The organism is Agrobacterium sp. ES01, from assembly GCF_050320885.1.
In the GTDB taxonomy this organism is placed as follows: Bacteria; Pseudomonadota; Alphaproteobacteria; order Rhizobiales; family Rhizobiaceae; genus Allorhizobium.
Genome location: NZ_JBNQTH010000009.1, coordinates 1 through 113,711, shown reverse-complemented (window position 1 = coordinate 113,711; position 113,711 = coordinate 1). Strand labels below are relative to the sequence as shown.

At 57.8% G+C, this 113,711-nt stretch carries 104 protein-coding genes and 1 pseudogene (1 of these 105 running past the window's edge); 59 read left to right on the top strand and 46 right to left on the bottom strand.

What is annotated here, in order from left to right:
- The 4 genes in view from ACQQ2Q_RS20255 to ACQQ2Q_RS20240 are tightly spaced (at most 27 nt apart) and all read left to right on the top strand, a layout consistent with a single transcriptional unit that may run on beyond the window.
- A protein-coding gene (locus ACQQ2Q_RS20255; protein WP_428188945.1) for a sarcosine oxidase subunit beta family protein crosses the window boundary here: on the top strand, window positions 1-354 show its 3' portion. 900 nt of this gene lie to the left of the window's left edge; 354 of the gene's 1,254 nt are visible here — the last part of the coding sequence; the start codon falls outside the window, past its left edge; its stop codon occupies window positions 352-354.
- A 27-nt stretch (window positions 355-381) separates the two neighbouring features.
- Window positions 382-663, top strand: coding sequence for a sarcosine oxidase subunit delta (locus ACQQ2Q_RS20250; RefSeq protein ID WP_428188944.1), 282 nt, complete (start codon window positions 382-384; stop codon window positions 661-663).
- Window positions 660-3,617 carry a sarcosine oxidase subunit alpha family protein gene (locus ACQQ2Q_RS20245; protein WP_428188943.1) on the top strand — a complete coding sequence of 986 codons (2,958 nt, stop codon included), beginning with the start codon at window positions 660-662 and terminating at the stop codon, window positions 3,615-3,617. Before ACQQ2Q_RS20250 ends, ACQQ2Q_RS20245 begins: the two co-directional genes overlap by 4 nt.
- Before the next feature lie 12 nt (window positions 3,618-3,629).
- Window positions 3,630-4,175 (top strand): sarcosine oxidase subunit gamma, encoded by a 546-nt coding sequence (locus ACQQ2Q_RS20240; RefSeq protein ID WP_428188942.1) that lies wholly within the window; start codon window positions 3,630-3,632, stop codon window positions 4,173-4,175.
- A gap of 36 nt (window positions 4,176-4,211) precedes the next feature.
- Here the strand turns inward: ACQQ2Q_RS20240 and ACQQ2Q_RS20235 are convergent, their stop codons facing one another.
- Window positions 4,212-5,426: a multidrug effflux MFS transporter gene (locus ACQQ2Q_RS20235; protein ID WP_428188941.1), complete on the bottom strand. Its 1,215-nt coding sequence runs from the start codon at window positions 5,424-5,426 to the stop codon at window positions 4,212-4,214.
- A gap of 133 nt (window positions 5,427-5,559) precedes the next feature.
- Between ACQQ2Q_RS20235 and ACQQ2Q_RS20230 the strand changes: the two genes are divergently transcribed.
- Entirely contained in the window at window positions 5,560-6,213 is a 654-nt protein-coding gene (locus ACQQ2Q_RS20230; protein WP_428188940.1) for a TetR/AcrR family transcriptional regulator, read from the top strand.
- A 53-nt stretch (window positions 6,214-6,266) separates the two neighbouring features.
- Here the strand turns inward: ACQQ2Q_RS20230 and greA are convergent, their stop codons facing one another.
- Window positions 6,267-6,749, bottom strand: a complete 483-nt coding sequence (greA, locus tag ACQQ2Q_RS20225; protein WP_428189004.1) for a transcription elongation factor GreA — start codon at window positions 6,747-6,749, stop codon at window positions 6,267-6,269.
- Window positions 6,750-7,249: 500 nt separating this feature from the next.
- Between greA and ACQQ2Q_RS20220 the strand changes: the two genes are divergently transcribed.
- The gene (locus tag ACQQ2Q_RS20220; RefSeq protein ID WP_428188939.1) at window positions 7,250-8,464 is read left to right on the top strand and encodes a cytochrome P450; all 1,215 of its coding nucleotides are present in this window, start codon (window positions 7,250-7,252) and stop codon (window positions 8,462-8,464) included.
- Window positions 8,465-8,893: 429 nt separating this feature from the next.
- Here the strand turns inward: ACQQ2Q_RS20220 and ACQQ2Q_RS20215 are convergent, their stop codons facing one another.
- Window positions 8,894-9,565, bottom strand: coding sequence for a transglycosylase domain-containing protein (locus tag ACQQ2Q_RS20215; protein WP_428188938.1), 672 nt, complete (start codon window positions 9,563-9,565; stop codon window positions 8,894-8,896).
- A 200-nt stretch (window positions 9,566-9,765) separates the two neighbouring features.
- Here ACQQ2Q_RS20215 and ACQQ2Q_RS20210 point away from each other — a divergent pair.
- A pseudogene (locus ACQQ2Q_RS20210) lies at window positions 9,766-10,044 on the top strand (GNAT family N-acetyltransferase); the annotation flags it as partial.
- Between the two features lie 60 nt (window positions 10,045-10,104).
- Here ACQQ2Q_RS20210 and ACQQ2Q_RS20205 read toward each other — a convergent pair.
- Window positions 10,105-11,286 (bottom strand): serine hydrolase domain-containing protein, encoded by a 1,182-nt coding sequence (locus ACQQ2Q_RS20205; protein ID WP_428188937.1) that lies wholly within the window; start codon window positions 11,284-11,286, stop codon window positions 10,105-10,107.
- Between the two features lie 45 nt (window positions 11,287-11,331).
- Here ACQQ2Q_RS20205 and ACQQ2Q_RS20200 point away from each other — a divergent pair, with 45 nt between their 5' ends.
- The 9 genes from ACQQ2Q_RS20200 (at window position 11,332) to ACQQ2Q_RS20160 (ending at window position 22,572) form a co-directional block, all read left to right on the top strand.
- Window positions 11,332-11,988 carry a TetR/AcrR family transcriptional regulator gene (locus tag ACQQ2Q_RS20200; protein ID WP_428188936.1) on the top strand — a complete coding sequence of 219 codons (657 nt, stop codon included), beginning with the start codon at window positions 11,332-11,334 and terminating at the stop codon, window positions 11,986-11,988.
- A gap of 423 nt (window positions 11,989-12,411) precedes the next feature.
- The gene (locus ACQQ2Q_RS20195) at window positions 12,412-14,838 is read left to right on the top strand and encodes a GcvT family protein (protein WP_428188935.1); all 2,427 of its coding nucleotides are present in this window, start codon (window positions 12,412-12,414) and stop codon (window positions 14,836-14,838) included.
- Window positions 14,839-15,238: 400 nt separating this feature from the next.
- The gene (locus ACQQ2Q_RS20190; RefSeq protein ID WP_428188934.1) at window positions 15,239-16,141 is read left to right on the top strand and encodes a branched-chain amino acid ABC transporter permease; all 903 of its coding nucleotides are present in this window, start codon (window positions 15,239-15,241) and stop codon (window positions 16,139-16,141) included.
- Between the two features lie 4 nt (window positions 16,142-16,145).
- Window positions 16,146-17,537 (top strand): high-affinity branched-chain amino acid ABC transporter permease LivM, encoded by a 1,392-nt coding sequence (livM, locus tag ACQQ2Q_RS20185; RefSeq protein ID WP_428188933.1) that lies wholly within the window; start codon window positions 16,146-16,148, stop codon window positions 17,535-17,537.
- A 20-nt stretch (window positions 17,538-17,557) separates the two neighbouring features.
- Entirely contained in the window at window positions 17,558-18,400 is an 843-nt protein-coding gene (locus ACQQ2Q_RS20180; RefSeq protein WP_428188932.1) for an ABC transporter ATP-binding protein, read from the top strand.
- Window positions 18,400-19,128, top strand: a complete 729-nt coding sequence (locus ACQQ2Q_RS20175) for an ABC transporter ATP-binding protein (RefSeq protein ID WP_428188931.1) — start codon at window positions 18,400-18,402, stop codon at window positions 19,126-19,128. The genes ACQQ2Q_RS20180 and ACQQ2Q_RS20175 overlap by 1 nt, the downstream gene beginning before the upstream one ends.
- A gap of 21 nt (window positions 19,129-19,149) precedes the next feature.
- Complete coding sequence (locus tag ACQQ2Q_RS20170) at window positions 19,150-19,503, top strand: DUF6867 family protein (protein WP_428188930.1); 354 nt, start codon at window positions 19,150-19,152, stop codon at window positions 19,501-19,503.
- A 131-nt stretch (window positions 19,504-19,634) separates the two neighbouring features.
- Window positions 19,635-20,750, top strand: coding sequence for a branched-chain amino acid ABC transporter substrate-binding protein (locus ACQQ2Q_RS20165; protein ID WP_428188929.1), 1,116 nt, complete (start codon window positions 19,635-19,637; stop codon window positions 20,748-20,750).
- A 172-nt stretch (window positions 20,751-20,922) separates the two neighbouring features.
- Window positions 20,923-22,572 (top strand): acyl-CoA synthetase, encoded by a 1,650-nt coding sequence (locus tag ACQQ2Q_RS20160; protein WP_428188928.1) that lies wholly within the window; start codon window positions 20,923-20,925, stop codon window positions 22,570-22,572.
- Window positions 22,573-22,721: 149 nt separating this feature from the next.
- On the opposite strand, the gene ACQQ2Q_RS20155 is transcribed toward ACQQ2Q_RS20160, so the two are convergent.
- The 5 genes from ACQQ2Q_RS20155 to ACQQ2Q_RS20135 form a co-directional block, all read right to left on the bottom strand.
- A complete protein-coding gene (locus ACQQ2Q_RS20155) occupies window positions 22,722-23,645 on the bottom strand; it encodes a response regulator (protein ID WP_428188927.1) in 924 nt (307 codons plus the stop codon).
- Window positions 23,646-23,649: 4 nt separating this feature from the next.
- Window positions 23,650-27,021 (bottom strand): hybrid sensor histidine kinase/response regulator, encoded by a 3,372-nt coding sequence (locus ACQQ2Q_RS20150; RefSeq protein ID WP_428188926.1) that lies wholly within the window; start codon window positions 27,019-27,021, stop codon window positions 23,650-23,652.
- Between the two features lie 704 nt (window positions 27,022-27,725).
- Window positions 27,726-28,631, bottom strand: coding sequence for a S1C family serine protease (locus ACQQ2Q_RS20145; protein ID WP_428188925.1), 906 nt, complete (start codon window positions 28,629-28,631; stop codon window positions 27,726-27,728).
- Between the two features lie 135 nt (window positions 28,632-28,766).
- Window positions 28,767-31,325, bottom strand: coding sequence for an HWE histidine kinase domain-containing protein (locus ACQQ2Q_RS20140; protein ID WP_428188924.1), 2,559 nt, complete (start codon window positions 31,323-31,325; stop codon window positions 28,767-28,769).
- Window positions 31,326-31,877, bottom strand: a complete 552-nt coding sequence (locus tag ACQQ2Q_RS20135) for a biliverdin-producing heme oxygenase (RefSeq protein ID WP_428188923.1) — start codon at window positions 31,875-31,877, stop codon at window positions 31,326-31,328.
- A gap of 233 nt (window positions 31,878-32,110) precedes the next feature.
- On the opposite strand from ACQQ2Q_RS20135, the gene urtA reads away from it, so the two are divergent.
- The 17 genes from urtA (at window position 32,111) to ureG (ending at window position 47,277) form a co-directional block, all read left to right on the top strand.
- Complete coding sequence (urtA, locus tag ACQQ2Q_RS20130; protein WP_428188922.1) at window positions 32,111-33,400, top strand: urea ABC transporter substrate-binding protein; 1,290 nt, start codon at window positions 32,111-32,113, stop codon at window positions 33,398-33,400.
- A 165-nt stretch (window positions 33,401-33,565) separates the two neighbouring features.
- Window positions 33,566-35,170 (top strand): urea ABC transporter permease subunit UrtB, encoded by a 1,605-nt coding sequence (gene urtB, locus ACQQ2Q_RS20125; protein WP_428188921.1) that lies wholly within the window; start codon window positions 33,566-33,568, stop codon window positions 35,168-35,170.
- Entirely contained in the window at window positions 35,167-36,330 is a 1,164-nt protein-coding gene (gene urtC / locus ACQQ2Q_RS20120; protein WP_428188920.1) for an urea ABC transporter permease subunit UrtC, read from the top strand. Before urtB ends, urtC begins: the two co-directional genes overlap by 4 nt.
- A gap of 4 nt (window positions 36,331-36,334) precedes the next feature.
- Window positions 36,335-37,099, top strand: coding sequence for an urea ABC transporter ATP-binding protein UrtD (gene urtD, locus ACQQ2Q_RS20115; RefSeq protein WP_428188919.1), 765 nt, complete (start codon window positions 36,335-36,337; stop codon window positions 37,097-37,099).
- A gap of 98 nt (window positions 37,100-37,197) precedes the next feature.
- Window positions 37,198-37,893, top strand: a complete 696-nt coding sequence (urtE, locus tag ACQQ2Q_RS20110; protein ID WP_428188918.1) for an urea ABC transporter ATP-binding subunit UrtE — start codon at window positions 37,198-37,200, stop codon at window positions 37,891-37,893.
- Between the two features lie 96 nt (window positions 37,894-37,989).
- Complete coding sequence (locus ACQQ2Q_RS20105; RefSeq protein WP_428188917.1) at window positions 37,990-39,039, top strand: alpha/beta hydrolase family esterase; 1,050 nt, start codon at window positions 37,990-37,992, stop codon at window positions 39,037-39,039.
- Between the two features lie 32 nt (window positions 39,040-39,071).
- Entirely contained in the window at window positions 39,072-39,893 is an 822-nt protein-coding gene (locus tag ACQQ2Q_RS20100; protein ID WP_428188916.1) for an urease accessory protein UreD, read from the top strand.
- A gap of 30 nt (window positions 39,894-39,923) precedes the next feature.
- Window positions 39,924-40,226 (top strand): urease subunit gamma, encoded by a 303-nt coding sequence (locus ACQQ2Q_RS20095; protein ID WP_428188915.1) that lies wholly within the window; start codon window positions 39,924-39,926, stop codon window positions 40,224-40,226.
- A 19-nt stretch (window positions 40,227-40,245) separates the two neighbouring features.
- A complete protein-coding gene (locus tag ACQQ2Q_RS20090) occupies window positions 40,246-40,551 on the top strand; it encodes an urease subunit beta (protein WP_428188914.1) in 306 nt (101 codons plus the stop codon).
- Window positions 40,552-40,578: 27 nt separating this feature from the next.
- Entirely contained in the window at window positions 40,579-40,995 is a 417-nt protein-coding gene (locus ACQQ2Q_RS20085; RefSeq protein ID WP_428188913.1) for a lysozyme inhibitor LprI family protein, read from the top strand.
- Between the two features lie 123 nt (window positions 40,996-41,118).
- Window positions 41,119-42,828, top strand: a complete 1,710-nt coding sequence (ureC, locus tag ACQQ2Q_RS20080; protein WP_428188912.1) for an urease subunit alpha — start codon at window positions 41,119-41,121, stop codon at window positions 42,826-42,828.
- 10 nt (window positions 42,829-42,838) lie between these two features.
- Window positions 42,839-43,294: an N-acetyltransferase family protein gene (locus tag ACQQ2Q_RS20075; protein WP_428188911.1), complete on the top strand. Its 456-nt coding sequence runs from the start codon at window positions 42,839-42,841 to the stop codon at window positions 43,292-43,294.
- 254 nt (window positions 43,295-43,548) lie between these two features.
- Window positions 43,549-44,085, top strand: a complete 537-nt coding sequence (locus ACQQ2Q_RS20070; protein WP_428189003.1) for a peroxiredoxin — start codon at window positions 43,549-43,551, stop codon at window positions 44,083-44,085.
- 413 nt (window positions 44,086-44,498) lie between these two features.
- A complete protein-coding gene (locus ACQQ2Q_RS20065; protein ID WP_428188910.1) occupies window positions 44,499-45,353 on the top strand; it encodes a GGDEF domain-containing protein in 855 nt (284 codons plus the stop codon).
- 128 nt (window positions 45,354-45,481) lie between these two features.
- Window positions 45,482-45,952, top strand: a complete 471-nt coding sequence (gene ureE, locus ACQQ2Q_RS20060; RefSeq protein ID WP_428188909.1) for an urease accessory protein UreE — start codon at window positions 45,482-45,484, stop codon at window positions 45,950-45,952.
- Window positions 45,953-45,958: 6 nt separating this feature from the next.
- The gene (locus tag ACQQ2Q_RS20055; protein ID WP_428188908.1) at window positions 45,959-46,630 is read left to right on the top strand and encodes an urease accessory protein UreF; all 672 of its coding nucleotides are present in this window, start codon (window positions 45,959-45,961) and stop codon (window positions 46,628-46,630) included.
- A 35-nt stretch (window positions 46,631-46,665) separates the two neighbouring features.
- Window positions 46,666-47,277, top strand: a complete 612-nt coding sequence (gene ureG, locus ACQQ2Q_RS20050) for an urease accessory protein UreG (protein ID WP_428188907.1) — start codon at window positions 46,666-46,668, stop codon at window positions 47,275-47,277.
- An 18-nt stretch (window positions 47,278-47,295) separates the two neighbouring features.
- On the opposite strand, the gene ACQQ2Q_RS20045 is transcribed toward ureG, so the two are convergent.
- The 10 genes from ACQQ2Q_RS20045 to ACQQ2Q_RS20000 all read right to left on the bottom strand — a co-directional run bounded on the left by ACQQ2Q_RS20045 (window position 47,296) and on the right by ACQQ2Q_RS20000 (window position 59,013).
- A complete protein-coding gene (locus tag ACQQ2Q_RS20045) occupies window positions 47,296-47,979 on the bottom strand; it encodes a Crp/Fnr family transcriptional regulator (RefSeq protein WP_428188906.1) in 684 nt (227 codons plus the stop codon).
- Window positions 47,980-48,386: 407 nt separating this feature from the next.
- On the bottom strand, window positions 48,387-49,043 hold the full coding sequence (locus ACQQ2Q_RS20040; RefSeq protein ID WP_428188905.1) for an outer membrane protein: 657 nt from the start codon (window positions 49,041-49,043) through the stop codon (window positions 48,387-48,389).
- A gap of 316 nt (window positions 49,044-49,359) precedes the next feature.
- Window positions 49,360-52,674 (bottom strand): efflux RND transporter permease subunit, encoded by a 3,315-nt coding sequence (locus tag ACQQ2Q_RS20035; protein WP_428188904.1) that lies wholly within the window; start codon window positions 52,672-52,674, stop codon window positions 49,360-49,362.
- A 15-nt stretch (window positions 52,675-52,689) separates the two neighbouring features.
- A complete protein-coding gene (locus tag ACQQ2Q_RS20030) occupies window positions 52,690-53,877 on the bottom strand; it encodes an efflux RND transporter periplasmic adaptor subunit (protein ID WP_428188903.1) in 1,188 nt (395 codons plus the stop codon).
- Between the two features lie 373 nt (window positions 53,878-54,250).
- A complete protein-coding gene (locus ACQQ2Q_RS20025; protein ID WP_428188902.1) occupies window positions 54,251-55,222 on the bottom strand; it encodes an ABC transporter substrate-binding protein in 972 nt (323 codons plus the stop codon).
- 64 nt (window positions 55,223-55,286) lie between these two features.
- The gene (locus ACQQ2Q_RS20020) at window positions 55,287-56,411 is read right to left on the bottom strand and encodes an ABC transporter permease (protein WP_428189002.1); all 1,125 of its coding nucleotides are present in this window, start codon (window positions 56,409-56,411) and stop codon (window positions 55,287-55,289) included.
- Window positions 56,411-57,289: an ABC transporter permease gene (locus tag ACQQ2Q_RS20015; protein WP_428188901.1), complete on the bottom strand. Its 879-nt coding sequence runs from the start codon at window positions 57,287-57,289 to the stop codon at window positions 56,411-56,413. The genes ACQQ2Q_RS20020 and ACQQ2Q_RS20015 overlap by 1 nt, the downstream gene beginning before the upstream one ends.
- Window positions 57,286-57,627, bottom strand: a complete 342-nt coding sequence (locus ACQQ2Q_RS20010; RefSeq protein WP_428188900.1) for a hypothetical protein — start codon at window positions 57,625-57,627, stop codon at window positions 57,286-57,288. Before ACQQ2Q_RS20010 ends, ACQQ2Q_RS20015 begins: the two co-directional genes overlap by 4 nt.
- Window positions 57,624-58,007, bottom strand: a complete 384-nt coding sequence (locus tag ACQQ2Q_RS20005) for an endonuclease domain-containing protein (protein WP_428188899.1) — start codon at window positions 58,005-58,007, stop codon at window positions 57,624-57,626. Before ACQQ2Q_RS20005 ends, ACQQ2Q_RS20010 begins: the two co-directional genes overlap by 4 nt.
- 214 nt (window positions 58,008-58,221) lie before the next feature.
- Window positions 58,222-59,013, bottom strand: a complete 792-nt coding sequence (locus tag ACQQ2Q_RS20000; RefSeq protein ID WP_428188898.1) for an ABC transporter ATP-binding protein — start codon at window positions 59,011-59,013, stop codon at window positions 58,222-58,224.
- Window positions 59,014-59,137: 124 nt separating this feature from the next.
- On the opposite strand from ACQQ2Q_RS20000, the gene ACQQ2Q_RS19995 reads away from it, so the two are divergent.
- Window positions 59,138-59,551 carry a cupin domain-containing protein gene (locus ACQQ2Q_RS19995; protein ID WP_428188897.1) on the top strand — a complete coding sequence of 138 codons (414 nt, stop codon included), beginning with the start codon at window positions 59,138-59,140 and terminating at the stop codon, window positions 59,549-59,551.
- Window positions 59,552-59,553: 2 nt separating this feature from the next.
- Here ACQQ2Q_RS19995 and ACQQ2Q_RS19990 read toward each other — a convergent pair whose 3' ends face one another.
- The 5 genes from ACQQ2Q_RS19990 to ACQQ2Q_RS19970 all read right to left on the bottom strand — a co-directional run bounded on the left by ACQQ2Q_RS19990 (window position 59,554) and on the right by ACQQ2Q_RS19970 (window position 63,788).
- Complete coding sequence (locus ACQQ2Q_RS19990) at window positions 59,554-59,934, bottom strand: hypothetical protein (RefSeq protein ID WP_428188896.1); 381 nt, start codon at window positions 59,932-59,934, stop codon at window positions 59,554-59,556.
- 10 nt (window positions 59,935-59,944) lie between these two features.
- Window positions 59,945-61,402: a dihydropyrimidinase gene (hydA, locus tag ACQQ2Q_RS19985; RefSeq protein WP_428188895.1), complete on the bottom strand. Its 1,458-nt coding sequence runs from the start codon at window positions 61,400-61,402 to the stop codon at window positions 59,945-59,947.
- Window positions 61,403-61,438: 36 nt separating this feature from the next.
- Window positions 61,439-62,197 (bottom strand): class II aldolase/adducin family protein, encoded by a 759-nt coding sequence (locus ACQQ2Q_RS19980; protein ID WP_428188894.1) that lies wholly within the window; start codon window positions 62,195-62,197, stop codon window positions 61,439-61,441.
- 102 nt (window positions 62,198-62,299) lie between these two features.
- Window positions 62,300-62,494, bottom strand: coding sequence for a hypothetical protein (locus ACQQ2Q_RS19975; protein ID WP_428188893.1), 195 nt, complete (start codon window positions 62,492-62,494; stop codon window positions 62,300-62,302).
- Window positions 62,495-62,534: 40 nt separating this feature from the next.
- Complete coding sequence (locus ACQQ2Q_RS19970) at window positions 62,535-63,788, bottom strand: Zn-dependent hydrolase (RefSeq protein ID WP_428189001.1); 1,254 nt, start codon at window positions 63,786-63,788, stop codon at window positions 62,535-62,537.
- Between the two features lie 298 nt (window positions 63,789-64,086).
- On the opposite strand from ACQQ2Q_RS19970, the gene ACQQ2Q_RS19965 reads away from it, so the two are divergent.
- On the top strand, window positions 64,087-64,755 hold the full coding sequence (locus ACQQ2Q_RS19965; protein ID WP_428188892.1) for a TetR family transcriptional regulator C-terminal domain-containing protein: 669 nt from the start codon (window positions 64,087-64,089) through the stop codon (window positions 64,753-64,755).
- On the opposite strand, the gene ACQQ2Q_RS19960 is transcribed toward ACQQ2Q_RS19965, so the two are convergent.
- From ACQQ2Q_RS19960 to ACQQ2Q_RS19945, 4 genes are all read right to left on the bottom strand, one after another.
- Complete coding sequence (locus ACQQ2Q_RS19960) at window positions 64,741-65,676, bottom strand: DMT family transporter (RefSeq protein ID WP_428188891.1); 936 nt, start codon at window positions 65,674-65,676, stop codon at window positions 64,741-64,743. The two genes, ACQQ2Q_RS19965 and ACQQ2Q_RS19960, sit on opposite strands and share 15 nt — an antisense overlap.
- Before the next feature lie 135 nt (window positions 65,677-65,811).
- Window positions 65,812-68,505, bottom strand: a complete 2,694-nt coding sequence (locus tag ACQQ2Q_RS19955; RefSeq protein WP_428188890.1) for a bifunctional diguanylate cyclase/phosphodiesterase — start codon at window positions 68,503-68,505, stop codon at window positions 65,812-65,814.
- A gap of 244 nt (window positions 68,506-68,749) precedes the next feature.
- Complete coding sequence (preA, locus tag ACQQ2Q_RS19950) at window positions 68,750-70,063, bottom strand: NAD-dependent dihydropyrimidine dehydrogenase subunit PreA (protein ID WP_428188889.1); 1,314 nt, start codon at window positions 70,061-70,063, stop codon at window positions 68,750-68,752.
- Between the two features lie 23 nt (window positions 70,064-70,086).
- The gene (locus ACQQ2Q_RS19945) at window positions 70,087-71,451 is read right to left on the bottom strand and encodes an NAD(P)-dependent oxidoreductase (RefSeq protein WP_428188888.1); all 1,365 of its coding nucleotides are present in this window, start codon (window positions 71,449-71,451) and stop codon (window positions 70,087-70,089) included.
- Window positions 71,452-71,717: 266 nt separating this feature from the next.
- Between ACQQ2Q_RS19945 and ACQQ2Q_RS19940 the strand changes: the two genes are divergently transcribed.
- Window positions 71,718-72,152 carry a hypothetical protein gene (locus ACQQ2Q_RS19940; protein WP_428188887.1) on the top strand — a complete coding sequence of 145 codons (435 nt, stop codon included), beginning with the start codon at window positions 71,718-71,720 and terminating at the stop codon, window positions 72,150-72,152.
- Window positions 72,153-72,337: 185 nt separating this feature from the next.
- A complete protein-coding gene (locus ACQQ2Q_RS19935) occupies window positions 72,338-72,715 on the top strand; it encodes a FliM/FliN family flagellar motor switch protein (protein ID WP_428188886.1) in 378 nt (125 codons plus the stop codon).
- 9 nt (window positions 72,716-72,724) lie between these two features.
- On the opposite strand, the gene ACQQ2Q_RS19930 is transcribed toward ACQQ2Q_RS19935, so the two are convergent.
- Window positions 72,725-73,618 (bottom strand): helix-turn-helix domain-containing protein, encoded by an 894-nt coding sequence (locus ACQQ2Q_RS19930; RefSeq protein WP_428188885.1) that lies wholly within the window; start codon window positions 73,616-73,618, stop codon window positions 72,725-72,727.
- A 102-nt stretch (window positions 73,619-73,720) separates the two neighbouring features.
- On the opposite strand from ACQQ2Q_RS19930, the gene pobA reads away from it, so the two are divergent.
- The 4 genes from pobA to ACQQ2Q_RS19910 all read left to right on the top strand — a co-directional run bounded on the left by pobA (window position 73,721) and on the right by ACQQ2Q_RS19910 (window position 76,202).
- Window positions 73,721-74,890 carry a 4-hydroxybenzoate 3-monooxygenase gene (pobA, locus tag ACQQ2Q_RS19925; protein WP_428188884.1) on the top strand — a complete coding sequence of 390 codons (1,170 nt, stop codon included), beginning with the start codon at window positions 73,721-73,723 and terminating at the stop codon, window positions 74,888-74,890.
- Between the two features lie 206 nt (window positions 74,891-75,096).
- Window positions 75,097-75,492, top strand: coding sequence for a DUF2325 domain-containing protein (locus ACQQ2Q_RS19920; protein ID WP_428188883.1), 396 nt, complete (start codon window positions 75,097-75,099; stop codon window positions 75,490-75,492).
- Window positions 75,492-75,749 (top strand): hypothetical protein, encoded by a 258-nt coding sequence (locus ACQQ2Q_RS19915; RefSeq protein WP_428188882.1) that lies wholly within the window; start codon window positions 75,492-75,494, stop codon window positions 75,747-75,749. Before ACQQ2Q_RS19920 ends, ACQQ2Q_RS19915 begins: the two co-directional genes overlap by 1 nt.
- Before the next feature lie 51 nt (window positions 75,750-75,800).
- A complete protein-coding gene (locus tag ACQQ2Q_RS19910) occupies window positions 75,801-76,202 on the top strand; it encodes a glyoxalase (RefSeq protein WP_428188881.1) in 402 nt (133 codons plus the stop codon).
- Here ACQQ2Q_RS19910 and ACQQ2Q_RS19905 read toward each other — a convergent pair.
- The 11 genes from ACQQ2Q_RS19905 to ACQQ2Q_RS19855 all read right to left on the bottom strand — a co-directional run bounded on the left by ACQQ2Q_RS19905 (window position 76,188) and on the right by ACQQ2Q_RS19855 (window position 87,602).
- Window positions 76,188-76,556 carry a DUF423 domain-containing protein gene (locus ACQQ2Q_RS19905; RefSeq protein WP_428188880.1) on the bottom strand — a complete coding sequence of 123 codons (369 nt, stop codon included), beginning with the start codon at window positions 76,554-76,556 and terminating at the stop codon, window positions 76,188-76,190. The two genes, ACQQ2Q_RS19910 and ACQQ2Q_RS19905, sit on opposite strands and share 15 nt — an antisense overlap.
- Before the next feature lie 5 nt (window positions 76,557-76,561).
- Window positions 76,562-76,963 (bottom strand): group II truncated hemoglobin, encoded by a 402-nt coding sequence (locus tag ACQQ2Q_RS19900; protein WP_428188879.1) that lies wholly within the window; start codon window positions 76,961-76,963, stop codon window positions 76,562-76,564.
- Between the two features lie 116 nt (window positions 76,964-77,079).
- Window positions 77,080-78,198, bottom strand: a complete 1,119-nt coding sequence (locus ACQQ2Q_RS19895) for a P1 family peptidase (RefSeq protein ID WP_428188878.1) — start codon at window positions 78,196-78,198, stop codon at window positions 77,080-77,082.
- Window positions 78,199-78,327: 129 nt separating this feature from the next.
- Window positions 78,328-79,347 carry a sulfate/molybdate ABC transporter ATP-binding protein gene (locus ACQQ2Q_RS19890; RefSeq protein WP_428188877.1) on the bottom strand — a complete coding sequence of 340 codons (1,020 nt, stop codon included), beginning with the start codon at window positions 79,345-79,347 and terminating at the stop codon, window positions 78,328-78,330.
- A complete protein-coding gene (gene cysW, locus ACQQ2Q_RS19885; RefSeq protein ID WP_428188876.1) occupies window positions 79,344-80,234 on the bottom strand; it encodes a sulfate ABC transporter permease subunit CysW in 891 nt (296 codons plus the stop codon). Before cysW ends, ACQQ2Q_RS19890 begins: the two co-directional genes overlap by 4 nt.
- Window positions 80,235-80,238: 4 nt before the next feature.
- On the bottom strand, window positions 80,239-81,060 hold the full coding sequence (cysT, locus tag ACQQ2Q_RS19880) for a sulfate ABC transporter permease subunit CysT (protein WP_428188875.1): 822 nt from the start codon (window positions 81,058-81,060) through the stop codon (window positions 80,239-80,241).
- Between the two features lie 95 nt (window positions 81,061-81,155).
- A complete protein-coding gene (gene cysP, locus ACQQ2Q_RS19875) occupies window positions 81,156-82,142 on the bottom strand; it encodes a thiosulfate ABC transporter substrate-binding protein CysP (RefSeq protein ID WP_428188874.1) in 987 nt (328 codons plus the stop codon).
- A gap of 182 nt (window positions 82,143-82,324) precedes the next feature.
- Window positions 82,325-83,128 carry a PP2C family protein-serine/threonine phosphatase gene (locus tag ACQQ2Q_RS19870; protein ID WP_428188873.1) on the bottom strand — a complete coding sequence of 268 codons (804 nt, stop codon included), beginning with the start codon at window positions 83,126-83,128 and terminating at the stop codon, window positions 82,325-82,327.
- Complete coding sequence (locus ACQQ2Q_RS19865; RefSeq protein ID WP_428188872.1) at window positions 83,128-83,673, bottom strand: FHA domain-containing protein; 546 nt, start codon at window positions 83,671-83,673, stop codon at window positions 83,128-83,130. Before ACQQ2Q_RS19865 ends, ACQQ2Q_RS19870 begins: the two co-directional genes overlap by 1 nt.
- A gap of 45 nt (window positions 83,674-83,718) precedes the next feature.
- Window positions 83,719-85,299 (bottom strand): FHA domain-containing protein, encoded by a 1,581-nt coding sequence (locus ACQQ2Q_RS19860; RefSeq protein ID WP_428188871.1) that lies wholly within the window; start codon window positions 85,297-85,299, stop codon window positions 83,719-83,721.
- Complete coding sequence (locus ACQQ2Q_RS19855) at window positions 85,296-87,602, bottom strand: serine/threonine protein kinase (protein ID WP_428188870.1); 2,307 nt, start codon at window positions 87,600-87,602, stop codon at window positions 85,296-85,298. Before ACQQ2Q_RS19855 ends, ACQQ2Q_RS19860 begins: the two co-directional genes overlap by 4 nt.
- Before the next feature lie 290 nt (window positions 87,603-87,892).
- Here ACQQ2Q_RS19855 and ACQQ2Q_RS19850 point away from each other — a divergent pair, with 290 nt between their 5' ends.
- From ACQQ2Q_RS19850 to ACQQ2Q_RS19820, 7 genes are all read left to right on the top strand, one after another.
- A complete protein-coding gene (locus ACQQ2Q_RS19850) occupies window positions 87,893-89,473 on the top strand; it encodes an FHA domain-containing protein (RefSeq protein ID WP_428188869.1) in 1,581 nt (526 codons plus the stop codon).
- A 32-nt stretch (window positions 89,474-89,505) separates the two neighbouring features.
- Window positions 89,506-91,080 (top strand): peptidoglycan-binding domain-containing protein, encoded by a 1,575-nt coding sequence (locus ACQQ2Q_RS19845; protein ID WP_428188868.1) that lies wholly within the window; start codon window positions 89,506-89,508, stop codon window positions 91,078-91,080.
- Between the two features lie 52 nt (window positions 91,081-91,132).
- Entirely contained in the window at window positions 91,133-91,819 is a 687-nt protein-coding gene (locus tag ACQQ2Q_RS19840) for a hypothetical protein (protein WP_428188867.1), read from the top strand.
- Complete coding sequence (locus tag ACQQ2Q_RS19835) at window positions 91,816-92,637, top strand: FHA domain-containing protein (protein ID WP_428188866.1); 822 nt, start codon at window positions 91,816-91,818, stop codon at window positions 92,635-92,637. The genes ACQQ2Q_RS19840 and ACQQ2Q_RS19835 overlap by 4 nt, the downstream gene beginning before the upstream one ends.
- A 270-nt stretch (window positions 92,638-92,907) precedes the next feature.
- Entirely contained in the window at window positions 92,908-93,705 is a 798-nt protein-coding gene (locus ACQQ2Q_RS19830; RefSeq protein ID WP_428188865.1) for an inositol monophosphatase family protein, read from the top strand.
- 179 nt (window positions 93,706-93,884) lie between these two features.
- A complete protein-coding gene (locus ACQQ2Q_RS19825) occupies window positions 93,885-95,525 on the top strand; it encodes a radical SAM protein (protein ID WP_428188864.1) in 1,641 nt (546 codons plus the stop codon).
- Window positions 95,526-95,704: 179 nt separating this feature from the next.
- Complete coding sequence (locus ACQQ2Q_RS19820) at window positions 95,705-96,259, top strand: RNase H family protein (RefSeq protein ID WP_428188863.1); 555 nt, start codon at window positions 95,705-95,707, stop codon at window positions 96,257-96,259.
- An 801-nt stretch (window positions 96,260-97,060) separates the two neighbouring features.
- Here ACQQ2Q_RS19820 and ACQQ2Q_RS19815 read toward each other — a convergent pair.
- Complete coding sequence (locus ACQQ2Q_RS19815; protein ID WP_428188862.1) at window positions 97,061-97,828, bottom strand: autoinducer binding domain-containing protein; 768 nt, start codon at window positions 97,826-97,828, stop codon at window positions 97,061-97,063.
- A gap of 220 nt (window positions 97,829-98,048) precedes the next feature.
- Between ACQQ2Q_RS19815 and ACQQ2Q_RS19810 the strand changes: the two genes are divergently transcribed.
- The 4 genes from ACQQ2Q_RS19810 (at window position 98,049) to ACQQ2Q_RS19795 (ending at window position 99,979) form a co-directional block, all read left to right on the top strand.
- Entirely contained in the window at window positions 98,049-98,522 is a 474-nt protein-coding gene (locus ACQQ2Q_RS19810) for a hypothetical protein (RefSeq protein WP_428188861.1), read from the top strand.
- A gap of 100 nt (window positions 98,523-98,622) precedes the next feature.
- Window positions 98,623-98,907, top strand: coding sequence for a hypothetical protein (locus ACQQ2Q_RS19805; RefSeq protein ID WP_428188860.1), 285 nt, complete (start codon window positions 98,623-98,625; stop codon window positions 98,905-98,907).
- Between the two features lie 92 nt (window positions 98,908-98,999).
- The gene (locus ACQQ2Q_RS19800; protein WP_428188859.1) at window positions 99,000-99,380 is read left to right on the top strand and encodes a hypothetical protein; all 381 of its coding nucleotides are present in this window, start codon (window positions 99,000-99,002) and stop codon (window positions 99,378-99,380) included.
- A 137-nt stretch (window positions 99,381-99,517) separates the two neighbouring features.
- A complete protein-coding gene (locus tag ACQQ2Q_RS19795) occupies window positions 99,518-99,979 on the top strand; it encodes a hypothetical protein (RefSeq protein ID WP_428188858.1) in 462 nt (153 codons plus the stop codon).
- 209 nt (window positions 99,980-100,188) lie between these two features.
- Here the strand turns inward: ACQQ2Q_RS19795 and ACQQ2Q_RS19790 are convergent, their stop codons facing one another.
- A complete protein-coding gene (locus ACQQ2Q_RS19790) occupies window positions 100,189-101,199 on the bottom strand; it encodes a DAPG hydrolase family protein (RefSeq protein WP_428188857.1) in 1,011 nt (336 codons plus the stop codon).
- Between the two features lie 92 nt (window positions 101,200-101,291).
- Between ACQQ2Q_RS19790 and ACQQ2Q_RS19785 the strand changes: the two genes are divergently transcribed.
- The 3 genes from ACQQ2Q_RS19785 (at window position 101,292) to ACQQ2Q_RS19775 (ending at window position 104,102) form a co-directional block, all read left to right on the top strand.
- Window positions 101,292-102,215 carry a LysR family transcriptional regulator gene (locus tag ACQQ2Q_RS19785; RefSeq protein ID WP_428188856.1) on the top strand — a complete coding sequence of 308 codons (924 nt, stop codon included), beginning with the start codon at window positions 101,292-101,294 and terminating at the stop codon, window positions 102,213-102,215.
- Window positions 102,216-102,387: 172 nt separating this feature from the next.
- Window positions 102,388-102,792: a hypothetical protein gene (locus ACQQ2Q_RS19780; RefSeq protein ID WP_428188855.1), complete on the top strand. Its 405-nt coding sequence runs from the start codon at window positions 102,388-102,390 to the stop codon at window positions 102,790-102,792.
- A complete protein-coding gene (locus ACQQ2Q_RS19775; RefSeq protein WP_428188854.1) occupies window positions 102,789-104,102 on the top strand; it encodes a relaxase/mobilization nuclease domain-containing protein in 1,314 nt (437 codons plus the stop codon). The genes ACQQ2Q_RS19780 and ACQQ2Q_RS19775 overlap by 4 nt, the downstream gene beginning before the upstream one ends.
- 25 nt (window positions 104,103-104,127) lie before the next feature.
- Here the strand turns inward: ACQQ2Q_RS19775 and ACQQ2Q_RS19770 are convergent, their stop codons facing one another.
- On the bottom strand, window positions 104,128-104,457 hold the full coding sequence (locus tag ACQQ2Q_RS19770; RefSeq protein WP_428188853.1) for a hypothetical protein: 330 nt from the start codon (window positions 104,455-104,457) through the stop codon (window positions 104,128-104,130).
- A 760-nt stretch (window positions 104,458-105,217) separates the two neighbouring features.
- Entirely contained in the window at window positions 105,218-105,844 is a 627-nt protein-coding gene (locus tag ACQQ2Q_RS19765; protein WP_428188852.1) for a recombinase family protein, read from the bottom strand.
- Between the two features lie 156 nt (window positions 105,845-106,000).
- Here ACQQ2Q_RS19765 and ACQQ2Q_RS19760 point away from each other — a divergent pair, with 156 nt between their 5' ends.
- Window positions 106,001-106,342: a hypothetical protein gene (locus ACQQ2Q_RS19760; protein WP_428188851.1), complete on the top strand. Its 342-nt coding sequence runs from the start codon at window positions 106,001-106,003 to the stop codon at window positions 106,340-106,342.
- Window positions 106,343-106,351: 9 nt separating this feature from the next.
- On the opposite strand, the gene ACQQ2Q_RS19755 is transcribed toward ACQQ2Q_RS19760, so the two are convergent.
- On the bottom strand, window positions 106,352-107,113 hold the full coding sequence (locus ACQQ2Q_RS19755; RefSeq protein WP_428188850.1) for a hypothetical protein: 762 nt from the start codon (window positions 107,111-107,113) through the stop codon (window positions 106,352-106,354).
- A 226-nt stretch (window positions 107,114-107,339) separates the two neighbouring features.
- On the opposite strand from ACQQ2Q_RS19755, the gene ACQQ2Q_RS19750 reads away from it, so the two are divergent.
- Window positions 107,340-108,572 carry a Fic family protein gene (locus tag ACQQ2Q_RS19750; RefSeq protein ID WP_428188849.1) on the top strand — a complete coding sequence of 411 codons (1,233 nt, stop codon included), beginning with the start codon at window positions 107,340-107,342 and terminating at the stop codon, window positions 108,570-108,572.
- Between the two features lie 75 nt (window positions 108,573-108,647).
- Here ACQQ2Q_RS19750 and ACQQ2Q_RS19745 read toward each other — a convergent pair whose 3' ends face one another.
- Window positions 108,648-109,319 carry an antirestriction protein ArdA gene (locus ACQQ2Q_RS19745; RefSeq protein WP_428188848.1) on the bottom strand — a complete coding sequence of 224 codons (672 nt, stop codon included), beginning with the start codon at window positions 109,317-109,319 and terminating at the stop codon, window positions 108,648-108,650.
- A 312-nt stretch (window positions 109,320-109,631) separates the two neighbouring features.
- Between ACQQ2Q_RS19745 and ACQQ2Q_RS19740 the strand changes: the two genes are divergently transcribed.
- Both ACQQ2Q_RS19740 and ACQQ2Q_RS19735 read left to right on the top strand, forming a co-directional pair.
- Window positions 109,632-109,814: a hypothetical protein gene (locus ACQQ2Q_RS19740; RefSeq protein ID WP_428188847.1), complete on the top strand. Its 183-nt coding sequence runs from the start codon at window positions 109,632-109,634 to the stop codon at window positions 109,812-109,814.
- Between the two features lie 187 nt (window positions 109,815-110,001).
- Window positions 110,002-113,502: a DEAD/DEAH box helicase gene (locus ACQQ2Q_RS19735; protein WP_428188846.1), complete on the top strand. Its 3,501-nt coding sequence runs from the start codon at window positions 110,002-110,004 to the stop codon at window positions 113,500-113,502.
- The last annotated feature ends 209 nt before the right edge of the window (window positions 113,503-113,711 follow it).

Below are 113,711 nucleotides of genomic sequence, written 5' to 3'. Positions count from 1 at the left end.
TCGTCCTATGCCCAGCGTGGCAATCTGGAGACGGTGGAACACACGATCGAGGAAGGTGTCGCCATGATCCCCGGCCTGTCACGGCTTCGGGTGCTACGTGCCTGGGGCGGTGTCATGGACATGTCGATGGACGGATCGCCGATCATCGACAAGACGTCGATCGACAATCTCTACCTGAATTGCGGCTGGTGCTATGGGGGCTTCAAGGCAACGCCTGCATCCGGCTTCTGCTTTGCCCATCTGATCGCCAAGGAGGAAACGCATCAGGTGGCGCGCTTCTTGCGGCTCGATCGTTTCCGTCGCGGGTTCCAGATCGACGAGACCGGCCACGGTCCACAGCCGAACCTTCATTAAGCTCCTGTTTGCATTGAGACATAATTCATGGCCAGCCTGATCCATTGTCCCCATTGCGGGGTCCGTCCCAAGGAAGAATTCTCCATTCGCGGCGATGCCACGCCGCTGCGTCCCGATGCGTCTGCCAGCGACGATGCCTGGTATGAATATGTGTTTGTGCGCGATAATCCCAAGGGGCGTGTTGTGGAACACTGGCACCATACCGGCGGCTGCCGACGCTGGCTGGTGGTCGAGCGCGACAATGCCGCAAGCCATGAGGTCTATGCCGTCAGCGATGCTGCCAAGCTTGCCAGGGAGGCTGGACGATGAGCGCTTCCCGTCTGTCGTCCGGTGGCATTGTTAATCGTGGGCGCACCTTCACCTTCACCTTTGACGGCAAGGAAATGCGTGGCTTCGAGGGCGACACGCTGGCCTCGGCTCTGCTCGCCAACGACCAGATGCTGGTGGGGCGTTCCTTCAAATATCATCGCCCGCGCGGCATTGTAACCGCCGGTTCCGCAGAGCCCAATGCCCTGGTTGGTATCGGCACCGGTGCCCGCAGCGAGCCCAATACGCGGGCAACCGTTGCCGAGCTTTATCACGGCATGACGGCGGTCAGCCAGAACCGCTGGCCTTCGCTCAAATATGATGTCGGTTCCGTCAATCAGCTTTTGTCGCCCTTTCTGTCGGCCGGTTTTTACTACAAGACCTTCATGTGGCCTGCGGCGTTCTGGGAAAAGGTCTATGAACCGCTGATCCGCAAGGCGGCCGGTCTCGGCCGGGCCGTCATGGAGGCCGATCCGGATCGCTACGAGAAAGCCTGGGCCCATTGCGACCTGCTGGTGATCGGCGCCGGGCCGACCGGACTGATGGCAGCCCTTTGCGCGGCGCGGGCCGGGTTGCGGGTCATTCTGGCGGATGAAGGTTTTCGCCTCGGTGGATCGCTTCTGTCGGAGAAGATTTCCATCGACGGCATTGCCGCCGCCGCGTTTGCCGAGCGCACGGTGGAGGAGTTGAAGAGCTTCGACAATGTGACGCTGATGCCGCGCAGCACGGTCTTCGGCTGGTATGACGACAATGTCTTCGGCGCGCTTGAAAAAGTGCAAAAACACGTGGCCCAGCCATCGCCCGATCTGCCGGTGGAGCGGCTGTGGCGCATTGTTGCCAAGCGCGCCATCATGGCGACGGGCGCTGAAGAACGTCCGCTGGTGTTCGGTGGCAATGACAGGCCGGGCGTGATGATGGCCAGTGCCGGGCGCAGCTATCTCAACCGCTACGGGGTGAGTGTCGGCGAAAAGGTTGCGGTCTTTACCAATGGCGGTGCGGGTTATAGGGCAGCGGCGGATCTGACGGATGCCGGTGTCGAGGTTGCAGCCCTGATCGACAGTCGACCCGGTGCTGCCAATACCGCGCCTTCCGCTGTGCGGGTGATTTCCGGTGCGGGGGTGACCTCCACCAAGGGACGTCAGCGGTTGTCGGGGATTCTGGTTGAACGCTCCGGCTATGAGGAGGCAATCGACTGCGACGCGCTTTTGATGTCTGGCGGGTTCAGCCCGGTGGTGCATCTGGCCTGCCAGCGCGGGGCAAAGCCAAAATGGTCGGACGCGCATCAGGCGTTCATGGCGCCGGATGTCGGACAGCAATTTGTGGCCGCCGGATCGGCTGCCGGGCTTTCATCCATCGCTGCCTGCCTGAAGGATGGGGCGGAGAAAGCCCATCTGGCGGTCGAGGCCATGGGCCGGATCACCGGCATGGTCGAAATTCCGGATGTCGAGGGCGACTATGACGCCGATTTTGCCCCGCTCTGGTATGTGCAGGGCTCCAGGGGCAAGGCCTTTGTGGACTTCCAGAACGATGTCTCGGTCAGGGATCTGGCGCTTGCCCAGCGCGAGGCCTTCGGTCATGTGGAGCACACCAAGCGCTACACCACGGCCGGCATGGCGACCGATCAGGGAAAACTTGGCAATATCAACATGGCCGGCATCATGGCCGGCATGCGCGGGGTTTCACCCGCCGAGATCGGCACGACCACCTTCCGCCCCTTTTACACACCTGTCTCCTTCGGTGCGCTGACGGGCACCAGCCGGGGCGAGCATTCAAGGCCGGTCAGGCAATCGCCGCTGCATGGCTGGGCGAAGAAAAACGGCGCCGTGTTCGTTGAAGCCGGGCTCTGGTATCGATCCTCTTATTTTCCAAGGGACGGCGAGAGCGGCTGGCGCGAAACGGTGGACCGCGAGGTCAAATGCGTGCGTGCCCATGCCGGGCTTTGCGATGTTTCGACGCTCGGCAAGATCGAAGTGTTTGGCCCGGACGCCGCCGAATTCCTCAACCGGGTCTATTCCAACGGGTTCCTCAAGCTTCCGGTCGGCAAGGCGCGTTACGGGCTGATGCTGAGGGAAGACGGGATTGTGATGGACGACGGCACCGCCAGCCGTTTTGCCGAGGATCATTTCTTCATCACCACCACTACGGCTGCTGCCGGCGAGGTGATGACCCATCTGGAATTTGCAGCGCAGGCGCTTTTCCCGGATCTGGATGTGCGCATGGTGTCTGCCTCCGACCAATGGGCGCAGATGTCGCTGGTTGGGCCGAAAGCGCGGGTGATCCTTGACCGGATCGTTGAAGACGATGTGTCCAACGACGCGGTACCGTTTCTGGCGGCGCAAGAGGTAACCCTGAAGGGAGGGCTTTCCGCACGTCTCTACCGTATCTCCTTTTCCGGCGAGCTGGCCTATGAACTGGGCGTTCCGGCCGGTTACGGCGAGGCGGTCGCCGATGCGATCATGGCCGCCGGCAAGGAGCACGGCATCTGCGCTTACGGTGTGGAGGCGCTCAATGTCATGCGCATCGAGAAGGGGTTTGTGACCCATGCCGAAATCGACGGACGTACCACGCCGGACGATCTGGGGCTTGGCGCCATGTTTGCCGGTCAGAAACCGGATTTCATCGGCAAACGCCTCTCCAGCCGCTTCGGACTGACTGCCGCCGACCGGGCGCAGCTTGTGGGCCTGAAACCGGTCGAGCACGATCAGCACTTCAAGGCCGGCGCGCATATTCTCAAAGAGGGGGCAAAGCCCTCCATGACAAGTGATCAGGGCTGGGTGTCATCCGTCTGCTTTTCGCCCATGCTCGGCCACACGATCGGCCTTGGCTTCCTGAAATCCGGGCGTGAGCGCATGGGCGAAAAAGTCGTGGTCTGGGACGGTTTGCGCGGGTCGGAGGTGCTGGCGGAAGTCTGCTCGCCGGTCTTTATCGACCCCGACAACAAGAAGCTGAAGGTGTAAGGAGTGCTGCCCATGTCATTTTCTCACGCCCACGCGCTGGACGACTATATCGCCGGATTTGCCGGCACGCCCAATCCGCATCATCTGGCGATCCTGAAGCGGCCGCTGGTGTTTTCCGTACTGGCGCATGCCGGTCACGAGAGCTCGGTGGAGGAGGCGCTGGCCGAAATCGCCGAGGTATCGGTGCGCTTTTGCGGTCCCGGCGAATGGCTGCTGGTGTCGGAATCGATTGCGCCCGAAACCCTGATCCGCGACCTGGCATTGCTGTCGGGCCAACTGTCCTTTGTCGACCAGAGCGAGGGCCGTGTGGTGATGCGGCTTTCAGGCCCGCGGGTGCGCAATGTTCTGGCGAAATGTGCGGGTTTGGATCTTCATCCGGACCAGTTCGACCTTGGCGGCTCTGCCAATACACTGTGCTGTCACACGCCGGCCAATCTGGCGCGCACCGGCGTCGATGAATTCGAGATTACCGTCATGCGCTCCTATGCCGGCTATGTGTTCGACGAAATCGTGGAAATGGGCCGGGAATTTGCCATGACGGCCGGCTTTGCGGGCTAGGGCGGACATCCTTGCCTGGATTGCCCGCCCTTGTCATTACGACTGGGTAGCAGCGCTTGCTTCCTGATCGCCGAAGGCGAGATGGGCGACCAGTGTTGCGCCGATGGCGCTGATGGCGATGATCATCAGCATGGGCAGTGCGGTGCCGTCTTCCATGAGGCCGATGCCGAGGCTCGACAGGGCACCTGCGCCAAAGCCAAGCGCGCCGGAGAGGGCGGCTGCCGTGCCGGCGATGTGGCCCTGGCTTTCCATGGCAAGGACATTGCAGGAGGGCATCATGCCACCGACACCGATCACGGCGATAAACAGCAGGATGCAGACGGAATAGACCGTGCCGATATGCAGCAGTTCCATGCCGACCAGCAGGACGGCGGCGCCTGCAAAGATCAGCGAGGACATTCTCACGACATTCTTGAGCCCGATCTTCTCGCCGAAACGGGTGGAGACCTGGGTACCTATGCCGATGCCCAGAGCGTTGAGCGCGAAAATGACCGAGAAGGTGATGGGGCTCAGACCGTAGACATTGATGAGCACGAAGGACGAGCCGGCGATATAGGCAAAAAAGCCCCCTTGTGCAAAGGCCAGCGCGCCGGCATAGGGAATGAAGCTTCGGGTGAAGAGAAGCTTTGCATACCAGTGGATGGCCCTGGAGGGCTGGCTGGTGGCGCGTAGCGCCGGCATGCGTGTTTCAGGCAGCAGAACGACGACCAGCGTTGCCACGACAAGGCACAGCAGTCCCATGACCATGAAGATCACGCGCCAGGTGGAAAATGTCAGCAGCATGCTGCCGGCCAGCGGGGCGATCACCGGAGCAAGGCCGAGGACCAGGATAACCAGCGACATCAACCTGGCCGCCTTTATGCCGCTGAAGAGGTCGCGGATGGTGGCGGTGGCGATGACCATGCCGATGGAGCCGCCACAGCCCTGGAGGAAGCGGAAGGCGAGCATCTGATTGGGGGTGACCGACAGCACGCAGCCTATGGTGCCGGCCAGAAAGACGGCAAGGGCAAAGAAGATGACCGGCTTGCGACCGAGCGCGTCGGAGGCGGGACCATAAAACAGCTGGCCGATGGTGAAACCGCAGAAATAGGTCATCATGGTCATCTGGATCGTGGCGGCAGAGGTCGCCAGATCGTCGGCCATCTGCGGCATGGCCGATACATGCATGTCGGTGGAGAAGGGGCCGAGCGCGCAGAGCGAGCCAAGCGCGATGGCAATAGGCAGGGTTTTCGGAGGACTGGTCTGTTCCACGGTTCTGCTCCTTCAGAGACGGCTTGCAACGATAACAAGGAAACGATATCGTTTCTTTATTGCATTAGGAAACGCATTCGTTTCGATTTGTCAATGGACTTGTCGACAACGCGGTTAAGAAGGAATGACTGGGATGGACGGCAGTACGGTTACGGCGGGGCGCCCTCCAAGCCTGTCGGAGGAGGCGCGCAAGACCGCGATCCTCAATGCGGCGGAGCGCGTTTTCGATAGCATGGGCTATGGCGATGCGACCATGGAAGAGATCGCCCGGGCCGCCGGCATGGCGAAGAAATCGGTCTACAAACATTTTCCCGACAAGGGTGCGTTGTTTGGCGCACTGGTCGACAGCCATGATCTCCTGCCCATCGATGAGGTGGTGATGTCGATAGGGGATGCAACGCCGGTGCAACGTCTTCGCCGCATGCTCGAGGAACTCGGTGCCTTCATCCTGTCGCCACGGCAGGTGGCGCTGACCCGCCTTGTGATATCGGAGGCCACCAAGACGCCAGAGCTTTCCGAGCGTTTCTACAGCGAATGCGTGGACAAGACCCAGATCTATGTTGCCACTGAACTGCAGCGGGGACTGTTGACCGGAGCCGATCACCAGCCCGCCATCGATCCCGATCTTCTGGCCGATATGTTTCTTGGCCTCATCCTTGGAAGTCTGCATCTGAAGGCATTGATGCTGAACCAGAATATCGACACCATGCGCGACGAGCTGGAGCGACGGGTGGAGATGGCAAGCATGGTGATGATCGGGCTTTTCGGTGCCGGCGTCTCAGACTGAGGGCGCGGGTTCGAGTGCGGCAGTCGCGCGGATCGCGGCTGGCCGTGGCGTTTCTATGTGATCTTCTGGATTTCCAGTTCCTCATTGCCCAGCATCGCCAGATCGCCGAGTGCCTTGCCGAGCAGGACCCGGGCGAGGGGAGAGACCCAGGAGACGGTGCCGGATTTCGGATCGGCCTCGTCCTCGCCGACAATGCGGAACGTCTGCACGCGTCCATCCTCGCGCTCGAAGCGCACGGTGGAGCCAAAGGCGACGATATCGTTGCTTGCCGGCGCCGGCTGCAGATCGGCGGTGCGGATGCGCTCCACCAGATAGCGGATATCGCGGGCCGGACCTGCCGTCTGGCGACGCTTGTCGTTGACATCCTCGATCAGATTGCCCGCAGCATAGGCCTCGCGCGCCACCGCCAGTTCCGCCTCCAGCGCCTTCAACCCGCTCTCCGTCACCAGATTGGGCTGCGCGGAAATCACCCGCTCGGGGAGAATGGTTTCCGATGCGGTCTCTGAGGATTCTTCCTTGGTGAAGGCGACGGACAATGCGGGTGCTCCCGTAACTGAGATTGCAGATCTGGTGAGAATGTAGGCGCAAACGGCCCGATCGAAAAGGGGCGCGGTCAGCCAGTCGACCGGCGGCATCTTCATGGAATTCAACGCGCCATGGCTCTTGCGCGTTGCGCGGTCGGTCGCAGTTGCGCATCTCAATGCACGTCGACCGAGAAAAGTACCACGCTCGCTACAACGATTGGCAAATATCGAGCGCTCCTGCGCCGCAGCAGTATCCATGGGACACGGTCGGCCTGATGCAAGAGGCGTGATCAACCATAGGCTCTGCTGCGTGCCGACATTCTAAGACAATGCATTCGGTCTGTCATGCCCGACACAGCGCCTCATTCGGCCTTGTCGCCAGGTTGGCGAGAGACATCGAGACCGTTTTGCGGGGCCGAGCGTGCTTGCAAGGCGAACCGGAATTTCGCGGCGCTGCAACGCGCAGAGAACCGCCATTCATTTCTGATCCTGACACAGGAAGGACGCACACCATGAACCAGATTTCGCCCATCGCCGCAGAGGCGCCCCTGATCGACCCGCATTGGCTGCTCGAGGACCCGCATGCAAGGTTTGCGGAACTGCGCGAGAAACATCCGGTCATCAAGATCAACGATCGCTGCTACTATGTTCTTCGTGCCGAAGATGTGATGCCGCTGTTGAAAGATGACGGCACCGTGCAGGTCGAGGGCCGCGACTACGTTGCGCATCACCAGGTGCCCGAGGGAGCGATGGCCCGCTTCCTGCGCGATGTCCTCCTGTTTGCCAACGGTCAGGACCATCGGACAAAGCGCGGCCCCTTTGCGCGCACGTTTTCCCACCAGGCCATTCGTGCCTCGCGCGATGGCATCGAGGCTGTGGCGCGCAATATCGTTGCCAACCTGCCGCAGGGCGAGAGCTTCGACTTTGTCGAGCATATGGCAGGCCGCGTGCCCTCGGAGATGATCGCCTCGATCATCGGCCTGCCGATCTCGGAGGCTTCCTATTTTGCCCCGCGCATCTACGATATGGCCAAGGCGGTCGCACCGATCTATCCGATCGACAATCATGCCCGGATCGAGACGGCGGCCGGTGAGGTCTTCACCTATGTGAAGGAGCACATGTTGGCGCGGATGACGGCACCGAACGACGATCTCCTGTCGAAACTGGTCGCCGATTGGGTGCACAACCAGGAGATGGAATTCGACTGTCTGGTGAATCAGGTGCTGGCCATGATGCTCGGCGGTAGCGACACCACCCGTGCCGCCTTTGCCATGACGGTCTCGCTGCTGCGCCAGCGCCCGCAAGACTGGGCGGCGCTTCATGCAGATCCATCGCTCGTGCCCGAGGCGATTTCCGAAAGCATGCGGTTCGAACCCTCGGTCTCCAATGTGCCACGCTTCACCGTGAGCGAGATGCAGATTGGCGGAACGCGGGTGCCGGCCGGCGTTCTGCTGCAGCTGAGCACCATGTCCGCCATGCGCGATCCCAAGCTTTATTCCGAGCCCGATGTGTTCAACATGCGCCGGACCGATCATCCTCGCCTGCATCTCGTTTTCGGTCACGGGGCGCATCGCTGCATCGGCGAGATGCTGGCGCGCCTCGAAATGGAGGAAAGCCTGAAGGCCCTTCTCGCGGCTGCCCCCGATATCGAGATCGAAACGGCACCGCGTATGCTGGGCTTTGGCGGCATCCGCCAGATCACGCCGATGATTGTGCGGATACCGTAGAGAACCGGGGCAGGCAGAACGACCGCCCGAGCGTCTTGCCGTCCTCGGCTCGGGTGGCCGGGATGAAAGGGCTCTCTACACCGCCTTCGATGCATGATCGGTCGCAAGAGGAAGAGGATGCCAAATCGGCCGCTGTGGCAGGGCGTCCTGCGATGGGGTCTCCGTGGTTTCTTCCTTGGTGCAGGCGGTGGACAGTTGGGCGCTCGGGGATGGTTGAGGGGGAGTTGTAGCCGCAGGACGCAATGATGGGGCGGCGGAAAGTGCGATACGCTCTCATGTCGGTCAACCTGCTCGACGCGCGCGTCATCTCCGGCAGCTGACAACGGCTATAGCTTGCCGGCGGCGATATTTTTGCTTTGTGGCCGGAAGGGGAGATGGGGCTATTCGCCATGTCTCAAGCTCCTAACAGCTGCTGCAATGCTATTCTGGTTAGCGATCTGAATGCTTCCGGCAGCCCTCAAGCCATACATCGCTCCATCCTTCAGGCACACATGATCCTGCCACAAGACGTTCAATTCGAGCGACACGCCCATCGAGTTCAGCGTCGCTTTCTCCAAGCTTATAGGATCCCGGTGCGATAAGTACGGCTACCATTCGAATGAATTCTGCGTTGCTCAGCTCGGCGGGCGGCCGCCCATAAATCGCGGAACTTGCGTTGTAAAAGCCTCTCATCCATCCGTCCGGGCCTTTCCCCATCTCCAATGTGTCGAGCCACAAGGCAAGGATTTGCTCTTTGGAAAGCCGGCTTTCCAGCCCCATCGCGTAGCCGGTTTGGCGGATCTTGCCGATTCCCGGATGGAATTCCTTGAACGCGAGGCGCTTGGAAGCCGACTGCGTAATTGTTGTCAGTCCCGCTCCTGGGGTTGAAAAATCGACGCCGGGATGACTGGTGAAGCTTGGGTCTTGCACCTTCAGCAAGATCGCCAGATGCGCCGCACCAAGGGAGTCTCCTCCATGTCCCTGAGCTATCAAATCGTCTGCGCGCTGACTTAGTTGCGGAGCATCGGACAGAGCGTCCCAATATCCTTTTGCACCGTATAGAAAAGCTGACACGACCAGCAGGCCCAAAAAAAGGCCTCCGAACTTGAAAATGCGTCTCATGCGAAATCTCTTTCGAAATCAACCGGGCAGGATAATAGAGTTAACTGACACTCAATTGTCGCGACATTCAGGCATTTCGCGGATATTTCGCCTACGGCCAATGACGGTAAAGGGTCGACATTCGTCCGCCGCTTCGCGCCCATTGCGGACATTCCACCCCCTTTGATAAGGGTGAGACGTTTTTGCTGATGGAGCCTAGCATGATGGTCACAATATCGATCGAGAGCCCGCGTCAAGCTGGCGTGATCAGGCTTTTGCAGGCGTCCGATGCCTATGCGGCCTCATTGTATCCCGCAGTTAGCAACCATGCGCTCGACCTCGCAACCTTAGAAAAACCAAATGTTACGTTTTTCGTTGCGAGAAGACGCGAACAGATCGTTGGTTGCTGCGCCCTAGTGGATTCCGGCGACATGACGGGAGAGATCAAGCGCATGTTCGTCGATCCGAGTGCACGCGGCTTTAAAATCAGTAAGCAAATTTAGGATTTCTGCGATAGTGCGTTCGTCGGCGACACTGCACGCCTACGAAGAAAGGAGATGCTATCCGTCATAAATAGCGTTTCTGATGTCCATTGGAAACACGCCCGACATGCCTTCGAACGCAGTATTGGTCATCGCAACGACTGTAAGTTTTTGTGTGGGATCAACGAACCAGCTATGGCCATAGGCGCCTCCCCACTGGATCGTCCCCGTGGACTGCGGCGACTGAGCGAGCTCGGGGTCATTGAGAACCGCCCAGCCAAAACCGAAACCCCAACCTGGTCCGTGCGTTTGCGTGTGTACACCCACCTGATCCTTGAACATCTCGGCGACGGTCTGCGATGACAAAATAGAGCCGCCACCCGTTCGGATGGTTTCGAGAAAGCGCAGCACATCGCCGGCCGTGCCGATCATGCCTGCGCCACCCGATGGGTAGGAGGCAGGGTTCAGCGCACGGCTCGGTGCGAAGCGGGCGGCATTCTGCCAGATGGGCAAAGCAATGCCATCTGTCATGCGCACGGGCGTCGGTGTCCCGTCCGCATAAGGTGTTACCAACCGACTCGGATCGGTCACCACGAAGCTCATGCTCTCCAGACCCAGCGGGTTGAGTACTTCCGCCTTAACCGTCTCCGGAAGAGACTTTCCTGTTATCTCAGCAATAACCGCGCCAAGAACATCGAGGCCTAGAGAATAACGCCAGCCTTTGCCCGGAGGGAAGACGAGCGGCGCTTTCACGAGTCGGTCCAGGTTTTCCTTAAGACTGAGGCCGGGCTGATCGAGTCCATCAGAAACATCAAACTGATCATAGGGACCGCCGGCAGGCTCGACAAAGCGATAGCTCAGCCCCGAAGTATGCGTGAGGAGCTGGCGAACCGTGATGACCGGCTCACTCCCATCCTCAAGCCCTGGTCGGAAATCAGGCAACCACCGTGTGACTGGATCATCAAGAGAAATCTGACCGCGTTCGACAAGCCGCATCAATGTCGCCGAGACAATCGGCTTGGTGATTGATGCCAACCGGAACACGGCATCTTCCCTCATCGGGGTTTCAGATTCTCGATCTGCCAGTCCTGCAGCGCGGCGGTAAATCAACCTGCCATCTTGGATCGTCAAAACCACAGTGCCGACGATTCTTTGATTAGCAATTGCTCGGTCTATCACCACATCGATGCGCTCTTTGAGGCGAGCATCCTGCGCCGAAACGGCTGCATTCGTCTGAGTGTCAAAAATATTGCTTTCCATGAAATGGCACCTATATTCGGAGCGATCCCTCCGTAATAGCGGAGCATGCGTTCAATTTCAAGAGTGATCGTTGTGATAAATAAATCCACGAGCATCCCACGCCCTAGAGGCCGCCCACGGGCTTTCGATCGTGCCGAAGCACTCGAACACGCGGGCCTGACGTTTTGGAGGCTTGGTTATGAAGGCGCATCTATCGCCGATCTGACCAAGGCCATGGGAATAACGCCGCAGAGCCTTTACTCCGCTTTTTCCAGCAAGGCAGATCTCTACAGAGAAGCTCTCGATTGGTATCAGTCGCGGATCGGCGCTTTTGCAATCGCCGCGCTCGAAGAGCCTGAGGTAACCACCGCTATCGAACGTTTGTTGATGGAGGCAGCTGTTGAATTTTCGAACCCAGACCGCCCACATGGTTGCATGATCTCAACGGCAGTGCTCAACTGCGCCGAAGAAAATCAAACTGTTGCGGCGATGGTGGCAGGCGAACGTAAGACGACGCTCGACGCGCTGCAGAACCGTATCGCGCGCGGCATTGCGGAGGGGCAGTTACCGTCCAACACCGACCCCCAAGCCTTGGCGCGTTTTGTGGGAGCAATCATTCAGGGCATGTCGGTTCAGGCAAAAGACGGCGCTTCGGCAGCCGAATTGAAAGCTATCGCTTCAATCACTCTTTCAAAGGTTCACGGGTTAGCCACCGCGTCTTAGCCGTCACCTTCCGACCGTCTGCCGCGAAACTCTTAATTAAAGTGACACTTGTTTTCCTGACTTTTGCGACGTCGCAGAATGGGGAGTTTTGCGGCAGCAGGCCAAGCCGCGATGTCTCCTATCGGCGCCAAGGCGACATGACACGGCCATCGTTGGATGACCGCATTTCGAATGCGCCGGGGGATCGCTGCTCTGACCCAGGTGAAGGCATAATGCCGTCCGTCTGCTTGCTCTCCCGAATGACCGCATCGGGTCGAACCCGCATCTGCCGCGTCCGTCCGGGCATGGCCACCACCCCACGCCGCGCTCAGAACACTGCCCATCTCGCATACGACATAAATCGTCGCTCCGCAGTCTTCACGGCTTCATGCTGCCGCTCTAGCCTGCAGGCAATTCCAGCCTAAGCTCAGGGGAGCGTTATCCATGAAAAATCATGCGCGGGTCGTCGTTATCGGTGGGGGTGTTGTCGGGTGTTCGGTGCTCTATCACCTGACCAAATTCGGCTGGACCGATGTGGTGCTTCTGGAGCGTTCGGAGTTGACGTCCGGGTCTACCTGGCATGCAGCCGGGGGCATGCATACGATCAATGGCGATCCCAATGTGGCCAAGCTGCAGAAATATACGGTCGAGCTCTACAAGGAAATCGAGGCGTATTCGGGCCAGGATATCGGTTTGCACATGACATCCGGGCTGATGCTGGCGGCAACGCCGGAGCGGTTCGACTGGTTCAAGTCGCTGCTCGCCAAGGGAAAATATGCCGGCGGTGAGGCGCGGATCGTGACGCCGGAAGAGGCGCATGAGATGATGCCGCTTCTCGACCCCAAGCAATTCGTCGGCGCGGTGTTCGACCCGCATGAAGGCCATCTCGACCCCTATGGCACGACGCACGCCTATGCCAAATCGGCCAAGAAGAACGGGGCGGAAATCTATCTGCATACCAAGGTGGAAGAGCTGTCGCAGCTTCCCGACGGCACCTGGCGGGTGATTACCGACAAGGGCGAGATCATGGCCGAGCATGTGGTCAATGCCGCAGGGCTCTGGGCGCGTGAGGTGGGCCGCATGGTGGGGCTGGAACTGCCGGTCCTGGCCATGGAACATATGTATCTTCTGACCGAGGACATGCCAGAAGTCATTGAATATAATGAAAAGTCCGGACGCGAGCTGATGCATTGCGTCGATTTCGACGGCGAGATCTATATCCGCCAGGAGCGCAACGGCATGTTGATGGGCACCTATGAAAAGGATTGCCGCCCGTGGTCACCGATCGAGACGCCCTGGGATTTCGGCCATGAGCTTCTGGCCGAGGATCTGGAGCGCATCACGTCCGAACTGGAAGTCGGCTTTCGTCATTTCCCGGCCTTCAACAATGCCGGCATCCGCCGCATCATCAACGGGCCCTTCACCTTCTCGCCCGATGGCAATCCGCTGGTGGGGCCTGTGCGCGGCATGACCAATTACTGGTCGGCCTGCGCGGTCATGGCCGGCTTCAGCCAAGGCGGCGGCGTGGGCCTGGCTCTGGCGCAATGGATCATCGAGGGCGATCCGGGCTTTGACGTGTTTGCCATGGATGTGTGCCGCTATGGCGATTACGCGACGCTTGGTTATACCAATGCCAAGGTGCGCGAGAATTATTCACGCCGTTTCTCGATCCGCTATCCGAACGAGGAACTGCCGGCCGGACGTCCGCTGTTGACCACGCCGATCTACGACAAGCTCAAGGCCGCCGGTGGCGTGTTCGGCGCTTACTACGGGCTCGAAACGCCGCTGTGGTTTGCGCCGGACGGGGTCGAGGACAAGTTCTCTTGGCGTCGGTCCAGCGATTTCGACACGGTCGGCGAAGAGGTCAAGGCGGTGCGTGCCAGCGTCGGGCTGATGGAGACCTCGGGCTTTGCCAAATACACGATCTCCGGCGAGAGCGCCCGCGACTGGCTGGACATGATGCTGGCCTGCCGCATGCCGGAAACGGGGCATATGGTGCTGGCACCGATGCTCAACGATGCCGGCAAGCTGATCGGCGATTTCACGCTGGCCAATCTGGATGGCGAGGAGTTCCTGCTGATCGGATCCGGCCTTGCGGAAGACTATCACATGCGCTGGTTCGAAGAGCATCTGCCCGATGACGGCTCGGTCGAGATCAATGCGCTCAATCTGGGTCTTCTGGGACTGGCCATTGCCGGACCGAAATCCCGCGAGGTGCTGGCAAAGCTTACTCATCTCGACGTCTCGGACGAGGCCCTGCCGTTCATGGGCATTCGCGAAATGGATCTCGGCATGTCGCCCGCCGTGGTCGGTCGCGTCTCCTATACCGGCGATCTGGGCTATGAAATCTGGATGCGGCCCGAATATCAACGCAATCTGTTCGATGCGATCATGGAAGCGGGCAAGGAGTTCGATATTCGCCTGTTTGGCCTGCGTGCCCTCAATTCGCTGCGGCTTGAAAAAGGATTCGGCAGCTGGTCACGCGAATATCGACCGCTCTACGGCCCGGTGGAAGCCGGCCTTGGGCGATTCGTGGCCTATAAAAAGGACATGGATTTCATCGGTCGCAAGGGTGCGATCGAGGAAAAGCTCGCAGGCGGTGCCCTGCGGCTGCGCACCTTCGTGGTCGATGCTCGCGATGCCGATGTGATCGGCGACGAGCCGATCTCGTTCAAGGGCGAGGTGCGTGGCTGGGTGACATCCGGTGGCTATGCCCATGCCAGCGGAAAATCGGTGGCGATCGGCTATGTCCCCAAGGATATTGCCGGTGAGGTCGATGGCTGGGAAATCGAGCTTCTGGGCGAGATGCTGCCGGCCACACTACAGGCTCAACCGTTATTTGACGCCAATGGATCGCGCATGCGCTCCTAGTCGTTCTGTCCTGGCGGATGAGGACCATCCGTCAGGACATATTGTCTCTGCATATCAATGGCTTGAGACGGTTTCGGCGAATCTGGCGACCATGTCCGCCGCGAGATTCCCATATATATTTAGGGGGTTATTCAACTATAAAACGTTGTGTGCTTATTATTCTATGCACGCGACATTTTCACGTTTCTGCTTAATCCGGACGATTTACTGCTTAATTTTTTGTCCTTTTCCCCAGAAAAAGGTTAGAATCTAGGCAATTGGTATTAAAATGCACGTTGCCTAGCTTTTAGGCTTCACATTTTCACCTAAAGCGCTATGGAATCTCCTTCAGGTTGATGGCCCGAAAGGGCAAACGAACAAGAGACGCTGCGGTTCAACGACGGCGTCCAGGGGATTGTGAATGGAGTATTTCGTTCAGCAGCTCATCAATGGGCTGACGCTTGGCTCCATCTATGGCTTGATCGCGATCGGCTATACGATGGTCTATGGCATTATCGGCATGATCAACTTCGCCCATGGCGATATTTTCATGCTTGGCGGCTTTGCCGCTCTCATCGTCTTTCTCATCGTCACATCGTTTTTCGCCGGCATTCCGGTGGCGCTTCTCATCCTCGTCATGATGGTGGTGGCGATGTTGACGACGGCGCTTTGGAACTGGGCCATCGAGCGGGTGGCCTACCGGCCGCTGCGCGGTTCGTTCCGCCTTGCGCCGCTGATCACCGCGATCGGCATGTCGATCGTGCTGTCGAATTTCATTCAGGTCACGCAGGGTCCGCGCAACAAGCCGATCCCGCCGATGGTGAGCGAAGTCTATCACTTCGGTGCCATCACGATCTCGCTCAAGCAGCTGATCATTGTGGTCGTCACCGCCGTTCTGCTGACCGTGTTCTGGTACATCGTCAACAAGACGCCATTGGGTCGTGCGCAGCGCGCGACCGAGCAGGATCGCAAGATGGCGGCGCTGCTGGGCGTGGATGTCGACCGTACCATCTCCATTACCTTCGTCATGGGTGCTGCATTGGCTGCGGTCGCCGGCACCATGTACATGATGTATTACGGTGTTGCCTCGTTCACCGACGGCTTCATTCCGGGGGTCAAGGCCTTCACCGCTGCCGTTCTGGGCGGCATCGGCTCGCTGCCGGGCGCTGTGCTGGGGGGCTTGCTGATCGGTCTGATCGAATCGCTGTGGTCGGCCTATTTCACGATCGCCTACAAGGACGTTGCCACTTTCGGTCTTCTCGCCTTCGTGCTGATCTTCAAACCGACCGGCATTCTTGGCCGTCCCGAAGTGGAAAAGGTCTAAGACCATGGCAGTCAATCCGGAAAACGTAGAAACCAGGCCCAGCGGCTCTGTCGCACGGGGCCTGAAGGAAGGCTTGATTGCAGGTGCAGTCGCACTTGGCATGTTCATTCTCTTCGTCGGCATCAAGACCGATCAGGACATCAACAATGCTCTGGTCTGGTATCCGCGTTGGGGACTTCTGGCGATCTTCGTGGCCGTGGCCGCGATCGGTCGCTTCGCCGTCGTCGCCTATTTCCAGCCGTGGCGGGCCGATCGGGCCAGCCGCAAGGCAAAGCTGCCGGTGCGCGAGATCGAGGCCGAGCCGTCCTTCTTTCACAAGCACTTCCTGAAGCTGGTGACAGCCTTCCTGCTGATCTATCCGTTCCTGGCGGTGACGCTGGCAGGTACGCAAGGATCGCTCAAATATGTCGACAATTTCGGCATCCAGATCCTGATCTATGTCATGCTCGCCTGGGGGCTCAACATCGTCGTCGGTCTGGCCGGCCTGCTGGACCTTGGTTATGTGGCCTTTTACGCAGTCGGTGCCTATTCCTATGCGCTGCTGTCGCAACATTTCGGCCTGTCCTTCTGGGTTCTCCTGCCGCTTTCCGGCGTTCTTGCCGCCTTCTGGGGCATCATTCTGGGCTTCCCGGTTCTGAGGCTCAGAGGTGACTATCTGGCCATCGTGACGCTGGCCTTCGGGGAAATCATCCGTCTGGTGCTGATCAACTGGTCGGATGTCACGATGGGGACCTTCGGCGTGTCCGGCATTCCCAAGGCTACGCTGTTTGGCCTGGAGTTCACGGCTTCAAAGGACGGCTTTGCCAAGACTTTCGGTCTGCCGATGTCGTCAGCCTATTACAAGATTTTCCTGTTTTATGTGATCCTGGCACTCTGCGCAGTGACGGCCTATGTCACGATCCGGCTGCGGCGCATGCCGATCGGTCGCGCCTGGGAAGCCTTGCGCGAAGACGAGATTGCATGCCGTTCGCTCGGCATCAATACCGTCACCACCAAGCTCACGGCCTTTGCCATCGGTGCCATGTTCGGTGGCTTTGCCGGCTCGTTCTTTGCGGCGCGCCAGGGCTTCGTCTCTCCGGAAAGCTTCGTCTTCCTCGAATCGGCGGTCATCCTTGCAATCGTGGTTCTGGGCGGCATGGGCTCGCTCACGGGGATTGCCATTGCCGCCATCGTGATGGTGGGCGGTACCGAACTTCTGCGTGAAATGGAGTTCCTGAAACATATCTTCGGGCCGGACTTTACGCCTGAACTCTACCGTATGCTCATCTTCGGTCTGGCCATGGTCGTGGTCATGGTGTTCAAGCCGCGCGGCTTCGTCGGCTCACGGCAGCCGACAGCCTTCCTCAAGGAGCGTAAGGCCGTATCCGGCAGCTTCACCAAGGAAGGTCACGGCTGATGGTATCCGGGGATAAGGCAATGACTGATACAATTCTCAAGGTAGAGCATCTGTCGATGAGGTTCGGCGGTCTGATGGCCATCGACGACCTGTCGTTCGATGTCAAACGCGGCGAAATCACCGCATTGATCGGCCCCAACGGCGCCGGCAAGACCACGGTGTTCAACTGCATCACCGGTTTTTACCAGCCCACCATGGGCATGATCATGATGAACCAGAAGGGCGGTCGCCAGCATATGCTGGAACGCCTGCCCGATTTCGAGATCACCAAGAAAGCCAAGGTGGCGCGTACCTTCCAGAACATCCGGCTGTTTTCGGGTCTCACCGTTCTGGAAAACCTTCTGGTGGCGCAGCACAACAAGCTGATGAAGGCGTCCGGCTATACGGTTCTCGGCCTTCTCGGCTTGCCGACCTACAAGAAGGCGGCCGCGAAAGCGATTGAACAGGCATCGTTCTGGCTGGAAAAGGCCGAACTGACGGATCGTGCCGACGATCCGGCCGGGGATCTTCCCTACGGTGCTCAACGCCGTCTGGAGATTGCGCGTGCCATGTGCACGGGGCCAGAGCTTTTATGCCTGGACGAACCCGCAGCCGGTCTCAACCCGCGCGAATCTGCAGCGCTCAATACGCTGCTTCGAAGCATTCGGGAGGAGACAGGTACGTCGATCCTTTTGATCGAGCATGACATGTCGGTGGTGATGGAAATTTCCGACCATGTCGTGGTGCTCGAATATGGACAGAAGATTTCCGATGGAACGCCCTCCCATGTGCAGAACGATCCGAAAGTGATCGCGGCCTATCTGGGCGTCGAGGATGACGAAGTTGAAGAAATTGAAGAACAACTCGACGAAGGGACGGTATAATGACCGGTGAACCCCTTCTCAAAGTTCAGGGCGTCGAAACCTTTTATGGCAATATCCAGGCTCTCTCAGGAGTGGATGTCGAGGTTCACAAGGGCGAAATCGTCAGTCTGATCGGTGCCAATGGCGCTGGCAAATCGACGCTGATGATGACCATTTGCGGATCTCCGCAGGCGCGCAAGGGATCCGTCATCTTCGACGGGACCGACATCACCAAGATGCCGACGCATCTGATTGCACGCCGCCGGATTGCACAGTCGCCTGAGGGGCGCCGCATTTTTCCGCGCATGACGGTTTACGAAAACCTGCAAATGGGTGCCGGTCTCGACAACCTCAAATATTTCGATGAGGATCTGGCCAAGATCTACGAGCTGTTTCCGCGGCTCAAGGAACGTCAAAGCCAGCGCGGCGGTACGCTGTCGGGTGGTGAACAGCAGATGCTGTCGATCGGCCGTGCGCTGATGGCCCGGCCGAAACTGCTCCTGCTCGATGAGCCTTCGCTCGGTCTCGCCCCCCTGATCATCAAGGGGATCTTCGAGGCGATCAAGAAGCTGAACAAGGAAGAGGGGCTGACTGTCTTCCTCGTCGAGCAGAACGCATTTGCAGCGCTCAAGCTTTCTGACAGAGCCTATGTCATGGTCAACGGCAAGGTGACCCTGAGCGGTTCCGGCAAGGAGCTTCTGGCCGATCCGCAGGTCCGTGCGGCCTATCTTGAAGGCGGACGCCACTAGGGCGGTCAGGGGAGATTTGACATGCAGGGATTGTTTTTTGAAACTGATACAGGCGTCCGTTACATCCTAAGAGGTCTGGTCGTCTTGATCGGCTTCTGGACGGCGTGGCGCACGGGCAGGGCTGTGGCCGATGGCTGGCAGGGGTTCGGCACGGTCTTCGTCTACACGCTGTTGCTTGCCTGGGTAATGCAGTTTTTGCACTATGCGCTGTTTGAGGGTCCGTTCCTCAGCCTGTTTTATTATGTCTTCGATTTCGTGCTGCTTCTGGCGTTCTCAACCATGAGCTTCCGCCTTCGGCGCACGACGCAGATGGTTGAAAATTACTATTGGCTCCATGAGCGGACATCTCCGTTCTCATGGAAAGACAAGCATTGACAGGCCGCCAATACTGGCATCAGATTTCAGCTGGCCTTCAATAAAGAGAACCGAATTCCGGCGCAGTGGGAGTGGGTGCTGCGAAGGGTCATGGAAACCTAACCCGCTATATAAAAACTGGGAGTTACAATATGAAAAAATCGCTTCTTTCGGCAGTTGCGCTGACCGCTATGGTCGCATTCAGCGGCAATGCCTGGGCTGATATTCTCGTCGGCGTCGCCGGCCCGCTTACCGGTCCAAACGCTGCCTTCGGTGCACAGCTGCAAAAGGGTGCCGAGCAGGCAGCTGCAGATATCAATGCTGCTGGCGGCATCAACGGCGAGATGATCAAGGTCGTTCTCGGCGATGACGTGTCCGACCCCAAGCAGGGTATCTCCGTTGCCAACAAGTTCGTGTCTGACGGCGTCAAGTTCGTTGTCGGTCACTTCAACTCTGGCGTTTCGATCCCGGCTTCGGATGTTTACGCCGAAAACGGTATCCTGCAGATCACGCCTGCTTCGACCAACCCGCAGTTCACCGAACGGGGCCTTTGGAACACATTCCGTACCTGCGGCCGTGATGACCAGCAGGGCGCAGTTGCCGGCGGTTACATCGCTGAAAACTTCAAGGACGGCAAGGTAGCGGTCGTTCACGACAAGACACCTTACGGCCAGGGTCTTGCTGACGAAACCAAGAAGGCCATGAATGCCGCCGGCGTGACGGAAGTCATGTATGAAGGCATCACTCCTGGCGACAAGGACTATTCGGCTCTGATCGCCAAGATGAAGGAAGCAGGCGTCAACGTCGTCTACTTCGGCGGTCTGCACACCGAGTTCGGTCTGATCGAGCGTCAGGCTGCTGACCAGGGCCTGAAGGCAACCTTCATGTCGGGCGACGGTATCGTTTCCAACGAACTGGCTTCGATCGCTGGCGATGCCGTCAACGGCACGCTGATGACCTTTGCTCCGGATCCACGCAAGAACGCTGCCGCTCAGGACGTCGTGAAGAAGTTCCGTGACGCTGGTTTCGAACCTGAAGCCTACACGCTCTACTCCTATGCCGCTCTTCAGGTTATCGCTGAAGGCGCAAAGGCAGCCGGTTCTACCGATCCGGAAGCCGTGGCCGAGTCCATCAAGTCGGCTGGTCCGTTCTCGACCGTTATCGGCGATCTCGGCTTTGACGAAAAGGGCGACATCACACGTCCTGACTATGTCATGTACGAGTGGAAGAAGGGCGACGACGGCAACTATTCCTACTTCGAAATGTAATCTGCTTCGGCCCTTCGGGTGCCGATTGGATGTTCAGGAAGGTCCGGCCGCAAGGTCGGGCCTTTTCTGTTTCCACCGGATGGTCATACATCCAGTGTTGGACCAATTTCCACTATGGCTTGTCGCTGGCTTGGACTAAGACTCCTTATCGAGGAGTATCAGGGAGGCAGATATGACCGTCGACGCAAAGGCTGCGGCTCGCGAGGGGATTTACGATCGCGACCTGGAGAAGACACAAGCCAACTTTTCGCAGATGACACCGCTCAGCTTTCTCGAGCGGAGCGCGCAGGTTTATCCGGGCAAGACAGCGGTGGTCTATGGCAAGATCAAGCGCAACTGGTTGCAGACCTATGACCGCGTTCGAAGGCTCGCAAGCGGGCTTTGCGCCCGTGGCATTGGCAAGGGCGATACGGTTTCCATCATCGCGGCGAATATCCCGGAAATGTTTGAGGCGCATTTCGGTGTGCCCATGACCGGTGCTGTGCTGAACGCCATCAACACACGGCTGGATGCGGAGACAATCGGCTTCATTCTCAATCACGCCGAGACGAAACTGCTGATTGTCGATCCGGAATTCGTCGATGTGGCGGAGCGTGCCGTTCAAATCTCCGGACGCCAGATCGAGATCGTCGACATTGTCGATCCGACGATCCCTGACGCCAGGACGCTGGGCACAAAGTCATATGACACGCTTCTCTCCGAGGGGCGGCTCGATCATGCGTGGGAACGTCCGGCGGACGAATGGGATGCGATCAGCCTCAACTATACTTCAGGCACGACCGGCGATCCCAAGGGCGTCGTCTACCACCATCGCGGCGCCTATCTGAATGCGGTGGGCAACATCCTCACCTGGGGCATGGGCAACCACCCGGTCTATCTGTGGACGCTGCCGATGTTTCATTGCAATGGCTGGTGCTTTCCCTGGACACTGGCCGCTGTCGCCGGAACATCTGTCTGCATGCGCGGTGTGCATGTGGAACGGATCTACGATCTCATCAAATCCGAGAAGGTAACCCATTTCTGCGGAGCCCCCGTCGTGCTCAACATGCTGGCTCATGCGCCGGATGATTTGAAAGAGGGTATCGATCATCGGGTCAATGTGATGACGGCGGGGGCTGCACCGCCTGCTGCCGTGATCGAGGCGATGGAGGGGATGGGCTTCGAGATTACCCATACCTACGGTCTCACCGAGACCTATGGTCCGGCCGTGGTGTGCGCCTGGCACGACGAATGGGATAGCCGGGAGATTTCCGAAAAGGCCCGGCTAAAGGCGCGCCAGGGCGTGCGTTACTCGGTGCTGGACGGATTGATGGTAGGCGATCCCGATACCATGGAACCCGTGCCGCACGATGGCGAGACGATGGGCGAGATCTTCTTTCGCGGCAATAACGTGATGCGCGGATATCTGAAGAACCCGAATTCCACGGCCAAGGCCTTCGATGGTGGCTGGTTTCATTCGGGCGATCTGGCCGTATGCCATGCCGATGGTTACATCGAGATCAAGGATCGCTCCAAGGACATCATCATTTCCGGCGGCGAAAACATTTCCTCCATCGAGGTCGAGGGCGTGCTCTATCGCCACCCGGCGGTGATGGAAGCGGCTATCGTTGCAAGGCCGGATGAGAAATGGGGAGAAACCCCTTGTGCCTTTATCTGCCTCAAGCCCGGCGGGACGGCATCCGAAAAGGATCTCATCGATTTTTGTCGCGCCAACATGGCCCACTACAAGGCACCCAAGACCGTTGTCTTTGGCCCCTTGCCGAAGACTTCGACCGGAAAGATCCAGAAATTCGTGCTGCGGGAGAAGGCGAGGGCGCTTTGAGCGGGCTGACGCATCGCCCTTCCCACCGGACTTCGGGCGCGCTTGATCCGTCTCATGGAGGCGGTGTGTCACCGTCCATCTCAACGCTTCGTCGTTATGCAGAGGCAACAGGGGCAAAGCTCGAGATCGATCTGGTCTCGTGACGATCTTCAGATCTCGTGCAATGCATTGGCGGCCTTCACGGCCGCCGATGCCCGGTTTTCAACGCCCAGTTTGACGTAGATCTGCTCCAGATGCTTGTTCACCGTGCGCGCGGACAAGCCCAGGATATCGCCGATATCGCGGTTGGACTTCCCCCTGGCGATCCACAGGAGCACTTCGGATTCACGCGCTGTCAGGCCAAAGGTCTGGCGAAGCTGCTCGTCTTCGGCACGGCCGCCGGCAGCCGTCAGGCGGAAGAGATATTCGTCGGCTCCGATGGCCCCCAGAAAGGCGATCTGCAGAGCGGCCTCGCCATCGTGATCGAAGGAAAACGCCACATCTCTGGAGAAGCCGGGTGTGTCGCGTTTCTTCAACCAGTCGGCGATCGTGCGTGCGACGCTGTCCAGCCCATCGTCGCTTCCAGTCGCTGCGTTGACGAGACGTGTCGCCTGTGGCGTCGACCAGTGTATCGCCCCCCTGCCGGTGACGGCCAGAAGATGGCGTCCGGCCGCATCGAGTGCAACCCGTGCGCTCTGGGCCGAGCGGGCATTGGACAGATGAACCCGGATACGGGCGCGCAGCTCGTCGATATTGATGGGTTTGGAGAGATAGTCCACACCACCGGATTCCAGCGCATGGACCACATGCTCGGTCTCCGTGAGGCCCGTCATGAAGATCACCGGGACCTGCACCACTGCCGGATTGGCTTTCAGTTTCCGGCAGGTCTCGAAGCCATCCATCTGCGGCATCACCGCATCGAGCAGGATGAGATCCGGGCTGATCTTTTCGACGATGGACAAGGCCGCCTGACCGGATGTCGCGATGAGCACGGAGAAGCCGGAGGCTTCCAGCGCTTCGGTCAAGAAGCCAAGCGCGTCCGGGCTGTCATCGACCAGCAGAATGATGTCGCGCGGTTTTGCTGCCTCAGCCACGGGTCTAAGCGTCCTCCTCGGAGAATGATTTCAGAAAGGCCGAATATCCGGCCATATCGAAGGCCTGAACAAAGGTCCCCGCAGCCTTGGTAAATGGCAGGTTCTGCTCCTGTTTGGCAAGGTCGGCGAGTTTCAATTCGATGCCGCGCACATAGCCGATTTCGCCGAGGCGCATCAGATCCTCGACGTGGGAGCGGCCCGGGCTTTCAATCGGCTTGTCTTCACCTTTTGCCACCACTTGCTGTTCATCGGCGTATGCCCAGTCGAGCCCCATATGCAAAGCCAGCTTGTCACGCAGACGGCCCATATTGATGGGTTTGGCAATGGCATCGTTATGGCCGTCGGTTCCGGGGGAGGCGGAGCCATCGCCGATATTGGCCGACAGCATGATAATCGGCGCCGTCTGGCCGGCGTCGCGCAGCTTTTCCACCAGTTGCCAACCGTTCATGGAAGGCATTTGAATGTCGACGAGGAAGAGATCGGGCTTGGCGCCCTCGATCAATGTCAGGCAGTCCGGTCCGGAATTGGCGGTGAGCACGATGAAATCGAGCGGGACCAGCATTTTATGCATCATCTCGCGATGATCCTCATTGTCATCGACGACGACAATGGTGCGGCGCGGACCCGAATAGCCGGTGATCTTGCGTTCCGGGGCAGGGGCGGTGCTGGGGCGATCTATGGCAGACAGCATCAGTCTTACCTTGAAGGTCGTGCCCTTGTCGCGCTCGCTGGTGACGGCGATTTCTCCACCCAGCGTATTGGTCAAGAGCCGGGTGATCGTGAGGCCAAGGCCAAGGCCCGGCATGGGACGAATATTATCGGCCTCGCCACGCTGGAAAGGCTCGAAAATGCGCGCCAGATCGCGCTCGGTGATACCCCGTCCGCTGTCGGCTATGGTGAAGGTCGCGACCTGGCTGCGATAGGCGACGGTAAACCTGACTGCGCCTTCGTCGGTGAACTTGATGGCATTGGACAGGAGATTGACGAGGATCTGGCGCAGGCGTTTCTCGTCGGTTCTCACATATTGCGGCAGGTTGGGCGGGCGCTCGTGGACGAAGGCAAAGCCCTTGGCCTGGGCCTGAGGCGCAAACATATCGGCGATCTGGTCGAGGAATTCCGGCAGGTTCAATTCGTTGGAATAGACCTGCAGGCGACCGGCCTCGATCTTGGAGATGTCGAGAAGGCCGTCGATCAGACCCGACAGGTGATCGGCGGAGCGGCGAATAACCTTGATGGCGGATTGCCTTGGCGCGGGAATGGTCTCGTCATGTTCCAGAAGCTGCGCATAGCCCAGAACGGCATTGAGCGGCGTTCTCAGCTCATGGGACAGGCCGACGACATAGCGGCTCTTGGCGCGGTTGGCCGCTTCTGCACTTTCCTTGGCTGCCTGAAGGGCCGCATCCGTTTTCCGGTGGGCGGCGATTTCCTTCAACAGCAGGGTGTTCTGGCGCGAGGATTCCTCTTCGGCCACCATGCGGCTGTCATGGGCCAGAACGTAGAACCAGCTGGCAACGCCGGTGACGACGGCAAAGACGAAGAAGACGATCAGCACAGTGCGATCCACCACGTCGGCCGTTTGCGGGGTGCCGGCGCCCACCTGATGCGCGATCAAAGCCAGAATGCCACCGATGATCGATATGGCAATCACGGCAATCATGACATAGCGGCCAAGTCGCGTGGACAGGCGCTCGACGATCGTATTGGAGAGGAATGTGCGTGCGACGGTGCCGATCTGCGCATTCAGCTTTGCGTGCGGCTTGCACATATCGTGGCAGCGGCTGTCGAGCGAGCAGCACAGCGAGCAGATCGGTGCTGCATAGGCGGGACACCAGGCCATGTCCTCCGGCTCGAAAGGGTGCTCGCAGATGGAGCAGGTGATGGAACTCTCGGTCTTCCAGCCCTGACGTGCCTTGCGGGCCAGATAATATTTGCCGTCGGTCGCCCAGGCGATCAGCGGCGAAATGAGGAAGGCAATCAGGGTCACATAGGTGGACAAGGATGCAAGCAGCGCGCCGAACAGGCCGAAATGGGCGGCAAGGGCGATGGCCGCCGACAGAACCATCGTGCCGCAACCGACAGGGTTGATATCGTAGAGGTGGGCGCGCTTGAATTCGATACCGGGCGGGGCAAGCCCCAGCGGTTTGTTGATGCAAAGATCGGCGGAAATGGTCGACAGCCAGGCCATGGCAATGATGGAGAAAATGCCGAGTGTTTCTTCCAGCAGCCGGTAGATGCCAAGCTCCATCAGCAAAAGTGCGATCAGGACGTTGAAAACAAGCCAGACCACACGGCCGGGATGGCTGTGGGTGAGGCGCGAGAAGAAATTCGACCAGGCGAGCGAGCCGGCATAGGCGTTCATCACGTTGATCTTGAGCTGCGAAACGACGACGAAGGCGACCATCAGCAGCATGGCTGCCGCTTCATTGGGGATCATGTAGCCGAAGGCCGCGAGATACATGTGGGCCGGGTCGGCAGCATCGCGAACGGGCATGCCAAGTTCAAGCGTCAGGACGGCAAGGAAGGACCCCGCCAGCAGTTTGGGCACACCGACCACGACCCAGCCCGAACCCGCCAGAAACACCGCAATGCGGTGATGGATCTTGCGCAAACCTTCCGGCGGCAGAAAGCGGAGAAAGTCGACCTGTTCGCCGATTTGCGGCATCAAGGCCAGAATGACAGCGGAGGCAGCGCCGAATTCGAACAGGTCGAACGGTGCGGCGTTGCCCGGCATGGCATCGGAATGATGAATGCCGGCAAAGGCACGCCAGACGTCGAATTTTTCCCAGTCGGCAAAGGCAATGAAGGCGAAAGGGAGGATATTGAGGATGATCCAGAAGGGCTGGGTGATCAGCTGGAATTTCGAGATCAGCCGGACGCCATAGGTCACCAGCGGGATCACCACGATGGCCGAGATGATGTAGCCGATCCAGGGTGGAATGCCAAAGGCCAGATCCAGCGCGCCGGTCATGATCGATGCCTCGATCGCAAACAGCATGAAGGTGAAACTTGCATAGATGAGCGAGGTGACCGTCGAGCCGATATAGCCAAAGCCGGCACCGCGGGTCAGGAGGTCGATGTCGACACCGTGGCGGATGGCATAGCGGCTGATCGGAATGCCGACGATCAGCATCAGGACCGCTGCTGCCAGAATGGCAAAGAAAGCGTTCGTGGTGCCGTAGGAGAGGGTGATCGTGCCGCCGATGGCCTCCAGCGCCAGAAAGGAAATGGCACCGATGGCCGTTTGCGAGATGCGGGAAGAGGAGAACTGACGCGCACTCTTTGCCGTAAAGCGCAGCGCATAGTCTTCCAGCGTCTGGTTGGCCACCCAGCGGTTATAATCGCGGCGGACGGGAATGATGCGTTGGCGTGCGGCCATGCCTAAATACTAGCGCTCCGGGCAAGCTGAATACAGTTTAGGCATTTTCACGGGAATGGGACGAATTGCAAGCTGTTGTATCGGTGAAGGTTGTGCTGCGCTTATTCGACAATTTACGCCATGTACAAAGAACCGGAGTGAGATCATGGCTGATGTATCGAGAATGCCTGCGACCACTGCCGAGAAGGTGATTGGCATCACCAGTCATGGGCGCGTGATCGGCGGCTATTTGTCTGCCGGTGAACTTGAACATTAAAAGTCGTTGAAGCACCGGAAGCGAGAAGTCCTTGTTCTCCGGGATCTGTATGATGACACCGTCGCCGATCTTGAAAACGCTGAATATGGCGTCACGCCTCAGTGACGTTGCCCAGTCCCGCACCAGGTCGTGACGGTACCTGTCGCACACGCATTGCCTCAGACGGACGAGATCGACACTTCGCTTGAGATGCCACGATCCGTGGCGATGGCAGTGGGATCGGACCGAGAGAGGCATGGGATGCGCTTTTCCCAGCCACACCGCTACATCTGGCCCGTCTACGATTTGCAGCCTCGACCTGATGATCCAAGCCGTGTGGATGACGGCTATATTCCACAGCACTTCTCTCAGCCGATCAGACAGGCGATATTGGCGGACAACAAAAAAGGAAGCTTTCGTTCACATCGCGAGAGGAGTGAAAGCGCGCATCGATCCCTGAGACGCCTGCTTACTGGATCTGGGGCTTCTTCAGAAAGCTGCCTCGATCGGCCGATTTGACACGCAACCAGGTATCTCGGCCGTCGCGGATGATGCGCATGGGGATTTCCACGCCGGCCTGACCGCTATCCCAGACCTTGCGGTAGAGATCTGCCAGGCCTTCCACTTCCACATCCCTGATCTCCGAGATGATGTCGCCTTGCTGCAGGCCTGCAACCTCTGCCGGACTGCCTTTCGATACGTTCATGACGATCACGCGGCCGTTGTTCTCGGCAGAATAGGCACCAAGCCAAGGACGCGGCGGGCGGTCGACCTGACCCAGCGCCATCAGATCTTCCAGAATGGGCTTGAGCAGGTTGATCGGCACAGCCATATTGATATCGGAGACGGAACTGCCTTGGCTCATCTGCAGTCTGAGAGAGCCTATGCCGATCAGGCGGCCATCTTCGTCCACCAATGCTGCGCCACCCCAGGAGGGATGTGCCGGCGAGATGAAGATGGCTTCGTCGAGAAGATATTCCCAATAACCGGCAAATTCCTGCTTGGCGACAATACCGGCAGGCACGGTCTGGCCCATGCCGTCGGACAGAAAGACCCTGTCGCCAACATCGATCAGATCGGAATCGCCCAGTTCCAGCGGTGGAGCGCCGAGGTCGCCCAGTGCCTGGACGAGGCCAAAGCCGCTTTGCTGGTCATAGGCAACCACATGGGCCGGCACGATATGACCGTCATCACGCGTCAACCAGATGTCATCTGCCTCGGTCACCAGATAGCCGATGGTCAGAACAAGTCCATTTTCCCGGATGACCACGCCGCTTCCCTCGCGCCTGATGCCGAGCGTGTCGGCGGTGAAGGCGTCTTCGGGAATGTTTGCGTGGACGGCCACAACGGACCGCAGGATGTCGGTAATATTCATGCTCCCATCCTGATTGGTTTAAAACGGGCCATACTGGTTTGCCGACGATGACAAACCTTGCTGTTGTAAAGGTATGGCGTTTCAGAGGGAGTGCAACCCTGATGGGTGTGCTTTTTTACCGTCGGGCAGAAGGCTTTACGTCGATTCTGCACTCTCACCCGAGGTCGCCAGGCGTTCGGTCAGGGCCTTCTGGAGCTGGCTGGCGTCATAGGGTTTGCGCACGACAGGCACCGACAGAAGCTCGGGCGGCAGGGCCGTGCGATCATCATATCCGGTTGCAAAGATGAACGGAATACCACGCCTCGTCAGCTCTTCTGCGACGGGGACGGATGTTCCAGCACCGAGATTGATATCGAGAAGTGCGACATCCGGAGAAAACGTCTTCAAGGTATCGAGAGCCATGCGGCTGGAATTGGCGGTCATGACTTCACCGACGCCCATTCCCTCCAGCATGAACTCAACATCCATGGCGATAAGAACCTGATCTTCGACCAACAGGACTGACATTTCATTGATACCTTTCAAATTGGACTGACCATCCGGCACTGTCTCGCGCACTTCCCGATGGCCCGTTTTTTCCAATATGGTCAAAAACTTTGCCGGAATTTTGATCTGCGCCGACAAGCCTTCCTTATCGAAGCTCACGGTGCTTTCGCCGCCAAGGTCGAATGGGATACTGCGTTCAATCAGCGCGGTCCCAAATCCACGTTTGCTTTGGCCAGTAACGGGGGGGCCGCCCGTCTCGTTCCAAAAAATTTCGAGATCGCCGTCCGACAGCAGGTTCCACTCGACCTTGAGGGAGCCTTTCGGCCGGGACAGCGAACCGTATTTGGCGGCATTCGTGCACAATTCGTGGAACACCAGGGCCGCAACGGCATAGGCGCGTCCATCGAGCTGGACCTTGGGGCCATTGAACGTGATGGCTGAAGCTGTGCTGAACGGTGACAGTTCGGCTTCCAACAGCCCCTGAATATCGCCGCCGCCGCTACCGCGAATAACCTGGTCGTGGGCGTGAGAAAGCGCCTGGATGCGGCCCTTGAGGGTCGCCACATAATCTGCCAGCGAGGTCGCGTCGCGCGCGGGTGTCGCGATCAGAGACTTGATGACGGCCAGGATATTCTTGACCCGGTGATTGAGTTCTTCATTGAGCAGTCGCTGGCGCAGTTCCGCCTTGTGGCGTTCTTCCTGCATCAGCTGATTGTGGCGCAAAACGACCTCGACCGTGGCCGACTGAATGGCAGCGGCGATCTCATGCTCCGCCTCGGTCCAGGTCTCCGACATCCGGTCGACTGTTTCCTTCCAGATGGAAAAGCTCTTGCGCGGCGTCAATCGGTCGCCCAAGGGGCCGGCTTCATAAAGCTTGTCCGGGTTTCCGGCCCAGTTCAAAGTCTCCAGCCGTTCCTTGCGGAAGAACATCAGGCAATCGCCAGAGACCTTTGACAGGGGGATGAACAGGACGCCCGAGACATCCTTGTAGTAGGGTTCGGCGGCCTCATAGATCGCAGACAGGCTACTGGTGGACCAGATGCGGTTCTCACCTTCTGTATTGGCATAGGTTGCCAGATTCTCGATTGCACTTTCCGGCGGGCTGATTCCGAGAGAGCGATATTCGGTATCGAGGTAGAGGCCGATGCCGTCGCAGGCGATCATCTCGCGGAAATCCGGCAGCGCCCGCTCCATCACTTCGGAGACGTCCAGCTCCTCGGTCGCGCTGGTCAAAAACCGGTCGAGCGACTTTCGAGCTTCGGTGACCACGTCGAGTTTGCTTTGCTGAAGAAGGCCGATCAGATGCATGGAAAAGAACTCGCCGAACATTTCGGCGGCGACGCGTTGGGGCAGGGTCAGTATTTTCGGGGAATAATGATGGCAGGCAATCAGTCCCCATAACTCGCCATCGACCACAATCGAGACCGACATCGATGCGGCAACGCCCATATTGCGCAGATATTCCAGATGGATCGGAGAGACGCTGCGCAAATGTGCGTGCGACAGATCCAGTGGTTCGCCGTCTTCATTCAACACAGGGTGGATGACTGAGCGATCGCCGCGGGCGTCCGAAATGATGCGGATCGGGTTGTTGATATAAAGCTGGCGTGCCTGCTGAGGAATGTCACTTGCCGGGAAATACTGGCCGAGAAAGCTTTCAAGGTCGGGACGCTTGGCTTCGCTTTCCACCTTGCCGGCACCGTCCTGCTCGAAACGATAGAGCATGACGCGGTCGTAACCCAGAACCGCCTTCAGCAGATTGGTGGTCATGCGCAGCAGTTTCTGCGTGTCGGTTGTCGTACGAATACGGCCGATCAACTCACGGGTCAGCTGTAAAGGTTGCAGTTCAAGATCGGCTTCCTCGAATTCGATGATGGCATGGCCGGCAAAACGGTGGGCGGCGATGTCGACCACCTTGCCGTTTTCCAGTCGCATGCGCGGCAAAAGTGCCGGCCGGGAGGCCTGTGGAGCTGCCGCCAGTGCATTGCGGATGTCATGGGTGGCGTTGCTGCCGATCAGTTCGCCAAGCTTGTCGCCTATGCCGAGCGACGGAATGCCCAGCATTTCGGCACAGTTTTCGGAATATCTGAGAACATTTCCGGCCTGGATATCGCAAGCGATCAGGCATCCATGAGGCTGAATACTGCCCGGGATATGGATGGGTTCTCTATCACAATTTGTGAGATTTACGGGGTCGGATGAGCGCATTCAGATCTTCTCAAAAACATCGATGGCAACGGTGAATGTTTGCAACGCAGACACAATGATGGCCTGGTCGTCCAGATCTTCAGCGCTCTCCAATAACGCAAGGAACGCTTTCCAGTTCCCACCGCTGGCCGATTGTTTTGCAAGGTGTTCGGCACCGTTGGTTTCGTCAATACCGATCGCGGCCGCTTGTTTGATCAATAGGCGAGATCCAAGGGTGGAGCCTTCCAGCACATAGAGCGTGCCGAACATTTTTTCCGGCGTAGACAGGTCAATGTCGGACATTTCCTGTGCATGCGCGACCTGATCGTTCGTCACTACCATCATATCGCGCTGAAGGGAGGAGGCGATGTAACACGGTGTGAATCCTGAAAGCTGGGAAGGATAGGAGGCATCAGCGAGCTTTCGCTCCAAAGGCCCCCTGAAGCGCATCATGCCGCGAAGATATCGCTGATAGCTTCCAAGGTCAGAAATGGATCCGACACGTCTGTCCAGCTCTTCATGGAGCGTCGACGTTCCTGACCGCAGCAGCCACCGGCGTTCTGAAGAGGGCATAGGGAAGGTGTTTTCCTGTCATTTCTGAAACCGCGCCTCTATGTGGCGCTTTTGGTGTCCACGTCAACTGGGGATGGTAAAGAATTAGATTGTTCTGAATGACGCGTCTTTGCCCCACCACCTACGTCAATTGACGTATACGATTTTGCACTGCAGCGTCGGATAGTCCCCTCCAGCAACTGTTAATGACTTTTAACCAAAAAGTTGCGTTACAAAGAGAGGGGTTCACGACAATGAAACTCAAGACACATTTGATGGGCGCGCTTGCAGGCGCGATGCTATCCACCACTGCCTTTACCGGCGCGCTTGCTCAGGAAGACACGATCAAGATCGGCGTTCTTCACTCGCTGTCGGGCACTATGGCAATCTCCGAGACGACGCTCAAGGACGCCATGTTGATGATGGTGGAGGAGCAGAACAAGAAGGGTGGCGTGCTCGGCAAGAAGCTTGAAGCCGTCGTCGTCGATCCGGCCTCCGACTGGCCGCTGTTTGCCGAAAAGGCTCGCCAGCTGATCAGCCAGGACAAGGTTGCTGCCGTCTTCGGTTGCTGGACCTCGTCTTCGCGCAAGTCGGTCCTTCCAGTCTTTGAAGAGCTGAACTCGATCCTGTTCTATCCTGTTCAGTACGAGGGTGAAGAATCCTCGCGCAATATCTTCTACACAGGTGCTGCGCCAAACCAGCAGGCCATCCCGGCCGTCGACTATCTCGCCGATGCCGAAGGCGTCGAGCGCTGGGTTCTGGCGGGTACCGACTATGTCTATCCGCAGACCACCAACAAGATCCTCAAAGCCTACCTGATGTCCAAGGGCGTGGCTGAAGACGATATCATGATCAACTACACACCATTCGGTCACTCCGACTGGCAGACGATCGTCTCGGATATCAAGAAGTTCGGCTCCGCCGGCAAGAAGACGGCCGTGGTCTCCACCATCAATGGTGACGCCAATGTGCCATTCTACAAGGAACTCGCCAACCAGGGCGTCAAGGCCGAGGACATTCCGGTTGTCGCCTTCTCCGTGGGCGAAGAAGAGCTTGCCGGTCTCGATACCGCTCCACTGGTCGGCCACCTCGCGGCCTGGAACTATTTCCAGTCGGTCGATGCTGACGTCAATGCCGAGTTCATCGATAGCTGGCATGCGTTCATCAAGGACGACAAGCGTGTGACCAACGATCCGATGGAAGCTGCCTATATCGGCTTCAACGCATGGGTAAAGGCTGTTGAAGCGGCCGGTACCACCGACACAGATCCGGTTCTGGATGCCATTATCGGTGTCTCCGTTCCAAACCTGTCTGGCGGCTATTCGACCGTCATGCCGAACCACCACATCACCAAGCCTGTTCTGATCGGTGAAATCCAGTCCGACGGCCAGTTCGAAATCGTTCAGCAGACACCATCGGTTGTCGGCGACGAATGGTCCGACTACCTGCCGGACTCCAAGGATCTGATCTCCGATTGGCGCAAGCCCATGGAATGCGGCAACTTCAACGTTGCCACAGGCAAGTGCGGCGGCAAGGGCAGCTAGGCCCATCGACCTCCAAGCTTCGGCTTAGCCCTTTTTGCGCAACTCTCTCCCCGCAAGCGGGGGGAGAGGACGAGTCTGACACAGCGTTGCCGAACTCCCTGTCTTGCCTTGCGCAAAGACAATTGGCCTTGGAGCCAGGGGCGGGGCGACAAGGGACCCGTAGTGATGACCCGACTTCTCGCTATATTCATTTTCATCGTTTCGATTGCAACGCAGGCCTTCGCCCAGAGCGCCGACCCCAAGGCGCTGTTCGACAGCCTTGCCGGGGCCAAATTCGGACAGGCCGAAGAGATCATCGGACAGATCGGTGCCACCGGCGACAGCCGCGTTGTGCCAGCCCTTGAAGCCTTTGCCGAAGGCGATCTCTATTTCCGCAAAATGGACAAGGCGGTGTTTGTCGCCAAGCCTGCCGGCAAGCAACTCATGCTGGTCGATCCCGTGTCCGGCGAAGAGGTGGAGGCGGTGGCCAAAGGCGCTGTCTCCAAGATCCGCGTCAACAATCCGCTGCGGCGTGCCATTCGCACCGCCATTGGCGGCTTGACGCTGATGAGCCCGGATCGCAATACGCGCCTTCAGGCTGCCAGTTCCATTCTCAATGCGCCGAGCGAGGAAAGTCTCGATCTGGTCGAGGCAGCCCTTGCCAAGGAAACAGACGCCGAGGTCAAGTCGCGCATGGAAGAAGCGCGCGCGGTGTCGCTTCTGTCGTCGGAGCGACCGATTGAACAGAAGCGCGAAGCGATCGAGACGCTCAAAGTGCGCGGTGACCGCGACGCCATTTCCGTGCTTCGCTCGGTTTCCTCGACGGTCGATGACAGTCTGAAAGCAGATCTGGATTCCGCCATTGCGGCCATCGAGAGCAATCTGGCGCTTTGGGATCTGGGCCAGAATGTCTGGTACGGGGTGTCGCTTGGGTCGGTATTGCTTCTGGCGGCCATCGGCCTTGCCATCACATTCGGGGTGATGGGCATCATCAACATGGCCCATGGCGAAATGGTCATGCTGGGGGCCTATTCGACCTTTGTGGTGCAGGATGTCATTCGCACCAACGCGCCTTACCTGTTCGACTGGTCGCTGGTGATTGCGCTGCCGGTCGCGTTTGCGGTGACCGGCGTGATCGGTTTTGCCATCGAGCGCAGCGTGATCCGTTTTCTTTATGGCCGTCCCCTGGAAACGCTGCTTGCTACCTGGGGTATCTCGCTGATCCTGCAGCAGTCGGTGCGCTCGATCTTCGGGCCGACGAATCAGGAAGTGGGCAATCCGTCCTGGATGTCCGGCTCTTTCCCGCTGGGGGGGCTGACCATCACCTGGAACCGCATGTGGATCGTGATCTTTTCGCTGACAATCTTCTTTGCGCTGCTGGCGTTGATGAAACGTTCCTCCTACGGGCTGTCGATGCGGGCGGTGACGCAAAACCGGCGCATGGCATCCTCCATGGGGATCCGCACGCCCTGGGTCGATGCGCTGACCTTCGCTCTTGGCTCAGGTATTGCCGGGATCGCCGGTGTGGCCCTCAGCCAGATCGACAATGTGTCGCCCAATCTCGGCCAGAGCTACATCATCGACAGTTTCATGGTCGTGGTGTTCGGCGGGGTTGGAAATCTCTGGGGAACTCTGGTCGGCGCCCTGTCGCTCGGTGTGCTCAACAAGTTCCTCGAACCTTCGGTTGGTGCCGTGCTGGGCAAGATCCTGGTGCTGGTTCTGATCATTCTCTTCATCCAGAAGCGCCCGCGCGGTCTCTTCGCACTCAAGGGAAGGGCAGTGGAAGCATGATTACCGGTTTCATCCTTCGCGCTTTCGACGGCAAGATCATCATTGCGGCTGCCATTCTTCTGGCGGTGGCCGCGCTGGTGCCGGCGCTCAACATGCTGACCACGCCGGGCAGCTTCTTTCATATCCCCACCTATGCCGTCTCGCTGATGGGCAAATATCTCTGCTACGCGCTGTTGGCGCTGGCACTCGATCTGGTCTGGGGCTTTTGTGGCATCCTGTCACTTGGCCACGGCGCCTTCTTTGCGCTCGGTGGCTATGCCATGGGCATGTATCTGATGCGTCAGATCGGCACCCGCGGCGTTTATGGAAACCCGCTCCTGCCCGACTTCATGGTGTTCCTGAACTGGAAGGAATTGCCCTGGTTCTGGTCCGGGTTCGACATGTTCTGGTTTGCGATGATCATGGTGCTTGTGGTGCCGGGCCTGCTTGCCTTCATCTTTGGCTGGTTCGCCTTCCGCTCTCGCGTCAATGGCGTCTATCTGTCGATCATCACCCAGGCGATGACCTACGCGCTGATGCTGGCCTTCTTCCGTAACGACATGGGCTTTGGCGGCAATAACGGGCTGACCGACTTCAAGGACATCCTCGGCTTTTCCGTACAGTCGGACGGAATGCGCTCGATCCTGTTTGCGATGTCGGCGATCATGCTGACGCTTTGCCTGATCATTGCCTCGGCCATTACCCGCTCCAAGTTCGGCAAGGTGCTGGTGGGCGTGCGCGACGCGGAAAGCCGGGTGCGGTTCCTGGGCTTCAGGGTGGAGAATATCAAGCTCTTCACCTTCGTGGTCTCGGCCATGATGGCCGGCATTGCCGGTGCGTTGTTCGTGCCGCAGGTCGGCATCATCAATCCGGGCGAATTTGCGCCTGCCAACTCCATCGAAGTGGTGGTGTGGACGGCTGTTGGCGGTCGCGGCACGCTGATCGGTCCGATCATCGGTGCTGTGCTGGTCAATGGTGGCAAGAGCTTCTTTACCGGAGCCTTTCCCGAGATCTGGCTGTTTGCGCTGGGTGGCTTGTTCATCGCCACAACGCTGCTCTTGCCCAAGGGCATTGTCGGTACGGTCCAGCATGGCTGGAATGCGCGCAAGGCCATGAAGGCTGCAGCGGAAGCGGAAAAGGGACGGGATCGCGAATCCCAGGTTCCACAGGCAGCGGAGTGAGCCCATGAACGCGGTACTCGACAAGAGCAAGAAGAAGAGCCTTCTCTATCTCGATGGCGTGTCCGTCTCGTTTGACGGGTTCAAGGCGCTGAATTCCCTGTCCTTCGTGGTCGAGCCGGGCGAACTGAGGGCCATCATCGGCCCCAATGGCGCGGGCAAGACGACCATGATGGACATCATTACCGGCAAGACCAGACCCGATAGCGGGACTGTCATGTTCGAGGACCATGTGGATCTGACCAAGAAGGATGAGGCCGATATTGCCCAGCTGGGCATCGGTCGCAAATTCCAGAAGCCGACCGTCTTCGAAAGCCACACGGTGTGGGACAATCTCGAACTGGCGCTCAACCGCAAGAGAGGGGTGTTTTCCACGCTGTTTTATCAGCTGAGCGGCGAGGACAAGGATCGCATCGACGAGATCCTGGAGACAATCCGGTTGACGGGACGTCGCGACGAACTGGCCGCCAATCTCAGCCACGGACAGAAGCAGTGGCTGGAAATCGGCATGCTGCTGGCGCAGGAGCCCAAGCTGTTGCTGGTCGATGAACCGGTTGCCGGCATGACGGATGCAGAGACGGCGGAAACTGCCATTTTGCTGCGTCAGATCGCCAAGACGCGCTCGGTTGTCGTGGTCGAGCACGACATGGGCTTCATCCGCGACCTTGGTGTGAAGGTCACGTGTCTTGCCGAGGGATCGGTGCTGGCAGAAGGATCGATCGACTTCGTCTCGAACGATCAGAAAGTCATTGAAAACTACCTGGGGCGGTAGGGGGCGAGGGGGAGGACTTGCGCTGTATGGCGTGCTCCTCCCCCTCCAGTTCCGCGACGGGAGGTCCTCTCCCACCACTGGATTTTACGGAGGTCACCATGCTGACTGTCGACAACATCAACCTCCATTACGGGGCCGCGCAGGCGCTCAGAGGCGTCAGCGTTTCGGCCCCCATGGGCAAGATCACCTGCGTTCTCGGGCGAAACGGTGTGGGGAAATCCTCGCTTTTGAGAGCGGTGACCGGCCAGCATCCGGTGTCGGGGGGAACGATTTCCTTCAATGGCACGACGCTCAACGGCATGGCGCCGTTCAACCGGGCCAAACAGGGACTGGGTTATGTGCCGCAGGGACGTGAGATCTTTCCGCTGTTGACGGTGAAGGAAAATCTGGAGACCGGCTATGCGCCGCTTTCCCGCAAGGACCGCACCATTCCGGCCGACATCTTCAGTCTGTTTCCTGTGCTGCAAACCATGCTCTCGCGCCGGGGCGGCGATCTGTCCGGCGGTCAGCAGCAGCAACTCGCCATCGGCCGGGCTATGGTGACGCGACCGCAGATCCTCGTTCTGGACGAGCCGACCGAGGGCATTCAGCCATCGATCATCAAGGATATCGGACGGGCGATCCGCTACCTGCGCGATTCCACCGGGATGGCTATCCTTCTGGTCGAGCAATATCTGGATTTCTGCCGCGAGCTTGCCGATCATGTCTACATCATGGATCGCGGCGAGATTGTGCATGAGGGGCCGGCTGACACTTTGGACACACAGGAGGCGCGTCGTCATCTGACGGTCTGAAAATGCAAGGCAGACTTGACGAATTGTTAAGGATATCCGCTTGATGCTGTGGGCTGACGTGATATTGAACGCGCATCTACAAACAGAGGTGTATCCATGACAACCAGCGCGGTTTCCAACCGCTGGCAGGCAGGGATTCTTGTCTTGCTTGCAGCCATTTTCCTGACGATCGTCAATTCTGCAGCCCATGCGCTTGAATGCGGTCCGGGCTTTGGACCCGGACGCCACAAGGTGACGATCCAGTCCGACGGCGTTGACCGTTCAGCGGTATTTTTCGTGCCGTCCAGCTATAGTGGGACACGCAAACTGCCTCTGGTGTTCGACTTCCACGGGTCCAACAGCAATCCGGTCGCGCAGCTCAGCCGCAGCCATTGGGATCAGGTGGCAGAGCGCGAAGGCTTTCTGGTGATGGCGCTTCAGGGCAGTCTGAAGGGGTCCATCCAGGGCGGGCATGCGTGGAATGTTCCAGGTGTTGTGCCGGTGGCAGGCGTGAGTGCCGATAACGGGCTCGATGAATCGGCCTTTATTCGCGATGCCATCCGCTATGCCGAGGATAACGCCTGTGTCGACCAGAAGCGTATCTATGCCACCGGTTATTCGGGTGGCGGTCGCATGCTGTCGCAATTCATCTGCAACGGGAATGATGCATTTGCCGCAGCCGGTTTCATGATGGGGCTTCGTGCCGGATATCCCGAGCAGGAAGAAGGCGGCGGCTGGCGTCCGCGTCCGGATACCTGCAATCCAGCCAAGCCCGTTTCGATCATCGCCTTTTCGGGGCTGAAAGATAACGTCAATCCATTTGCCGGCGGGGGAAAGCCCTATTGGCAGTATGGTGGCGAAGTGGCCGTCGGGCGCTGGGCTGCGCTTAACGGCTGCGACATGAAGCCGATGAACCATGAAGGCGAGAAGGCCAGTGTTTCGATGTATGGCGGATGCCGGGACGGCGCGACGGTCATGTCCTTCGTCATCCCCGATGCCGGCCATGCCTGGCTGAAAAAACGTGTGCCCTTTCAGCTTGCATCTTCTGCGGACGACCGACTTGAAGAGGTTGATGCGACTGCGGGAATATGGGAGTTTTTCAAGAATTCGGGTGGCGGCCTGCTTGCAGGTGAGCCCAACAAAAGCGGTGCGCCCAGCCGCCAATAAACTAGCCCGCAAAAGTCGGGCGGACAGGGGATATGTTGCAGTCAACCGCTCGACTGAACCATCAGCGCGCCCGCGGTCGTGGGCGCGTGGTTGCCAAGGCGCTCGACGGGCGCAGCCGTCTGGCGGAGCTCTTTCAGGAGGGCGCCGCCAAGATCAGGCTGCCTCAGACTTTCTCCGATGAAATGGAAGCGGTGATCATCAATACCGCTGGTGGTCTTACCGGCGGCGACCGGATGGACTGGTCGATCAGCGCCGGTGCAGGCACCTTCATCACAGCCACCACCCAGGCCTGCGAAAAGATCTACAAGGCGCAGGAGGGTACCGCCGAGATTACCACGGCGATCGAGGCCGGAGCGGGCGCACGGGTGCACTGGCTGCCGCAAGAATCCATTCTCTTCGACAATGCGTCGCTGACGCGCCGGCTGGATGTCGATCTGGCCGAAGATGCCGAACTGATTGCGGTCGAGGCCGTGCTGCTCGGACGCAAGGCCATGGGCGAGACGATGCAGCACGGGCTCATGCGCGACAGCTGGCGCATCCGGCGCGCGGGCAAGCTGATCCACGCCGAAGAACTGAAACTGGACGGCGATATTTCAGCACTGACGGCCGAGGTGGCGGTGCTTTCCGGCCAGGCGGCTTTTGCCACGCTGCTCTATGTCGGGCCGATTGCCGAGGCGCTCTTGCCCAAAGTGAGAGCGGTGCTGGGCGAGGGAGAGGGCGGTGCCAGCCACTGGAACGGCAAGCTTGTGGTGCGGATGGCCGCTTGCGACGGCTTTGCCTTAAGAAAAAAGCTTATTCCGGTCATTTCGGTCTTGCGCGGCGGCGCCTCAGTGCCGAAAGTCTGGAATCTGTAATTACGAACGCATTGCACAATTGGAGCGGGCATGAATCTGACGCCGAGAGAAAAAGACAAGTTGTTGATCTCGATGGCCGCGATGGTGGCGCGTCGCCGGCTGGAGCGCGGCGTGAAGCTCAACCATCCGGAAGCGATCGCGCTGATTACCGATTTCGTGGTCGAGGGCGCGCGCGACGGCAGAGCCGTTGCCGACCTGATGGAGGCGGGTGCGCATGTGATTACCCGCGATCAGGTGATGCAGGGCGTGGCCGAGATGATCCATGATGTGCAGGTGGAAGCGACCTTCCCGGATGGGACCAAGCTTGTGACCGTGCATGAACCTATCCGTTAAGCCATTGGGAGACTGATTCATGATTCCGGGCGAAGTCATTGCCGCTGCAGGCGAAATTGAACTGAATGCAGGTCACGAGAGCATCACTCTCGAGGTCTCCAATACCGGCGATCGGCCGGTGCAGGTGGGCAGTCATTACCATTTTTTCGAGACCAATGGCGGGCTCTCCTTCGAGCGTGACAAGGCGCGGGGCATGCGGCTTGATATTCCGGCCGGCACGGCCGTTCGGTTCGAGCCGGGCCAGACGCGGCAGGTTTCACTGATCCCGCTTTCCGGCAAGCGCGAGGTCTACGGTTTTCGCCAGCAGGTCATGGGAGCGCTTTGAGGTGAATTTGCGGGAGGAGGCCAGGTTATGAAAGCAGCATTGATCTTTGCGCTTTGCGGCTGCGTGTCTTTGGCCGAAGGTCCCGCCCTGGGCGATGACGAGCCGGATGTGGATTGCAACAACGCCATGACGCAGTTCGACATGAATGTCTGTTCCGCCCGCGATTACGAGGCCGCCGATGCGGAGCTCAATGCCCAGTGGACGATCACCAAGAAGGCGATGGCCGAGGTGGACCGCGATATCGACGATGCCGCCCAGCGCGGCGCGGAGAAATCGCTTCTGTCGGCACAGCGGGCCTGGATTACCTATCGTGACGGCCAGTGCGAGGCTCAAGGCTACCGTTATTACGGTGGCAGCATTCGCCCCTTGATCGTGTCCTCATGTCTGGCAGATCTGACCCGCAATCGGACGGAAGAGCTGAAGGCACTGATCGAGGAATATTGATAGCTTCTCTGCCTGACGCCGGTTTCTCGGCGTTTGGCGACAACCTTGTTTTCCGTCTCGCCGGAGATTGTTTCCGGTCGGACATGCAAGCCCTTTTACAACTCGCGCCAGGAGTTTGACGCCATGCCTTACAAGATGTCCCGCGCGGCCTATGCCTCGATGTTCGGTCCGACGACCGGCGACAAGGTGCGCCTTGCCGATACCGAACTCTTCATCGAGGTGGAGAAGGATTTCACCACCTATGGCGAAGAGGTGAAGTTCGGCGGTGGCAAGGTCATTCGCGACGGCATGGGCCAGAGCCAGGCAACCCGAGCTGAAGGCGCTGTCGATACCGTCATCACCAATGCGCTGATCGTCGATCACTCCGGCATCTACAAGGCCGATATCGGCCTGAAGGATGGCCGTATCCACGGGATCGGCAAGGCTGGCAATCCGGATACACAGCCGGGCGTGACCATCATCGTCGGTCCGTCGACCGAGGCGATTGCCGGAGAGGGCAAGATCCTGACGGCTGGCGGCATGGATGCGCATATCCACTATATCTGCCCGCAGCAGATCGAAGAAGCCCTGATGAGCGGCATTACCTGCATGCTGGGCGGTGGCACCGGTCCGGCCCATGGCACGCTTGCCACCACCTGCACCGGCGCCTGGCATATCGAGCGGATGATCGAGAGCTTCGACGGTTTTCCGATGAACCTGGCGCTGGCCGGCAAGGGCAATGCCTCGCTTCCGGCACCGCTGGAGGAAATGATCCTTGCAGGTGCCTCCTCGCTCAAGCTGCATGAGGACTGGGGCACGACACCGGCTGCCATCGACAACTGCCTGTCGGTTGCAGATCAGTATGATGTTCAGGTGATGATCCACACCGATACGCTAAATGAAAGCGGTTTTGTCGAGGATACGATCGGGGCGCTGAAGGGCCGCACCATCCATGCCTTCCACACGGAAGGAGCGGGCGGTGGCCATGCACCAGATATCATCAAAATCTGCGGCCAGAGCAATGTCATTCCCTCATCGACCAATCCGACACGGCCCTATACGGTCAACACCATTGCCGAACATCTCGACATGCTGATGGTCTGCCATCATCTGTCGTCGTCCATCCCCGAGGACATTGCCTTTGCCGAGAGCCGGATCCGCAAGGAGACGATTGCAGCCGAGGATATTCTCCACGATATCGGTGCCTTCTCGATCATCTCCTCCGACAGCCAGGCCATGGGCCGAGTGGGCGAGGTGGCAATCCGTACCTGGCAGACCGCCGACAAGATGAAGCGCCAGCGCGGTGCGTTGAAGGAAGAAACCGGCGACAACGACAATATGCGCGTGCGCCGCTACATTGCCAAATACACGATCAACCCGGCCATCGCTCAAGGGCTGTCACATGAGATCGGTTCGATCGAGGTGGGCAAGCGGGCTGATCTGGTGCTGTGGAACCCGGCCTTCTTCGGCGTGAAGCCGGAAATGGTGCTGTTGGGCGGCTCGATTGCGGCGGCCCCCATGGGCGATCCGAACGCGTCGATCCCGACGCCTCAGCCGATGCATTATCGTCCAATGTTTGCTGCCTATGGCAAGCTCAGGACCAATTCGTCGGTCACTTTCGTGTCGCAGGCATCGCTCGATGCAGGACTCGCCGCGCGTCTTGGAGTTGCCAAGAAATTGCTGCCGGTCAAGAATACCCGCGGCGGCATTTCCAAGGCGTCGATGATCCACAACAGTCTGACGCCGGAGATCGAGGTCGATCCTGAAACCTATGAAGTGCGCGCCGATGGCGAATTGCTGACCTGCGAACCGGCCACTGTGCTGCCGATGGCGCAGCGGTATTTCCTGTTCTAAGGGAGGGCATATGGCGGGCGACACGTTCTCGGTTCGTCGCTGTGGGCCTTCGGATCGCGCGGAATGGATACGGCTAAGACAGGCGTTGTGGCCGCATGTGACGGCGCAGGCTCATGCGGAGGAATTGGCCGTCCTCATTGAAGAGACCCAGCTTTGCGGGTGGCTTGTGTCGGATCGCAATGGGCCTGTGGTTGGGTTTGCCGAGGTGTCCATACGCCCCTATGCCACGGGCTGCACCCAGATGCCGGTCGCGTTTCTGGAAGGGATTTTTCTGGAGACTGCGTATCGACGCCAAGGCCTTGGGCGTCTGTTGATCGAACAGATCGAGCGCGAATATGTCGCCAAGGGGTTTACCGAACTTTGTTCGGACGCACCGCTGGACAATGACATTTCTCATCAGGCGCATGCGCGCTGGGGATTTGATGAGACGCAGCGTGTGGTCTATTTTCGCAAGCCGCTGGATTGATCGGAAAGCCGCTGAAATTCACGGAAATTCCGTATGAATGGCAATCGCGCCCCGGGATGGCAATCTGTGCAGAACCTTGCCCGCAAGACAGCTATTCGTCGTGTGCATGTCTGCCATGCATCCCCACCTTATTTCCACTTTGATGCTGCAGTGCACTCTCGTTTGCGATAGGGATATTTCTCCAATTCCAACCGTGGCGGCGTCTTTCTCCCAAGAGACCTGCGGCCACCAAACGCAAGAGAGGAAATATCATGCTGATTGGCAAGAAAGTTCCAAACGTTACCTTCCGTACCCGCGTTCGCGACGAATCCATCGAGGGTCCGAACCCGTTCCGTTGGCAGGAAATGACCTCCGACGATTACTTCAAGGGCAAGAAGGTCGTACTGTTTTCGCTGCCGGGCGCATTCACGCCGACATGCTCGACCTTCCAGCTGCCAGACTTCGAAAAGCTGTTCACCGATTTTCAGGCGCAGGGCGTCGACGACATCTACTGCATGTCGGTCAATGATGCGTTTGTCATGAACGCATGGGCCAAGAGCCAGAACCTTCAGCATGTGAAGGTCATCCCGGACGGTTCCGGCGAATTCACCCGCAAGATGGGCATGCTGGTCGCCAAGGATAATCTGGGCTTCGGCATGCGCTCGTGGCGCTACGCCGCCATCATCAATGATGGCGTGGTCGAGCAGTGGTTCGAGGAAGAAGGTTATTCGGACAATTGCGACAGCGACCCATATGGTGTTTCGTCGCCGCAGAACATTCTCGAAAACCTCAAGGAAAAGGCTGCAGCCTGACCCCTTGTCGACTTTCGCACTGATGAAAGCCCTGGCGTTCGCGCCGGGGCTTTTTTGAATTGTGGCAACATGAAAGAAGACCTGCCAAATAGCTTAACGACATCAAGGGGCTGCCCCCAATCTCACCTGCTGTCGTTGTTGCAGAAGTTGCAATCTGCGGTGGTCGCTCTGTCTCATTGTGGATAACTTCCCGTCGTGGCAATTGGCGGGCTAATTGTCGCACTATTGCGCGAAATATAGGGAATTCAGGTAGATGGAACGGAGTTTGCCCATCAATCAAATGGTGAATTAGAATATCCTAACAATCGTTAGCGCAGTATTTTCAACATGCTTCGCATTTTAAGGGATCTCTTAAGGAAACTCCAAGAGAAGACCTCTATTCGAGGGGTGCTGCATGAAGGGGAGAGCGGCACTTGGAACTCTTTAAAAGATGGCTTTCGCTACAGGTTGATCTCGGCAAGTTTCATGGCCGGCGCGCGGTCTATGGCTTTGCGATGAAGATGACCTTCCGTGCGGTCATCCTCGCCTCCATATTCAATATCGTCGCCTTGCCAGTCTGCTATCTTCTGGGCCTTCTGCCGATGTCCTTCAGCGACGCGGTCAAGCTCTCCGTCGCCTTTTCCTGGATTTTCGGTGGGGCGGTGTCCGGTTCTCTGGCACTGGTGACGGGCAATGTTATCCGCGAGTTATCTGTCTCGCGATCGCGCTATGCCCGCCTCAGCCGTGTCGACATGCTGTCGGGCCTCTTGAACAGGCGCGCATTTTCCAAGGTGTTGGAAGAGGCCGATGAAAACGCGTCGCTTGCAATCTTCGATCTCGACCGGTTCAAATCGATCAACGATTGTCATGGCCATGCCGTCGGCGATGCGGTGATCAAGGCTGTTTCTGGCGTCATTCGCGATGTCTTTCCGCAACCGAGTGTCTGCGCGCGTCTGGGCGGCGAGGAATTCGGCGTTATCATTCTGGCCGGTTCGGTGGCCGAGCGTCATGCAAAGGTGGAGGAAGTTCGTGCGCGCATTGCCGATCAGCCGATCCTGAGCGATCACGCATCGATCACTGCCACAGTGTCTGCCGGTATTGCCGAGTTCGGTGACGGACGGCCAGCCGACATTGTCTATACCGCGGCCGACAGGGCGCTCTACCTTGCAAAGGCTGGCGGTCGAAACAGGGTCGTGCATGAAGGTGAGGGGCATGAATTATTCGCCCGTCGGGAAACTTCGCTCGCACCTGACCTGGTCATCGATACTGTGAATGTCGCCAGCGCCTGAAACAGGCCATTCTCACATCCGTTGTTCATTCTGATATCGCAGGCGCAAAGCGCGGCCTTCACGCAAGTTCCGTGTTGCAGTGCGGCCGCGAATTTTGCATGGTTTTGGCAGACGAACGAGGAGATTTCATGCGTCGCGTCACGTCCTATCTGCCTGCCGGTGAAACGACCGGTTCCGCCCAATCCAAGATCCTTCTTGGCCATGCCGAGCGACATCTGCGCCGCAAGCTGCTGCATCTTGAGGATGGGGAGATGATCATGCTGGATCTGAAAGAGCCGGCACTGTTTCACCATGGTGACCGGTTGCAGGTTGACGACGGTAGCGAGATTGAGATCTGCGCCGCGGACGAGAAGCTGTTTGCCATCCGGCCGCGCGATCCTCTTCACCTGCTGGAGCTTGCCTGGCATCTGGGGAACCGGCATCTGGCCGTGCAGATCGAGCCCGAACGCATCCTCATCCAGCGCGACCATGTCATTCTCGATATGTTGAAGGGGCTGGGTGCCGAGGTCGATGAGGTGGTCGAGCAGTTCCAGCCACTCAGGGGCGCCTATCATGCGCATGGTGGCGGGCATGGTCACGGCCATCACGGCCATGGCTGATCGGTGATGAGCGAGCGGAAGGAAGCGCAGGCACTTCTCAGATTGCTGACCTGGATGTCTCCGGCATTTCCGGTCGGGGCATTTGCCTATTCCGGCGGATTGGAGCGTGCGGTCGCCGATGACCTGGTGCGCGACGCTGCGACGCTTCGGCAATGGATCAAAGCCAGTCTTGAGCATGGCGCCGGGTGGAACGATGCCGTGCTTCTGGCCGAGGCGCATCGTGGCTTTGAGGATTGCGCAGCGCTTGCTGACCTCGCTGACCTTGCCGCCGCCTTGTCGAGCTCTCGGGAGCGGCATGCCGAGACGCTTGCGCTTGGGGCAGCCTTTCTGCAGGCGGCGCGTGCCTGGCCGCATGATGTTCTCGAACGGCTCGGCTCTGCGGTTGCCTATCCTGTTGCGATCGGTGCTGTGTCCGCTGCGCACAGCATTGCGCTTGAGCCTGCGCTGATCGGCTATCTGCATGCCAGTGCCTCGCAATCGGTATCGGCGGCGATCAGGCTGAGTGTCATCGGACAACGGGAGGGGGTGGAAATCCTGGCTGCGTTGGAAGAGCCGATCGAGCGGCTTGCGCCGCTTGCCGCGTCGGCGGGCCTGGCGGGGCTCGGGACTGCAACCGTCATGGCTGACATCGAGACCATGCGACACGAGACACAGCATACACGCCTGTTCCGATCATAAGCGGTCAGGCGCCATCATAAGAAGGGAACGGCTGGATGAAATCTGCAAACGGGCCATTGCGGGTCGGGATCGGGGGGCCGGTTGGCTCCGGCAAGACGGCGCTGACGGAAAAACTTTGCAAGGCGTTGCGGGATCGCTATTCGGTGGCCGTCGTCACCAACGACATCTACACGCGCGAAGACGCCGATGCGCTGGTGCGCATGCAGGCCCTGTCTTCGGACAGGATTGTAGGCGTGGAAACAGGTGGCTGTCCGCATACGGCCATTCGGGAGGATGCCTCGATCAACCTGCAGGCGATTGCGGATCTGAATGCGCGCTTCCCCGATCTGGACGTGGTGTTCATTGAATCGGGCGGCGACAATCTGGCGGCGACGTTCTCACCCGATCTTGCCGACATTACCCTTTACGTCATCTCGGTCTGTCAGGGCGAGGAGATACCGCGCAAGGGTGGGCCGGGCATTACACGCTCCGATATGCTGGTCATCAACAAGGCCGATCTGGCGCCTTATGTGGGCGTGGATCTTGAGGTGATGCGGGGTGATGCCGGACGCATGCGTGAACAGCGCCCCTTCGTGTTTACCGATCTGAAGCGCGGCGAAGGAGTCGACAAAATTGTCGATTTTCTGGCGCTGAACGGCGGCATGTAGACCAGCGCTACTCCATGATCAGAGCCGCTTCAGGGCATTGACGTCTGCGACCTCTATCACTCGCCCTCTGACGGTCACACCGGCACTGCGCAGTGTTGAAAAGGCACGGGACAAGGCTTCTGGCGCAAGGCCCAGTTTGCCGGCCAGAAGGCTTTTCTGGAAAGGCAAACGGATGGAGGCCGACTGGCTGTCGTCCGGGCATTGGTCGAGCAGGTAATGGGCCAACCGCTGCTGGGCCGTGAGCAGACGATCATTGGCGATGCAATCCAGCGAGCTCAGCAGATGGGCGGAGAGGCTGGTGATGATTGCCTTTGAGACGTCTTTCTCCTCATCGGCAAGCATCCTCACCCTTTGCAGGTCGAAGCGGGCAACGGTGACGCTTTCCACGGCCTGGGCGTTGTAATGATAGACTTCACCGGCTGCGAGCAGGCATTCGGCAAACACGTCTCCGGGGCAGCAGATTCGGATATTGGCGTCTCGACCGTCTTTGCTCAGGCGGAAGAGCCGCACATGGCCCGACAGGACGCAATAGAAGGACCTGGCCGGTTCCCGCTCCCGAAACAGCAAATCTCGGGCCTCATAGTTGACCACATTGACCACATCCAGCATCCGCTCGATTGCCAGCGGTCCAAGCGATGCCATGAAGGGTGTGTGCAGCAATGTCGTGCGGTCACGCTGGTTCAACTTCAACAATTTGTTCATAGCCCCCTTGGCTCCCCAGGCAATGTTTACGTTCCCCGCGCTCTGGCTTCTCATCGAAATTGTCCTGGTGCAGGAGGTGAAGCGGGAGAGCTGCGCGACGGACGTGCCAACGGAGTGCCGAGCAGATCCCTTTCTGCTCTTGCCGGGATGGTCCACCTGTTCGTCGCTACGGTTGCTCTCATGATCCCGGCCTCCAAGCTTTGTCTCTAAAGGCATGCGCCATCGCGCTGCCCTCGTGATTTATTAGCGACAATAGAGGAGCTGGCACGGTTGCGGATTGATTTCGATCAAGCGGATATATCGCTCTAGCCGAAAGCGGGCAGCCTTGGCTTAAACAGGCGTCAAGCCATGAAAAAAGGCGCCCCTTGCGGAGCGCCTTCATGCGACAGCTTTGTCAGTTCTGTCGATCAGAACTTGAAGCCGACGCCGACCTTGATCGTGTGCTGGCTCAAATCGGCATTCACCGCTGTGCCGCCGATGTTAAAGTCGGTGCTGCCAAAATCATTATAGCGATAGTCGACGCGTGCAAAGACTGTATCGGTTAGCGCGTAATCAACGCCGGCACCGACGGTGTAGCCTTGGACGATGCTGTCATCGCCACCAAAACCAGCAATATTGGCTTCGGCATGGGCGGCGACCCAGCCCGCAGTTGCGTAGACAAGGGCGCGATCAAATGCATAACCGACACGGGCACGCACGGATCCCTCCCATTTGCCGCTGGCCTTGAGCTCGCTCCCGCCGATGTCAAACTTTTCCTCGTTCCAGTTGTAATCGAGATCGGCCTCGATGCCGAGGACGACATTGTTCTGGTACTGGTAGTTTGCGCCTGCAAAGGCCCCGATAATGCCGCCGTCGAAATCGCCATTCAGAAAAACGGTTCCGGCCTGGTCAAACGAGCCGTCAGCCCATCCGTAGCCGCCCTGAACACCGAGGTAGCCACCGGTCCAGCTGAAAGGCTGAGGGACCGCTTCGGGGGGCTGCGCGGCCGCCTGATAGATGGCGTCGGCCGCAAAGACCGAGGTGGCAGTCATCAAAATGGCGGTGGTTGCGAGAATTAGTTTCATAAATCAACTCCTGTTACAGGTGGAGCTGATAGTGGCCTTCCGTTCGATTTGCTGTAGTAAAATTGCACCATATAATTAGTATGCTAAATACATTTCATTTTTAATATACATGTAAAATCATATGTTTAGCTCATCTTTCAAGGAATGCAGTGGCTGTAGGCGACTTTAATCGGCTGCGAAGCAAACTGGGTCTGCCCGGGTCACGCGAACGTGAAGCCTGCGTGAAATCGGATAAGGGCGAGATGCAGTCCAAACGCAAATCGGCGCCCGCCAGGCGGACGCCGATTTGCGTGAGCTGGGTTGCCTTCCGGCCTGTTTATTCTGCCGCGAGCGGCGGCAGTCTGACGATCTTGGGCTTGGTGTTGCTCTGATCGCTGGTCTCGACCGATCGGACACGCTTTTCCAAGGTCGAAAGCGAGCGCCTGTTTTCCATGGCAATCCGGGTCAGTTCCTCGGCGCTCAAGGCCTCTTGCTCTTCTTCCTTTTTGCCGACCATGCGGCCGAACATCCAGCCAAGCAGGCGCGACAGATCGTCCATGATCAGGAAGAAGGCAGGAACGACAAGCAGGCTCATCACGGTGGAGACGATGATGCCGCCGATGACGGCAATGGCCATGGGCGCGCGGAACGAGCCGCCTTCACCGACGCCCAGCGCCGAGGGCAACATGCCGGCAGACATGGCAATCGAGGTCATGATGATGGGACGGGCGCGCTTGCGCCCGGCTTCCACCATGGCCTTGCCGCGTTCCATGCCGTGGCGACGCATCTCGATGGCAAAATCGACCAGAAGAATGGCGTTCTTGGTGACGATGCCCATCAGCATCAGGATACCGATCAAGACCGGCATCGACAGCGGATTGTTGGTCAGGATCAGCGCGGCTGCCACGCCGCCGATGGCAAGCGGCAGCGAGAGAAGGATCGTGAAGGGCTGGATGACATCCTTGAACAGCAGGATCAACACTGCCAGAACCAGCAACAGCCCTGTCAACATGGCGTTGACGAAACTCTGCTGCATTTCGTTCTGGATCTTGGCATCACCGCTTTCGGCGAGCTTCACGCTTGGCGGCAGATTGGCGTCCTTGACCGCCTGCTCGAAGGCAGCCGATGCCGTATCAAGCGCAACGCCGGGGCGCAGGTCCGCGCCGATGGCAACGACGCGGTTGCGGTTGTTGCGCTTGATCGACGAGACGCCCTCCGAATATTCGATATCGGCAACCGAGGAGAGGGGAACGGTCTGCCCGCCCGCTGTCTGTATCTTCAAGGCGCGTATCTTGTCGAGGTCGCGGCGCATGTCGAGCGCGGCCTGAACGCGGATCGGGATCTGCCGATCATCGAGCGAGATCTTCGGCAGCGCCGCATCGATGTCACCAATGGTGGCCACACGAACGGTGGAGGCGATCTGCGCGGGGGTGATGCCCAGGCGCGCAGCCTCTGCCTTGCGTGGCAGGATATGCAGTTCCGGGCGCGGCAGCGAGCCATCGGCGCTGACATTGGCGAGAACCGGCACCGTGCGCAGTTTCGATTCGAGGATACCGACCGCGTTGTTGAGATCTTCTTCGCTCTTCGACAGGAAGTTATAGGTGAGATCGCGCTCGCCGCGGTCGTTGAGCTTCAAGACGCGAATGTCGGGAATGGGTTTGAGCTTGGCGAAGACTTCCGATTCAATATCCCATTGCGGCTTGGTGCGGCCGTCATCGTTCAGCTTCGGCATATACTGGCCAATGAGCGGCAAACCGCCCAGGCCCTTGTTGACGAGTGTGTTCACCAGCGAATGGTTGATCTTCTTGAGCGCCAGGGTGACGGTTGCGCGGCGCAGTTCGAGATCGCCCTTGGGCGAGGCACCGCCGAGGACGAACACGCTTTCCACGCCGTCGATATCACGCACCGCCTGATACATCTTGTCGGTGGTCTTTTCGGTTTCTGCCAGCGACGCGTTCGGCGGAAGCTCGACCGACAAGACGATACGGCCAGCATCTTCCGGCGGCAGGAAGCTTCCCGGCACCTGCATGAGCAGCATGACCGAGCCGGCCAGGAACGCGAACGCTCCCAGCAGTGTGGCATAGCGGGCATACCACCGTGATGTGGTGCCGCGGACCAGCCATGTGTAGCTGCGCATGAAGACGCCGTCATTGCCTTCGTGATCGTCATCCATGCCGTCTTCGGCACGCATCAGATAGGCAGCCATCAACGGCGTAATCAGGCGGGCGACTGCCAGCGAGAAGAAGACCGCAAAAGCGACGGTCAGGCCGAACTGGATGAAGTACTGGCCCGGAATGCCCGGCATGAAGGAGACGGGCACGAAAACAGCAATGATGGTGAAACTGGTCGCAATCACGGCGAGGCCGATTTCGTCGGCCGCTTCGAGCGCTGCCCGATAGGGCGACTTGCCCATCTTGATGTGCCGGGCAATGTTTTCGATTTCCACGATCGCATCGTCGACCAGGATACCGGTTGCCAGTGTGAGTGCGAGGAAGCTGACCAGATTGAGCGAGAAGCCCATAATGTCCATGATCCAGAAGGTCGGGATCGCAGACAGGGGCAGGGCAACAGCTGCAATCAGCGTCGCACGCCAGTTCTTCAGGAACAGGAAGACCACGATGACGGCGAGGATCGCGCCTTCGATAAGGGTATGAAGGGCGGCCTCGTAGTTTCCGTAGGTGAAATAGACCGAGTCGTCGATCATCTGGATCGAGACGTTGGGGTTGTCCGCTCTCACCTGATCGAGGCTTTTGCCAACAGTTTCGGCAACGGAGACTTCGGATGCACCCTTGGCGCGGAAGACCGCGAAGGTGACCACCGGATTTCCGTTGAAGCGGGCAAAGGACTTCGGCTCTTCGTAGGTGTCCTTGATCGTGCCGAGTTCGGACAGCTTGACGAAACGGCCGCCAGCAAGGGCAATGGTGGTATTGGCCAGTTGGGCGGCACTGCCGGCGTCGCCAAGCGTGCGGATCGTCTGTTCTGTTCCGGCCACCTGGCCGCGACCCGAGCCGGCATCGGTATTGGTGTTGCGCAATTGCGTGCTGACGTCTGCTGCGGTGATGCCATAGGCGTTCAGACGGTCGGGGTTGAGTTCGACGCGGACCTCGCGGTCGGCTCCGCCATAGCGGTCAATACGACCGATGCCGCTTTGTCCTTGCAGCGCGCGCTTGATGGTGTCGTCGACGAACCAGGACAGTTCTTCCAGCGACATGTTGGGGGAGGAGACCGCAAAGGTCTGGATTGCCTGTCCCTCGACGTCGACCTTGGAGACAATCGGCTCGTCGACGGTGGCCGGCAGATCGCCTCGGATGCGGTCAATGGCGTCCTTGACGTCCTGCACGGCCTGTTCGGTCGGTACTTCCATGCGGAACATGACAGCGGTCTGCGACTGGCCGTCGGTGACCGTCGACTGGATTTCGTCGACACCGCTGATCGATGCGACGGCGTCTTCGATTTCCTTGGTGACTTGCGATTCAAGTTCGACCGGCGACGCACCGCTTTGCTGGACGACCACGGACACCAGGGGAACGTCGATATTGGGGAAGCGCGTGATCGGCAAGGCGTAAAACGACTGTATGCCGATGACAAGCAGCAGGAAGAAGCCCAGGAGAGGGGCGACCGGATTGCGAATGGACCACGCCGAGAAATTCATGACTTATGCCACTCCTCAGTTCGACACGACCGCATCTTCGCGGACTGGGTTGATCTTGTCGCCATCGCGCACGAAGGCACCGGCCTTTGCCACGATCATGTCGCCGGCCTGAAGACCGCCGGTGACCTGGATGAAGCCTGAGTCCTCGATGCCGGTGGTGATGTCGACCTGATGCACGACGCCATCCTTGACGATACGGGTTGTTGTGGACGTGCGGCCCATGGTGACTGCAGACAGAGGCAGCGCAATATCGTCCGCTTCCGTTACAATGATCTCGGCGCTGGCATACATGCCGGCGCGGGCGCGGTCGTTGTCGAGTATCTTGACGTGTACCGCACCGAGGCGGGTGACGGGATCGACGACAGGAGACACCAGACGCACGCGGCCCGGCACTTGTTCTGTGCCGCCGGCAAGCGTGATCATGACTTTCTGACCCTCTTTTACCTTGAGGATCTGTGTCTCGGAAACATCGGCGACCAGCTCCACTTCACCGTCCCTATAGACAGTGAAGAGCGGTTGACCGGCGCCACTGGCAATCGAGCCGACATTGGCATTCTTGCTGGCAATCACGCCTGCAACCGGGCTTTTCACCTCTGTGCGGGCCAGATTGAGCTCGACATCCTTCTTCTGGCTTTCGACAACCTTGATGTCTGCCTCGGCAATGGCAATCGCCTTTTCGGCCGTGGTCACCTTGGCCGCAGCACTGGAGGACGCGGATTCCGACTGTTCGATCTGCGATGTCGGCAAAGTGCCAGACTTGCCGAGTTCCACCGAGCGCGCATATTGCCGCTTTGCCTCTGCTGCGTTGATCTTTGCGTCGTTCAGCTGCGCCTGATATTGGGCCAAGGCGGCTTCTGCCTTGGCCAGATTGGCCTCAAGCTGGCTCCGCTGCAGGATCAAACTGTCTTCGTTCAACTCGGCAACGACCTCGCCTGCCGCGACGCGATCGCCGACATCCACATTGACAGACTTGATGGACAGTCCCTCCACCAGCGGTTGCACGAAGATTTCAGAGACGGGCTGGATCGTGCCCGTGGCCACAACGCGCTCGACGAGCGGTTTGACGACCGCTTTGGTGACAACAATGGCTGGCAGACTGGGACTGGCAGCAACACTTTCTCCCTGCGCCCAGGAAAATGCAGGCAACAGAATGAGCGAGGTCGCGGCAATTGCCGCGAAAGTCTTTGTCGATAGGCGAAGCATGGGTCCCTTCCAGGATGTCTATCAATCTTGCTTAGGCGAATTTAGCGACTAAATCGCATTCTGTCTGTTGTCATTTTTGGCATGCGCGCCGACTGGTCTGCCCTGCACATTTCGATGCAACTTTTAGTCTTCCGAGTCGATCTGGTCATGTTATTTGGCGTGTGCGGTCCAGCATACAAGATCACCATGACGTTTAATTTGGAGGCGATAAAGTATTCTTCGGCTCTGGGCAATTCTACAACACCACATGCCAAAAAATGGCAGTGAGGGACAACCCATCGGAGCAAAACTTCGGGAAACGTCACGTATACAAAAAAGACGCATGGGTTTCCCCATGCGTCTTTTTAGTGTAATCGCTGCGATGCAGCAATGACTATTTCAGGGCTTCGTCGGTGATGCCGTGGGTCCAGGCGCCTTCCGGCTGCTTCTCGATGATCTTCTGGTCGAGAAGGGCCTTGGCGGTGCGGTCGTAAACATCTTCCTTCAGCACGCCGGAACCATCGCCGATCAGCTTGGCCACTTCGCCCATCATGCGTTTCTGGTGATTTTCATCCTGGCCACCATTGTCCATGACGATTTCAGCCGCTTCATCCGGATTTTCCATGGCGTAGTTCCAGCCCTTCATCGAAGCGCGGACGAACTTGACCATGTCGTCCTTGAAGGCCGGATCAGCGAGCTTGTCTTCAAGTGCGTAAAGACCATCTTCCAGCAAGTCGTTGCCCATATCCGAATAGTTGAAGACCGTCAGGTCTTCCGGCTTGTAGCCGGCGTCGATCAACTGCCAGTATTCGTTATAGGTCATGACCGAGATGCAATCGGCCTGCTTCTGGATCAGCGGCTGTACGTCGAAGCTTTGCTTCAGCACGGTGACGCCATCTGCGCCGCCTTCGGTTGAGAGACCAAGCTTGTTCATCCAGGCGAAGAATGGATATTCATTACCATAGAACCATACGCCGAGGGTGTGGCCCTTGAAGTCGGCCTCGGTCTTGATCGGACCGTCAGCCGGGCAGACCATTTCCATGCCGGCCTTCTGGAACGGCTGGGCGATGTTGACCAGCGGAACGCCCTTTTCACGGGCAACGAGCGCGCCGCCCATCCAGTCAACGATCACATCGGCGCCACCGCCGGCGATGACCTGTTCCGGAGCGATGTCCGGCCCGCCGGGCTTGATTTCGACGTCGAGGCCTTCTTCGTCATAAAAGCCCTTGTCCTTTGCCACGTAATAGCCGGCAAACTGGCTCTGGGCGACCCATTTCAGCTGAAGCGTCAGCTTGTCGGCGGCCATGGCCTGGGCTGCAGCAAGCGACATGGCGCCCGCCATCAATGAAAGCATGAGTTTTTTCATGTCTTGTACCTTTTCCCTCTGTGGTTTTCGCCGTGCCCGGTCGTTGCCGGGCCGGTTGTATCGTCTACCCACCACGGATAGACGGATGCCAGAATGTGGTTGCCCGCTCGACGAGGGCGATCACACCATAAAAGACCGATCCTGCCAGGGCTGCAACCGCGATTTCCGCCCAGACCATGTCGACATTCAGACGTCCGATTTCGGTGGAAATCCGGAAGCCCATGCCAACGATGGGCGTGCCGAAGAATTCGGCCACGATCGCGCCAATCAGCGCCAGTGTCGAATTGATCTTCAACGCATTGAAGATGAAGGGCATGGCAGCCGGCAGGCGCAGTTTCAGCAGTGTCTGTCCGTAACTGGAGGCATAGGTGCGCATCAGGTCGCGCTCCATGTTACCCGATGCGGCAAGGCCTGAAACGGTGTTCACCAGCATGGGAAAGAAGGTCATGATGATGACGACCGCTGCCTTCGACTGCCAGTCGAAGCCGAACCACATGACCATGATGGGTGCGACGCCGATGATGGGCAAGGCCGAGACGAAATTGCCGATGGGCATCAGGCCGCGGCGCAGGAAATCCACGCGGTCGGCCAGAATGGCCACGGCAAAACCCGATGCCGATCCGACGACATAGCCGAACAGCACCGCCTTGAAGATGGTCTGGCGCACGTCGGCTGCCAGTATCGGCAGGGAATTGACGAGCCTTGCGCCGATCGAAGACGGTGGCGGCAAGAGGATGAAGGGCACGCCGAAACCACGGGTTGCCGCTTCCCACAGGATCAGGATCCAGGCACCGAAGAGGGCCGGGATCAGCAGGCGCAGCAACCAGTTCGCCGCTTGGGTCCTTGCATCGATGGCCGAGAGTGCGGTGACGGAAGCCCAGCCCAAGGCCCAGCTTGCGCACACCAGCAGGAAGAAGGCCGTCGACATTTCGCCTTCATGGCCGGCAAGGCTTTTCAGCAGCAGATAGGCTCCCAGATGCGCACCGACCACGAGAATAAAGGCTCTGAGCACGGTCATGCCTCGCTCGAGCGTGATCGCTGCGCCCAGCGATGTCAGGATCAACAGGGCGGAGATGACGAGCGAACCGGTACCTTCACTATTGGCGCCGTCGGCCAGCGGGCGTCCGGCTGCCACAATGACCAGCACCATTGCCACGACGATCTGCCAGCTGTTTGTCAAACGACGCATCATGCTTGCCTCCCACCCATAGCGCGGTTGACGATGCGCGAAGCAAGGTCGACCAGCATGACCAGCATGGCTGCCAGCACGGAGCCGGCAACAAGGGCTGCCCAGATCTCGATGGTCTGGCTGTAATAGGAGCCGGCAAGCAGTTTGGCACCGATGCCCGCGACCGCTCCGGTTGGAAGCTCGGCGACGATAGCACCGACCAGGCTTGCTGCAATCGCGACCTTCATGGATGTGAAGAGATAGGGCACGGATGCGGGGACCCGCAGTTTCCAGAAGGTCTGGTTCATGCTGGCGCTATAGGTGCGCATCAGATCGAGATGCAGCGCATCCGGTGAGCGCAGACCCTTCACCATGCCCACCGTCACGGGGAAGAAGGAGAGATAGGTCGATATCAGCGCCTTGGGAATGAGGCCGGTCACGTTGATCGCGCCGAGCACCACGATCACCATGGGGGCAATCGCCAGAATCGGGACCGTCTGCGAGGCGATGATCCAGGGCATCAGGCTGCGGTCGAGCGATTTGAGGTGTACGATGCCGACGGCAATCAGAATGCCGAGCAGCGTGCCGAAGATGAAGCCGACCATAGTTGAGGAGAGTGTCACCCAGCCATTATAGACCAGACTGCGGTTCGACGTGATCTTCCGCGTGAACGTGTTCTCATAGACATTGATCGCCACCTGATGCGGGGCGGGCAGGGTTGGCTTTGCCTGCCACATGGTCTTTTCGACCAGTTCCCAGGTGGTGGATGTGACGCCGGCGCGCTTGTCTATATCGCGCTGTATCGGCGCATTCATGAAGATGGCAGCTATATACCAGACCGCCACAATGACGGCGAGAATGGTGAGGATCGGAATGATGCGGTCGCGGGCATTCGTCATGGTGCGATCCTCTCCGCTGTCGGATAGAGCATCAGCACCATCGCCACTACGCCCAATCCGACCCCTGCCATCTGGATGTTCGACAGCCGCTCGCCGAACATTGCAACGGCGATCACGTTGATGAGCACCAATTGCCCGACGGAGGATGCTGAAATCGCAAGTCCCATCCCGCCTTCGCGCATCAGCCGCACCATCATCAGATTGCCAATGCAATAAAGAACGAGTGCAAAGACAAGAATTGTCCAGCGACTGCTGTCGAGATAGCTGCGGGTGGCGGTGGCGGCGCCTAAAAACACAGTCATGGCGCCGGCGAGCCAGAGGAGGAAGGTGGGGTTCATGGGCCGGACTCCCGTTCAAGGAGCGGCGCAATCGCCTCTCCGATCGAGATTGGCACATAGTCGGGATTACCGACTACTTGGGCATTGTCGAAACGGAGAACGACAAAACCGATCTCGCGCATCCATGCATCGCGTCTGATATCATGCCGGCGTCCGTGTTCAGTCTCGTGGCTATTGCCGTCGACTTCGATAACGATCCGAGCTGATAACCATGAAAAGTCGGCGATGTAAGGACCGATCGGTGTTTCGCGGCGGAAGCGAGCACCGCGGGGGCGGAAATCCCTAAGGATCTCCCACATGATACGCTCCGCCTTGGTCATTTCGCGGCGAAGGTTGCGGGCGCGTCTGCGGGTTTTTCCGTCGATATTGGAATGCGGCATGCGACACTCCTTCGATCGAAGATAAGGCAAGGCCCCTGCCCAACCCCTCCCCACAAGGGGGAGGGGCTCACGTCGCCGGCGTCTCGCATCGTTCGCTGAAATCGATGATTTGCAAAACTGCGTGGTAGAGCGTGCGGTTGGATGGGTGTTTTCTCCCCCCTTGTGGGGGAGATGGCCGGCAGGCCAGAGGGGGACTTTTTGAGCAAGCTGCGAACTACTCATCATAGCTGTGTCCCGCGCGCAGGCCCTCGCGGACGCGGTGGGCGATTTCCAGAAATTCCGGGGTTTCGCGGATGTCGAGCGGCCGGTCCTTGGGGAGCGTCGAGGTGATGACATCCGTCACGCGGCCGGGGCGGGGGCTCATGACCACGATCTTTGTCGAGAGATAGACCGCTTCCGGGATCGAGTGGGTGACAAAGCAGATGGTCTTGTTGGTGGCGGCCCACAATTTCAGCAGCTGTTCGTTGAGGTGATCGCGGACGATTTCATCGAGCGCGCCGAAGGGCTCGTCCATCAGCAGCAGGTCGGCATCGAAGGCGAGGGCGCGGGCAATCGAGGCGCGCTGCTGCATGCCGCCGGAGAGCTGCCAGGGATATTTCTGACCGAAGCCTGTCAGATTGACGAGTTCGAGCGTGCGGGCAATGCGCGTCTTCTGCTCGGCCTTGGTATAGCCCATGATCTCCAGCGGAAGGGCAATGTTCTTTTCGATGGTGCGCCAGGGATAAAGGGCTGCCGCCTGGAAAACGTAGCCGTAGGAGCGATCCTTGCGGGCATTGTCGGGCGTCATGCCGTTGACGGTGATTTCGCCGGCGGTGTGTTTTTCCAGATCGGCGATCACCCGCAGAAATGTGGTCTTGCCGCAGCCGGAGGGGCCGATGAAGGAGACGAAATCGCCCTTCTTGACCTCGAGATTGACGTTGGAGAGCGCGTGCACCGGGCCATCATTGGTCTCGAAGGTGAGGCCAAGATCCCTTGCGGAGACGACGGAGAAATCGGACGAACTCATCAGTGACAGCCACTCGCTTTTCGCGCGGGGTACAAGCGTGCCCGGCGTGGTATGATGGGATGGCCGGGACGACCCGGCTTGTTGAACGTTTGGGGCGAAGCCCGCCTGACCCAGGAGCGTGACAATGAACCCAGCATCACAACCGACCTGCCAAATCGTGAAGCCCGGCAATGCTTTCGACGGAAAGCAGGGCCTCAGCTACTTTCAGGGGATCTCGGCCGAGACTGTCGGTTCCCACCGTCTCTGCATGCATCTTTTGACCATGCCGGCCGGTGCCCGGGCCAGAGCCCATATGCATGAAGCCCATGAGACGGCGATCTATCTGCTCTCCGGTTCGGCCCATACCTGGTATGGCGCGCGGCTTGAAAACCATGTGGTCCTGCATGCGGGCGAATTGATGTATATCCCCGCCGGTGTGCCGCATCTGCCGGCCAATCTCTCCAACGTGCCCTGTACCGCGATCATCGCGCGGACCGATCCCAACGAGCAGGAAAGTGTCGTGCTGCTGCCGGATCTGGATGGGCTGGTGGAGATCTGAGCCTACTGGCATCTATCGAGCGGCCCCCAGGTCGTGCCGTCGTCGAGACGCAGCGAATAGGCATTCACGCCATCGGCGATGACGTTCATGTCGAGAGCCGCCTTGGCGACCGTGTCGGCGCCATGACAGGCGGCGCGCACGGCAAAGCGTTGCGGCGTCGAATTCAGCACTTGTTCGAAGCCACAATAGGAAACCGATGTGGTCACACCTTCCGGCGTGAGCAGAAACATCTCCTCTGACGCGGTCTCCACGCCCGTCTGGGCGTAAAGACAGCCGGCGGCATTGCCGTAAGCGCCATCAAAGGGCAGCGTGTCGGCAAAGGCGAGGCTTGCGGAGGCAAGCAGCATGACTGTGGTTGCGGCGGTGCGCGGGATGCGCGGCATTTGAAACTCCTTAAACGCCCGTCGCTGGAATGCCGGTGCGCTCGATCTTGCGAGGCGATACCAGCTCCTTCCAGGTGGAAAGGGCCTTGTTGACCGCCTGAAACGGTTCGCGCTTGACGAACTTGCCGTGGCCTTCCTTGGCCTTGACGGCGCCTTCCTCGATGGCGACTTCGCCGCGGGTCAGCGTGAAGCGCGGCAAACCGGTGACATCCTTGCCTTCGAAGACGTTGTAATCAATGGCGGATTGTTGGTTCTTGGCGGTGATGGTCTTGGACAGTGATGGATCCCATACCACAATATCGGCATCTGCGCCGACCAGGATCGCGCCTTTTTTCGGGTAGACGTTGAGGATCTTGGCGATATTGGTCGAGGTGACCGCGACGAATTCATTCATCGTCAGGCGGCCGGTGGAGACGCCATAGGTCCACAACATTGGCAGGCGATCTTCAAGGCCACCGGTGCCGTTGGGAATCTTGGTGAAGTCACCGACGCCGAAGCGCTTCTGCTCGGTGGAGAAGGCGCAGTGGTCGGTGGCAACCACGGACAGCGAGCCGGACTGCAGACCGGCCCAGAGTGAATCCTGATGCTGCTTGTTGCGGAAGGGCGGGCTCATCACCCGGCGGGCGGCGTGATCCCAGTCCTTGTCGAAATATTCGCTCTCGTCGAGCGTCAGATGCTGGATCAGCGGCTCGCCATAGACGCGCATGCCCTTCTGGCGGGCGCGGCGGATGGCTTCATGGCTCTGTTCGCAGGAGGTATGGACGACGTAGAGCGGCACGCCTGCCATGTCGGCCAGCATGATGGCACGGTTGGTGGCTTCGCCCTCGACTTCGGCCGGGCGGGAATAGGCATGGCCCTCGGGACCGTTATTGCCCTCGGCCAGCAACTTTGCCGACATGGCCGCAACCACGTCGCCATTTTCGGCGTGGACGAGGGGCAGCGCGCCCAGTTCTGCACAGCGCGAGAAGGAGGCAAACATCTCGTCGTCATTCACCATCAGCGCACCCTTATAGGCCATGAAGTGCTTGAAGGTGTTGATGCCCTTGTCCTGAACCACGGTCTTCATCTCGTCGAAGACCTGCTCGTTCCATGAGGTGATCGCCATGTGGAAGGAATAGTCGCAGTTGGCACGGGTCGACTTGTTATCCCATCGGGTCAGCGCTTCCAGCAGCGATTGGCCAGGATTGGGGAGGCAGAAATCGACGACCATGGTGGTGCCGCCGGCGAGTGCCGCCCGGGTGCCGCTTTCAAAGTCGTCGGACGAATAGGTGCCCATGAACGGCATTTCGAGGTGGACATGCGGATCGATGCCGCCCGGCATGACATAGCAGCCGGTTGCATCAAGAACCTGATCGCCCTTCAGATCGGGGCCGATTTCGGTAATGACGCCGCCTTCAATCCTGACATCGGCCTTGTAGGTGAGATCGGCGGTGACCACGGTGCCGTTCTTGATGACCTTGCTGCTCATTGGCTTCCCTCTTTTATTGTCGTTTGCCCGTGCGCGTCAGTCGGCGTAACTGCCGTCTTCAGCATCGAGTATCGTCTTCATCTGTTCGAAATGGGCCAATTCCGCGCCCTTGTAGGTGTCCCATTCATGGGCCGTCTGTTCGGCCAGTTCGTCGCTCATGATGGAAAGGGGCTGGCCAGTGGAATAGGCAAGGATCATCGTCTGGGCGGCGCGCTCGAGATAATACATCTCGTCAAAGGCCTCTGCGACTGTCTCTGCCATGACGGTGACGCCGTGATTACCCATCATCACGGTCGAATGGTTGCCGACTGTCCTTGCAATACGTTCGCCTTCCGCCTCTTCGGTGGCGATGCCGCCGAAAGAAAGATCGATGCCCATGCGGTTGTAGAACCGGGCGGTATTCTGGTCGATCGGCTTGATCGACGGGTCCTTCAGGCCTGCCAGTGCTGTTGCATGGGGTGGATGCAGATGGAGCACGACACGGGCATGCGGCACCTCGCGGTGGATGGCGGAGTGGATCGACCAGGCGGACGGATCCGGCGCATCCCTGCGCTGCATGGCAGACTTGTCATCGGCATCGAGCAGCAGCAATTCGCTGGCCTTGACCAGACTGAAATGCCGCCAGCGCGGATTGATCAGAAACTGCTTGCCATCCGGCGAGACGGCAGCGGAAAAGTGATTGGCGACGGCCTCGTTCCAGCCAAAGCGTGCCGCCAGACGGAAGGCTGCGGCAAGGTCGATGCGGAGCTGGCGCTCTGTGCCGATTTGTGTGTCGATACGGACGGCTTCGTTCATAGGATGGACTCCTTGAATTGAACAGCTGGCGACAGTGCATGGGTCTGCCGTGTGATCATTCGGGTGAATAACCAACGAATGCGGCGATAGCGTGCGACATAATCAAACGTCCGCGAGGTCGAGGTGCTTTTCAACGCGTTCGAGGCGCTCGCAGAGAGGGGCAACGCGCCCAGAAATGCGCGCATACTGTTGGTCGAGAAATCCCAGCCGCTCCTTCGTCTCAAGGCGATGCTGGGTATGCAGGGCGAGCGTGTCCTGCATGCGTTTGAGGGTCTCATCGATGAGTTTTTCGGACATCGATCCATCCTCTTTGACAATGAATACAGTACCATAAGGCCTACTCCACAATCTCCGCGGTTTCGATCACGGCATGGAAGAGGACATCGGCGCCGGCGGTGGCCCATTCCTTGGAGATGTCTTCGGCCTCGTTGTGGGATAGGCCGCCGACGCAGGGGCACATGACCATGGTGGCCGGTGCCACCTTTGCGGCCCAGCAGGCGTCGTGGCCGGCGCCGGAGATCAGGTTCATGTGGCTGTAGCCCAGCCGCTCTGCCGCGTTGCGGACACTCTCGACCAGCGTTGGATCGAATGTCACGGGATCAAAATGACCAACGGCCTCGACCGAACAGCCAACGCCCAGCGCTTCGCAGATGGTGGCGGCCTCGGCCTCGATCCTGGCGCGCATGCGGTCGAGCTTTTCCTGGCTTGGTGTGCGGATATCGACTGTGAACGTGACCTTGCCCGGCAGCACGTTTCTTGAATTGGGTGAGAAGAACATCTGGCCGACACCGCCGACAGCGCCCGGCTGCTCGCTCATCGCCACGGTCTGCACCATTTCCAGGATGCGGCTCATGGCAAGGCCGGCATTGACCCGCAGGTTCATGGGCGTGGAACCGGTATGCGCTTCCTTGCCGGTCAGGGTGAATTCCAGCCACCACAGGCCCTGACAGTGGGTGACGACGCCGATATCCTTGTTTTCGGCTTCAAGGATCGGACCCTGTTCGATATGCAGTTCGAAATAAGCGTGCATCTTGCGCGCGCCAACCTCTTCCTCGCCCAACCAGCCAATGCGCTTCAGTTCATCGCCATAGGTTTTGCCCTCGGGATCCTTGCGGTTATAGGCGTAATCGAGCGAATGGATACCGGCGAAAACGCCAGAGGCCAGCATGGCCGGCGCGAAGCGGGCACCTTCTTCGTTGGCCCAGTTGGTCACAACGATCGGGTGTTTGGTCTTGATGCCAAGGTCATTCATGCTGCGCACGATTTCCAGTGCGCCCAGCACGCCGAGCACGCCATCATATTTACCGCCGGTGGGCTGGGTGTCGAGATGGGAGCCGACATAGACGGGCAGGGCATCGGGGTCGGTGCCGGGACGGGTGGCAAACATGGTGCCCATCCGGTCGACGCCCATGGTCATGCCGGCGTCATCGCACCACTTCTGAAATAGCGAGCGACCTTCGGCATCTTCATCGGTCAACGTCTGGCGGTTGTTTCCACCTGCGATGCCGGGACCGATCTTGGCCATCTCCATCAGAGAATCCCAAAGACGATCGGAATTGATGCGCAAGTTTTCGCCGGGTGCCGCCACCATGATAAACCTCACCTGTTTTTCCGGAGATCATGCAAGCTGCATGTCTCCCTTCGTTCCCCTGGCCGCGGCGCGTTTGTTTTTGTTTTCACGCCGGTTATATCGCACGTTGCCTTTGTTGGACTTCTCGCGGATAATTTGACCGATTGGTAAACCTTACAATTTCCGGCGCGGCACTCAAGACGGAAAACGCGAAAAAACAGTGTGGTGTGCGGATAATTGCATAAAAATAAAACAGTGCTGGAAATGAAGGCAGCAGGTCAGGCTCAGCTTTGACGATTGCCGGTTAAGAAAGACGATAATGGCCATACCCAGGGCGGCGCAGACGATCCGGCGGACCCGTATCCAAGAGGAAAAGGAAGAGCGCATACTGGAAGCCGCGCTCGACGTCTTTTCCACCGCAGGCTATCGCGGTTCAACGATTGACCAGATTGCCGAAGTGGCCGGCATGTCCAAGCCGAACCTTCTCTATTATTTCCGCACCAAGGAGGCGATCCATCGCTCGCTGATCGATCGGGTGATGGAGAACTGGCTGGAGCCGCTCAGGGCTTTCGACACCATCGGCGATCCTGAAGACGAACTGCGCTCCTATATTCGCCGCAAACTGGAAATGGCGCGGGATTTTCCCCGGGAAAGCCGACTTTTTGCCAATGAGATCATTCAGGGCGCACCGCATATCGAGGATATGCTGCATGGGCCGCTGAAGGAACTTGTGGATGAGAAGGCCCAGATCATCGAGGTGTGGATTGCCGAGGGCAAGATCGCGCCTTGCGATCCGCGCCACCTGATCTTTTCCATCTGGTCGACCACGCAGCATTATGCCGATTTCGATGTTCAGGTGCGAGCGGTGCTGGGCGAGGGCGCGGCGCGCGAGACGCGTTTCGAGGATGCTGCCGAGTTTCTGGAGGGTCTTTTCATTCGCAGCCTTATGGGCTCTGCGCCATCCAGATCCCGATCAATCGGGCAATAGTGCCATTACCACCAGGCCACCGGCCGTGACCAATGCACCGAGAAAGATTGGCGCTGCGGCCCATCCATGGCCGAGAAGGCCCTCATAGACAATGATGTATGACGGCGTCAGATAGCCGTAAGCCAGAACCTTTGGCGCGGGCAGGCGCATGGAAGCATATTGCAGCAGAAAGACCGTCAGCGCTGTGGTTGCGATGGTGAGATAGGCGATGGTGATCCATACGATCGCTGGCAGGCTGGCGTAATCGATTTCCCGAAGTTCGGGGGCGGCGATGGCAAACAGCATGAGAAATATGACCACCGACTGCCAGAAACCGAACAGCAGCGGATGGTCCTTCCTATCAAGCAGCCGGATGACCGGCACATACATCGCGTGGCAAAGAACGCCGATGAAATAGATCATCTCGCCTCGACCGACATCAAAGCGTAGAAGCGCGTCCACATCGCCGCGGAAGATGACCCAGACGGAGCCGATGGCGGCGATCACGAGGCTGAGCAGGACGCCGCTTCTGGTGCGTTGGCGCAAGAGAACAAGCGCAAAGCCGGCACTGATCAAAGGCATCAGGGTGAAAACCGCGCCGGTGGAGACCGGGCTCGTGAACTCCAGCGCTATGAACATGGTGAGCATGTAGATGCCCATCAGTCCGCCGAAGGCCAGATACCTTACCGGCTGCGGTGGCAATCTGATCGGCTTGCGCACGAAGATCAGGTAAAGTCCGCCCAGCAGGCACATGTTGAAGAAATAGCGCAGAGCCTGGATGGCCGTCGGGTCGGCATATTGCGTGGCGATCCCGCCCAGCGAGAAGGAACCGGCGATCAGCGCAGCAAACAGCATCATGGCAAGATGCGCGCGCAGTTTTTCCGCACCCTTTGCGTGACTGTTGTGTGGGGATGCCGGACGGCTTTGGACTGTATTGGTCATGGAAACGGGGTTCTCACGGACGGGAATGCAGAGCGCAGGCGGCTGCGCGCACCCGCCGGTCTATCACGCAGTATACTGACCGGGAAAGTCCGGGTTGCGCCAAACGTTGGTGCACAGCGGTGGGGAGCCGATTGCTCAGGCACTTAAGCCGGATGCCGGCTGCCTGGGGAACCAGTTGCGCTGTTTGGCAAAAATGGCGAAATCATTGGCGCTCATCGGTCGCGCCAGGGCGTAGCCCTGAAGTGTCTGGCAGCCAAGATCACGCAACAGAGACACGTGATCCATTGTTTCGACGCCTTCAGCGATGATTTCGATATTCAGTGATCGACCAATATCGACAATGGACGAGATCAGGCGACGCTGTGGCTCCGATTCAAGAATGGGCCTGGTCAACTGGCGGTCGATCTTCAGCCTGCGCGGAGAGAGTTTCAACAGGCTGAGAATGGAGGCGTAGCCGGTGCCGAAATCGTCGATTTCGATATCGATACCCAGCGCCCTGATTGCGGCCAGCGCATTGTTGGTGCTCTCATTCTTGTCGTCGAAAGAAATGGATTCCAGCAGCTCGAAGGACAAGGTTCCCGGCCTGACATTCAGTTCCTCGAGATGCTCCACCAGCATGTCGTCGAACAGGCGCTGGGCGGAGATATTGACCGAGACCTTGGGGATGTGGAGGCCGGTTGCCGTCCACCGGGTCATCTGCAACAGGGACTGGTCGAGAATGGCTGCGTCGATCTTGGCAATGACATTGAGTTCTTCTGCCGCCTTGATGAAGTGGCTGGGGTCCAGCATGCCCTTTTCCGGATGATCCCATCTTGCCAGTGCCTCTACGCCCACGATTTCCAGCGTGTGGGAATCGAATTGCGGCTGGAAATGCGCGACAAACTCGTTTCTCTCGATAGAGCGCAAGATCGCGTCATTGGTGCGCTTGCTGTCGACCGCCAGGGAGCGCATTGCATCGGTGTAGTGCTCGACACGGTTACGACCACGCCGCTTGGCTTCATAAAGCGCTATGTCGGCGTTGATCAGCAATTGCTCGGCCTTGAGGTCCGCATTGGAGCGAGAGGCGATGCCGATGCTGGCGCCAACACGGCAGTCCTGGCCGGAATAGCGGACCGGCATGTTGACGGCATCGATCAGCCGTCTCGCCAGGTCCGTGAATCTGGGCGCATCGATCCGGCCAGCGCAGACGACCACGAATTCGTCTCCGCCGATGCGGGCGGCAAAGTCGCCGCCGCGGATGTTTTCGCGCAGTCGTGCTGCGGTATGGCGCAGGATCTCATCGCCCGCACCGTGTCCGAGCGTGTCGTTGATTTCCTTGAACCGGTCGAGGTCGATGTGGAGTAGCGTATAGGTCGAGTGAGCCCCCTCGCTGGCATCCGCTGCTTTCAAATGCTGATCGAGATAGCGGCGGTTGGGCAGTTCCGTCAGCGCATCGTGCAGCGAATTGTGTTCCATATGCTGGCGGGCACGTTCCAGTTCCTGGTTATGCTTGTCTGCCTGCAATTTCGCCTTACGCAATTCCTGCTGGAGGCGCATGTCGCGCGTCACGTTCCAATTGACGCCGACGATCTTCTTGCGGAAGGCCGAGTCGCGATACATCGTGCCATAGGCGCGGATATGGCGAATTTCGCCGGAGGGGCAGACGATGCGGAATTCGTTGGTGAAGTCACGGCCGGTTTTGATCGTCTCGTGGAGAGTACGCTCTGCGTCTTCCACATCATCGGGATGAACACTGCCTCGCCAGGTGGCATAGTTGTTCTGCCCATCCGTCGGTTTTTCATCGAAGAGCATGAACATGCGCGCATCCCAGTCGAGTATGCCGCTACCGACATCCAGTTCCCAGACGCCGATCTTCGAGGCTTCCAGCGCAATTTCCAGCCGGTGCGAGATGGTCCGCAGATCTTCTTCGCGCTGACGCAGTGCGGATATGTTTTCCTGGCGTTCCCGCAGCAAACTGGCGACCCAAAGAACCGGTCCGATGATCATCACGCCGATGATGCAGGCGAGAAGCTTGAAAAGAAACGCGTTGGCCGGCGCTGTGTACCAACCGGATGCCGGTACCGCGAAGATCTGCCACTGATCCGTGCCGAAGTTCACGGTCGTGATGACGGGATGGTCAGACACAGCAGAAGGGTTTCCGTAAATCGTGTGTGTCGTGCCTTCTTCGCCTTCGTTGGCGACAATCGCCACATTCAAGCTTTCAGCCGGCAAGCCGCTGTCGGCATATAGTTTGTCGAGATCGACCAGACCGGACAAGACGCCCCAAAATGTGCGGCCGGCGGCACCGGTTTCCTGGACTATGGGATAGTGTACGACCAAAACGGTCTTGCCGTCCCGCAGCGTGATCGGCCCGGTCACCACTATTTTTCCCTCGTTTTGAACCTTCGCCACGGCGGCATGCTGTTTGGCGTCGCGCCGCAAATTCCAGTTCAGATGCCCCATATATCCACCGGTTGGATAGACATAGCGTGTGACAAGATCAGGAGATGCGGACACACTGATCAACTGCGAGGGATGAGAGAGCAAGTGCCGGGCAATGGTTTCAAAGCGATCTTTCGCAATCACATCGCCTTCGGCTTCAAGGGTCGCCGCTATGCCCTGCATCATATGGATATTGGCGGCAATGTTGCCTTCAAGGCCGGCCCTCAAGCGACCCAGACTCTCGGTCGTGTTGGTGCGAAGGTTCTCGAGGTTAAGTTTTTCGTTTTGATGGGTTGCGTAGGTGACAGCCAGGAAAACGCCCACGACGACGATAAACGCCGGTGCGTAATATGCAATCGATGCATAAAACGACGCCCAGCTGAGATCGCCTTTTCTGCGTGTGGTCATCTAAAGACCGGCCCCCCGACCCACCAACAATAACGGCGACGGGCTGGAAGCACATCGACGAATTTTCGTTAAAGTACTCGCTATTGTTGAACGCTTTCTAAATCAGACTGTTGAAATGCAGTCTACTCAGGTGGCGCTAGTTCAGGGTGTCGATCCGGAGGCTCTGCGCATCAGTGCATCGCGAACCTCGTCAATTTGGGCGTGCACAAGAAAACGCCCGGACAGAGCCGGGCGCTGGAGGTTGCTATTCCGCGGCCTGAACGGCCATCGGATTGTTGGGATGGGTGGTCCAGTTCGCGTAGTTGGGGTCGACCGGCTTACCGGTGCGCTCATCCATCGCGCCGGGCTCCAGACCGACCATGGTGATGCAGTTTTCCACGGGACAGACGTTGACGCAGAGATTGCAGCCCACGCACTCGTCTTCCATGACCTCGAACTTGCGCAGGCCATCGACCATGCTGGTGATTGCCTGGTGGGAGGTGTCCTCGCAGGCAATGTGACAGCGGCCGCATTTGATGCAGGCATCCTGATCGATGCGGGCCTTGGCAATGTAGTTGAGGTTGAGATACTGCCAGTCGGTGACGTTCGGGACGGCACGGCCGGTAATGTCGTCGAGATTACTGTGGCCCTTGGCATCCATCCAGTCGTTGAGGCCCGTGATCATCTCCTCGACGATCTTGAAGCCATAGGTCATCGCCGCCGTGCAAACCTGCACATTGCCGGCGCCCAGCACCAGAAATTCAGCCGCATCGCGCCAGGTGGTAATGCCGCCGATGCCGGAGATCGGCAGACCAGCTGTTTCCGGATCCCGGGCGATCTCGGCCACCATGTTGAGCGCAATCGGCTTGACGGCCGGGCCGCAATATCCCCCGTGCGAGCCCTTGCCGCCGACCGTAGGGTTGGGAGCGAAGCTGTCAAGATCGACCGAAACGATGGAGTTGATCGTGTTGATCAGCGACACCGCATCCGTGCCACCCGATTTCGCCGCGCGGGCAGGCTTGCGGATGTCGGTGATATTGGGCGTAAGCTTGGTGATCACCGGCATGCGGCTATACTGTTTGCACCAGCGCACGACCATTTCGATATATTCCGGCACCTGACCGACGGCGGCACCCATGCCGCGCTCGGACATGCCGTGGGGACAGCCGAAATTGAGCTCGATGCCATCAGCACCGGTCTCCTCAACCAGGGGGAGGATCGATTTCCAGCTCTCCTCCTCGCACGGCACCATGATGGATGCGATCAGTGCGCGGTCCGGCCAGTTCTTCTTGACCATCTTCATTTCCTGCAGATTGATCTGCAACGGACGGTCGGTGATGAGTTCGATATTGTTCAGACCCAGGAGACGGCGGTCTGCGCCCCAGATGGCGCCATAGCGCGGGCCATTGACGTTGACGACCGGCGGTCCTTCCTCGCCCAGCGTTTTCCAGACAACACCGCCCCAGCCCGCCTTGAAGGCACGCTCGACATTGTAGGCCTTGTCTGTTGGCGGGGCAGAGGCCAGCCAGAAGGGGTTCGGTGACTTGATGCCGACGAAATTATTGCGAAGATCAGCCATGATTTTATCCTCTCATTCCCGGTTCAAGCGACAGCACTTGCCCCCGCCACGCTGAGCGCGGCGAGAGAACGATGGATGCTTTCGGCCGCATCGCGGCCCATGGCGACAGCCGAGACGGTCAGATCCTTTCCACCGGTTGCGCAATCGCCGCCGGCCCAGACGCCTTGCAGCGAGGTGCGCCCCTCGGCGTCGATGGCGATCTTGCCACCTTCGGTCTTCAGTGTGTCCATGCCGTAGGTGTCGAGCTTCTGACCAATGGCCACCAGAACCTGATCGGTGGCGATCTGGGCGATATGGCCGGTGCCCTTCATCAATCCGTTTTCAAGATGGGTATATTCAAGCTTGATCCCGCTCACATGGCCGTTTTCGTGTTCGAGTTCCTTCGGCTGCAGCCAGTGGCGGATAACGACGCCCTTGGATGTTGCCAGATCCTGTTCGAATTCGGAGGCATTCATGTGTTCCTTGCCGCGGCGATAACAGATCGTCACGGTTTCGGCACCCAACAGCTTGGACTGGACGGCGGCATCGATGGCGGTCATGCCGCCGCCGATGACGACGACATTGCGACCGACCGGTATGTCGGCCTTGCTATCGGCTTCGCGCAGGTGGGAGATGAATTCCACGGCATCGAGAATGCCGTTGGTATCCGTGCCTGGAATGTTGAGACCATTGACGTTGCCGAGACCGACGCCGAGAAAGACGGCATCAAATTTCGATTTCAGATCAGTGAGCGTGAAATCGCGCCCCAGCATTTCGCCGTTGATGACGTCGATATTGCCGATGCCGAGAATGTAATCCACTTCCGTCTGGGCAAAATCATTGGGCGTCTTGTAGGCGGCAATGCCGTATTCGTTGAGGCCGCCTGCCTTTTCCTTGTGGTCGTAAATCGTGACCAGATGACCGTTCATGGCCAGGCGATGCGCGCAGGCAAGACCGGCTGGGCCGGCACCGACCACGGCGACCTTTTTTCCTGACGCTTGCGCCGGTTGGTAGAATTGATGGCCCTCGGCAATGGCAATATCAGTTGCGTAGCGCTGTAGGCGGCCGATTTCCACGGGGCGTTCTTCCGCGGTATTGCGAACGCAGGCCTCCTCGCACAGCTGTTCGGTGGGACAGACGCGGGCGCACATGCCGCCCAGAATATTCTGGTCGAAGATCGTCTTTGCCGATCCCATCGGATTGCCCGTGGAAATCTGTCTGATGAACATCGGAATGTCGATGGCGGTGGGACAGGCCGTCATGCACGGCGCGTCGTAGCAAAAATAACAACGGTCTGACGCAACAAGGGCCTCGTGGTCGCCAAGCCGTGGATGCAGGTCGGAAAAGTTGCTTTCGTATTCGGCAGCGTCAAGCCGCCCGGCCTTGAGGCCCGGTTCCAGTCTTCGCATCGCAGTTCCCTCTATCGTTTTTTGTGGTGCGACTGCGAAGAGGCTAACCCGGTTTTTAAAATTTATCAAACGGTAAAAAAACGATTTCACCCTTGCGAATGCGGTGTTCTGAAGCGTCCGCAGCGGCCTTGAATTGTGCGACGGGCGATCTTTCGGGTGCCGCTCGATCGGCGGGGGACGAGCTATGCCGCGGGATTGATTCCATCTTCGCGCGCTGCTAGAGAAATTCACACTTTATTAACGTTAAAATTTTCTTATAGGCCGTTATGACGTCCACTCAAAAGCAACGACACTATCTGGCGCAATTTTACGAAGGCGTGGACGGCAGCGATGCCACCCATCGCAAAGCCAATCTTGTGGCTCGCGCGGTTTTTCCCGTGGCGGGGGTGAAATCCTTCCAGGCTGCTCAGGTCCGGATCGTGGGTCTCTCCGATGGCGGTGCCGTTCTCCATTCCAGCATGTTGGAGTATTTGCCGGAGCATTTTTACCTGTGTCTGGGCGAACGCGAAATTTTCATCACCTGCGCCCGCCGCAAGGTCGAAAACGGTGAGATGACGGTCACCTTTTCAAACCGCGAAGATCCTGCCTTTATCGACGCCTTGTGCCAGATCACCTTTCCGCTCAGCACCCTCAAGCGGCTGAGAGGGGAGAGCGTTCGCGCAATCGAAGCGCGTATCGTGCGGCGTGCGGACAAGCACTGACATCGTCGATCTCAGTTTTTCAGGTCTCATTGCAGCCGCTATCCGCCATAGGATCTCGTCCGTGGCCTGTGGATTTTTACCATCTGTTAAGGTTGAAATTTGATTGCACTGAAACCCTTGTCCGTTGCGCGCTAAAGCAACCTCTTAGACCAAAAAAAGTCATTGCGTTTCAAGAGGTATTGTAAATGAGCGTCAACCGTCACGGTGTGTCAGATCCGATAGGTATTTCCGCCGACAGCGCGGCGTTACCTGTGCGTGAAATACACCCGCAGAGCGGGTCTTCGACACGTGATTTCATGATCGATGTGGCCAAGCGGGCCGCCAGGCCCGGCAATGTTGAAGACATTCCGGTTCAGGTCGAGGTGGTGATCGGCCGGATGAAAATCTCGGTTGCCAAACTGATGGCCGCTTCCAAAGGCCAGTGCTTCTCTCTCGACACACATTTCGGCGAGCCGGTCGAACTGCAGGTTAACGGGCGCACCATCGGCTTTGCCGAACTCGTGGCCGATGATGCCGATAATTTGATCGGTGTGCGGATGCTGTCGATCAATACTGAGAGCTGAACCTTACGATTAAGGCGCCACGTTTCTGGTGAGGCGTTGGTGTTCCTGCTCGCGCCAGGCCCGTGGAGGCAGGCCGGCATGGCGTGAAAAGAAGCGGCTGAAATAGGCCTGATCTTCAAAGCCCAAGGCATCGGCGACCTGCTGGATGGTAATCTGTGCAAAGACCAGTTCACGCTTTGCCTCCGTCATCTGTCGCTCGGCGATCAGGTGACTGACGGGCTTGCCCGCAAAGGCATGGGCAATGCGGTTGAGATGCGTGACTGAAAGGCCGAGCCGGCTGGCATAAACGTCGACGGGCCAGCGCTCCCGAAAACCGACCTGTATCAATGCCATCAATGCGTCGAAGCGCGATCTGTCGCGATTTTCTTCCGGCGAGACATTTGGCGCTTCCATGCGTCGCAGCAACATCAGGGCCGTTGCCAGATGAGCCTCTGCCATGACCACGGGTCTGGCGCTTCCTTCCGCAATCGCATTTTCCAGCCTGTCCAGGGTCTCTGTCAGGTAGCGGGCATCGTCGTGTTCACTCTTTATCGAGACGAGGCGCGGCGAATGAAGCCAGTCGCCAAGGCCGGGGTGACCGGGCCGGCATATGGGGAAATGACGGGCCAAAACGGTGATCACTGCGCCGTCAATGTCATCGGAAAAGGTAAAGCCGTGGCGATGGCCTTCGGGGATGACGATGGCGCAGGGTGCCAATAATTGCAGCTGATCGTCGCCCAAAACCGCTATCCCGCTGCCTTTGCGGATGTGCAAAATTTGAAATAGCGCATCATGGCGATGTGCGTTGATTTTCCACTGGTGCAACCGGCTGCGGCTCGCAATCGACTCGGCATGCATCCAGAACTCGCGTGCAGAGGCCGTTTCCTCACCATAGAGACTATAGGTCGGTATGCGCTGGTTCATCGGTTGGTGTCCGGGCGATGGTTGAATTGTCCAAATAATTGGCGGAATATTCCATTGAATGCAAGTCGTGCCCTCTTATCCTTAAGACAGGAGGATATGATCATGCGTACACAGGTTGCCATCATCGGCTCAGGCCCGTCCGGACTGCTGCTCGGACAGCTGCTGTCCCATGCCGGTATCGACAATATCATCGTAGATCGGGTGGACAGAGAGTACATTCTGGGACGGATCCGAGCGGGTGTGCTGGAAGCCGGTATGGTCGGTATGCTGGATGAGGCCGGTGCCGGCAAACGCATGCATGAGGAGGGCCTTGTCCATGACGGTTTTTCGCTCGCCTTCGCCGGAGGCCATCAGCGCATCGATCTGCAAGGTCTGACGGGCAAGTCCGTGATGGTCTATGGCCAGACCGAGGTGACGCGGGATCTCATGGATAAGCGCGCGCACGAAGGCGGCGTGACGATCTATAACGCTGCCAATGTCACGCCCCATGACTTTGAGGGAGATGCACCTTACGTCACTTACGAGAAAGATGGCACGACGCATCGGATTGACTGCGACTTCATTGCCGGTTGCGATGGCTATCACGGTCCCAGCCGCGCAGCCGTGGAGGGGCGGGGGCTCAAGACCTATGAGAAGGTCTATCCGTTCGGTTGGCTGGGATTGCTCGCCGATGTGCCGCCGGTGCATCATGAGCTGATCTACGCCAATCACGAAAGAGGCTTTGCGCTTTGTTCGCAGCGCTCCAATACCCGCTCGCGCTACTATGTTCAGGTCCCGCTTTCCGACAAGGTGGAGCAATGGTCTGATGAGGCTTTCTGGGATGAGATTCGCAGACGTCTGCCCCATCCCGTCGCCGAGGCGATGACCACCGGGCCTTCGCTGGAGAAATCCATCGCGCCGCTTCGATCTTTCGTTGCCGAGCCGTTGCGCTTCGGGCGTCTGTTTCTAGCCGGGGATGCCGGGCATATCGTGCCGCCAACGGGTGCCAAGGGCCTGAACCTGGCGGCATCCGATATTCGCTATCTGTTCGATGGCCTTCGGGATTACTATTCCGATCACTCCAGTGCCGGCATTGACGGTTATTCCGCCCGCGCCTTGGCGCGGATCTGGAAGGCCGAGCGTTTTTCCTGGTCCATGACCATGCTCATGCATCGCTTTCCCGATGAGGGCGATTTCGGGCAGAAAGTGCAGGAGGCAGAGCTGGATTTTCTATCCTCGTCCACTGCCGCGCAAACTGCCATGGCCGAAAATTATGTCGGGCTTCCGTACTGAAATCGACCCATCGGCAATTCACGAGACCCTGAGGCAGCGTTCCGAGCACGCTCGCCTCAGCTCGCTCTTGCGGTAAAATGCATCACCCCAATAAAGGTGATGAAAATTATCAAGTTTAATCTTTACTCAAAAATTCAAGTTTTGTAGTGTCTGCCTCGACTTCACCGAATCCTTGATGGATCAGAGCAGAAGAGGGAGGCCATCCAATGGCGAAAAAAGGACGAAAGCCGAAGGCGAGCAAGAGTACTGAGACCGTTCAGCCGGCGGCGCGCGAGGATAGCAGGACGCTGGATATTCGCAGCTTCCTCTATGTCGGCGGACGTGATTGCCAGGTTGCGCATCTAAGGCGCATCGCCAGCAATTTTGGCGCTGAACTCATCCATCACGATGGCGGATTGCGCGAGGCGGTTTCCCGGATCGATACCGTATTGCCATCCGTCGACTGTGTGTTCTGCCCCATCGACTGTATCAGCCACGATGCGTGTCTCAGGGTCAAAACGGGTTGCAAGAAGTTCGGGAAGACATTCATTCCATTGCGCAATGGTTCGAAATCCAGCCTCGAGCGCGCGCTGCAGACATTGAATGACAAGGGTCAAAATTGATGGACAATGACGAATTTGTGCAGGGAGATTTGCGCAAACGCACCGGCAATGATTGTGGAGACGGGCGGGGTGCGTATAATGACGTGCAAAACGATACATTAACCAGTTCGGCCCTGGTTGCCGAAATCGTGAAGATACCGGCCTTGCACGAGAGGGCCGGCAGTACCATGTTACGCATGTCGTTTGACATGTCTGCGACGATTATCAACTTCCCAGTGCCGCAATGGCAAAGGAACGCAAGCCGCAGAAGCGGGTGATCGTTCGATTTGGCCATTCCGGTCTCGGCCCGTTCTCAAGGACCCAATCGCATGGGTGCGAAACCTCCGGTCAATATGGATCTCGACTCTGTCGACGTCCTGCCAATTCTTCCCTCGATGAATTTCGATCAAACCAAAGACTTCTACGTGAACCATATGGGTTTCGAAGAAGTTCAGGCGCATTGCGAAGATTATTGCGTCTTCCGCCGTGGCCGTATGGAATTGTGGTTCTGGCTTTGCCAAAATCACGAGATTGCAGCCAACAGTTCTGTGATGATCCGCGCCAGCAATGCGGTCGAACTTTTTGACGAATATACACAGCGCGGTGTTGCCAGCTCGATGCGCGATGTCTGCGAAGAGAGCGGCGTGACAAGCTTCCATGTGCGTGACCCGCATGGAAATCTATTGTTGTTTCGAAGCCCGGTGACCTCCGCGGTCTTACGAGCGGCCTGATCTGAACAGGCCGCCGGCGGCAGCAATCAGCCAGCCGCCAATCATTGTCAGCCCGCCCAACGGTGCTGCCATGGGGAAAAGGCTGACTCCATAAAACTGTTTCAAGCTCAGATCGCCTGCGAAAACCACTGTGCCAATGGCCAGCACAATGGCCGATAGACGCGCAGTCCCCAGTTTCTCGGCAGACGCCAGAAGGGCAAATATGGCGGGTGCGTGAACCAGGCACATGGTGGAGGCCGGGCCGAGAAGGCTCGCGCCCGTATGGGTTGCCAATGCCGCCAGTGCCACGCCACAGGCCCCGATCAGGCCGGCCAGCAGCACGATGAACGGTTGATTGCGTTCCAAAAAACCCATTTTCGTCACTCGTCCTTGTTTTGCATGTGGTGCGCCAGTCTCTCCACCGGCGCCCAGATGATTTCGCGCAGTTTCGGATGGTCTACGGTTTCGTCCATGGCGCGCTGAAAACACAAGAGCCATTCGTCCCGTTCAGCGGTACCGATCGCGGCACCAAAGTGGCGACGTCGCAGCATCGGGTGGCCATATTTTTCAATGTAGAGCTGGGGACCGCCCAGATATCCGGACAGATATTCGTAGAGCTTGTTCTCGCTGCCGGAGAGATCTTTCGGGTGGATGGCACGGCAGCGCGCGGCTTCCGGAAGCGTATCCATAAGCTCATAGAAACGGTGGGTGAGCTTCCTGACGGTATCGTCTCCGCCAATCGCTTCATAAAGGGTGATTGTCTTGCCGTCGTCTTCGCTCAAGGGTCCGTCCTGCCGATGTTTGCCTGTTTGTATCCGCTTCGACGGTACATCGGCAATGATGACCTTGGCGGTGCGGCAATATGTTTGGCGCCGTCCGAGACCGGACGGCTGGCTGCCTAACCGTAATGCTCTTCCAGCCAGGATTTCGGCAAGGCCGGTACAAAGTTTCCATCGCGACCGGTCATGTCCTCATTGGCGACAAGGCTGTTGAGGATCGCTTCCTCGACCGTCTGGACGATGGCATCGAAGAAGGGGTCGATATCGACGTCCGGAATGAAATCAGCCGTTGCCAAGCGACCGCTTTCAGCGGTGGCACCGATAGCATTGGCCGTTGAAAAGGCCAGAAAGATATCGCCGGAGGAATGATAGCCATAGCCACCGGTCATGGCGATACCGAGCGGAATGCGGCGTGCCAGACGTTTCAACTGATGCGGCAAAAACGGCGCGTCGGTGGCGATGATTGCGATGATCGAGCCCTTTTCGGCGCGGGTAGACTGCTCGATCAGCTTTGGCTCCACAAGATCGGGACCCACGCGGTTGCCACGAATCGTCAAATTGCGACGCTGGCCGAAATTCGACTGAACGAATGCGCCGAGCGTGAAGCTCTGATCCTGCCACCGCACGATGCGCGAGGACGTGCCCGAACCAGCCTTGAAATTACAGGTGATCATGCCGGTACCGCCACCGACACTGCCTTCCTCGATCGGCCCTTCCACCGCGTTCTCAAGTGCCTCAAACACGTGTTCAGCCGTTACATGGTGTCCGTTGATATCGTTGAGGAAACCGTCATAGGTCTCACCGGCGACCGGCAAGCCCCAGGCGGTGTCGATCACGTCCGGCCGCACATTGTGAATCCACCGCAGCGTCGCGTCACGCGTCACGCCGCAGGAATGGGTGTTGGTGATCGTGATTGGAAAATTGAAGGCACCGATCTCTTCGATGATATGAGACCCCGTCAGCTCGCCATTGCCGTTTTGCGAAAACATGCCGGCAAAGAGTGGAATGTCGAGCTTGTCGACGGGACGGGGGATGATGGCCGTCACGCCGGTTCGCACCGGCCCTTGTCCGACGTTCAATTCGCCATCGCCGCTGATCAGCGTCTTGTAACCGACAGCAACGCCAGGGACATCGGTAATGGCATTGTGCGGTCCGGCTTCGCCATCGAAGGGAATGGCAAAACGACGCGCGCGCGGTTTGCCCGATGGCGTCAAAAGATGGGGCGCTGAAATCGTCATCGGTGTCTCCTGCTCAAACCGATGTCATGTCTAGCAGGATCGATCCAATATTCGCCAGTGGAGTCTCCAGTGAGACAGGCCATCGCGCGGCTCTCGGCTGAGATGGTGCCGGCTTTGACCGGGCAACCTTCAGGCGGCAAATACCTTGGCGCGGTGCAGTGTGGCGTAGCCGATGTCACCGGCGTTGACCTCGCGTTCGGGATCGAGGTCGAATTCCAGGGCTTCGCCGTTCTCCGTTTCGGCAATCACGCGGCGTTCTCCGGCCCGGTCAAGGACGCGGGTCACTGTGGCCCTGATGCCGGGACCTGTTGGCGACCAGTCAAGATCGCGTGGACGGGCGAAAATATTGGCGGGGCCGTCCGGAATGCCGGGCGCGGCGACATCCGTATCTCCGGCGATGGCGCGACCCTTCGTGACGGTGGCACTGATCCGGTTTGAATCGCCGAGGAAGTTCAGGACGAAGGCATCGCGTGGATCGCGGCAGACCTCGCGCGGCGTCCCCTCCTGCACGATCTTGCCGTCTTTCAGGATGATCACGCGGTCGGCGAGATCCAGCGCCTCTTCCTGGTCATGGGTGACGAAGATGGTGGTGATGCCCAGCTCGCGGTGGATCTCGCGCAGCCAGCGGCGCAGATCGTGGCGGACATTGGCATCGAGTGCGCCGAATGGCTCATCCAGCAGCAGGACCTTTGGATCGACCGACAGCGCGCGGGCAAGCGCCACACGCTGGCGCTGACCGCCGGAAATCTGTGCCGGGAAACGGTCCCCCAGACCTTCGAGGCGCACGAGGCGCAACAGGTCTGTGACGCGGCTGGCGATCTCCGCCTTGGAGCGCTTCACCTTCGACACGGCCATGCCGAAGCCGATGTTTTCGGCCACTGTCATGTGCGGGAAGAGCGCATAATGCTGGAAGACGAAGCCGACGCCGCGATCACGGACCGGAATGTCGGTGGCATCCTGATCGCCGAAATGGATGTGGCCGCTGTCGGAATATTCAAGCCCTGCAACCATGCGCAGAATGGTGGTCTTGCCCGAGCCCGAGGGGCCGAGCAGAGCGACCAGCTCGCCGCTTTCGATTTCAAGCGAGACATCGCGCACGGCGCGGAAGGTTTCGAAGGTCTTGACGACATTTTCCAGGCGGATTTTCATGGTGTTGCCCCATTGGCAGCGTTGGACGGGTTGGCGAGCTTGGAGCGGCGGCCTGCGCCCTGACGCTCCAGCGCAACCTTGGCGATGATGGTGAAGACGGCGATCACGGCAAGTACGGAGGCAGAGGCGAAGGCGCCGGCCGCCTGATAGTCGTGATAGAGAAGCTCGATATGGAGCGGCAGCGTGTTGGTCTGCCCGCGGATATTGCCCGATACGATGGAAACAGCGCCGAATTCACCCATGACGCGGGCATTGCACAGGACTACGCCATAGAGCAGCGCCCATTTGACGTTGGGCAGCGTCACCGAAAAGAAGGTGCGCCAGCCAGACGCGCCGAGCGAGGTGGCAGCCTCTTCGAGATCGCGACCCTGCGCCTGCATCAGGGGGATCAGTTCGCGGGCGACGAAGGGGGCTGTCACGAACATCGAGGCAAGCACGATGCCGGGCAGGGCAAAGAGGATCTTCACATCATAGGCGTCGAGCAGCGGACCGAAGATGCCTTGCAGGCCATAGACGAAGAGATAGGACACACCGGCGACGATGGGCGAGACGGAGAAGGGGATCTCGGTGATGACCAGCAGAAGGCGCTTGCCCCAGAAGTCGAATTTTGTGATCGCCCAGGCTGCTGCGACACCGAATGCCGTGTTGAGCGGCACGGCAATCAGCGCGGTAATCACTGTCAGCATGATGGCGTGGCGGGTGTCCGGGTCCTTCAAGGTGGCCAGATAGACGCCGACGCCTTCGCGGAAGGCTTCGACACCGATGACGATCAATGGAGCAAGGATCAACAGCGCGCCGAGGATCAGCACGATACCGATCAGCACCCGGCGGAAGACAGGACCATCGCCAACACGCGGCGGCGTTTTGCGGGAAGAGGCGGAGCTCATCGGGTCATCCTCTCACCGTGTAGCGCAGGGCGCGCGACTGCAGCCAGTTGGTAACGGCCAGCATGACGAAGGCCGTCAGGAGCAGCACCGAGGCGATCGCGGCGGCCGCCTGATAATCATATTCTTCCAAGCGGATATAGATGAGCAGGGCGGTGATCTCTGTCGACATGGGCTGGTTTCCGGCGATGAAGATGATGGCGCCGAATTCGCCGAGCGAGCGGGCGAAGGACAGCGATGTGCCGGCCAGAAGTGCTGGCATCAGAAGCGGCAGGATGACTTTCCGAAAGATCGTCCAGTCGGAGCCGCCGAGCGATTGGGCCGCCTCTTCCAGTGCCGGATCGAGATCTTCCAGCACCGGCTGCACGGTCCGCACGATAAAGGGGAGGCTGGTGAAGCACATGGCGATCATGATGCCGATCGGCGTATAGGCAACCTTGATGCCGACATCCGACAGAATCGAACCGAACCAGCCATTGGTGGAAAACAGCGCCGTCAGTGCGATGCCGGCGACCGCTGTCGGCAGGGCAAAGGGCAGGTCGATCATGGCATCGATCATGCGGCGACCGGGGAACCGGTAACGTGTGAGCACCCAGGCGAGCGCCAGGCCAAAGACGAGATTGAAAGCGGTGGCGGCCAAGGCCGACAGGGCGGTTACGCGATAGCTTGCAAGCGAACGCGGCGATGAAATGATCGCCCAATAGTCAGCGGGACCCAGGCTGCCGGCCTTGTAGATCAGGGCTGCCAGCGGCAGCACGACGATCAGACCGACATAGAAAAGGGTGATCCCGAGCGATAGGTGCAATCCGGGCAGGACGTTGCGTCTCACAATGTGCTTCCTGTTGTCACGGGCGCTTGTTCTTCTTCATGGGGAAAACCCGGCAGAGAACCGCCGGGTTTGAACTTGGTTCGATTTCAGACCGATCAACGGCTGCCGTAAATGCCGTCAAGGATGCCGCCGGAGCCGAAATGCTCCTTCTGGATCTTGTCCCAGCCGCCGAACTCGTCGTCCACATTGACGAGCTTGATTGCCGGGAATTCATCCTTGAATTCAGCTGCAACCGTCTCGTTTTGCACGCGATGACCGAATTGGGCGGCGATGCGCTGGCCTTCCTCGGTGTAGAGGAAGTCGAGATAGGTCTTGGCAAGATCACGGCTGCCACGCTTGTCGACCACCTTGTCGACGATGGCCACCGGGAATTCAGCCAGCAGGCTCATCGACGGGATCACCGGCTCGACCTTGTCGGTGCCGTATTGCTTGGCAATGCCGCGCGTTTCAGCTTCGAACGTGATCAGCACGTCACCGGTTTCGCGCTCGACGAATGTGGTGGTCGCTGCGCGGCCTCCCGTGTCGAAGACCGGAACGTTGTCGAAGATCTTCTTGACGAATTCCTCAACCTTGGCTTCGTCGCCGCCAAAGGCCTGTTTGGCGTAGGCGGTGGCAGCCAGATAGGTGTAGCGGGCATTGCCCGAGGTCTTCGGGTTGGGGAAGATCACCTGGACATCGTCACGGGCGAGGTCGTCCCAATCCCGGATGTTCTTCGGGTTTCCTGCGCGCACCAGGAAGGACGGGAAGGAGTAGAAGGGCGATGCGTTGTTGGGGAAGTCTTTCTGCCAGTCGTCCGAGACAAAGCCTTGCTTGACGAGGAAATCGATGTCGGTGACCTGGTTGAAGGTGACAACGTCGGCTTCCAGTCCTTCGACGATGGCACGGGCCTGTTTCGAGGTGCCGGCGTGCGACTGGTCGATGGTGATGCCGGGATGTTCCTTGACGAAAGCCTCGTTTTCGGCGGCGAATATTTCGCGGGCGATGTCGTAAGAGGCGTTGAGAAGGGTCTTCGGTTCTTCGGCGGATGCCTGGCCGGCGAGAAGGGCGGCAATGGCCGAACCGATGATGAGAATGCGTTTCATGAAAATCTCCAGACGAATGTCGTGGAGCGGAAACTACAGCTTCGGCAGCTCAGCGACGAGAAAGCGCTGACCTGCGATTGCCGGAGATTGGAGAAATTTGCTCTCAATCTGGCCCCGAAGGGCGATAGCCATTCCAACGGGAGGCGGGACGCTCGTGTTGAACGGTCCGGTCAGGGCCGTATTTATCTCGCCTGCCGCAATGGTCGCGTTGCTATGCTGTCACCGGCAAAGGTATTCCCGTGCCCGGCACGTGCAACGATGAGCGTAGTGTTATCCTGCCTGGGGAGCGCGCGATCTGCCACTGCACCAATCAGCGCCTGGCTGATTGTGGCCACATTGTCTTTCTTGTGGCGGTCGAGCAATGCGTCGATCTCGGATAGTGTCAGGGTGTCGATCCCGTCCGTTGCGATGAGCAGAACGTCGCCCGGCGCAGCACTCAATCCCTGGGCGTTATAGTCCAGCTTGCTGATGTGATCGCCGGTGACGGCTGACAGAAGAAGATGGCGTGACGGGCTGTCTCGGGCCTCTTGCTCGGTCATTTCTCCATTCTTGACGGCAATGGCGAGCCGACCGGCCATGGAATGATCGGCGTTGATCTGGGCGATGCCATTGCCTGTCTTCCAAAAGATCTTGGAATCGCCAACGCTGATCCAGCGCAGCCCGTTGGGATCGAGTTCCACACCAATCAGGGTGCAGCCCATGCCCTCGCAGTCGGGGTGATTGCTGACATAGTCAGCGATGGCGTCATTGGACGCGTATAATGCTGGCAGGAAATTGTCTGATCGGGGTGTGCGTGCTTCTGCTGTGGATTTCAGGAAATGCGACACTGCGAGCTGTGCCGCCATGGCACCGGCTGCATGTCCGCCCATTCCGTCTGCCAAAACGCAGACGACGGCCCCGTCGTTTTTCTGAACATCGCAATAGTCTTCCTGCTCCTGCCGGCCGCCAAGGCTCTGGCCTGAGGCATAATCCCAAGTGACTGCCATCAATCGTTCGAGCTCGACCAGCTGAATGTGTCTGAGCAGAGCGGCACAAACATCAGGCGTGTTGCGCCGATATCGATCATGTCGCCATGGGACAGTTGCATGGGCGAAAGCACCGGTTTTCCATTCAGGCGAATAAGGTTGGATTTGCCGCCATGCTGAATGTAGAAATCCTGCTGCATATCGTCGAATACCACGAATGCATGACCTTCGCGGGAGATACTCTCATCACCGAAATCGAGAGGAATGCGTTGATTGCGGCCACGGCCGAGACTGTTCATTCCGAAATAGATTTCCAGTGAATGACCGCGGCCTGGTCCAGTCACGATAACCAGCCATCCGGCTACGAGTTCGTGCTGCTGTTGGCTCTCGACAGGCGCCGGTTCGCGGGGCGACGAAGAGGCCAGTCGCGTGACCGGCTCGTCATCGGGCATTGCTGGAGACGTCGCAGTTGTTGCTGTTGTGCCGCCGATAACCTTTGTCGCCTCGTCTGTGGTCTGCGGGCGCGATGCAGGCTTGAGCAGGCGTGTACGTTCTTCATCGCTCATGGATACTTGCCTTTCATGTCAAGTTTTGCGTGCACGTTATTGAATTCATGCGGCAAGGAAACGAAACCGTGTTTCGCCAAGCTCAATTACATCCCCGGACACAAGCTCCGCTTTATCGACCTTGTTGCCGTTGACGATGACGCCATTGACAGTATCCAGATCTGTGATGACAGGGCTTTGGCCCGGCAGCATGTGGAAGACCGCGTGATGGCGGTGCACGCTGTCGTCGTCGATCTGGAAGTCATTTTCGGAGTGACGCCCGATCGTGACGTTCCGCTCTCGTATTTCAAAGCGGGGAGAGTCGCTGTCGAGAAGCTCGAAATATCCGAATAGCGTATCCGGGTGAAGCACGTGGGTGGACGGCTCGTCGATCGCGAACGCCTGTGTTTGCGGTTCCTCAATCCCACCGTCCTCGTATTTTTCCGCTGCGGCTTGCTGCAAATTCCGCACCACGAAATAGGCGATGCTGGCGATCAGGATGAGTGGAATGAACAGAAGCAATATCCAGGCAATGGCCTTGTTTTCGGCGGCCCAGTCGGTCGATCCCGCTATGGCCGGTTCGAAAACCGCATAGATCTTTGCAATGAGAGGCAAAGGCTGCTCCACGGGGGGAGATGGAGCCGGTTCCGGGGCGGGCGGCGGCGCAATATAGGCGGCAGAGACACCGCCGTTGAGGGTGGCGCCATCGACAAGAGTGACTTTGGGCACAAGCTTGAGTTCGCCATTCAAGTCGCCCAGGGATGCTTCAACCTGGCCGCCGCTGGTCAGATATTTCCTGAAGTCACGGACAAACTGCTCCGGCAGGGGGGCGTTGCCGACTGCGGAGAAGAACGGTCCGCCGGTTTCCGAGGCAAGACGCTCCACCTCTTGCAGGTCAACTGTTTCAGACGGCTTCTCGGCAAAGCCTACGCCGTAAATGACAACACCCGCTTCCTTTGCATGTTTGACAACATCGTCCCGGCTATAGGCGGTATCTTCCGCCTTGCCGTCGGAGATTATAACCAGGGCCTTGCGCTCGGCCGGCACCTTTTTGAGGATGTCGATGGCCTTGATGCCGGTGAAGAAAAAGGCGGTTGCCGCACCGTCAGCCTTGATGTCCGCCAGCCTGCTTTTCACATCAGCATAGGGATCGCCCGGCGAGATGATAACGCGCAGATCGTCGGCAAATGTACCAACAGCCATAATGTTTCTGGTGTTCGCCTGGGCGTATAGTTCATTTACCAGCTCTGCGCTGCGTTTGACCGTTGCCGCCCTTTTTGGATTGGAGCGGTCGATCAGGAAGAACCAGGCAGCCTTGTCATCTCCATCCTCAAAGGACCGGAATGAAGGGTCTTTCAACTCCTCGCCGTTGGCAAGAATGGCTGCACGTTTCACCTGACCCGGCAATTTCAGTCGCACATCACAGACGGCGCTCGGATCATCATTCTTTTGTACGACGCTGCATTTTGAAACAACGCTCTGATCGGCGGCGAGACTTCCTCCCGGCCAGGCAAGTATTGCTGCAATTATAGAAATAGTAAAACGCATTAGGCGCCCCCGTGCCCAGATTGCTTGATCTTGTTCCCCAGAAAAAACTCTAGAGACAGCGATTGGTGGTGTAAAGCGAAACTCCCTTACGTGAATCAACTTCCGGATGAGGATTCTTCAGGCATCACGCGCTGAATGTGAAAGGTCTGCAGTGGCGCGCTGGCTTGCGTTACTGAGCCTGCAGCGATCACTGAGCCGTCCGCTAAAACGGCGACCGAGCGAATAGTGTTGGAGCCATCGGCGATCAGGCTGCGCTCCCAGATGGTGGACTGCAGGTCAGGTGACAATTTCAGCAGCCAGCCAGCATTTCTTGCGTCGCTCGCTGAATCGCTGGCACCGGCAGCGTAGATGAAACCGTTCTGGTCTGTTGCGACGCTGGTGAAGATGTCGTGCTTTTCCTTGGCGAATATCTTTGGAGGCGTCTTGTTGTTGGCTGTCAGACGCAGGATGACACCGTCTGATGTTCGCGTGCCAAAGCTTGTGGTTTCGCCGGCGAGAATAACCTCGCCATTTGCGCCATTCGCGAGGCCATTGATCCGATCAAACCCTGCGCCACCAGGGGCGCGGTCAAGCAAGGTACTGCCATCGGAAGACAGGCGGACAATCCAGAAATTGGGATTGGCGTTCTGGGCGCTTCCTGTATTGCCAGCCAGAACCATACCGCCCGCCGTGGTCTCGATTACTGCATTGAAAACGCCGCCGCCGTTGCCGTCAAAGCTTCGATCTTCAATCAGCTCCCCTTGCGGCGACAGTCGGAGTAACCATCCCTGGGGATCGCTGTTGACGTTCTTCGTTGTCGTGCCAGCGGCAATCAGGCTTCCGTCTTCCAGTTGGATGAGTGAAAACAGTTGGTCGTTGCCGGGGCCTCCAAAACGACGCGACCACAGCACGTCGCCGTCAGTTGAAAAACGGATTACAATGGCATCCGGCCTATCGGCGCCTTCAGCGGTGCTGTCGCCAACCGCGACAACGCTGCCATCGTCCAGCGGGAGAAGGGCTCTGATTGTCTCGTTGCCGCCGTCGCCAAAAGAGGTTTCGTTGAGTGTTCGTCCGCCTTGTGACAGACGATACAAGACTGCCTGCCGGTGCAGTTCACCGCCAAAGTCCTCGTAGCCTGCCACCAGTATCGTGCTGTTCTGGACTGCCGATGCAAAGGCTTCTCCGGCACGACCATTGCCCAATGTGCGCACCCACTCCGCATGAAGCGCCGACATTGCGGCTTTCGCGTCGCCCGCGTGGACGCTGTTTGGATAGGCCGAGATGAAATTATGGTACGCGGTTTCGTCGTCCTTTGCAGACGCGCTTGTCCAGGCTTCATTCTCAGCGGCTACCAACTGTCGATCATAAAACCAGTAGCCGCCGGCCGCGACGAAAAGGACTGCTGCAGCCGCAAGCGCCAGAACAGAGGTCGGGATACCGCGTGGTTTTGCTCCAACTGGCTGTTTGCGCCTGGACGCCGACGTAACCGGTTTAGAACGTGGGATCTGATGCGGTGTGTCGATCCGGTTTGCGCTGACATCGCCCAGCAGCCCCTCGCGCCATTCGCCGATATTTTGCGGTCGCATCTTGGTCTGGGGAGACAGGCCCTTGGCGATTGCATTCAGAAATTCAGGCGAATAGTCATCGGAATGTGTATCAGCCAGCGGCGTCAACGGATCTGGCTCGCCATTGTTGATGGCGTCGAGACGTGCCATTGCATCGACCGGGCGCTTTCCGGCGATACAGCGATAGAGGGTGGCAGCCAGCGCATAGATATCTGTCCACGGACCTTGCCGACCCTCTGCATAGTACTGCTCTGGCGCCGAGTATCCATCCTTGACCACGAGATTGAGTGTCTTGCTATGTTGACCCACGGTCATTCTCGCGGCGCCGAAATCCAGCAGCACGGCGTCGCCATTCGGTCTGATGAAGATGTTGTCGGGTGCAATGTCGCGATGAGCGATGTTTTCCCGGTGTACCGCTTCAAGCGCATCGAGGATTGGGGTGAGGAGAGCGGTCAGTTGTGCCTGGCTGGGGCGCCCCGGCAGCGCCTTCAGCCACTGGTCCAGCGACTGACCTCTGACGAATTCCAGCACCATATAGGCGGTATTATTCTCTTCCTTGAGAATTTGCAGGACCTGCACGATGCCGGGATGGCGAAATTTGGCAAGCGTGGTTGCCTCGTCCATGAACTTGCCAAGTGCCCAATTGTAATCGGCAACACTGTTGGGCGAGGACGAAACGACAGTCGTTCCATCGCGAACTACGAAATCGCGCGGATAGCATTCCTTGATCGCGACTTCGCGTTGCAGCTCGGTATCAAAGGCCAGATATGTGATGCCAAAGCCGCCCTGGCCGATGACCTTGTCGATTCTGTATTGCCGCAGCATTGTTGTCGCTGACAACGTATTTTTGAATTCCATCAGACCCCAACTCGTCACACCCCTAAGGTCAATGATAGAATTTCGACGTTTAAAAAATCAAGGCAAATTGAAAATGTCTGTTGAGTCCTGCAAATCTTTTGCGGATACTTGTTCACTTGCGCGGGGGCGCAGAGGTTCATTGACCGTGACGTCAATATCAGGGGGATATTTTGACAGGGTACGGATGGCGCAATGCTATATTTGCTAGGCCTGCTTATCTTTTGCTTGGCTCTCTCATGTGCCTGGCGATTACATTTGGGCTGTGGTTGAGCGCCTATTCTGAGCAAGACGTGGAAAGCGGTGTTTACAGGGTTTTGAACTATGGCGGCGTCAACGGCCAACTGGAAGCCTCGGGGACCGGCTTCAAAGTTGCCGAGCCGGGGGTCGTCATCACCAACTATCATGTCATTCAAGGTGCTCGCCGGCTGTCGGTCGTCCTTGGTGTCGGGGGTGGTTTGAGCTATGTCCCGATGGATATTCTCTGGCATAGCCGTCAGCAGGATATTGCCATTCTCAAGGCCCGTAATCCCCTTCTTGGGGCAGTGCTGACGCTCGCCGACATCGGTGAAGACGAACTGCACAAAAAGGATAGTGTGGAGGCGATCGGCTTTCCGGGGGCAGCCGACGACCTAGCCGTCTATTCGACCGTCAATCAGGTCAATGATGCAAGCTTCATCGATGCGACCGTCTCGACCGGCACTGTGCAGAGACAGGTGCCAAGCATGGTGCGGCTGACAATCCAGCACAGCGCCAATGTCAACTCTGGCAATAGCGGTGGGCCATTACTGGATAGCTGCCAGCGCGTGGTGGGTGTGAACACGCTTAGCAAGTCTGCTGAAATCAAAGTGGGCGATATGGTGGACGCTTTCAGCAAGCGAGGCGTCGTCAACTTCCAGACACCCGGATCGCTGGAAAGTGCCGTCCATATTCGCGAAGTCGTCAATGCCCTCAAGGATCTGCACATTGCGCCCTCGATTTCATCCGGGCGCTGCCGATCCGGAATTTCACCGGGTGAAATGTGGGCGATTGGCATTGCATCGGCAGTGTCCTTTGCAGGCTTCGCCATGACGGGGATGTCGGTCGTTGCAGGGGCATCTGGGGCTTTTCGACGCGGAACTGCCGCCATCGCCCCGGAAAACGACGACGCGTTTGAGGACGATCCGTCCGAGACGATGGTGGCAGAGGGAGAACCTGTCGATTTTGTCGAGCTTATTCCAGCACGCGGTGGGGCGGTTTATTCCTTTTCCGCTGTCGGACCGAGTTTCGAAGCGCATGGTTTGACCATCGGGCGCGCGGGCGCAGGCGCCGATATCGGGATCAACGATACAGCGGTCTCGCGGCGGCATGCGCTGGTGCGGCGACATCCCGATGGCAATCTGGTGATCAGCGATCTGGGTTCGACAAATGGCACGACTGTGAATGGCGTTGCTGCAACGTCCGATCAATCCTGCCTCTTGCAGGATGGGACCGAGATCCTTTTTGGAGATAGTCCCTTCACCGTTCGTATCAGCCGTCGGCCAGCGGGTGCCGGACGTGTCGGCTGGCTCATCTCGGGTTTCGACGCGCGGGGACACGTTTTTCAGAACGAGTTTTCGTATGATGCGGGTTCAGCGCATTCAAGCGGTCGGCAGGTCTTGATGCGCGCGGGACGAGCCGATGACAACGACCTGGTGCTCGACGATGCGTCGGTGTCGCGACACCATGCTCGCTTTGTGCTTTCCGCCAGCGGTACCCTGTGCATTGAGGATCTCAACTCCTCGAACGGAACACAGGTGGATGGAAACGCCGTTGGCACAAAACCATTTCCAGTTGTGTCGGGTCAAAAATTGCAATTTGGCGGGATATCTGCATCCTTATCCAGAACATCCTAACATTCAATCCACAGCGACTTGGGGGCAAGGCGATGAAAAAACATAAAACCAGCACGGCAATGATGATCATATCTGCCGGCATATTCATGGTCTCGCCTGTGTTGTCTTCCCATTCGATCCCGTTCCATGCGTCTGGTGTCGCTCAGGCCCAAGGGCTCGACGGTTTCTTCAAGAAGGTCCAGAAAGATCTCGGGCTCAACAAGAAGAAAGGCAAGAAGCGCAAAGGCTCCAATTCCGATCTGGGGCTGACGATCATGCAGGGCGTTGGTCTGGGGCTGGTCGCTGGTGGCATTATCAAGGGCAATGCAGGCCCGCTGGTTCTAGGGTCCATTCTCGTTGCGGCGCCTGCTTTGATCAAGCAGGACATGGAGCGCAAATATGGGCGGGATCAAAGCTGGGCCGGGTGTGTGAGCTGTAACCAGAAGCGGCTTCTGGTGCGTCCCGGTTCTACCGTGACCAGTGCGCGGCAGGCCGAGATTGAAGCCAGGATCAAGGATGATGTGCGTGATATCCAGGGCGCATTGGCGCAGCTCGGCTATTATAACAAGAAAATCGATGGCGATTACGGCCCTGGCAGTCGCCGTGCAGCGGCGTTGTTTCAAAAGTCCCTTTTGGATGAGGAAACCGGCAAACTGACGGCTGAACAGCGCAGCGAATTGTTCAAACAGGCCAGGGTCAGTGGTTATGAGCCGAAGTCGGAGGTGGCCAAGGCCTCTCTGATGCCTGTGATGGCCAGCTTGCCAGTTGCAAGTCCGGCGAATGGAAGCGGCGCCACGAGCGAACCAAGGATCAAGCAATACAAGCTTGCAGAATCACAGGTCGGCCAGTTCGCTACCGAGTTTTTGCAGAAAGGGGAGTTGGGTGCCGTCAAGGATGTCCGGTTGCTTGGCGATGGTCGAATAGAGGTGGCGGTCGAGAACGGGCCAATCCTTCGCAACACGGTCGACGGGATCGAAATTTCACCACATGAACTCTCCGATCGCTGGGTCCAGGTGTCAATGCGCGACGAGGCCGGTGGCGACGCGGTGCTGTTGAATACGGTGGACGTCTTCAACTCGGCTGAGGAAGCAACCAAGTGGCAAGAGGATGCGCACGAACGTATGGCCCTATTGAAGAAGCTGACCGTTGTTGAAAAGCCTGCTGCCGCGTCCGTGATTATTGCAGACCAGGGCGAGCAGGCCGCACCTCAGGGACAAGTCGTCGCCACCAGGGTGGCTGATGATTCTTCCGGAACGACGTCCGTCCCGGCCGACGCCTCGCAACAGGTCGCCAGTGGAACGCCGAAAGCTTACAGTGAGGCGGAGTGCGGTAAAGACGTTTATGTGTCTTTCAACTTCCCCGAAACGGATGCACCAATCAATCACTACAACATCACGCCGCCCGAAGGCACACTGATGATGGATAATGGCGATGAAACGGCATATTTCACGGGAAGCTGCGTCCAAGGCAAATATGATTACAAATATGTCGTGGTGACCCACGACAAGGCGAAGAACAGCTGGGGTTCCTTCGAGCGGCAAGGGTCATTCGAGCTTGCGAGCCTCTCAGGCCAGTGCGAAGTCAACCTGAACGATCCAAACGGATCGGCGACGCTGCTGTGCTACTGATGCCAAGATATGCGCGTAGATACGAACGAGCACGGGAGCCTGGGCAGATACGATGACCCAACGCAATCGGCGGGCAGAGACGCCCAAGAATGACAATCGCGACAAGTCCAAGACGCTTGAGGCCAGTGTTCTCTCGCTGCCGGAAAATCTGGCGGCGGATCTGGCCCGTTACTGGAAGATGTTTGCGGCGGCCCCGATTCAGTCAGGGCTCGGCTTCCTGGCCTTCATTCCTGCAACGGTGGTGCCTGCAGTCAAGTTTCTGACTGGCGGTTCCGATGGCAGCGCGGGCAGTAGTTCCGGAATTACCGGGGGCGTGCAATCAATGCTCACGGCATCGGTGCCGATGAAGCTTCTGACGGCCTTGGTGTTTGCGTGCTCGATCGGGTGGACATGGGCGGTGGTCGCTTCCTGGCTCACGGCGCGACGCAGGGACGGATTTTGGCTGTTGTCTCTGGCGATCGCCACGTTTTCAGGCGTCTTCGTCAGTTCCTGGAGTGCAGGCTTCCTGATCAAGGACAATAACAACGCCGTTGGCGTGAATATGAATATGGCCCTTCTGCTGGTTACCGCCTGTATTTGTGCCTCAACCACGGTTGCCAAAACAAAATTCAAGATGACGCGTGAAAGCGATCCTGTGCTTATCGAGCAGCGGGCAATGACGCTGATGGTGTTCTCGCTTGCGGCGGTTGCTGTCGCCTTGTTCGTTCTGGCAAGTTCGCCCGGGGGTGCCGGTCGATGAACCTTCAGGAAAAAGCACTCGCCAAGCTCTCTCTCGCCGCGCTGTTTCTCGACCTGATGGTCTGCGTTTCTCTATGGCAGCTCATTCGTTCCGGCATAAAGGTTCAGGTGTTTGGCAATACATTCCTGACCGGCACGGCCTTATTTTTTGCCGTGGCGGTGGCCTATGTGTTCATCGTTGAAGTGGTGTTTGCGGGCCGATCCATGGGGCGGCTCTGCCTTGGCATTTCCGTTGGGACTGACGGTACGGCCGAAGTTTTGCCGCTTGGCCGACGTTTCGTCCGATTTCTCTCCATATTGTCGGGGTTCGGTCTGCGATCCCTCAATGCGAACCGCCTGCCGGCACATAATTGTGCCGAGGGAATGGTTTTCCGCTCGGATCTGGCTGGTCGGGCGCCGACGCGATCGAAGCCCAAAAAGGCGATGTCAGGAGCCTCCGATCCGAAGCGCGTTGCCCGATCATCAACGCCCAGGACTGCGGGTCTCACGCTGGCGTTAACCGAGGGGCCGCATGCCGGTGTGACGATGAGCCTGAGCGATGGCAAGACATTTCGCCAGAACGGCATATTCACGATCGGGCGTGCGGCGGGCTGGTCTGATTTAACGCTGAGCCAGGACAGCAAGGTTTCGTCCATGCATTGCAGGCTTCTGGTTAAAGATGGCCGGCTTTATATTGCCGACGGCGCCGACGCCACCAGGCCATCGCGCAACGGAACGCGTTTGAGCGGTCGTCCCATCGGCGCGAAAGCGTTTGTTCCGCTACCTTCCGGTGCCGTGGTCAGTCTCGGCGATAGCCGGTTTCAGGTAAGTGGGCCCTGATCCGCCGTATCGGATTCTGACGTTCAAGCGCTACTGGTATTTCTGCCTTGCTTTCGATCGAGCAGATATATGTGCGAGACATATGCCTGTCACAAGACGCGCCTAGACGACGGCTCCAGCCGAGCACCTACACTTCGCTTAAAGCGGAAAATGTCCTTGTCTGGATCGACAGGCCGTCATAGCCGGTCTACCCAGTTGCGATTGGAAACTTCCTGATTTTCCGGTGGCGTCGCGCAATCGGAGACAATCACCCCAGAAAGCAAAAACCTCATGCAGGAACAGGATCTCGAACGTGGCATTGCTGCGCGTCTCAATTCGGGAAAGCGCATCATACGCCAGGCTGGCGAGAAGGCGAAAGAATATTTCGAGAATTACGAAACGCTTGAGGTCGAGGTCAAAACCAGCCGTCAGGATCTTGTGAGCGAGGCTGATCGTGAGGTGGAGCGCTTGATTCGCGCCGAGATTGCCAATGCGTTTCCGCTCGATGGACTGGTGGGCGAGGAGCATGGGCAGAGCGAGGCTGAGAGCGACTATACCTGGGTGATCGATCCGATCGACGGCACGTCCTCGTTTCTGCATGGTCTGCGGTCATGGTGTGTGGTGATTGCGGTGCTGAAGGAGGGGCGGCCGGTGATCGGGATTATTTATGACCCCATGACGGGCCAGCTCTATCATGCCGCCGAAGGGGCAGGGGCCTTTCGCGACGATCGCCCTATCTCGGTCGATTTTGAAACGCCGCTGTCGGGTGGTTTTTTCGTGGTCGGGGCCAGTCGTCCGGAACAGAGCCGCCATGTGGGGCAGGTGATCGAGGGCCTTCTTTCGGCCGGCGGTATCCATATGCGCAACGGGTCTGCGGCCCTGTCGCTCGCTCATGTCGCGGCCGGTCACTATCTTGGTTTTTACGAACCACAGCTGTCATCCTGGGACTGCCTTGCGGGCCTGTTGATGGTGACCGAGGCCGGTGGTGTGGCCGATGATTTCCTGGTTGCAAACGGGTTGTCCAGCAGAGGCCCGGCATTCGCTTGCGCACCGCAGGCGGCCGCTCAGTTCAGGGCTTTGACGGTGTAGTCAGTTTCGCACCAGACATTTGCTGCAACCTGAGGTCATTATATATGCGGTAACGCTGATTCTCTTGTGGTGGGTGCGCTGTGACAAACATGCTGTCGGGACCAAGTTTTCAACATGACATCCATGGGGCTTTGAGCGGAGCTTCTGAGCTCCCTCGCCGAAAGGTACTTTTTGTTGTCGTGACCCATCTGCGATCAGAGGGCAACGCCGGCAATATCCAGGACTACCCCTACGGTGTCCTGTCGATCATCAAGCACAATGACGGGCTGGCTGATTTCGATATTCTGGATCTGGCGGTAAGCCAGGACAAACTCCCTGATGTCGAGAGAATTTTGACGGCAAAGCTGCACGAATTTCGGCCTGATATACTCGGCATATCGGTCATGTTCGACAACGCGTATTTTTCTATTGCTCCCATCATAGAACTGACAAAACGGGTGTCTCCATCAACCCTGGTTGTTTGCGGAGGCCCAGCCGTTTCTCCCATCGCCAAAAAAATCTTGCAGAACCAGCCGGAGCTCGATGCCGTCTGCTTCTCGGAAGGGGAGATACCGTTCCACGACCTGTTGATGTCCGAGGATCTCTTTACCGCAGTCGAGGAGCATCCTTCGTGGGTGTCGCGCAAGGATATCTCCAGCAAGACCGGACCGCAGAAAAGACTGCTGAACAATCTCGATCATGTCATCGACATCGACTATTCGCTGATCGACGTTTTTCAATATGATCGCAAGGTCTCGTTCAATCCGCTCGATAGCCGATACCTGGATGACTTGCGTGCCTTTCCGATCGTCACCTCACGGGGCTGTCCATTCAAATGCTCATTCTGCTGGCATTCCGGCGAGAATGATCGCTCCATGCGTTATGCGGGTGTGGACGAACTGATTGCGCATGTGGCGAATATCGTCGACTTGTATGGTGCCAATTGCCTGATCTTTTATGATGACATGCTTTTGCTCGCCAGAGACCGGGCAAAGGAGATCTTCCGACGCCTCGCGCCCTTCAACCTGAGGATTGAACTGCCGAACGGCCTTTCTCCGACCTATATGGACGAGGAACTGGTGGCGCTGATGTATGCGGCAGGTGTGCGCTCGGTGCGTATCGCGGTGGAATCCGGCGACGAATGGGTCATTCGAAATCTCGTCAACAAGCCGATGAAAATTGCCCATGTGCAGCCCGTCATCGATGCGCTGCGCAAATACAATATCTGGGTTATCGCGTTTATTGTGGTGGGGCTTCCGGGAGAGACCGATGTGCATCGCCAGACGACGCGCGACAAGATCATCGAATGGGGTATCGATTTGTGCAGCATCTCCGTTGCCAGCCCGATCAAAGGGTCCCTGCTCTATGAGCAGTGCCTCACGGAGGGCTATATCGATCCCAATGCGGAATTCCTCGTATCCGGCTTTCTCTTTGGCGAGAATGTGATCAATACGAAGGAATTCACCGCCGAATATATATCGGAAGCCGCTTATCTGATGAATCTGGATGTGAATTTCGTCAACGCATACCGTTTGCAGACTGGCGATTACGCCGCCGCCGACAGCTATTTCCAGTACATCACCCGGACCTATCAGAATCATGCTTTCGGCCATTATTGCCTGGCGATCGCCAAGGCCAATCTTGGGCAGAGGGATGGGGCTGAATTTCATTGGTCCGAAGCATCTCGCATCAGCAGCAGCGATCCTGTATGGGCCGGCTATTTTGATCACTTCGGCATAGTCTTTGATGACGCATTCGATGACTTCATGCGGTCGGCGGTGTTGGGCAAGCATCCTGGGGCATGCCTGCCGGTTGACAATTTCGCGCATGTTAGCGCCTAGTTTTTCGCATAATGTCGATGTGCGAAGTGCAGTCTATCTAGCTTAATCGTCGGGCCGGGGCGAATTTCGGGGTGGTCTGCGTTTTTCGAAGATAAGCTGGAGACGTGTGGCTGGCGCGCCCGTGGTGGCCGCCAGGACCAAGCTTCCGGTAATAGCTCACACTTGTATTTTCGATATTTATGGCGGCAGTTCATGTCGGTGATATGCTGTCTGCAATGATAGAAGCCTTGCAAGTCTATGCCGACGGATCCTTCGATGCCGCCTCCTTGTCTGGAGGATGGGCCTTCGTGGTCATGGATGGTGACCGTCAGGTCCATAAGGCTGCAGGTGCGTCGAGCGGCCCCTCCAACAACACGTTTGAAGTCTTGTCCATGGTGAAAGCCCTTTCCTTTCTCGTGGCAGAAGCGCCATCGGCGCCCGCAACCATCTGGACAGACTCGGCCCATGTCGTCGAAGGATCGAGCCGGTGGAGGTTCATATGGCGCCGCAATGGCTGGAAGCGGGTGAGGGCGAATTCCCATGAGAGACGCCGTGCGATTCCAGACCTTGCCCTCTGGCAAGAGCTCGATGGCGCACTCGACAGCAATCCGCAGATCACAGTTCGACTATGCAAAGGGCATACGGGTATCGTCGGCAACGACCTTGCTGACGAAGCGGCGCGGGCGGCGCTGACACAAGGTCTGGGATGCAACGGCGCTTCTCGCCCTCGTCACGATCATCCACGGCGTTTATAAACTTCACGACATCGGCCTTATCGCCCCCTCAGCATCGGCGAAAATGCAGCCCATTGGCTTGCCGTCGACGAACAGGCGTTCAACAATCCTCGAACGTCCGGGCCTGGTCATTCTGTGCCCAGTTTTTTGCTGATAGCTCTCCTTGTCCTGACATAAGACATGGGTTGGTCGTCCAAGCCTTGCTATCGGCGCTTGCGGGGTCGATATGCGGGCGCGGCAGGCAGGGTGCGGGGCCGCTTGGATCACACTGATCGGCGGACGACATGCAGTCTGTCCGCTCCGGTCGCGCGATATTGAGGGCGCAGGGGCAAAACACCTCGGACCTGGTCTGTGCATGAGGGATCGACGCCAACGGGCCATGACCGATAGGGGCGGGCTCGGTGCACGAGAACCCGAGCGGATGACGCCATCACGTTGATCTCACAGCCAAGACCAAACGGGCGCGCCCCACCTCGCTGCCACGACACGAAAGCCGCATCATCGCCCTTATTCCCTGGAGCAGGCACGCGCCCGACCGACCATCCGCATCCTTCCAAACCCCAATGGTGGGATCTGGAGCGGGGCCGAAAGGCGTCAAGGGTTGGTCTTCCCTGATCCGAGGAGAAGACGTTGAGCCTGAACAGATGGCGTGAAGCATCCAGCCGCAGAATAGCGGAGCTGCACAGATTATCCAAAATAGCCTTCAACGCCGCCGCCAAGTTCGGCAGTCAGAGGCGTGAAATCCTAAGGATTTCGCTGGGCAATAGTGCGGCCGAGTGTCTCGCCATGGCTTTGCTGCTGCCTGTGTTTTGTCGCTGAACGTTATTCGGTCATGATGGATTGGAGCGTATCGGGGATGATGAGCTTGCGCCGGACGGCATTAACGGTCGCAGCCATTTTGTTGTTTGTGCCCATTTTCTGGAAGATGTTGTTCCAGTGAAACCGCACGGTCGTTCTTGAAATCCCGATTATTTCGGAAATCTCCCAGTCTGTCTTTCCTGATGCGGACCAGCTCAAGACCTCCCTTTCCCGTTCGGTCAAATGCGGAGCTGCGCCTGTTTCATAAAAGCCCAGATATTTATCGTGGAAGACCGAGGACAAGAGAAAAATATCCGCGAGACTTTTGATGTTATGCTCGTCGTCGGGCTGCGCGCGCGAAATCCCGAACCCGGCAATTTCGCCCGATGCATTGACGATGGATACGCTGATGCCATCAGACACGCCTGCATCCGCGGCTTCCTGTAACAGCCTTTGCCACTCGCCGCGTATCCGTCCCTGAAAGCGTGGCGTCTCACTCAATTTCGAGATCGCCTGTGCCCAAAAGAACGCGCCCGGCCTGCTGATGATGAGTTGAAAAACGGGATCGACTTCGTGGCAGTCGTACTGCCGGTAATATTTCATCCAGTCATCGGGGTAGACTGTCAGAAATCCATGCAGCGCTTTTTCGCCGATGGAGGGGTGATCGGTCATCAGGGAGAAGACTGCCTTGTCGTAGCCGTAATGGCCGACGAAATCGCAATATACGCCAAATGCTTCTTCCTGCGCTTGCGCATTGAGAATGGCTTCGGCGGCGGATTGCAGCTTTGTCATGCTTCCCCTCTCAACGTTGTCAGGTTTTTTCTTCGTTTGACGGCTGCTAGTGTTTCCCGAGACTTAATGGTCTGTGGTTCTTGAAACCGGCAGGCCGAAATACTGGCGCTGATACTCATTCACAACATGCATCTCACCATCAAATCTGGCCATCGTAAACACGAATGTTGCGTTGCGTGGGAGATTTTGACGGTCGTCGAAGAAAGGATAGGAGTTTGAAATGCGGAAGAACCTAATTTCCCTGGTCGTGGTGGCCTTCACCGCACTCGCAGCGGTTAGTTCGGGATATGCGGCGGGCGAGCGCGCGCTGATCGCAGCCGTTCCGGGCTTCAAGGGCGGTCTCCCGGGTCTTATGCGGGCAGCGGCAGCTGGAAAGTCGGCTGGCTGGCGCGTGCCGACGCACAAGCAGAATAATGTGCCGATTTCCGGCACCTGGAAATTCTCGACCTACAAGGGAGTGAAAGGCACCATTACCTTCGGTTCAGGCAACAAGATCAGCTACGGTTCCGGTAAATCGAGCGGAGCCTTTACCAGCTACGGTTTCCTGAGCAACAAGAACGAACCGAACTCACCCATACTGGTTTCCCTCAAAGGCGGCGGCGGTCAAGGGAACTTTATGCCCTTCATCAAGGGAAAGCAGATGATTTTGCTGAGCATCACCAACAAGCGGCAGTGGATTTCGCTTTCAAAGTAATATTCCTCCGCTGCAGCGCGCAGACAGGACATGTCCGTATGGCGATATTTGTCTTGCCGTAATGCTGCTTGCAGTTTGAACTTTTAGAAGGGCATAGACGATGCTTAGATTTTTGTTTTCGGCGTTTCTTCTTCTTGCCATCGGGCGTCTTTCAGCCGAGGCCGCAGAACTCTACGATCCCAATCTGCTGCCCTATGACCCCAAGCCTGTTTCCATGCCCGCGTGCGGGTTTTCCATGGCTTTGGATTCGACCTGGAAATTTGAGCCGAAGGAGAAGACGAAAAAAGGATATACAGAATATTTCTACGATTTCGGCTCTGACACGAAGCTCAATCCACGACCGTTCGATGCGTTTTTTTCAATCCGCAAATCAAGGGTTACGTAAACTGCCATGCGAGCATCGACAAAGACGGTGAGCAGCGAAAGGGCAAACGCCTGCAGAAATTCGTCAAGTCTTTCGTCGGCATCCTTCGCGACATGGCGGTGGAAAAGGCGACCTACCTGAACTTCAGCGCGGTCGAGGAAACCAAGATTGCAGGGCTCGATGTCGCCTATGTCTATCACGCCGAAATTCCGCCGAAAAAGGGAACCGAATTCGTTTCACGCGGGGTGATCTTCTGGCTGGCCGGTACGAAAGATGATGTGTTCGTCAACGGAATGATACGGGTCATTGACCCGGTTGGCGGCAAGAACCGCCTCTTGAAGGGCTCTACGGCTAAAGGAAAGGGAAACGGCAAGGTGATGGAGGCCGAACTGCAAAATGACGCCACTCTCGTGAAAAAGGTCTTTTACGGCACGCGCACGCTCGATCAGGACAGGGAATTCGTGATGCAACTGCTGCTATCCATTCAGCAGTGAGCAGGCAAAGCCTGGATTGCCACATCATCGTTTGTTTTTCACGGCTTCGGTATGCCGATCCGCGCATGCCGATCCGTCGATCATTCCTAGGGTGAAAGATGCATAGTCAGAATTGGTTGAGGAGGAAGATATCCGGGATGCGCTGTGTCGGTATTGTCAACAGGATTGCCCTTGTTGCCGCCGGTGTTGGGCTTTTGGCGGCATCGGTGCAGGCGCAATCGGCCTATGAGCCCGAACGCGGCTCGAAGGAACGCACGCAGATCCTGGATGCGGTGCGCATTCCCGCCGTCGAAACCTTCGGAGCACCCGTTGAATTCGTGGTACACGATCTCACGGTTTTTGGCGATCGGGCGTATGCTTTGCTGGTGGCGCAAAGGCCCGGCGGCAAGGAAATCGACATGGCATCGACGCCCGATGCCCGCAAATATGGCTACGATCCCGAGAGAGAGCCAAGCACCTACAGCCTGCTGGAGCGCAAACGGAATCAGTGGACCGTCGCTGCCTTTGTCGTCAGCGCGACGGATGTGCCGTTCTACGGTCACCCCTATTGCGAAACCTGGTCCGAAGTGCTTCCCAAAACCTGGTGCAATGGAAATTGATGTGTTCTGCCATGATCGGCTGTTTGCAAACCATCGACACCCCGTTCGGCACGACATTGTCACCCATGTATTGGGTACACGATGTGACCTAGGTCTCCGGTACATCTAAAAGCGAAATGGCCCGCCGTGCCGGGTGAAGACGAGAGCTATGTCTACGCTATGGCGCTCTTTTGATCAGAGCGCTTATGGCCGACTTTGGCTCCCGCCCCTCATGACCCGAATGCGTGATGAACGCCGGGCAGGATGCGCGCGAGATGGTTGAACTCGGTCATGTCGTGAACCGACATTTCATAGGCCGTTGATTCCGCAACCTGCTCGTTGAAGCCAATCTTTTGCAGCATTGCCGGAGCCTTTTCCGCATTGGCGAAGCGCGCCATGTCGGCATGGGCTCCGATCCAGTATCGGCTGAAGAGTTCCATGCCGGCACTTGTATCGCGGGCAATATGGACCATCAGCGTGAACGGGATATCGGGCGCCGGCGTTGCATAGCACACGGCACTGGCGCTGGCGGTAAAACCTTCCCGCGCCAGGGCTTGTGCGTCAAAGCCGAGCGTTGCCGGCTCGGAGAAATGGATGATGGCGTCGAGACGGCTCGGGCCAATCCATTCCTGGATGCGATTGGGATTGTTGAAGAGCCGCTTCTCGTAGCTCAGCGATGTATCTTTCAGGCGGGACGGGTCGGCGACGCTGGTGTCGATATGCGCCTGCGGAAACCAGAGCATGTAGCGCTCTTTTTCGACCGGATGCCAGGTAAACCACCACTTGAACATCTCGGTGGTGACGCCGGGCATGACGATGCGGCTTTGCGCATAGGCCATCTGGCCATCCAGCACCGCATAGCCGTTGTCTTTCGTCTTGAAGGACGGGTCGATCAGGCGGTTGAGGTTCTGCGCGCTCGGCGTCGGCACCTCGCCGGGGTCGAGCGGTCCGAACTGGAGGGCTTTCGCCGACGCCGAGGGGACAGAGAGATCCGTGTCGAGATAGGGTGCATACGGGGTGGCGCCCACGGCCTGCTCATTGGCGGTGCGTTGCTTCTGGCATTCCAGGGAAAGGTAAGTGAGCGCGCTCCACTCCCCGTAGGCGTCGCGATGCGCTGCGGGTTCGGCAGCGGAGGCCGCCTGCGCCAGGTCAGAATGGGACAGGATAGCGGCAGTCGTGGTTCCGACGATTGCGGCTGGGGCACTTTTGAGAAGGGTGCGGCGGGACAGCGTATGGGTCATGACGAGCTCCTTGGCGAAATTCGATGCTTGACCCTGAAACTACGCCATGCTCATCATTAATCAAATTGATCTGGCGAATGGTTGAAATCGACATGACTGATATCGCAAACATCGATCTCAACCTGCTGATCTCGATGGAGGCCCTTCTGGAGGAACGGAATGTATCGCGCGCGGCGCGGCGTCTTTCTCTCGGTCAGCCCGCCATGAGCCACAATTTGGCGCGCCTTCGGCGCTTGCTGGGGGACGAATTGCTGGTGCGAAGCGCGGGCGGCATGGTGCCGACGCCGAAGGCCATCAGTCTCGAAGTCGAACTTCGCGCGACCATGCGGAAGATACGCATGCTGTTTGCGGAGCAAATGCCATTTGAGCCTTCAACAGCGCAAATGTCCTTTCGGCTTGGCGTGACCGACAGCGCCGAAGCAATCCTCATTCCCGCGGTCTCAGCCTTGTTGCTTGAAAAGGCGCCCGGCGTCACGCTCAAGTTGATCCCCATAGACGGTGTCGATGTCGCCGATGGTCTGGAGATGGGCGTCTTCGATCTCGCCATCGGCACCTTCGCCGGGGGAAGAAGCTACCACAAGCAACGCGTGATCTATCACGAAGGGTATCATACGGTTTTCAATGCCAGCCTGGTCGCCATCGGTGAAGCGATGACGCTTGATGACTACAGGCGTCATCCGATGGTGGTGGTCGACGGACCGGACGGAGAGGCGATCCTCGACGCGTTGGGACGTCTGGACGTGTGGCCGCATATCGCTCTGCGAACGCCCCATCTGCTGACGGTGCCTTCTATCGTTTCCCAGGCGCCGATGATCGCCGCCGTCCACACCCAGGTGGCCGAACGTTTCGCCGAGCATTTCGGCCTGTCCGTCAGGCCGCTTCCGGAAGAAATTCGCCTTGCGCCGGCAAAGCTGATGCTGATGTGGCATGCGGCCAGCGACAAAGCCCCTGCACACCGCTTCTTGCGCGATCTCGTCGTCGAAGGGCTCAGATGCCTGCGCGGGAGGAAACTATAGGCTCCCGCTTCCACGATTTTTCCGCTTTCTGCGAAAATGGTGGCGATATAGCGGCGCTGGACAAAAGCGATGGCGCGCCTGGGAGGAGAGAATTTGAACTCTCTCTTCGATACACTGGAAGAATGGGAACGCCATCTCGCACAATTAGACTTTAAAAGTCTGAGGTGCGACGATGACGAATTCGCACCGTGATTTCAATAAGATATCTAAGGGACAAACACCTGCGCCGTTCTCTTTGCGCCTGACGTTCGAAGAACGGGCGAAGCTGGAGGCTGCCGCAAACGGTGTGCCGCTCGGCGCATATATCAAGGCCATGCTGTTTGACGGCGATCTGGCAAAGGTCCGCCGCCGCAATACGAACCCGGTCGAAGATCATCAAGCGCTGGCGCGCGTCCTGTCCGCGCTTGGGCACTCGCGCCTGTCGTCCAATCTAAACCAGCTTGCGCGCGCGGTGAATACCGGAATTTTGCCCCTCCATCCTGAAACCGAAAAGGAACTGGCCGATGCCTGTCGCGATGTCATGGCCATCCGCGCCGATCTGATCCGCGCTCTTGGGCTGGAAAGCGGGGACACATGATCCTCAAGGGCAACGAGCGTGGCAATGCCAGAGAACTCGCCAATCACCTGATGCGCGGCACTGAGAACGAGCATATCGAATTGCACGAGCTGCGCGGCTTTGTCTCTGATGATCTACACGGCGCGATGCAGGAGAGCGCGGCGATTGCCAAAGGTACACGCTGCCAGAAACACCTGTTCTCTCTCAGTCTCAGTCCGCCGCCGAATGAGAACGTGCCTGTTGCCACGTTCGAGGCGGCTATTGAGCGAATTGAAAGCGAACTGCGCCTTTCCGGCCAGCCGCGCGCCATTGTTTTCCATGAAAAGGAAGGCCGCCGCCATGCGTATGCGGTCTGGAGCCGGATTGATGGGCAAGAGATGAAGGCGATCAACATGCCGTTCTACAAGCGGACGCTGAACGGCATTGCCCGCGATCTCTACCGCGAGCACGGTTGGGAGATGCCGCGCGGATTCAAGGATACGCGCCACCGCGATCCGCTGAGCTTCACCCGCGAAGAATGGCAACAGGCCAAGCGTACCCGGCAAGACCCGAGGGCCATCAAGCAAGCCTTGCAAACCTGCTGGCAGACGTCGGATTCGAAATCCACATTCGAGCGGGTTTTGCGCGAACGTGGGTACTTCCTCGCCAGAGGCGATCAGCGCGGTTTCGTTGCCGTGGATTGGCGCGGGGAAATTTATTCGCTGAGCCGCGCTACAGGTGCCAAAACCAAGGAGTTGAAGGCCGGGATAGGCGATCCGAAAGAGCTGCAATCAACGGAGACCGCCAAGGCGTGCATTGCCGAGCGCATGACGCCCAAGCTCAAGGCCTGGGCAAAGGAAGCGGAAGAGCATGCGCAAAAGCAAAATCTCGCGGCCCAGTTCCAGCGCGAACAGATGGTGCAAGGTCATCGCCATGCCCGTGCGCAGCTCAAGCATCAACAGGAAGCGCGCTGGCTGGAAGAAGAACGCCAGCGGGCCGCACGCACACCAAAGGGCATTCGTGGCCTGTGGGGTTGGGTCACAGGCAAAAACAAGAAAATCCGGCAGGAGAACGAAGCTGAAATTGCTCGCACCACCGAGCGTGACCGCGCGAAAAAACACTCCGAAATTCAGCGCCAGCTATCCGAACGACGCGGCCTGCAAAGAAAGATCGTGGCGGCACGGGAAAAGCAGAATGCTCAGATGCAGGAGCTGAACCGAGAAGTGGCGAAATATCTGACGATGAGTGCCCATACTTCCCAATACTTCAATAAATCAGAAATAAAAACTCGCGAGCGCGGGTTCTCAAAAAAAGAGCGAGATCATTACAGTCGAAAAGAATATGATATTTAAATGACTTATATTTTAAAATCTAATATCATTGCGGGTCAATGGTTCTATATTTTGAAACAAGACGTTCAAAGCTAGAGTAGACTTTCTGTCTTACGGTATTGATATCATCAGAGGATAACTTTATCGCTTCAGTCTTTTCCATGCCCTGCATGACCAGTTCAACAACTGGCTGTGCCATCTCGTTAAATTCTTCCCGGCTAAGCCTCGGCTTTTCGCCGAATACTGGGAAAGGATCACATGAGTTCTCTGCGCACTCGCCTTCAGCGGCTATAGCGGTTTGCGCATTGACAGTCGCCGATAGAGCCCCAGCAGACAGCAGCCCAATAGACAGTATTTTTCTTCTCGTCGTTTTCATTGCTTCCTCTTTTTATATAGGTAATCCGATATCCTCTTTGGCTGCTCTGTCCATATTTGGATATGACCAGAGCAATCTAGCAACTATACTAACAACTTGCTCATAGTCACGTCCAGAATTTGTACAGTAACTTTTTAATCTTATCACCGAATCGCTGTCTATAATAAGCTCTGAAGTGAGTTTTATACTATGAATAAGTGAGAAATTTATAGGGCTTTGCGTGTATAGTAGATGAGCACTTTCAAAGCATCCTTGAAGGGTTGGCCAGAAGTTTTTTATTTTTACGACGAGATCTGAACTGATTTTTAGGGCCGCAATTTCATTGCCTGAAAGGAGCCTGCAACTGTCGGTCATCGATCACCTGTACCATGCCCAGTAGGGTACGAATAAAAACATTCCCAATATAGAAATTGTAATTGGGAGAGCGTAAACGAACTTACTTTTCACGAATCCTAAGATGGACAGTAAAGACCAAAATGCACTCCAGCAACATGTCATGAAAAAGATGACAGCGACTGTCAGTAAAATATGAGCATCGGTTGCCAATTCTCCGAGGCCACGACTTTCCAAATCTCCGATCTGACCTTTGAAAATTGCAATTACCCCCATCAATATGGCGACGAGCGATAGTGAGGCACCAAATATCGCTGACGAGACGTCATTGGAATCTTTGTCCGCACCGGCCATATTTCGCTTTCCCGAGCAAATATTTAGTGTTGCAATATATCGAAAAAAGCCCCCTTCTTCAACCTCTTCTTGCTTAATACGGCCTGCTTCGGAAAGACTTTCTGTGCTTGAGATCTGGTGCTCTGTACTCTGCAAATGCTCTCCGAAGGGTCATGTGCGAAACCTCGAAGTGCGCGGCCACGTCTTCGATATTCATGTCCTCCAGCAGCAGCATTTCGAAAGCTGCCCTTACCTGCGCTTCGTCCATCTTGCGGGGGCGGCCAAGGGTTTTGCCGCGTTGCTGTGCGGCTTTCAGGCCTGCCACGGTGTTCTCGGCGATGATCTCGCGCTGGAATTCATCGAAGGCGGCGATGATGTGGAAGAACAAGCGGCCCGCCGGAGTGGTGGTGTCGATGGCCTGGTCGAGCACTTTTAGGCCGATTTGGTGCGCTTGCAGGAAGTCGCTGACGGCAATAATGTGCCGGACCGAGCGGGCCAGCCGCGAAAGCCGCCAAACCACCAACGTATCGCCGGGGGCTAGTGCTTGCAGAGCGGCCTCCAGCTTGGGGCGCTCCAGATTGCGCCCGGACGCGCTTTCGACAAAGATGGGGTCGCAGCCTTGGCTTTTCAGCGCATCGATCTGCAGATTCGGATTCTGATCACGCGTGGAAACACGGGCGTAGCCGATCAGCCGGGACCCGCCGGAATCTATTGCTGACATGCGGTTTTCACTTCACAAAAACGAAGGTTTTTGTGAAATCGACATGGCGTGTCTTTCTTCAAAATCCGATGAGAAAAACCGCCGGGTTTCCCGGTTGAGTGCAGCATATTTCCGTTGTTATTTTCCGTATTTATGTTTTAACAAAAACCTTCGTTATTGTTATCCGAAATCACGAAGTATATTTCAATTTTTTCTATCGCTTTATTGATTTCATCCTCCGCTTCTTTTGCGGAAGACAAGGGGGCGTACTTTCAGGAATGGGATGAAACGGCGCAGCGCGGTTTCGTCAGCACCTCTGTCGTTATGGCGATTACTATTGCATCACAAGTAGACAAAGAACTGACGCATTGCATTGACGACTGGTATGGAGAGGGCGAAACACGGCGTGCGCAGCAGGATCAGGTGCTTGAAATCATTCGTTCGCGACAGGCTTATCAGCCGAATGCGGTCTTGCTCGCCATTATCCAGAAAGCATGCGGAAAATTCCCGGAAAGGTGAAACGTCATTTCATTTCAGTTCAGGCAGCGAAAGCGGTGGCGTCACGGCTTTAATCTCTGCCGTGGCTTCCCGCGAAGTTTCATTCTCCAAGCCTGAAATTTCACCGGAGATATCGTCTACGATTTCACCGAGGCCATCCAATTCGTTCTCGATTCCCTCCGGCGACGTCTTGGGATTGGAAGTATCCGCACGGCGCTCGGCGGACTCGCCGACTGCGATGTCGGCGTGATCCAGTTTTTGTTCCAGACGATCCGCACGGCCTGCGCGATCATCATTCCGCAGGTTCTCGGAAAGCCGTGCGTGGCTCTCTCGCCACTGAATATGCTGCGCGTCAGGATTTTCCGACAATGTTCCATCGCGGTTATAGGCGCGGTCGTCATCGCCCCGGTAAACAAGTGTGCCATCCGGTAGCCGTGCAGCGCGGGCGTCGATGTCCAATCGTTCGGCCTCGATGCTGGCGCGGAATTTGGCAAGCTGCTCTCTGGCCTCATCCAAGAACTGGCGGGTTTCATTCAGCTTCTTACCCCAATCCTCGTAGAGTTTCGCGTAAACCGGATCGCTCATCAGGGCCATGAAGCGGCTCATCTCCGCTTCGCGTTCCTTGCGGCGGGCTTTCTCGGAATTGGGGTGATTGCTCTCACCATTCAGGAAACGTTCAATCCGGCCAACGTCGCGGCCTGCAACTTCATTCTGGAGATCTTCGAAGTCCTGCTGAGCGCGCTTTTGCGCCTCACTGCCAGATACCGCGTTGAACTCCTGAGAATACACCATCCATTCCCATTTCATTATTGTTTTTGATATTTTACCGCATTTTGAGAGGGGAGCGCAAATTTGCCTTCGGCTCCTGTTCGCAGATTACGTGCGCATGCCGATTGCTCAATTTTCCGAGGTTGGTTTGCTCTCCTGGATAACAAGATTTTAAGCGGCGCATAAACCGGACATCAATACGCAGATTTTTTAGCTGTCAATTTATCTAACATATTGGTATTCTATGATTATGAGTAAAAATGAACCGGACATTGAAGCGGACATAAAAGCGGCAGAAGATCGCGATGAGTCTATCGGATTGATGGAGCCGATGACGATTGCCGAAGGCAGCAAACACACCGGGCCACTTCTCGATCTGGCGATGGAGTTGACTGCTGCCTCCGCCGGATTGAAACGCAGCCTTCCTGCCGAAATCGCCACCGCGCTTTCCGATCTCGTCCGTTCGATGAATTGCTATTACAGCAACCTGATCGAAGGTCACGATACACACCCGGTCGATATCGAGCGGGCGCTTAAGAATGATTATAGCGCCGATCCGCAGAAGAGAAACCTTCAGCTTGAAGCCAAGGCGCATATCGAGGTGCAGCGCTGGATTGATTATGGCGGCATAACCGGGCGCGTCACGGCGCAGGATACCATTTTGGAAATCCATAGACGTTTTGGCGAATTGTTGCCGGACGAGCTTTTGATCGTGACCAATCCCGACACGGGCGAGCACATTCGCATGGTGCCGGGCGCGCTGCGTATGCGCGATGTGAAGGTCGGGCGTCATATCGCGATCAGCCCCGGCGCTATCCCCCGTTTCCTAAGCCGTTTTGACGGCGCTTATAAGATGCTCGGGCGTTCGCAAAAGCTGCTTGCCGTAGCAGCGGCTCACCATCGGCTGGCTTGGATTCATCCGTTTTTGGATGGCAATGGCCGCGTCATTCGCTTGATGTCTTACGCCATGCTTCGGGAGTTGCTGGATACGGGCGGCATATGGTCGGTCGCGCGCGGCCTTGCGCGTAGCGAAGCCGCCTATAAAGCGCATTTGATGGCGTGTGATGAACCACGGCGTGGCGATCTCGATGGGCGCGGAACGCTGAGCGAAACGGCGCTTGCCGATTTCACGCGGTTCTTCCTGGAAACGTGCTTGGATCAGGTGCGTTTCATGGAAGAGCTGATTGAGCCTGAGCGCTTGCGCAGCCGTATTCTGCTCTGGGCGGAAGAGGAAATCAGGCTCGGCAATCTGCCCGCCAAATCAACGAATGTTCTGGAGGCGCTGCTTTATCGCGGCAGTCTTCCGCGCGGCGATGTTGCGGGTATCGTCGGCGCGGGGGATCGGCAAGCGCGGCGCATTGTGTCTGCCTTGGCCGAGTATGAGGTGATCGTCTCGGAAAGCTCGCGCGCGCCGCTCAAGCTGGCATTTCCGGCCAAGTTGGCTTCGCGCTGGATGCCGGGGCTTTTCCCGGAAAAGCGATAGCGGCGGGAAGGCAAAAGGGCATCTATTGATGTCCTTTTGGCGTCTATCTGGATATTGATCCATATCCCCACGGCCTCACTGGCAGCGAAAAATCAGCCGCTCTCCAGCAATTTCGGTTTCGGTGTAGTCCACGGACAGATCGCGGGCGATGGCGTCATAGTCGATGTAATGCGCGAGGTGACCCGGGATTTCACCGAACAGGCCTTCATCTACGAAACGCTCGGCCAGCGCTTTCATTGATTCCTCTTCGTAAATATCAACGTCAAAATCATCGGGATCGACATTGGCCGGATCGAAGCTATAGCCGCATTCGCCCACAGCGATAATGAAACGGAGCTTTTGGCCCTCGTCCCACTCGTCCACGGCTTGCATAAACTGCCCGATATTGGCCTGATTGATCCCCCAGGCATTGGCAAAGGTGCAATCAATGGCCTCGCCGTCGATGAACTGGATTTCGAATTCCTCGACTGGTTGGCCGTAGGCGTTCCGCACCTTGCCGATCCGCTGGCGAAAGCTCTTCTCATCCTGAAAATAAAACCCCGTCGCCGAAATGTCGTAGGGCATCGCAAAAAATAACGTCATTTCATCCTCCTGAAATAAAAAACGGGTTGCTGCTGCAAACCCTGCTTCCGGCGAGGATGGGGTACGGGGGTAGATATGCGGGCGCGGCGGGCCGGGATGCGGGGCGCGCGGATCACACCTGATCTGCGGACGACGCGCGGCCCTGTCCGTTCCGGTAGGCCGCATATTGAGGGCGTAGGGGCAAAGTCCCCTCGGCCCGACACTCTTGCATCAGGGATCGACGCCGCATGGCCAAGACCGCCAACGGCGGGCTTGGTTCACGAGAACCCGCGCGGATGCCGCACTTCAAGACTTCCCAGAAAGGACCAGCAGACGCGCGCGCCCGCGCGCCTGCCAAAACACGAAAGCCGGATCACCACGCCTCCAGGCGCAAGCCTGCGCCCGTCCATACGGATGCCTTCAAACCCCAATGATGGTGGCTGAACGGGGCCGAAAGGCTCCGATGGTCGGGGCCTCCTTGCACCCAAGGAGGAGACAATGAGACTCGTCACACGTTTTGAAGCAGCCATCCGCACAACGGCGGAACTGCATGGACTTTACAAAGAAGCATTCAATGCGGCAGCAACCGCCAAGCCGGGCTCGCAAGAGCTTGCAAATGCTCTGCAATCTCTACGGAATATCGAAGCCGAATTGGCCGTACGCGCTGCCCCTGAGCCATAAACATCGGGGACAAGCCATACGGCTTGGCCCTGCCACATGCATTCCACAAGGTGTCGCATGTGAATGGCCACCAAAAGCATTTATCAATGTTTTTCTTCAACTTATGAGGATATGCAGCTATGTTAGCAATTGACCGCAACCAAAGCATATAATGCTCAAGTTCGCGAGAATTTCGGACAGTGAATTGATGACAAGCAGACCCTATTTTAACCAGTCGATTGAACAGCTAGAAGCCATCTTCAAGGACAATCAGCACGACACTAAAACGTTGTCCGATCTTCAGCATGAGTTAGGACACCGTAGCACTCCACGTGCGCTTACTCTCAAAGAGAAGGTGCGAGTTGCCAATCAATCACGCAAACCGACATCCATAGTTGAGAGAAAAGCATCCCCAGCGCGGACTAGGAACAACTCGCAGAAAACTCTCCCGTTTGACGAGCCACCTGTACCTAGAGCGTCCCCCGCGCCGATCAGGCCAACCATTACCAAGCCACCCGTGACAAATGATGCGCGCAACATATTGCGAGCTTGGACCGCATTGGAGGTTTTGTCGCCGCAGGGGTATAAGCGCGAAATTGACCTCGTAGCTGGAGATCGGAAGAAGATTGCCCGTTTTGACGAGGGGCCTTTGCCTTGGGAAACCGGAGAAAAATCTCTTCCCAAGAAACGTCTGTACTACGAGCTAATTCTTGGTGCAATTGAACTTGCGCCTGCCGTGGAAGCTCTCCTTAAGGTTTATGCTGACAGGCGCCCTGATAAGCCAAGCGTGAGAGGGTACAGTCCGATTGCGAGCATCCTTCTGGACAAAGAAGGGCGACCACTGGAAGAGGATAGCAGCGCGGCAATTTCAAGTTTTGCTTGGGGTGTTCCGATTGCACTGCATGGTGATTTGAAAAGACTTGCGGATTGGCCGTCTCAAGAAAAAATCTTGATGAATGGTTTTCGAAATGGGCTCATCAAGCGGGATAAAGATGGTGACGTCATCCCGTTGACTAAGCGTCACATCGCAGAGCTTTTTGACCATTTGGTTGCAGCAATGGATCTTCGGTCCCACGCGATCAAAGCGCCTTATTTCGCATTACGGCGCTATGAGTTTTTTGCGAGCAAAACGCCCCCCGAGCCAGGGCTGCTTAATTCTTTCTTCCTGCAAGATTTGGCCACGGCCCGTGTCCTTGCGGATGAGGGAAAGCTACCTCACGCACTTGAGCACTATCTTGGTATCAAAGCGCCGCTACATCGAAAGAACCTTCTGGAAGATGATGCAGCTTTACGAGACTTGTTGCAGCCTGCTTTAACTCCACCAGCCAAGTGGCCAAGCAGTGGCCGCTTCCCGCTTGCGCTTCTGCAACAAGCAGCGGTGAATGCCACTGATACTGCTCGGCTTGAAACTGGAATTCTTGCCGTAAATGGCCCGCCTGGCACTGGGAAAACCACGTTGCTGCGTGATGTTGTGGCCGCGCGGATTGTCGAGCGCGCAACGGTTATGAGTGAACTGAGCCATCCTTCACGGGCATTTACGCAGACAAGTCAAAGCCTTCAAAGGAACGGAGCGAAGATCACGCTGCACAAGCTTGATCAGCGCTTGAAGGGCTTTGAGATGGTGGTTGCATCATCCAACAACAAAGCGGTCGAGAATGTCAGCGCCGAACTTCCTAGTCTGGATGCGATTGCAGCGGATGCGCCTGAGCTTCGATATTTCAAATGCGTCTCGGATAACGTTCTTGAGTGCGACACTTGGGGGATGATTGCCGCAGTGCTTGGCAATTCATCGAATAGATATCAGTTTTCGCAAAAGTTCTGGCGTGACGAAGAAAATGGGCTCTCCACTTATTTGAACCACGCGAGCGGTGTTCCGCAGGTCGTTTCCGATCCACAAGCCGGGGGTCGCCCTCCGCAAAAAAGAAACCGCGAAATCATCGATCGTGAACATCCACCCGCGAGTAACCGCGAAGCGATGGCCCGATGGGACAAAGCACGCAGTAAGTTTCTGGCGAGGTTGGACGATTTCAAGAAAACGCAGGTTAGACTGCAGAAGTCACACATTCAGCTTGTTCGGCTTTATTCCGTCGCTGCAGAGCTCAATGAGCGGGTTTCAAAATTGCCATCTCTGGAGTCTGCTATTCAAAGTGCAGTCGACCAGATTTCCGTTCAAAAGAAAGAGCTAGAGAAGGCTGAAGCTGCTGTTGCGATATCCCGTCAGAAACAAAGCTCTCATGTCGCATTGCGGCCCGGAATTTTTTCTCGCCTATTTCGCACAGGACGTTTTCGGGTTTGGGACGCAGAATACAAGTATCTTTCAAGCACGCTAGATCAAGACCTTCGGTTAAGCCAAGCCCGAGGAAAAATGCTCGATGAGCTACGTGCTGAACTCGCCAAAAAGAAGGATCAGGCCGAGCGTTCGAGGAATACCATCGAAACGTTGCGCTCCGAAAAAGGCGAACTCGAAACCAGTATCCAACAAGAGTGCTCTTTGGTGGGGGTACCTATACCTGACGCCACCTTCTTTTCAGGTCGACATGAAGATATACAAACGGCCAGCGTATGGTTTGACAAAAAAGCGAGCCGACAACGTGATGATGTGTTTGAGGCGGCTATCCAACTCCACCGGGCTTTCATCGACGGTGCTGCTGACCCTTTGCGGCAAAACCTGTCTGTCTTCGTAGAAACGTTTGGAACGCGCTCTTTGGGGACGCCGGAAAAGGACGCTCTAATTGCCGATTTGTGGGCATCGTTCTTCCTAGTGGTGCCAGTCGTGTCGACGACCTTTGCTTCCGTAAACAGGATGTTCTCACGGTTGCCGTCCGAAGCCTTGGGGTGGTTGCTGGTCGATGAGGCCGGTCAAGCCGTACCGCAAGCGGCAGTGGGGGCTATGATGCGAACTAAGCGCTCGGTCGTTGTTGGCGACCCGGTCCAAATCGAACCTGTGGTGACGCTCCCGAACAGTCTCACCGAACAGGTCTGCTCCTTCTTTGGTATTGATCCGCTCAAGTACAATGCCCCGGAAGCATCGGTGCAAACAGTGGCGGACGCAGCCAGCATGTACTGCGCTAAGTTCCCAATCGGAAGCGGGCACCGTGAAGTTGGTGCACCACTTCTGGTGCATCGACGTTGTGACAGTCCGATGTTCGATATCTCAAACGAAATCGGCTATTCAAACCTAATGGTTCAGGCCAAACAGCCATCAGACAAAAATTCGGTACTCGGCCCTTCAAGCTGGATCGTTATTGTTGGCAAACCCGGTCCAGACAAATGGTGCGCTGATGAAGCAGCGGCCTTGATCGACATGCTGCAACGGCTGCGTGGAAGCGGCGCTATTGCTGATTTTTATGTCGTGACGCCTTTTGTTGTTGTGCAGGATAACCTTCGTCAGGAGTTACTGCATAGCGGTGTACTAGACGGCTGGGTCAGTAAACCGAACGAATGGGTTTGGGAACATGTGGGTACGGTGCATACCGTGCAGGGACGTGAAGCTGGTATTGTCTTCTTTGTGCTGGGCGCTCAAGCATCTTCGCAAAATGGCGCCCGTAGTTGGGCTGGTAGCAGGCCGAACCTAGCCAATGTCGCTGTAACCAGGGCACAGACGACACTCTATGTGATCGGTAATCGCGAGCTTTGGAAGACTGCAGGAGTGTTTGCTGTTCTCGACCGATATCTTCCTGCGCACTCTGCTTCGGGAAAGCGCAAGTGAACCCGCTATGGACATGGATCACTGAAAGTTTCAACAATCGCGAGCTTGCCAGTGCGATCTGGCTAGCAATTGTCTTTTCCATTTTCTTCTTGACCTTGCCCCTCCGCTCTAATCCATTTTGAAGTAAGCTCTGGCCCATTGAGAGGACCAGAGAATGAAGCGCAACCGTTTCACAGACGAACAGATCATCGGCATTCTGAAAGAGCATG

What these genes read in the sequence shown, in the direction of transcription:
- ACQQ2Q_RS20250 (WP_428188944.1), top strand. Translation starts at nt 382, where the DNA reads ATGGCCAGCCTGATCCATTGTCCCCATTGCGGGGTCCGTCCCAAGGAA.
- ACQQ2Q_RS20245 (WP_428188943.1), top strand. Translation starts at nt 660, where the DNA reads ATGAGCGCTTCCCGTCTGTCGTCCGGTGGCATTGTTAATCGTGGGCGC.
- ACQQ2Q_RS20240 (WP_428188942.1), top strand. Translation starts at nt 3,630, where the DNA reads ATGTCATTTTCTCACGCCCACGCGCTGGACGACTATATCGCCGGATTT.
- ACQQ2Q_RS20230 (WP_428188940.1), top strand. Translation starts at nt 5,560, where the DNA reads ATGGACGGCAGTACGGTTACGGCGGGGCGCCCTCCAAGCCTGTCGGAG.
- ACQQ2Q_RS20220 (WP_428188939.1), top strand. Translation starts at nt 7,250, where the DNA reads ATGAACCAGATTTCGCCCATCGCCGCAGAGGCGCCCCTGATCGACCCG.
- ACQQ2Q_RS20215 (WP_428188938.1), bottom strand. Translation starts at nt 9,565, where the DNA reads ATGAGACGCATTTTCAAGTTCGGAGGCCTTTTTTTGGGCCTGCTGGTC.
- ACQQ2Q_RS20205 (WP_428188937.1), bottom strand. Translation starts at nt 11,286, where the DNA reads ATGGAAAGCAATATTTTTGACACTCAGACGAATGCAGCCGTTTCGGCG.
- ACQQ2Q_RS20200 (WP_428188936.1), top strand. Translation starts at nt 11,332, where the DNA reads ATGCGTTCAATTTCAAGAGTGATCGTTGTGATAAATAAATCCACGAGC.
- ACQQ2Q_RS20195 (WP_428188935.1), top strand. Translation starts at nt 12,412, where the DNA reads ATGAAAAATCATGCGCGGGTCGTCGTTATCGGTGGGGGTGTTGTCGGG.
- ACQQ2Q_RS20190 (WP_428188934.1), top strand. Translation starts at nt 15,239, where the DNA reads ATGGAGTATTTCGTTCAGCAGCTCATCAATGGGCTGACGCTTGGCTCC.
- livM (WP_428188933.1), top strand. Translation starts at nt 16,146, where the DNA reads ATGGCAGTCAATCCGGAAAACGTAGAAACCAGGCCCAGCGGCTCTGTC.
- ACQQ2Q_RS20180 (WP_428188932.1), top strand. Translation starts at nt 17,558, where the DNA reads ATGACTGATACAATTCTCAAGGTAGAGCATCTGTCGATGAGGTTCGGC.
- ACQQ2Q_RS20175 (WP_428188931.1), top strand. Translation starts at nt 18,400, where the DNA reads ATGACCGGTGAACCCCTTCTCAAAGTTCAGGGCGTCGAAACCTTTTAT.
- ACQQ2Q_RS20170 (WP_428188930.1), top strand. Translation starts at nt 19,150, where the DNA reads ATGCAGGGATTGTTTTTTGAAACTGATACAGGCGTCCGTTACATCCTA.
- ACQQ2Q_RS20165 (WP_428188929.1), top strand. Translation starts at nt 19,635, where the DNA reads ATGAAAAAATCGCTTCTTTCGGCAGTTGCGCTGACCGCTATGGTCGCA.
- ACQQ2Q_RS20160 (WP_428188928.1), top strand. Translation starts at nt 20,923, where the DNA reads ATGACCGTCGACGCAAAGGCTGCGGCTCGCGAGGGGATTTACGATCGC.
- ACQQ2Q_RS20150 (WP_428188926.1), bottom strand. Translation starts at nt 27,021, where the DNA reads ATGGCCGCACGCCAACGCATCATTCCCGTCCGCCGCGATTATAACCGC.
- ACQQ2Q_RS20145 (WP_428188925.1), bottom strand. Translation starts at nt 28,631, where the DNA reads ATGAATATTACCGACATCCTGCGGTCCGTTGTGGCCGTCCACGCAAAC.
- ACQQ2Q_RS20140 (WP_428188924.1), bottom strand. Translation starts at nt 31,325, where the DNA reads ATGCGCTCATCCGACCCCGTAAATCTCACAAATTGTGATAGAGAACCC.
- ACQQ2Q_RS20135 (WP_428188923.1), bottom strand. Translation starts at nt 31,877, where the DNA reads ATGCCCTCTTCAGAACGCCGGTGGCTGCTGCGGTCAGGAACGTCGACG.
- urtA (WP_428188922.1), top strand. Translation starts at nt 32,111, where the DNA reads ATGAAACTCAAGACACATTTGATGGGCGCGCTTGCAGGCGCGATGCTA.
- urtB (WP_428188921.1), top strand. Translation starts at nt 33,566, where the DNA reads ATGACCCGACTTCTCGCTATATTCATTTTCATCGTTTCGATTGCAACG.
- urtC (WP_428188920.1), top strand. Translation starts at nt 35,167, where the DNA reads ATGATTACCGGTTTCATCCTTCGCGCTTTCGACGGCAAGATCATCATT.
- urtD (WP_428188919.1), top strand. Translation starts at nt 36,335, where the DNA reads ATGAACGCGGTACTCGACAAGAGCAAGAAGAAGAGCCTTCTCTATCTC.
- urtE (WP_428188918.1), top strand. Translation starts at nt 37,198, where the DNA reads ATGCTGACTGTCGACAACATCAACCTCCATTACGGGGCCGCGCAGGCG.
- ACQQ2Q_RS20105 (WP_428188917.1), top strand. Translation starts at nt 37,990, where the DNA reads ATGACAACCAGCGCGGTTTCCAACCGCTGGCAGGCAGGGATTCTTGTC.
- ACQQ2Q_RS20100 (WP_428188916.1), top strand. Translation starts at nt 39,072, where the DNA reads ATGTTGCAGTCAACCGCTCGACTGAACCATCAGCGCGCCCGCGGTCGT.
- ACQQ2Q_RS20095 (WP_428188915.1), top strand. Translation starts at nt 39,924, where the DNA reads ATGAATCTGACGCCGAGAGAAAAAGACAAGTTGTTGATCTCGATGGCC.
- ACQQ2Q_RS20090 (WP_428188914.1), top strand. Translation starts at nt 40,246, where the DNA reads ATGATTCCGGGCGAAGTCATTGCCGCTGCAGGCGAAATTGAACTGAAT.
- ACQQ2Q_RS20085 (WP_428188913.1), top strand. Translation starts at nt 40,579, where the DNA reads ATGAAAGCAGCATTGATCTTTGCGCTTTGCGGCTGCGTGTCTTTGGCC.
- ureC (WP_428188912.1), top strand. Translation starts at nt 41,119, where the DNA reads ATGCCTTACAAGATGTCCCGCGCGGCCTATGCCTCGATGTTCGGTCCG.
- ACQQ2Q_RS20075 (WP_428188911.1), top strand. Translation starts at nt 42,839, where the DNA reads ATGGCGGGCGACACGTTCTCGGTTCGTCGCTGTGGGCCTTCGGATCGC.
- ureE (WP_428188909.1), top strand. Translation starts at nt 45,482, where the DNA reads ATGCGTCGCGTCACGTCCTATCTGCCTGCCGGTGAAACGACCGGTTCC.
- ACQQ2Q_RS20055 (WP_428188908.1), top strand. Translation starts at nt 45,959, where the DNA reads ATGAGCGAGCGGAAGGAAGCGCAGGCACTTCTCAGATTGCTGACCTGG.
- ureG (WP_428188907.1), top strand. Translation starts at nt 46,666, where the DNA reads ATGAAATCTGCAAACGGGCCATTGCGGGTCGGGATCGGGGGGCCGGTT.
- ACQQ2Q_RS20045 (WP_428188906.1), bottom strand. Translation starts at nt 47,979, where the DNA reads ATGAACAAATTGTTGAAGTTGAACCAGCGTGACCGCACGACATTGCTG.
- ACQQ2Q_RS20040 (WP_428188905.1), bottom strand. Translation starts at nt 49,043, where the DNA reads ATGAAACTAATTCTCGCAACCACCGCCATTTTGATGACTGCCACCTCG.
- ACQQ2Q_RS20035 (WP_428188904.1), bottom strand. Translation starts at nt 52,674, where the DNA reads ATGAATTTCTCGGCGTGGTCCATTCGCAATCCGGTCGCCCCTCTCCTG.
- ACQQ2Q_RS20030 (WP_428188903.1), bottom strand. Translation starts at nt 53,877, where the DNA reads ATGCTTCGCCTATCGACAAAGACTTTCGCGGCAATTGCCGCGACCTCG.
- ACQQ2Q_RS20025 (WP_428188902.1), bottom strand. Translation starts at nt 55,222, where the DNA reads ATGAAAAAACTCATGCTTTCATTGATGGCGGGCGCCATGTCGCTTGCT.
- ACQQ2Q_RS20020 (WP_428189002.1), bottom strand. Translation starts at nt 56,411, where the DNA reads ATGCGTCGTTTGACAAACAGCTGGCAGATCGTCGTGGCAATGGTGCTG.
- ACQQ2Q_RS20015 (WP_428188901.1), bottom strand. Translation starts at nt 57,289, where the DNA reads ATGACGAATGCCCGCGACCGCATCATTCCGATCCTCACCATTCTCGCC.
- ACQQ2Q_RS20010 (WP_428188900.1), bottom strand. Translation starts at nt 57,627, where the DNA reads ATGAACCCCACCTTCCTCCTCTGGCTCGCCGGCGCCATGACTGTGTTT.
- ACQQ2Q_RS20005 (WP_428188899.1), bottom strand. Translation starts at nt 58,007, where the DNA reads ATGCCGCATTCCAATATCGACGGAAAAACCCGCAGACGCGCCCGCAAC.
- ACQQ2Q_RS20000 (WP_428188898.1), bottom strand. Translation starts at nt 59,013, where the DNA reads ATGAGTTCGTCCGATTTCTCCGTCGTCTCCGCAAGGGATCTTGGCCTC.
- ACQQ2Q_RS19995 (WP_428188897.1), top strand. Translation starts at nt 59,138, where the DNA reads ATGAACCCAGCATCACAACCGACCTGCCAAATCGTGAAGCCCGGCAAT.
- ACQQ2Q_RS19990 (WP_428188896.1), bottom strand. Translation starts at nt 59,934, where the DNA reads ATGCCGCGCATCCCGCGCACCGCCGCAACCACAGTCATGCTGCTTGCC.
- hydA (WP_428188895.1), bottom strand. Translation starts at nt 61,402, where the DNA reads ATGAGCAGCAAGGTCATCAAGAACGGCACCGTGGTCACCGCCGATCTC.
- ACQQ2Q_RS19980 (WP_428188894.1), bottom strand. Translation starts at nt 62,197, where the DNA reads ATGAACGAAGCCGTCCGTATCGACACACAAATCGGCACAGAGCGCCAG.
- ACQQ2Q_RS19975 (WP_428188893.1), bottom strand. Translation starts at nt 62,494, where the DNA reads ATGTCCGAAAAACTCATCGATGAGACCCTCAAACGCATGCAGGACACG.
- ACQQ2Q_RS19970 (WP_428189001.1), bottom strand. Translation starts at nt 63,788, where the DNA reads ATGGTGGCGGCACCCGGCGAAAACTTGCGCATCAATTCCGATCGTCTT.
- ACQQ2Q_RS19965 (WP_428188892.1), top strand. Translation starts at nt 64,087, where the DNA reads ATGGCCATACCCAGGGCGGCGCAGACGATCCGGCGGACCCGTATCCAA.
- ACQQ2Q_RS19960 (WP_428188891.1), bottom strand. Translation starts at nt 65,676, where the DNA reads ATGACCAATACAGTCCAAAGCCGTCCGGCATCCCCACACAACAGTCAC.
- ACQQ2Q_RS19955 (WP_428188890.1), bottom strand. Translation starts at nt 68,505, where the DNA reads ATGACCACACGCAGAAAAGGCGATCTCAGCTGGGCGTCGTTTTATGCA.
- preA (WP_428188889.1), bottom strand. Translation starts at nt 70,063, where the DNA reads ATGGCTGATCTTCGCAATAATTTCGTCGGCATCAAGTCACCGAACCCC.
- ACQQ2Q_RS19945 (WP_428188888.1), bottom strand. Translation starts at nt 71,451, where the DNA reads ATGCGAAGACTGGAACCGGGCCTCAAGGCCGGGCGGCTTGACGCTGCC.
- ACQQ2Q_RS19940 (WP_428188887.1), top strand. Translation starts at nt 71,718, where the DNA reads ATGACGTCCACTCAAAAGCAACGACACTATCTGGCGCAATTTTACGAA.
- ACQQ2Q_RS19935 (WP_428188886.1), top strand. Translation starts at nt 72,338, where the DNA reads ATGAGCGTCAACCGTCACGGTGTGTCAGATCCGATAGGTATTTCCGCC.
- ACQQ2Q_RS19930 (WP_428188885.1), bottom strand. Translation starts at nt 73,618, where the DNA reads ATGAACCAGCGCATACCGACCTATAGTCTCTATGGTGAGGAAACGGCC.
- pobA (WP_428188884.1), top strand. Translation starts at nt 73,721, where the DNA reads ATGCGTACACAGGTTGCCATCATCGGCTCAGGCCCGTCCGGACTGCTG.
- ACQQ2Q_RS19920 (WP_428188883.1), top strand. Translation starts at nt 75,097, where the DNA reads ATGGCGAAAAAAGGACGAAAGCCGAAGGCGAGCAAGAGTACTGAGACC.
- ACQQ2Q_RS19915 (WP_428188882.1), top strand. Translation starts at nt 75,492, where the DNA reads ATGGACAATGACGAATTTGTGCAGGGAGATTTGCGCAAACGCACCGGC.
- ACQQ2Q_RS19910 (WP_428188881.1), top strand. Translation starts at nt 75,801, where the DNA reads ATGGGTGCGAAACCTCCGGTCAATATGGATCTCGACTCTGTCGACGTC.
- ACQQ2Q_RS19905 (WP_428188880.1), bottom strand. Translation starts at nt 76,556, where the DNA reads ATGGGTTTTTTGGAACGCAATCAACCGTTCATCGTGCTGCTGGCCGGC.
- ACQQ2Q_RS19895 (WP_428188878.1), bottom strand. Translation starts at nt 78,198, where the DNA reads ATGACGATTTCAGCGCCCCATCTTTTGACGCCATCGGGCAAACCGCGC.
- ACQQ2Q_RS19890 (WP_428188877.1), bottom strand. Translation starts at nt 79,347, where the DNA reads ATGAAAATCCGCCTGGAAAATGTCGTCAAGACCTTCGAAACCTTCCGC.
- cysW (WP_428188876.1), bottom strand. Translation starts at nt 80,234, where the DNA reads ATGAGCTCCGCCTCTTCCCGCAAAACGCCGCCGCGTGTTGGCGATGGT.
- cysP (WP_428188874.1), bottom strand. Translation starts at nt 82,142, where the DNA reads ATGAAACGCATTCTCATCATCGGTTCGGCCATTGCCGCCCTTCTCGCC.
- ACQQ2Q_RS19870 (WP_428188873.1), bottom strand. Translation starts at nt 83,128, where the DNA reads ATGGCAGTCACTTGGGATTATGCCTCAGGCCAGAGCCTTGGCGGCCGG.
- ACQQ2Q_RS19865 (WP_428188872.1), bottom strand. Translation starts at nt 83,673, where the DNA reads ATGAGCGATGAAGAACGTACACGCCTGCTCAAGCCTGCATCGCGCCCG.
- ACQQ2Q_RS19855 (WP_428188870.1), bottom strand. Translation starts at nt 87,602, where the DNA reads ATGGAATTCAAAAATACGTTGTCAGCGACAACAATGCTGCGGCAATAC.
- ACQQ2Q_RS19845 (WP_428188868.1), top strand. Translation starts at nt 89,506, where the DNA reads ATGAAAAAACATAAAACCAGCACGGCAATGATGATCATATCTGCCGGC.
- ACQQ2Q_RS19840 (WP_428188867.1), top strand. Translation starts at nt 91,133, where the DNA reads ATGACCCAACGCAATCGGCGGGCAGAGACGCCCAAGAATGACAATCGC.
- ACQQ2Q_RS19835 (WP_428188866.1), top strand. Translation starts at nt 91,816, where the DNA reads ATGAACCTTCAGGAAAAAGCACTCGCCAAGCTCTCTCTCGCCGCGCTG.
- ACQQ2Q_RS19830 (WP_428188865.1), top strand. Translation starts at nt 92,908, where the DNA reads ATGCAGGAACAGGATCTCGAACGTGGCATTGCTGCGCGTCTCAATTCG.
- ACQQ2Q_RS19820 (WP_428188863.1), top strand. Translation starts at nt 95,705, where the DNA reads ATGGCGGCAGTTCATGTCGGTGATATGCTGTCTGCAATGATAGAAGCC.
- ACQQ2Q_RS19815 (WP_428188862.1), bottom strand. Translation starts at nt 97,828, where the DNA reads ATGACAAAGCTGCAATCCGCCGCCGAAGCCATTCTCAATGCGCAAGCG.
- ACQQ2Q_RS19810 (WP_428188861.1), top strand. Translation starts at nt 98,049, where the DNA reads ATGCGGAAGAACCTAATTTCCCTGGTCGTGGTGGCCTTCACCGCACTC.
- ACQQ2Q_RS19805 (WP_428188860.1), top strand. Translation starts at nt 98,623, where the DNA reads ATGCTTAGATTTTTGTTTTCGGCGTTTCTTCTTCTTGCCATCGGGCGT.
- ACQQ2Q_RS19800 (WP_428188859.1), top strand. Translation starts at nt 99,000, where the DNA reads ATGGCGGTGGAAAAGGCGACCTACCTGAACTTCAGCGCGGTCGAGGAA.
- ACQQ2Q_RS19795 (WP_428188858.1), top strand. Translation starts at nt 99,518, where the DNA reads ATGCGCTGTGTCGGTATTGTCAACAGGATTGCCCTTGTTGCCGCCGGT.
- ACQQ2Q_RS19790 (WP_428188857.1), bottom strand. Translation starts at nt 101,199, where the DNA reads ATGACCCATACGCTGTCCCGCCGCACCCTTCTCAAAAGTGCCCCAGCC.
- ACQQ2Q_RS19785 (WP_428188856.1), top strand. Translation starts at nt 101,292, where the DNA reads ATGACTGATATCGCAAACATCGATCTCAACCTGCTGATCTCGATGGAG.
- ACQQ2Q_RS19780 (WP_428188855.1), top strand. Translation starts at nt 102,388, where the DNA reads ATGACGAATTCGCACCGTGATTTCAATAAGATATCTAAGGGACAAACA.
- ACQQ2Q_RS19775 (WP_428188854.1), top strand. Translation starts at nt 102,789, where the DNA reads ATGATCCTCAAGGGCAACGAGCGTGGCAATGCCAGAGAACTCGCCAAT.
- ACQQ2Q_RS19770 (WP_428188853.1), bottom strand. Translation starts at nt 104,457, where the DNA reads ATGAAAACGACGAGAAGAAAAATACTGTCTATTGGGCTGCTGTCTGCT.
- ACQQ2Q_RS19765 (WP_428188852.1), bottom strand. Translation starts at nt 105,844, where the DNA reads ATGTCAGCAATAGATTCCGGCGGGTCCCGGCTGATCGGCTACGCCCGT.
- ACQQ2Q_RS19755 (WP_428188850.1), bottom strand. Translation starts at nt 107,113, where the DNA reads ATGGTGTATTCTCAGGAGTTCAACGCGGTATCTGGCAGTGAGGCGCAA.
- ACQQ2Q_RS19750 (WP_428188849.1), top strand. Translation starts at nt 107,340, where the DNA reads ATGAGTAAAAATGAACCGGACATTGAAGCGGACATAAAAGCGGCAGAA.
- ACQQ2Q_RS19745 (WP_428188848.1), bottom strand. Translation starts at nt 109,319, where the DNA reads ATGCGGCCTACCGGAACGGACAGGGCCGCGCGTCGTCCGCAGATCAGG.
- ACQQ2Q_RS19740 (WP_428188847.1), top strand. Translation starts at nt 109,632, where the DNA reads ATGAGACTCGTCACACGTTTTGAAGCAGCCATCCGCACAACGGCGGAA.
- ACQQ2Q_RS19735 (WP_428188846.1), top strand. Translation starts at nt 110,002, where the DNA reads ATGACAAGCAGACCCTATTTTAACCAGTCGATTGAACAGCTAGAAGCC.